Origin of the sequence: Sphingomonas sp. (assembly GCF_035998645.1) — a bacterium.
Classification (GTDB): Bacteria; Pseudomonadota; Alphaproteobacteria; order Sphingomonadales; family Sphingomonadaceae; genus Sphingomonas.
Genome location: NZ_DASYHL010000004.1, coordinates 1 through 115343, shown reverse-complemented (window position 1 = coordinate 115343; position 115343 = coordinate 1). Strand labels below are relative to the sequence as shown.

At 66.1% G+C, this 115343-nt stretch carries 97 protein-coding genes and 3 tRNA genes (1 of these 100 running past the window's edge); 49 read left to right on the top strand and 51 right to left on the bottom strand.

All coding sequences use genetic code 11. The features are described 5' to 3' along the window. Nucleotides 1-554, top strand: the 3' portion of a protein-coding gene (locus VGN66_RS10005) for a phosphoadenylyl-sulfate reductase (RefSeq protein WP_327518675.1). 217 nt of this gene lie to the left of the window's left edge; 554 of the gene's 771 nt are visible here — the last part of the coding sequence; its start codon lies off the left edge, out of view; its stop codon occupies nt 552-554. A 4-nt stretch (nt 555-558) separates the two neighbouring features. Here the strand turns inward: VGN66_RS10005 and VGN66_RS10000 are convergent, their stop codons facing one another. Next, the gene (locus tag VGN66_RS10000; RefSeq protein WP_327518674.1) at nt 559-1230 is read right to left on the bottom strand and encodes a hypothetical protein; all 672 of its coding nucleotides are present in this window, start codon (nt 1228-1230) and stop codon (nt 559-561) included. A gap of 111 nt (nt 1231-1341) precedes the next feature. On the opposite strand from VGN66_RS10000, the gene VGN66_RS09995 reads away from it, so the two are divergent. Further along, nucleotides 1342-2202, top strand: coding sequence for a hypothetical protein (locus VGN66_RS09995; RefSeq protein ID WP_327518673.1), 861 nt, complete (start codon nt 1342-1344; stop codon nt 2200-2202). An 18-nt stretch (nt 2203-2220) separates the two neighbouring features. On the opposite strand, the gene VGN66_RS09990 is transcribed toward VGN66_RS09995, so the two are convergent. Continuing rightward, on the bottom strand, nt 2221-3735 hold the full coding sequence (locus VGN66_RS09990; protein WP_327518672.1) for a replicative DNA helicase: 1515 nt from the start codon (nt 3733-3735) through the stop codon (nt 2221-2223). Nucleotides 3736-3828: 93 nt separating this feature from the next. On the opposite strand from VGN66_RS09990, the gene VGN66_RS09985 reads away from it, so the two are divergent. From VGN66_RS09985 to dcd, 4 genes are all read left to right on the top strand, one after another. Further along, entirely contained in the window at nt 3829-4311 is a 483-nt protein-coding gene (locus VGN66_RS09985) for a UPF0262 family protein (protein ID WP_327518671.1), read from the top strand. Continuing rightward, nucleotides 4308-4982, top strand: coding sequence for a GH25 family lysozyme (locus VGN66_RS09980; protein WP_327518670.1), 675 nt, complete (start codon nt 4308-4310; stop codon nt 4980-4982). Before VGN66_RS09985 ends, VGN66_RS09980 begins: the two co-directional genes overlap by 4 nt. Beyond that, complete coding sequence (locus VGN66_RS09975) at nt 4979-5428, top strand: cytidine deaminase (RefSeq protein ID WP_327518668.1); 450 nt, start codon at nt 4979-4981, stop codon at nt 5426-5428. Before VGN66_RS09980 ends, VGN66_RS09975 begins: the two co-directional genes overlap by 4 nt. 179 nt (nt 5429-5607) lie before the next feature. Next, nucleotides 5608-6162, top strand: coding sequence for a dCTP deaminase (gene dcd / locus VGN66_RS09970; RefSeq protein ID WP_294014723.1), 555 nt, complete (start codon nt 5608-5610; stop codon nt 6160-6162). Between the two features lie 214 nt (nt 6163-6376). On the opposite strand, the gene VGN66_RS09965 is transcribed toward dcd, so the two are convergent. The 5 genes from VGN66_RS09965 to VGN66_RS09945 all read right to left on the bottom strand — a co-directional run bounded on the left by VGN66_RS09965 (nt 6377) and on the right by VGN66_RS09945 (nt 9423). Then, entirely contained in the window at nt 6377-6739 is a 363-nt protein-coding gene (locus tag VGN66_RS09965; RefSeq protein ID WP_327518667.1) for a tetratricopeptide repeat protein, read from the bottom strand. Nucleotides 6740-6908: 169 nt separating this feature from the next. Continuing rightward, the gene (locus VGN66_RS09960; RefSeq protein WP_327518666.1) at nt 6909-7337 is read right to left on the bottom strand and encodes a biopolymer transporter ExbD; all 429 of its coding nucleotides are present in this window, start codon (nt 7335-7337) and stop codon (nt 6909-6911) included. 24 nt (nt 7338-7361) lie between these two features. Beyond that, nucleotides 7362-7838 carry a biopolymer transporter ExbD gene (locus VGN66_RS09955; RefSeq protein WP_327518665.1) on the bottom strand — a complete coding sequence of 159 codons (477 nt, stop codon included), beginning with the start codon at nt 7836-7838 and terminating at the stop codon, nt 7362-7364. Between the two features lie 102 nt (nt 7839-7940). Continuing rightward, on the bottom strand, nt 7941-8705 hold the full coding sequence (locus tag VGN66_RS09950; RefSeq protein WP_224923292.1) for a MotA/TolQ/ExbB proton channel family protein: 765 nt from the start codon (nt 8703-8705) through the stop codon (nt 7941-7943). 79 nt (nt 8706-8784) lie between these two features. Then, complete coding sequence (locus VGN66_RS09945) at nt 8785-9423, bottom strand: energy transducer TonB (RefSeq protein ID WP_327518664.1); 639 nt, start codon at nt 9421-9423, stop codon at nt 8785-8787. Between the two features lie 349 nt (nt 9424-9772). Here VGN66_RS09945 and VGN66_RS09940 point away from each other — a divergent pair, with 349 nt between their 5' ends. After that, nucleotides 9773-10528: a hypothetical protein gene (locus VGN66_RS09940; protein ID WP_327518663.1), complete on the top strand. Its 756-nt coding sequence runs from the start codon at nt 9773-9775 to the stop codon at nt 10526-10528. 31 nt (nt 10529-10559) lie between these two features. Here the strand turns inward: VGN66_RS09940 and VGN66_RS09935 are convergent, their stop codons facing one another. Further along, nucleotides 10560-10931: a dihydroneopterin aldolase gene (locus VGN66_RS09935; protein ID WP_224923295.1), complete on the bottom strand. Its 372-nt coding sequence runs from the start codon at nt 10929-10931 to the stop codon at nt 10560-10562. 206 nt (nt 10932-11137) lie between these two features. Here VGN66_RS09935 and VGN66_RS09930 point away from each other — a divergent pair, with 206 nt between their 5' ends. The 5 genes from VGN66_RS09930 (at nt 11138) to VGN66_RS09910 (ending at nt 14451) form a co-directional block, all read left to right on the top strand. Beyond that, nucleotides 11138-11485, top strand: a complete 348-nt coding sequence (locus VGN66_RS09930) for a hypothetical protein (protein ID WP_327518662.1) — start codon at nt 11138-11140, stop codon at nt 11483-11485. A gap of 87 nt (nt 11486-11572) precedes the next feature. Beyond that, nucleotides 11573-12055, top strand: coding sequence for an N-acetyltransferase (locus VGN66_RS09925; RefSeq protein ID WP_327519364.1), 483 nt, complete (start codon nt 11573-11575; stop codon nt 12053-12055). Between the two features lie 40 nt (nt 12056-12095). Beyond that, a complete protein-coding gene (locus tag VGN66_RS09920; protein ID WP_327518661.1) occupies nt 12096-12659 on the top strand; it encodes a DUF1285 domain-containing protein in 564 nt (187 codons plus the stop codon). After that, nucleotides 12656-13258, top strand: coding sequence for a CoA pyrophosphatase (locus tag VGN66_RS09915; RefSeq protein ID WP_414713197.1), 603 nt, complete (start codon nt 12656-12658; stop codon nt 13256-13258). Before VGN66_RS09920 ends, VGN66_RS09915 begins: the two co-directional genes overlap by 4 nt. Then, nucleotides 13246-14451, top strand: a complete 1206-nt coding sequence (locus VGN66_RS09910; protein WP_327518660.1) for a CCA tRNA nucleotidyltransferase — start codon at nt 13246-13248, stop codon at nt 14449-14451. The genes VGN66_RS09915 and VGN66_RS09910 overlap by 13 nt, the downstream gene beginning before the upstream one ends. Here the strand turns inward: VGN66_RS09910 and VGN66_RS09905 are convergent. Both VGN66_RS09905 and parC read right to left on the bottom strand, forming a co-directional pair. Continuing rightward, nucleotides 14421-16136 (bottom strand): putative bifunctional diguanylate cyclase/phosphodiesterase, encoded by a 1716-nt coding sequence (locus VGN66_RS09905; RefSeq protein WP_327519362.1) that lies wholly within the window; start codon nt 16134-16136, stop codon nt 14421-14423. The genes VGN66_RS09910 and VGN66_RS09905 overlap by 31 nt on opposite strands. A gap of 85 nt (nt 16137-16221) precedes the next feature. Beyond that, nucleotides 16222-18468 (bottom strand): DNA topoisomerase IV subunit A, encoded by a 2247-nt coding sequence (parC, locus tag VGN66_RS09900; RefSeq protein WP_327518659.1) that lies wholly within the window; start codon nt 18466-18468, stop codon nt 16222-16224. Nucleotides 18469-18853: 385 nt separating this feature from the next. Here parC and VGN66_RS09895 point away from each other — a divergent pair, with 385 nt between their 5' ends. Both VGN66_RS09895 and purC read left to right on the top strand, forming a co-directional pair. Beyond that, nucleotides 18854-19720 carry a hypothetical protein gene (locus VGN66_RS09895; protein WP_327518658.1) on the top strand — a complete coding sequence of 289 codons (867 nt, stop codon included), beginning with the start codon at nt 18854-18856 and terminating at the stop codon, nt 19718-19720. A 96-nt stretch (nt 19721-19816) separates the two neighbouring features. After that, complete coding sequence (gene purC / locus VGN66_RS09890) at nt 19817-20599, top strand: phosphoribosylaminoimidazolesuccinocarboxamide synthase (RefSeq protein WP_224923303.1); 783 nt, start codon at nt 19817-19819, stop codon at nt 20597-20599. A gap of 42 nt (nt 20600-20641) precedes the next feature. Here purC and VGN66_RS09885 read toward each other — a convergent pair whose 3' ends face one another. Next, complete coding sequence (locus tag VGN66_RS09885) at nt 20642-20791, bottom strand: hypothetical protein (protein ID WP_186456746.1); 150 nt, start codon at nt 20789-20791, stop codon at nt 20642-20644. A gap of 148 nt (nt 20792-20939) precedes the next feature. On the opposite strand from VGN66_RS09885, the gene purS reads away from it, so the two are divergent. The 3 genes from purS to VGN66_RS09870 are packed head-to-tail and all read left to right on the top strand — an operon-like array spanning nt 20940 to nt 22535. Then, entirely contained in the window at nt 20940-21170 is a 231-nt protein-coding gene (purS, locus tag VGN66_RS09880) for a phosphoribosylformylglycinamidine synthase subunit PurS (RefSeq protein ID WP_327518657.1), read from the top strand. After that, nucleotides 21167-21832 carry a phosphoribosylformylglycinamidine synthase subunit PurQ gene (gene purQ, locus VGN66_RS09875; RefSeq protein WP_327518656.1) on the top strand — a complete coding sequence of 222 codons (666 nt, stop codon included), beginning with the start codon at nt 21167-21169 and terminating at the stop codon, nt 21830-21832. The genes purS and purQ overlap by 4 nt, the downstream gene beginning before the upstream one ends. 4 nt (nt 21833-21836) lie before the next feature. Beyond that, complete coding sequence (locus VGN66_RS09870) at nt 21837-22535, top strand: Crp/Fnr family transcriptional regulator (protein WP_327518655.1); 699 nt, start codon at nt 21837-21839, stop codon at nt 22533-22535. 52 nt (nt 22536-22587) lie between these two features. Here the strand turns inward: VGN66_RS09870 and VGN66_RS09865 are convergent, their stop codons facing one another. The 3 genes from VGN66_RS09865 to VGN66_RS09855 form a co-directional block, all read right to left on the bottom strand. Further along, entirely contained in the window at nt 22588-22992 is a 405-nt protein-coding gene (locus VGN66_RS09865) for a hypothetical protein (protein ID WP_327518654.1), read from the bottom strand. 82 nt (nt 22993-23074) lie between these two features. Next, on the bottom strand, nt 23075-23407 hold the full coding sequence (locus VGN66_RS09860) for a hypothetical protein (RefSeq protein ID WP_327518653.1): 333 nt from the start codon (nt 23405-23407) through the stop codon (nt 23075-23077). A 3-nt stretch (nt 23408-23410) separates the two neighbouring features. Next, entirely contained in the window at nt 23411-24157 is a 747-nt protein-coding gene (locus tag VGN66_RS09855) for a queuosine precursor transporter (RefSeq protein WP_327518652.1), read from the bottom strand. A 214-nt stretch (nt 24158-24371) separates the two neighbouring features. On the opposite strand from VGN66_RS09855, the gene VGN66_RS09850 reads away from it, so the two are divergent. The 7 genes from VGN66_RS09850 to VGN66_RS09820 all read left to right on the top strand — a co-directional run bounded on the left by VGN66_RS09850 (nt 24372) and on the right by VGN66_RS09820 (nt 31453). After that, nucleotides 24372-25571: a hypothetical protein gene (locus VGN66_RS09850; RefSeq protein WP_327518651.1), complete on the top strand. Its 1200-nt coding sequence runs from the start codon at nt 24372-24374 to the stop codon at nt 25569-25571. 67 nt (nt 25572-25638) lie between these two features. Next, nucleotides 25639-25715, top strand: a tRNA-Arg gene (locus VGN66_RS09845). A 40-nt stretch (nt 25716-25755) separates the two neighbouring features. After that, nucleotides 25756-26919 carry an alpha-hydroxy-acid oxidizing protein gene (locus VGN66_RS09840; RefSeq protein WP_327518650.1) on the top strand — a complete coding sequence of 388 codons (1164 nt, stop codon included), beginning with the start codon at nt 25756-25758 and terminating at the stop codon, nt 26917-26919. A gap of 109 nt (nt 26920-27028) precedes the next feature. Continuing rightward, the gene (locus VGN66_RS09835; protein ID WP_327518649.1) at nt 27029-28018 is read left to right on the top strand and encodes a glycoside hydrolase family 5 protein; all 990 of its coding nucleotides are present in this window, start codon (nt 27029-27031) and stop codon (nt 28016-28018) included. Further along, a complete protein-coding gene (locus VGN66_RS09830) occupies nt 28015-29142 on the top strand; it encodes a hypothetical protein (protein WP_327518648.1) in 1128 nt (375 codons plus the stop codon). Before VGN66_RS09835 ends, VGN66_RS09830 begins: the two co-directional genes overlap by 4 nt. Continuing rightward, nucleotides 29127-29969, top strand: coding sequence for an aldose 1-epimerase (locus tag VGN66_RS09825; protein WP_327519361.1), 843 nt, complete (start codon nt 29127-29129; stop codon nt 29967-29969). The genes VGN66_RS09830 and VGN66_RS09825 overlap by 16 nt, the downstream gene beginning before the upstream one ends. After that, nucleotides 29966-31453, top strand: a complete 1488-nt coding sequence (locus VGN66_RS09820) for a tryptophan halogenase family protein (RefSeq protein ID WP_327518647.1) — start codon at nt 29966-29968, stop codon at nt 31451-31453. The genes VGN66_RS09825 and VGN66_RS09820 overlap by 4 nt, the downstream gene beginning before the upstream one ends. Before the next feature lie 64 nt (nt 31454-31517). Here the strand turns inward: VGN66_RS09820 and VGN66_RS09815 are convergent, their stop codons facing one another. Genes VGN66_RS09815 through VGN66_RS09800 form a run of 4 tightly spaced genes read right to left on the bottom strand, consistent with a single transcriptional unit; the run spans nt 31518 to nt 38204 of the window. Beyond that, the gene (locus VGN66_RS09815; protein ID WP_327518646.1) at nt 31518-33977 is read right to left on the bottom strand and encodes a glycoside hydrolase family 3 protein; all 2460 of its coding nucleotides are present in this window, start codon (nt 33975-33977) and stop codon (nt 31518-31520) included. Next, the gene (locus VGN66_RS09810) at nt 33974-35074 is read right to left on the bottom strand and encodes a tryptophan 7-halogenase (RefSeq protein ID WP_327518645.1); all 1101 of its coding nucleotides are present in this window, start codon (nt 35072-35074) and stop codon (nt 33974-33976) included. The genes VGN66_RS09815 and VGN66_RS09810 overlap by 4 nt, the downstream gene beginning before the upstream one ends. Further along, entirely contained in the window at nt 35071-36576 is a 1506-nt protein-coding gene (locus tag VGN66_RS09805) for a tryptophan halogenase family protein (protein WP_327518644.1), read from the bottom strand. Before VGN66_RS09805 ends, VGN66_RS09810 begins: the two co-directional genes overlap by 4 nt. Continuing rightward, complete coding sequence (locus VGN66_RS09800; RefSeq protein WP_327518643.1) at nt 36573-38204, bottom strand: glycoside hydrolase family 43 protein; 1632 nt, start codon at nt 38202-38204, stop codon at nt 36573-36575. Before VGN66_RS09800 ends, VGN66_RS09805 begins: the two co-directional genes overlap by 4 nt. A 134-nt stretch (nt 38205-38338) precedes the next feature. Here VGN66_RS09800 and VGN66_RS09795 point away from each other — a divergent pair, with 134 nt between their 5' ends. The 5 genes from VGN66_RS09795 to VGN66_RS09775 are packed head-to-tail and all read left to right on the top strand — an operon-like array spanning nt 38339 to nt 44478. Next, complete coding sequence (locus VGN66_RS09795) at nt 38339-39478, top strand: fumarylacetoacetate hydrolase family protein (protein WP_327518642.1); 1140 nt, start codon at nt 38339-38341, stop codon at nt 39476-39478. Nucleotides 39479-39504: 26 nt separating this feature from the next. Further along, the gene (locus VGN66_RS09790) at nt 39505-40938 is read left to right on the top strand and encodes an aldehyde dehydrogenase family protein (protein ID WP_327518641.1); all 1434 of its coding nucleotides are present in this window, start codon (nt 39505-39507) and stop codon (nt 40936-40938) included. Between the two features lie 5 nt (nt 40939-40943). Next, nucleotides 40944-41729, top strand: a complete 786-nt coding sequence (locus tag VGN66_RS09785; protein ID WP_327518640.1) for an SDR family oxidoreductase — start codon at nt 40944-40946, stop codon at nt 41727-41729. After that, entirely contained in the window at nt 41720-42598 is an 879-nt protein-coding gene (locus VGN66_RS09780; RefSeq protein ID WP_327518639.1) for an SMP-30/gluconolactonase/LRE family protein, read from the top strand. The genes VGN66_RS09785 and VGN66_RS09780 overlap by 10 nt, the downstream gene beginning before the upstream one ends. Further along, the gene (locus tag VGN66_RS09775) at nt 42595-44478 is read left to right on the top strand and encodes a sialate O-acetylesterase (RefSeq protein ID WP_327518638.1); all 1884 of its coding nucleotides are present in this window, start codon (nt 42595-42597) and stop codon (nt 44476-44478) included. The genes VGN66_RS09780 and VGN66_RS09775 overlap by 4 nt, the downstream gene beginning before the upstream one ends. A gap of 148 nt (nt 44479-44626) precedes the next feature. Here the strand turns inward: VGN66_RS09775 and VGN66_RS09770 are convergent, their stop codons facing one another. The 3 genes from VGN66_RS09770 to VGN66_RS09760 form a co-directional block, all read right to left on the bottom strand. Further along, nucleotides 44627-46405 carry an IlvD/Edd family dehydratase gene (locus tag VGN66_RS09770; protein WP_327518637.1) on the bottom strand — a complete coding sequence of 593 codons (1779 nt, stop codon included), beginning with the start codon at nt 46403-46405 and terminating at the stop codon, nt 44627-44629. Then, nucleotides 46398-47501: a LacI family DNA-binding transcriptional regulator gene (locus tag VGN66_RS09765; protein ID WP_327518636.1), complete on the bottom strand. Its 1104-nt coding sequence runs from the start codon at nt 47499-47501 to the stop codon at nt 46398-46400. Before VGN66_RS09765 ends, VGN66_RS09770 begins: the two co-directional genes overlap by 8 nt. Nucleotides 47502-47568: 67 nt before the next feature. Then, nucleotides 47569-49605 (bottom strand): alpha-glucuronidase, encoded by a 2037-nt coding sequence (locus VGN66_RS09760; protein WP_414713212.1) that lies wholly within the window; start codon nt 49603-49605, stop codon nt 47569-47571. 126 nt (nt 49606-49731) lie between these two features. Between VGN66_RS09760 and VGN66_RS09755 the strand changes: the two genes are divergently transcribed. From VGN66_RS09755 to VGN66_RS09745, 3 genes are read left to right on the top strand one after another with little or no spacing between them, the layout of a single operon-like run. Further along, nucleotides 49732-52134: a glycoside hydrolase family 3 N-terminal domain-containing protein gene (locus tag VGN66_RS09755; protein WP_327518634.1), complete on the top strand. Its 2403-nt coding sequence runs from the start codon at nt 49732-49734 to the stop codon at nt 52132-52134. Next, a complete protein-coding gene (locus VGN66_RS09750) occupies nt 52131-54512 on the top strand; it encodes a glycoside hydrolase family 3 N-terminal domain-containing protein (RefSeq protein ID WP_327518633.1) in 2382 nt (793 codons plus the stop codon). Before VGN66_RS09755 ends, VGN66_RS09750 begins: the two co-directional genes overlap by 4 nt. A gap of 53 nt (nt 54513-54565) precedes the next feature. Beyond that, nucleotides 54566-55711, top strand: coding sequence for an endo-1,4-beta-xylanase (locus VGN66_RS09745; RefSeq protein WP_327518632.1), 1146 nt, complete (start codon nt 54566-54568; stop codon nt 55709-55711). Nucleotides 55712-55901: 190 nt separating this feature from the next. Here the strand turns inward: VGN66_RS09745 and VGN66_RS09740 are convergent, their stop codons facing one another. After that, the gene (locus tag VGN66_RS09740) at nt 55902-59168 is read right to left on the bottom strand and encodes a TonB-dependent receptor (protein WP_327518631.1); all 3267 of its coding nucleotides are present in this window, start codon (nt 59166-59168) and stop codon (nt 55902-55904) included. A gap of 258 nt (nt 59169-59426) precedes the next feature. On the opposite strand from VGN66_RS09740, the gene VGN66_RS09735 reads away from it, so the two are divergent. Next, nucleotides 59427-60929 (top strand): tryptophan halogenase family protein, encoded by a 1503-nt coding sequence (locus VGN66_RS09735; RefSeq protein WP_327518630.1) that lies wholly within the window; start codon nt 59427-59429, stop codon nt 60927-60929. 55 nt (nt 60930-60984) lie between these two features. Here the strand turns inward: VGN66_RS09735 and VGN66_RS09730 are convergent, their stop codons facing one another. From VGN66_RS09730 to VGN66_RS09690, 9 genes are all read right to left on the bottom strand, one after another. Further along, the gene (locus tag VGN66_RS09730; RefSeq protein ID WP_327518629.1) at nt 60985-62394 is read right to left on the bottom strand and encodes a sugar porter family MFS transporter; all 1410 of its coding nucleotides are present in this window, start codon (nt 62392-62394) and stop codon (nt 60985-60987) included. A 133-nt stretch (nt 62395-62527) separates the two neighbouring features. Further along, the gene (locus tag VGN66_RS09725; RefSeq protein ID WP_327518628.1) at nt 62528-63568 is read right to left on the bottom strand and encodes a DUF2332 domain-containing protein; all 1041 of its coding nucleotides are present in this window, start codon (nt 63566-63568) and stop codon (nt 62528-62530) included. 79 nt (nt 63569-63647) lie between these two features. Next, nucleotides 63648-65450 (bottom strand): methyl-accepting chemotaxis protein, encoded by a 1803-nt coding sequence (locus VGN66_RS09720; protein WP_414713211.1) that lies wholly within the window; start codon nt 65448-65450, stop codon nt 63648-63650. 72 nt (nt 65451-65522) lie between these two features. Then, the gene (locus VGN66_RS09715) at nt 65523-68027 is read right to left on the bottom strand and encodes a TonB-dependent receptor domain-containing protein (protein ID WP_327518626.1); all 2505 of its coding nucleotides are present in this window, start codon (nt 68025-68027) and stop codon (nt 65523-65525) included. Between the two features lie 357 nt (nt 68028-68384). Continuing rightward, complete coding sequence (dxs, locus tag VGN66_RS09710) at nt 68385-70304, bottom strand: 1-deoxy-D-xylulose-5-phosphate synthase (protein ID WP_327518625.1); 1920 nt, start codon at nt 70302-70304, stop codon at nt 68385-68387. Nucleotides 70305-70415: 111 nt separating this feature from the next. Further along, nucleotides 70416-71399 carry an AAA family ATPase gene (locus tag VGN66_RS09705; RefSeq protein ID WP_327518624.1) on the bottom strand — a complete coding sequence of 328 codons (984 nt, stop codon included), beginning with the start codon at nt 71397-71399 and terminating at the stop codon, nt 70416-70418. Continuing rightward, nucleotides 71396-71959 carry a nicotinamide riboside transporter PnuC gene (gene pnuC, locus VGN66_RS09700; protein ID WP_327518623.1) on the bottom strand — a complete coding sequence of 188 codons (564 nt, stop codon included), beginning with the start codon at nt 71957-71959 and terminating at the stop codon, nt 71396-71398. Before pnuC ends, VGN66_RS09705 begins: the two co-directional genes overlap by 4 nt. A 10-nt stretch (nt 71960-71969) precedes the next feature. Continuing rightward, the gene (locus VGN66_RS09695; RefSeq protein ID WP_224923337.1) at nt 71970-72428 is read right to left on the bottom strand and encodes a Fur family transcriptional regulator; all 459 of its coding nucleotides are present in this window, start codon (nt 72426-72428) and stop codon (nt 71970-71972) included. Between the two features lie 43 nt (nt 72429-72471). Further along, nucleotides 72472-72855: a MerC domain-containing protein gene (locus VGN66_RS09690; RefSeq protein ID WP_327518622.1), complete on the bottom strand. Its 384-nt coding sequence runs from the start codon at nt 72853-72855 to the stop codon at nt 72472-72474. Nucleotides 72856-72949: 94 nt separating this feature from the next. Between VGN66_RS09690 and VGN66_RS09685 the strand changes: the two genes are divergently transcribed. The 6 genes from VGN66_RS09685 (at nt 72950) to VGN66_RS09660 (ending at nt 80136) form a co-directional block, all read left to right on the top strand. After that, complete coding sequence (locus tag VGN66_RS09685; RefSeq protein WP_327518621.1) at nt 72950-73999, top strand: COX15/CtaA family protein; 1050 nt, start codon at nt 72950-72952, stop codon at nt 73997-73999. Then, entirely contained in the window at nt 73996-74310 is a 315-nt protein-coding gene (gene cutA / locus VGN66_RS09680; RefSeq protein ID WP_327518620.1) for a divalent-cation tolerance protein CutA, read from the top strand. Before VGN66_RS09685 ends, cutA begins: the two co-directional genes overlap by 4 nt. Further along, nucleotides 74307-75113 carry a hypothetical protein gene (locus VGN66_RS09675; RefSeq protein ID WP_327518619.1) on the top strand — a complete coding sequence of 269 codons (807 nt, stop codon included), beginning with the start codon at nt 74307-74309 and terminating at the stop codon, nt 75111-75113. Before cutA ends, VGN66_RS09675 begins: the two co-directional genes overlap by 4 nt. A gap of 186 nt (nt 75114-75299) precedes the next feature. After that, nucleotides 75300-75779: a 50S ribosomal protein L13 gene (gene rplM, locus VGN66_RS09670; RefSeq protein WP_224923342.1), complete on the top strand. Its 480-nt coding sequence runs from the start codon at nt 75300-75302 to the stop codon at nt 75777-75779. Continuing rightward, a complete protein-coding gene (gene rpsI, locus VGN66_RS09665; protein ID WP_327518618.1) occupies nt 75779-76300 on the top strand; it encodes a 30S ribosomal protein S9 in 522 nt (173 codons plus the stop codon). The genes rplM and rpsI overlap by 1 nt, the downstream gene beginning before the upstream one ends. A gap of 512 nt (nt 76301-76812) precedes the next feature. Further along, the gene (locus tag VGN66_RS09660; protein WP_327518617.1) at nt 76813-80136 is read left to right on the top strand and encodes a S8 family serine peptidase; all 3324 of its coding nucleotides are present in this window, start codon (nt 76813-76815) and stop codon (nt 80134-80136) included. Between the two features lie 540 nt (nt 80137-80676). Here VGN66_RS09660 and VGN66_RS09655 read toward each other — a convergent pair. The 5 genes from VGN66_RS09655 to cpdR form a co-directional block, all read right to left on the bottom strand. After that, complete coding sequence (locus tag VGN66_RS09655; RefSeq protein ID WP_327518616.1) at nt 80677-81420, bottom strand: metallophosphoesterase family protein; 744 nt, start codon at nt 81418-81420, stop codon at nt 80677-80679. Further along, complete coding sequence (locus VGN66_RS09650; RefSeq protein WP_327518615.1) at nt 81417-82250, bottom strand: acylglycerol kinase family protein; 834 nt, start codon at nt 82248-82250, stop codon at nt 81417-81419. Before VGN66_RS09650 ends, VGN66_RS09655 begins: the two co-directional genes overlap by 4 nt. Nucleotides 82251-82341: 91 nt before the next feature. After that, on the bottom strand, nt 82342-82515 hold the full coding sequence (locus VGN66_RS09645) for a hypothetical protein (RefSeq protein ID WP_327518614.1): 174 nt from the start codon (nt 82513-82515) through the stop codon (nt 82342-82344). A 135-nt stretch (nt 82516-82650) separates the two neighbouring features. Continuing rightward, a tRNA-Val gene (locus VGN66_RS09640) sits at nt 82651-82725 on the bottom strand. Between the two features lie 70 nt (nt 82726-82795). Further along, a complete protein-coding gene (cpdR, locus tag VGN66_RS09635) occupies nt 82796-83173 on the bottom strand; it encodes a cell cycle two-component system response regulator CpdR (RefSeq protein WP_327518613.1) in 378 nt (125 codons plus the stop codon). Nucleotides 83174-83323: 150 nt separating this feature from the next. Here cpdR and VGN66_RS09630 point away from each other — a divergent pair, with 150 nt between their 5' ends. Then, a complete protein-coding gene (locus VGN66_RS09630; protein ID WP_327518612.1) occupies nt 83324-84163 on the top strand; it encodes an N-formylglutamate amidohydrolase in 840 nt (279 codons plus the stop codon). Nucleotides 84164-84567: 404 nt separating this feature from the next. Here the strand turns inward: VGN66_RS09630 and VGN66_RS09625 are convergent, their stop codons facing one another. Both VGN66_RS09625 and VGN66_RS09620 read right to left on the bottom strand, forming a co-directional pair. Then, a complete protein-coding gene (locus VGN66_RS09625) occupies nt 84568-85350 on the bottom strand; it encodes a SapC family protein (protein ID WP_327518611.1) in 783 nt (260 codons plus the stop codon). A 30-nt stretch (nt 85351-85380) separates the two neighbouring features. Beyond that, a complete protein-coding gene (locus VGN66_RS09620; protein WP_327518610.1) occupies nt 85381-86841 on the bottom strand; it encodes an FAD-binding oxidoreductase in 1461 nt (486 codons plus the stop codon). Between the two features lie 81 nt (nt 86842-86922). Between VGN66_RS09620 and VGN66_RS09615 the strand changes: the two genes are divergently transcribed. The 6 genes from VGN66_RS09615 to VGN66_RS09590 all read left to right on the top strand — a co-directional run bounded on the left by VGN66_RS09615 (nt 86923) and on the right by VGN66_RS09590 (nt 94189). Next, complete coding sequence (locus VGN66_RS09615; protein ID WP_327518609.1) at nt 86923-87399, top strand: hypothetical protein; 477 nt, start codon at nt 86923-86925, stop codon at nt 87397-87399. A gap of 89 nt (nt 87400-87488) precedes the next feature. Further along, a complete protein-coding gene (locus tag VGN66_RS09610) occupies nt 87489-88946 on the top strand; it encodes a DEAD/DEAH box helicase (RefSeq protein WP_327518608.1) in 1458 nt (485 codons plus the stop codon). After that, the gene (locus VGN66_RS09605) at nt 88943-89143 is read left to right on the top strand and encodes a DUF1289 domain-containing protein (RefSeq protein ID WP_327518607.1); all 201 of its coding nucleotides are present in this window, start codon (nt 88943-88945) and stop codon (nt 89141-89143) included. The genes VGN66_RS09610 and VGN66_RS09605 overlap by 4 nt, the downstream gene beginning before the upstream one ends. A 60-nt stretch (nt 89144-89203) precedes the next feature. After that, nucleotides 89204-91009: a diguanylate cyclase gene (locus tag VGN66_RS09600; RefSeq protein WP_327518606.1), complete on the top strand. Its 1806-nt coding sequence runs from the start codon at nt 89204-89206 to the stop codon at nt 91007-91009. A gap of 74 nt (nt 91010-91083) precedes the next feature. Beyond that, nucleotides 91084-91641 (top strand): biliverdin-producing heme oxygenase, encoded by a 558-nt coding sequence (locus VGN66_RS09595; RefSeq protein ID WP_327518605.1) that lies wholly within the window; start codon nt 91084-91086, stop codon nt 91639-91641. Beyond that, a complete protein-coding gene (locus VGN66_RS09590) occupies nt 91616-94189 on the top strand; it encodes an HWE histidine kinase domain-containing protein (RefSeq protein WP_327519360.1) in 2574 nt (857 codons plus the stop codon). The genes VGN66_RS09595 and VGN66_RS09590 overlap by 26 nt, the downstream gene beginning before the upstream one ends. On the opposite strand, the gene VGN66_RS09585 is transcribed toward VGN66_RS09590, so the two are convergent. Further along, nucleotides 94186-95052, bottom strand: coding sequence for an S-methyl-5'-thioadenosine phosphorylase (locus VGN66_RS09585; RefSeq protein ID WP_327518604.1), 867 nt, complete (start codon nt 95050-95052; stop codon nt 94186-94188). The genes VGN66_RS09590 and VGN66_RS09585 overlap by 4 nt on opposite strands. Continuing rightward, the gene (locus tag VGN66_RS09580) at nt 95049-96461 is read right to left on the bottom strand and encodes an amino acid permease (protein ID WP_327518603.1); all 1413 of its coding nucleotides are present in this window, start codon (nt 96459-96461) and stop codon (nt 95049-95051) included. Before VGN66_RS09580 ends, VGN66_RS09585 begins: the two co-directional genes overlap by 4 nt. Before the next feature lie 117 nt (nt 96462-96578). Between VGN66_RS09580 and VGN66_RS09575 the strand changes: the two genes are divergently transcribed. Further along, nucleotides 96579-97091: a rhodanese-like domain-containing protein gene (locus VGN66_RS09575; RefSeq protein WP_327518602.1), complete on the top strand. Its 513-nt coding sequence runs from the start codon at nt 96579-96581 to the stop codon at nt 97089-97091. Between the two features lie 155 nt (nt 97092-97246). Here the strand turns inward: VGN66_RS09575 and VGN66_RS09570 are convergent, their stop codons facing one another. The 8 genes from VGN66_RS09570 to VGN66_RS09535 all read right to left on the bottom strand — a co-directional run bounded on the left by VGN66_RS09570 (nt 97247) and on the right by VGN66_RS09535 (nt 110376). After that, nucleotides 97247-97873 (bottom strand): Isoquinoline 1-oxidoreductase subunit, encoded by a 627-nt coding sequence (locus VGN66_RS09570; protein WP_327518601.1) that lies wholly within the window; start codon nt 97871-97873, stop codon nt 97247-97249. After that, nucleotides 97870-100011: a xanthine dehydrogenase family protein molybdopterin-binding subunit gene (locus tag VGN66_RS09565; RefSeq protein WP_327518600.1), complete on the bottom strand. Its 2142-nt coding sequence runs from the start codon at nt 100009-100011 to the stop codon at nt 97870-97872. Before VGN66_RS09565 ends, VGN66_RS09570 begins: the two co-directional genes overlap by 4 nt. Beyond that, nucleotides 100008-100475 carry a (2Fe-2S)-binding protein gene (locus tag VGN66_RS09560; protein WP_327518599.1) on the bottom strand — a complete coding sequence of 156 codons (468 nt, stop codon included), beginning with the start codon at nt 100473-100475 and terminating at the stop codon, nt 100008-100010. The genes VGN66_RS09565 and VGN66_RS09560 overlap by 4 nt, the downstream gene beginning before the upstream one ends. Nucleotides 100476-100553: 78 nt before the next feature. Further along, nucleotides 100554-102620, bottom strand: a complete 2067-nt coding sequence (locus VGN66_RS09555; protein ID WP_327518598.1) for a glycoside hydrolase family 97 protein — start codon at nt 102618-102620, stop codon at nt 100554-100556. Nucleotides 102621-102651: 31 nt separating this feature from the next. Further along, nucleotides 102652-104256 (bottom strand): alpha-amylase family glycosyl hydrolase, encoded by a 1605-nt coding sequence (locus tag VGN66_RS09550; RefSeq protein WP_327519359.1) that lies wholly within the window; start codon nt 104254-104256, stop codon nt 102652-102654. Nucleotides 104257-104273: 17 nt separating this feature from the next. Further along, nucleotides 104274-106091, bottom strand: coding sequence for an alpha-amylase family glycosyl hydrolase (locus tag VGN66_RS09545; protein WP_327518597.1), 1818 nt, complete (start codon nt 106089-106091; stop codon nt 104274-104276). Continuing rightward, nucleotides 106088-107617 (bottom strand): tryptophan halogenase family protein, encoded by a 1530-nt coding sequence (locus VGN66_RS09540; RefSeq protein ID WP_327518596.1) that lies wholly within the window; start codon nt 107615-107617, stop codon nt 106088-106090. The genes VGN66_RS09545 and VGN66_RS09540 overlap by 4 nt, the downstream gene beginning before the upstream one ends. Before the next feature lie 47 nt (nt 107618-107664). Further along, a complete protein-coding gene (locus VGN66_RS09535) occupies nt 107665-110376 on the bottom strand; it encodes a TonB-dependent receptor (RefSeq protein ID WP_327518595.1) in 2712 nt (903 codons plus the stop codon). A gap of 229 nt (nt 110377-110605) precedes the next feature. Here VGN66_RS09535 and VGN66_RS09530 point away from each other — a divergent pair, with 229 nt between their 5' ends. Together VGN66_RS09530 and VGN66_RS09525 are read left to right on the top strand one after the other, a co-directional pair. After that, entirely contained in the window at nt 110606-111640 is a 1035-nt protein-coding gene (locus VGN66_RS09530) for a LacI family DNA-binding transcriptional regulator (protein WP_414713196.1), read from the top strand. A gap of 19 nt (nt 111641-111659) precedes the next feature. Beyond that, nucleotides 111660-113144 (top strand): MFS transporter, encoded by a 1485-nt coding sequence (locus VGN66_RS09525; protein WP_327518594.1) that lies wholly within the window; start codon nt 111660-111662, stop codon nt 113142-113144. On the opposite strand, the gene VGN66_RS09520 is transcribed toward VGN66_RS09525, so the two are convergent. The 3 genes from VGN66_RS09520 to VGN66_RS09510 all read right to left on the bottom strand — a co-directional run bounded on the left by VGN66_RS09520 (nt 113141) and on the right by VGN66_RS09510 (nt 115341). Beyond that, nucleotides 113141-114382, bottom strand: coding sequence for a threonine synthase (locus tag VGN66_RS09520; RefSeq protein WP_327518593.1), 1242 nt, complete (start codon nt 114380-114382; stop codon nt 113141-113143). The genes VGN66_RS09525 and VGN66_RS09520 overlap by 4 nt on opposite strands. Nucleotides 114383-114409: 27 nt before the next feature. After that, nucleotides 114410-115114, bottom strand: a complete 705-nt coding sequence (locus VGN66_RS09515; protein WP_327518592.1) for a class I SAM-dependent methyltransferase — start codon at nt 115112-115114, stop codon at nt 114410-114412. A 150-nt stretch (nt 115115-115264) separates the two neighbouring features. Further along, nucleotides 115265-115341: transfer RNA gene (locus VGN66_RS09510), tRNA-Met, on the bottom strand. Between the last annotated feature and the right edge of the window lie 2 nt (nt 115342-115343).

The window sequence follows — 115343 nt, the reverse complement described above, 5'->3', positions numbered from 1 at the left end:
CGGCGGTGCCGGTGCTGTTCCTCGACACCGGCAAGCATTTTCCCGAGACGCTCGCTTATCGCGATACGTTGGCGGAGCGCTTGGGGCTGACCGGGCTGCGGGTGCTGACGCCCGATCCTGCATTGCTTGAGAAGAAGGACGGGAGCGGGTTGCGCTGGTCCTATGACCCCGATGGCTGCTGCGAGATCCGCAAGGTGCTGCCGCTCGACGCGGCGATGGCCGGGTTCGACGCGAGCATCACCGGGCGCAAGGCGTTTCAGGCGAGCACCCGCAACGCCCTCCCCCGGTTCGAGGTGGATGCGGCGGGCAAGTTGAAGGTCAATCCGCTCGCTGATTGGACCAAGGCGGATATCGAGGCGTATTTCGCGACGAACGACCTGCCCCGCCACCCGCTGGAGGCGCAGGGATACCTGTCGATCGGCTGCGCGCCGTGCACCAGCAAGGTGAAGCCGGGCGAAGACCCGCGTTCGGGCCGCTGGGTCGGCTGGGAAAAGACCGAGTGCGGGATTCACACGCCGGTCGACGACGGCGACCCAGACCTCCCGGTGTTCTGACCGTTCAAGCGAACAGCGGCGCGACCAGCAGGATCATCACCAGGCTGACGCCCATCGCGATTGCGGCCTGCCCCAGCCCCGCGATGATCGAGCGTTTGAGATGCTCGGCGAACCAGCGCGCCTGCACGACGAAATAGATCAGCAGCGTCGCCGCGATGATGGCGAGGCCAAGCGGCACCGCCCATGTAACGCGATGCACGGTGGTGAGCAGCGTGCCGATCCCGATCAGCAGCGCGAACGGGGCCGCCGCATAGCATTGCGCGTAGAAAGCGGGGCGGAGCGAGTCGCGGGTCAGCCGCTTGTGCTGGGCGCGGACCAGCCGCACCGCGAACATCAGCGGAAAAACGCTGAAGGTGACGAGGCGCAGGATGACAAGGCTGGTGTCGTCATCGACCAGCGCGGCGAGGCCATGATTGCTGCGCACCAGAACATTGTCGCCGACAAAGGCGAGCTCGATCGCGTGCGACAGCAGCAGCGAGACGAGCAGAAACAGCGGCGGCGTCAGCGTGTCGGTATATTGCTCGCCGGCGCTCTGGTGCAGTTCGCGGTCGGAATAATCCATCATCACCAGCGGCCGCCGCAGCACCCGCCACAGGGTGAGCGGATAGAAGACGAGCCACGACATCACCTCGTAAAGCAGGTCGTCCAGCGACTTGAGCAGGCTCATCAAATGCATCGCGGGCGCACCTTTCGTCAGGGCCGAAATACCGATAGCCTCAGCATGCGCCCGATTGGCGCGACTCGACAAGGTTGAAGCATTCGCCCTTCTGATTGCAGGAGAATTTCGATGCGACGCTCCACATATTTCGCCACCGCCGCCGTGACCATGACCATGGGTCTGAGCGCCGCGGCCTATGCGCAGAACACCCCCTATGACCTGCGCGACATGGTCGGCGCGCGGGCCGGGCAGGCCGAAGGCGAGTTGCAGCGCCGCGGCTACACCTTTGTCCGCGGCGAAACCGGGCGCGACCGCAAATGGGCGTTCTGGTGGAATGCCGATCGCCGGCTGTGCGTGTCGATCGCCACGGTCGACGGGCGGTACGATTCAATTGTCACTGCGCCTGCACCCGATTGTCGCCAGCAGGCGGGCGGCGGCGGGCGGCCCGACCGGCCCGGTGGCGACGATCGGCCCGGCCGCCCCGATTGGGATGACCGGCCCGGTCGTCCGGATCGGCCCGGCGCGGGCGGCCCCGGAGGCGCCGGTGGCTGGCCCGGCGGACGTCCGATTTCGCTCGGCCTGGTTTGTTTCGGTGAGGGGCAGAAGCCCGCGCTTGCCAATCGCTGGGGCTGGCAGTGGAATTGGGACAGCGGCCGCTATGATTTCGGCAACCGCACCGAGCTGACCCGGCAGCAATTCGATGCGTCGGTGATGATCCAGATCTGGGATGGCGGCGGGCGCATCCGCCTGCCCCGATCGCTGATCCCGCCGATCCATTCGGGCGGCACCAACCGCGACGGGTGGTGGGACCTGAACGATGTCTACACCGATCGCCGCAGCGTCCGCGCGACCTATCGCCTCAACGGCCTGAACAAGCCGCGGGTGACGATCGACCGGATGAGCGGGCGGATCAACATCCAGGGCCTGTCGAGCTACCGCTTCCGCGGCGATTGCGACACGATCGACGGTGCGCGGCACCAGCGGTTTTAATCGGCCGGGGGCCGGGCCTTACTCGTAAGGCTCGGCCACCATGTCGCCGGCATAGTCGGTGAACTTGGTGTAGCTCGGCTCAAACTTGAGCAGCGTCTTGCCGGTCGCGCCGTGGCGCTGTTTGGCGATGATCAGTTCGGCGAGGCCATAGACGCGCTCCATGTCGAGCGCCCATTTGGCGTGATCCTCGAACGTCTTGGGATCGTCGCCTTCGCGCGGGCGCTTGGGTTCGCGGGCGGCGACGTAATAATCCTCGCGGAACACGAACCACACCATGTCGGCGTCCTGCTCGATCGAGCCCGATTCGCGCAGATCCGACAGCATCGGGCGCTTGTCCTCGCGGCTTTCGACCGCGCGGCTCAGCTGGGACAGGGCGATCACGGGAACGTTGATGTCCTTCGCCAGCGTCTTGAGCCCGCGGCTGATTTCCGAGATTTCCTGCACGCGGTTGCCGTCGCGGTTGTTGCCGCTGCCGGTCAGCAGCTGGAGATAGTCGATGATCACGAGGCCGAGCTCGCCATCATGCTTGGACTGGAGCCGGCGCACGCGGCTGTGCAGCGCGCTGATCGTCAGGCCGGCGGTGTCATCGATATAGAGTGGCAATTGCTCCAGGTCCGCCGCCGCCTGCGCCAGCTGGCCGAACTCGGCCTTGCTGATATTGCCCATACGCAGCGATTCGGACGGAATCTTGGACTGTTCGGACAGGATGCGCAGCGCGAGCTGGTCCGCCGACATTTCGAGGCTGAAGAACGCGACCTTCGCCCCGATCGATTCCTTGGCGCTGATGCCGAGGCGGATATCGTCCATCAGGCGGCGCGCGGCGTTATAGGCGATGTTGGTGGCGAGCGAGGTCTTGCCCATGCCGGGACGGCCGGCAAGGATGATGAGATCGCTGTGGTGCAGACCGCCGATCCGGCCATTGACCGAATCGAAGCCGGTGGTGACGCCCGCGACCCCGCCGCCCGCGCTTTGCGCGCGCTTGGCGTTTTCCAGCGCGACCTTGGTCGCTTCGTTGAAGGATTTGACCGTGTTGGCGGTGCCGCCGTCGGCCGCGACCTTGAACAGCGCTTCTTCGGCGCGGTCGATCTGTTCGCGCGGGTTGACGTCCTCGCTGGTGTCGAGCGCCTTTTCGACCATCGTGCGGCCGACCGTGACCAGTTCACGCAGCAAAGCGAGGTCGTAGATCTGGCGCGCAAATTGCCGCGCGCCGATCAGGCCCGCGCCCGACCCGGTAAGCTGGGCGAGATAGGCCGGACCGCCCAGCTGGGCCATCCCCTCGTCCTTTTCGAACAAGGGCTTGAGCGTCACCGGCGTCGCCAGCATGTCCTGCTTGCGCAGCGTCTTGATCGCCTTGAAGATGCGGCCGTGGACCGGTTCGAAGAAATGCTGGTCCTGCAACACTTCGACGATGTCGTCGGCAAGGCGGTTGTCGATCATCATCGCGCCGAGCAACGCGGCCTCCGCCTCCGGATTCTGGGGCAGGCGCGGGGCGGCATCCGCCGGGGCGGGAGGAATCGAAACGAGTGTGGCCATGTCCCCCTTTCCCATTCCCGCCGCCTTGGCTCAACCCGCAACAGCCTGTTTAACCTGTGGACGAAAGGCTGCCCTGCCCCCTAGATGCGCCGCATGGCCGATCCCCGGATCATCGATGTCACGCTGGACGAGCGCACGATTCTGTGGCGCTCGGCGGATATCGAGCAGGAGCGGCGGATCGCGATCTTCGATTTGATCGAGGAGAACAGCTTCGCGCCGCAGCGCGCCTATCCCGATGGCTATGCCGGGCCGTACCGCGTCGCGCTGTCGGTGCCCGAGGGGCGGTTGCAGCTCGACATCAAGCGCGCGGATGACAGCGCTCTGGAGACGCTGATCCTGAGCCTCGCCGCATTCCGCCGCCCGATCCGCGATTATTTCGCGATCTGTGACAGCTATTTCCAGGCGATCCGCAGCGCGACGCCGACGCAGATCGAGACGATCGACATGGCGCGGCGCGGCATCCATGACGAGGCCGCGCGGCTGTTGATGGAGCGGCTGGACGGCAAGATCGCGGTCGACCATCCGACTGCGCGGCGGCTGTTCACGCTGATCTGTGTGTTGCACATCAAGGCATGAAGGCGGTGCGCATCTGGGCCGGGATTGTCCTCGCGCTGGCGCTGGTCGGCGTGTGCGCGTGGATGTGGGCGATTGCCTGGGCTCCGCCACGCAGCGACTATGCGCAGCAGGGCATCGACGTGTCGGACGAGGCGGGGAAGATCGACTGGTTCACTGCGCGCAGCAGCAGCCTCGACTTCGCCTATGCCCGCGCAACGGTGGGCGCCGATGTGCGCGACGCACTGTTCGCGGAGAATTGGGCGGGCATCTATGAGGCGGGGGTGCGGCGCGGGGCGCTGCATGCCTATTCGCTGTGCCAGCTGGCGAGCGATCAGGCGGGGAATTTCACCGCGACCGTGCCGCGCGACGCCGATGCGCTGCCGGTGGCGATCGAGCTTGGCTTTCGCGACGATTGCCCCGCCCGGCCCGAGCGCGACGTGGTGCTGGGCGAGGTGCGCCAGCTCGCCGCGACGATCGAGACGCATAGCGGCAAGCCGGTGATCCTGCGCATCACCCCGGAGTTCGAGGCGCACTATCAGATCAGCGGGGCGATCGACCGCCCGCTGTGGAGCACCGGCATGTTCTTCCCGCCCGCCTATTCCGCCCGCCCGTGGCGTCTGTGGCAGGCCAGCACCATCCGCCGCATCGAAGGGGCCGAGCGCCCCGTGAACTGGAACGTGATCGCCCCATGACCGAGACCGAAGCCCCCCGCCTGATCGCCGCCGCGCGTGAGGCCGCGCGCAAAGCCCATGCGCCCTATTCGAACTTCGCGGTCGGCGCGGCGCTGCTGATGACCGATGGCAGCATCGTCACCGGCTGCAATTTCGAGAATGCGAGCTATGGCCTTTCGCTGTGTGCCGAGACGGTGGCGACGGCGCGGGCGAATGCCGAGGGTCGGCTGCGTGAGGTGGTCGCGGTCGGGATCATCGGGGGGATGATGACCGACGGCGTGGCGCATGGCAGCGACCCGATCCGCCCGTGCGGCCGGTGCCGGCAGGTATTGAATGAAGCTGCACAGCTGGGTGGTCGCGACCTTGCCGTGTACTGCGCCGGGGCCGAGGGCGAGGCATATGAGACGCATCGGTTGAGCGATCTGTTGCCGCATGCGTTTGGGCCGGGGAATTTGGGGATTGGGTAAACCGGTTCGCATACCCAGGGCCCGTTTGTGCTGAGCTTGTCGAAGCACCTGCGCCACGCCTCGAGATCAGCCTGCCGCCCTTCGACAAGCTCAGGGCAAACGGAGGTGGGGCGGAAACTTCGCAGCTTGGTGCGACTGAACCGTTCCGTCCGCCTGGAATCCGGATTACAGCCGACGATATGAGCATTCTTTCCGACATCTGGATTCGCGAACAGGCCCTCAATCACGGCATGATCGAGCCGTTTGTCGAGGCGCAGCGGCGGGAGGGGTGTATCTCGTACGGCCTGTCCTCCTATGGTTATGACGCGCGGGTGGCGGACGAGTTCAAGATCTTCACCAATATCGACAGTGCGGTGGTGGATCCGAAAGACTTTTCGTCGACCAGCTTTGTCGATCGCCAGACCGATTGCTGCATCATCCCGCCCAACAGCTTCGCGCTGGCGCGGACGGTCGAGTATTTCCGGGTGCCGCGCGACGTGCTGGTCATCTGCCTTGGCAAATCGACCTATGCGCGGTGCGGGATCATCGTGAATGTGACGCCACTCGAGCCCGAATGGGAGGGACATGTCACGCTGGAGTTTTCCAATACAACGCCGCTGCCCGCGAAGATTTATGCGAACGAGGGCGCGTGCCAGTTCCTGTTCCTCAAGGGGAACGAGCCGTGCGAGACGAGCTATGCCGACCGCGCGGGCAAATATATGGGCCAGCGCGGGGTTACGCTGCCGCGGCTTTAAGGGGTCGCCGGCAGCGATTGCGCTCCCCTCCCGGAACGGGAGGGGTCGGGGGAGGGGCGCGCGTCGCGCTTCAGAGACTCCCACCGGTCAGGAAGAAAAGCGACGGGCGGGGCATCGAGCCCCGCCCACCGCTACACCCTCCCCTAGCCCCTCCCTTTCAGGGAGGGGAATAAAAGGTCGATCAAGCCAATGGGCTCGCCCGGGGTATCAAGCTCTAGCGACCCGCCATCTGCTGAGAATCGAGCAGGCGGATGCCGCGCTGGGCGACGGCGTGCGAGGGGGCGATCTGGCCGTCGCTGACGTCCATTGCGACCGGCTTTTGCGCCAGCACGCGGTGGTACAGCGCGCGCGCCTCGCTTACTCGACCGGTGCGGGCATAGACGGCGGCGAGGTTCAGCATCACTTCGGGACGGGTCGGGAAGATGCGCTGTTCAGCCAGCAGCTGCCGTTCGGCGAGGTCATGGTCGCCGGCCGCGATGGCGAGATGGGCGTTGGGCTGTTCGGTCGTCTGGGCCTGCACCGCCGGGGTCAGCGCCAGCGGCGCAGCGACGACAATCGAGGCGAGCAACTTACGCATCTGCACTCTCTCCTAATATTACATTTCAATGACACAAACGTGTCACTAATGTTTCATGAGAGCAAATGCGTTGATTGCAATCGACCGTCCGCGGGCCATCGCGTTGAAAGGACAACAAAAAAGGGCGGCCTAAGCCGCCCTTTGATGCTTCCACTGGTCGCCGGAGCGATCAGAAGTCGTTGCGATACTGCTCGTTGCCGACGAAGCCAAGCTTCGTGACCGCCGACCGCTTGATGATCGCCAGCACCTCGTCGACGCGCTCATAGCGCGCCAGCGGGTTGGGCTGGAAATGCAGTTCGGGTTCCGGCGAGATCTGAAGGCTCGCATCCAGATACTGACGCAGCGTGACGTCGTTGACCTCACTACCGTTCCAATAGATGCGACCATCGGGTTCGATCGTGATCTTGTTCTTGGTCGGCTCCACCGGAGGCGGAGTCTGCGGTCCCTGATTCTGGGGAAGGTCGACCTTCACCGCGTGGGACTGGGGCGGGATGGTGACGATCAGCATGATGAGGAGAACGAGCATGACGTCGATCAACGGCGTCGTGTTCATTTCCATCATCGGCTCGCCATCTTCCTGGCCGGCGCTCATTGCCATGACGTGTACTCCTGAACCTTGGGCTTACTGGGCGGCGCCCAGCTGCGGCTGCGAGATGAAGCCGACTTTGACGAAGCCCGCATTCTGCATCGTATAGACCACGCCGCCGATGCACTTGTACGGCGTATTGATATCGCCGCGGATGTGCACTTCGGGAATGTCGTCCGGCTTGAGGTTGGCCTCGCCGATCGAATCGACCACCGCCTTGAGGTTGTCGCTCGCACGCTTGAGCAACTCGGTGCTGGTGATCGGCGTCATCTGCCAGAACACCTGGCACGTACCGTTCTCGTCCGCGCGCACCGCGAGCAGCACGTTTTCCTTCTTGGTTTCGGTCGGTTCGAACTGCGTCTTGGGCAGCTCAAGCTCGACTGACTGAATCGCGACGGGGATCGCGATCAGGAAGATGATGAGCAGAACCAGCATGACGTCCACCAGAGGCGTCGTGTTGATGTCCGACATCGGTTTGTCTTCGGCGGAGCCTCCGCCAGTACTCATCGCCATTGGCGCAATCCTATCTTTCGCATCCTGTCCCCGGACCCAGTTGGCCCGATGGCTGACCGTGCGGGGCGGCGCGCCGCCACCGCACGGTCGTCAGTCGAAGCTTCAGGCCTTGGCAGTCGTCGCGACCGGCGGCGCCTTCGGCGCAACCTTCGCACCCTTCACGGTCGGACGCACGCGGCCGTCCGAAGCCAGGTAGCCGAGCACGTCGTTCGAGAAGCCGCTGAGGTCTTCTGCGATCGACTTGTTGCGGCGCTGCAGCCAGTTGTAGGCGAGCACTGCGGGAACCGCGACGACGAGGCCGAGCGCGGTCATGATGAGCGCTTCACCGACCGGGCCGGCAACGGTGCCGATCGACGCGTCGCCCGCTGCACCGATCTTGATCAGTGCGCGGAAGATGCCGACGACGGTACCGAACAGACCGATGAACGGTGCGGTCGAACCCACGGTCGCGAGGAAGGCGAGACCGCCACCCAGCTGCGAGTTGATCGCGTCCTGCGAACGCTTGAGCGAGCCGTGCAGCCAGTCATGCGCTTCGATCGGATCGGTCAGTTCCTTGTACTGGTCCTGGGCGAGCAGCGCGTCGTCGACGATCTGGCGATAGGCCGAGTTCTTCTCGAGCTTCGCAGCGCCTTCACGCAGGCTGCCGGCCTGCCAGAAGGCAGCGCGGACGCGCTTGTACTGGTTCATCACCTTCTGCTGTTCGAACACCTTGGTGAACAGGATGTAGAGCGAGAAGAACAGCATGACGGTCAGGATGATCGCGGTACCCCAAGCGATCACGCCGCCTTCGTTCATCGCGTGCAGGATGTCGAAGTTCGCGGCGGGGGCCGGGGCGGCGGCGGCTCCGGCGAGGATGGTGGTGAACATGTGCGGTTCTTTCCCTTGAGATAAAGATAAAGATTGTGATGTCAGTAGTGAGGCCAGGCGCGCGAGGCGCGCCCGCCCGTCAGTCTTCCAGCTGCCAGCGGAACCGTAGTGACTTGGTACCGCCAGAGACCGCGTTCCCGGCCGCGTCGAGCGCAGGCGAGTAGCGACCGCGACGGGTCACAAGACTACAGGTCGCACTGTCGAGCGCGGACGAGCCCGACGATGCACTCACACGGCAATTCTCGATCCGCCCCTGGGCGTTGATCGTGAAGGTGATGCCGACCGACCCTTCGTCGCCGGCGCGACGCGCGGCGGGCGGATAGTCATCCGGTGTCACCCACGAGCCGGGGTTGCCGCGTGCGGCCGCAGCCTTGCTGATCGCAGGCGGCGGTGGCGGCGGTGGCGGCGCGGGCGGAGCCGGCGGCGCGGGCGGCGTCGGCGGCTGGCTCGGCGGAATCACGTTCGACACGCTCACCGGCGGCGGAGGGGCAGGAACCTGAACGATCGGCTTCTGCACCACGACGGTGGTAGGCGGCGGCGGGACCGGAGAGTCCGGCGGCGGCGGCGGGGGAGGCACCTCCTCAGGTGGGGGCGGCGGTTCCTGGACGTCGAAGACTTCCATCTCCTCCGCCTTTTCCTTGATATATTTGTAGGCAAGCCCGGTCACGAACACGTACCCGAGAATGGCGAGGATGACCGAGACGAACACGATCGCCACGACCCGACTGCCTCCTACATCACGATCTGCGTAGGCCATTCAGCAACTAAACTCCTTCGTTCGCCGCGCCGTTGCCCGGCACCCTGGCATCATTATCGGCGTGGCTCTCCCGGTCGGGCAATCGTAAGACCGACCGGCGGCGGCGCGAGTCCTATCGCGGCGTTTTGCGGGACGCAAACGCTTTGTCGGACGCAATAAACGTATAATCCGCACGTGGCAGAAATATTTCTGTATGCCAGCGAGACATCTGCGTAGAATGAATCACATGTTTCGTACCCGTATCGTTGCGCTTTGTGCCGCATTTTGTGCGGCTTCTCCGTCGCTCTTGCCGGAGGCCTCGGCCCAGCTGGTGGCTGAATCCGGGGTCGTTCTCCCACCCTATGCGCAGGTCGCCGATCTGGTGATTGGTGCACCCGCGATCGTCGATGCGCGCATCCGCAGCGCGACGCGAATCAAGGGGCCGGAGGCCGCGAACGTGCCCGCCGGGCATCTGCGATTCTATGTTGAGGCGGATGTGCTGGCGCTGATTCGCGCCGATGCGGCGATGGCGACGCGCGTCGGCTATGTCGTCGATGTGCCGCTCGATGCGCGCGGGCGGGCACCCAAGCTCGCCAAGCGCCGCGTATTGCTGTTCGCGCGCCCGGTCGCGGGTCAGGCGACGATGATCCAGCTCACCACGCGCGACGCCCAGCGCGACTGGAGCGCAGATCTGGACGCACTGGTCCGTCGGATCGCGCGTGACGTGATCGCCCCCGATGCGCCGCCGGCGATCACCGGGCTTGGCAACGCATTCCATGTTCAGGGATCACTGCCGGGCGAGGGCGAGACGCAGGTGTTCGTCCAGACCGCGACGGGCGCGCCGATTTCGCTGTCGATCCTGCGGCGGCCGGGGGAGCAGCGCCGCTGGGCGGTGGCGCTGGGCGAGATCGTCGACGATGCCGCCGCCGCGCCGCAGCGCGATACGCTGCTATGGTATCGGCTCGCCTGTGGCCTGCCGCGCGCCCTGCCCGCGACCAGCATCGCTGATGAGGATCCGGCGAATGTCGCGGCGGCGCGCGAGGATTACCGGTTCGTGCTGGAGCAGCTGGGGCCGTGCAAGCGGTAGGCGCTGATGGAGCGGCGGCTCCGGCCGAACGCTACTTGCGGTGCCGTACCAGCGTGATCCCGATGCGCTCGTCCGCTTCGGCGATGGCGAGCTTCACGATCTCGACCTCGACGCGGCGGATGCGCGAATCGCCGGTCATCAGCGTCTCGACGATATGGTCGGCGACACCCTCGATCAGCGTGAAATGCACCCCCGGCGGCAGCGCGCCGCTCGCGGCGTGCTTGAGATCGAGATAGGATTTCGACGCGTCGAGCGGTGTGTCCGGCCGGAATGGATCGCCGGGCAGCATGTCGACGGTGATCGAGATGCGCAGCGGCTGGGGCAGATGCGTCTCTTCGGAATAGACGCCGGTGAGGACTTGAACCTCGAGATCGCGAACCTGAAGCTGAAGAAGATCGTGCAACGCAAAGCCCCTCGGGGAAAATGATCGCGCGCCAATAGGCTGCGCCCCCACAAACGGCAATGGCCGTTCCGGCGGCGGCGGTCGGGCAGCGCCTTATTCCGCCCCCGCGAGGATGGAGCATGCATGGCGGGTTGCTTCGGTTTAGCGTAGGATCGACCGAGGTCGTGGGGCGTGCGACCCCAGCCATAGCGAGGAAGAAACAGCGGATGGTGACAGTTGCGGGCCACGCGCTCACCTTCACCGATTGCGCCGAGATTGGGCAGGGCGGGCCGGAAGCCTGCACGCTGCTGGTCGATGGCCGCCCGTTGGCGCGGTGGCGCGTCGATCCGCACGCCCTGGAGTATCGCGGCGGCATCCTCATCCCGGTCCGCAAATCCGGTTTTCTCACCAACGGCTATGCGCTGGCGTTGGTTGATCCGGTCGGACTGAGCGTCACACTCGTCAGCAAGATATTCGGCTATATGCGGTTGGTGTCCGTCGAGGGCGATGCGGTAACCTTCAATCCAAACGCCTATGGGAACGACCGGCGCGTGATCACGGTGCGCGCCAGATAGTCATCTTATTCCGCTAGGCCGCACTGTGTTTCGGGGCTAAAGGCGCGCGCCCCCGGCATCTGTGCTCCGGGCGGCTGGAGATTGCACCTGTTCGAGCTTGTTCCCCTGGGCGACGTGTATCGCGATGCGGTCGAGCATCTGCTCGACCGGGTGTTCGGGGCCGACCGCCATGGGCGCACCGCCTATCGGCTGCGCGCTGGGGTGGACGCAGTACCGGCGCTGAGCTTTGCTGCGGTGGAAGCGGGGACGCTGGTCGGATCAATCCAGTGCTGGCCGGTCGAACTGGCGGGCGATGATGGCAGCGTGATGCCGATGATTCTGGTTGGTCCGGTCGCGGTGTCACCCGAGCGGCAGAATGTCGGGATCGGCCGGGCGCTGATGTGGAAAGCCATCGAAGGCGCGGGCGACGGCGTGCTGATGCTGATCGGCGACCATGATTATTACGCGCAGTTCGGTTTCGACGCCGCGCACACCGGCGCGTGGCGGCTGCCCGGCCCGTTCGAACGCGCGCGGTTGCTGTCGCGTGGCCCGGCCCCGGACCGCGCCGGAACGGTGGGTCCGCGCCGCTGACCCTTTACCCCGGCGGCCAAAAGCGCCTAACGGCATTTCGATGCCGATGACCCCGCCCCCCGACCTCGCCAGCCTGTCGCTCGCCGAGATCGCGCGGCTGGCGGATGAGCAAAAGCTGCCCCCCGTCGACAGCTGGAACCCGGCGCATTGCGGGCATAGCGACATGCGCATCGCGCGCGACGGGACGTGGCTTCATCAGGGATCGCCGATCAGCCGCCCGGCGATGGTGCGGCTGTTTGCGTCAATCCTGCGGCGCGAGGCCGATGGCCGCCATGTGCTCGTTACCCCGGTCGAAAAGCTCGACATCGATGTCGAGGATGCCGCGTTCGTCGCGGTCGAGATGAAGGTCGAGGGTGTCGGACCCGACGCGCGAATCGCGTTCCGCCTCAACACCGGGGACCTGATCCCCGCCGGGCCGGACCATGAATTGCGCTTCGTCGAGCGTGACGACGGCCCCCACCCCTATCTTCAGGTCCGCCGTGGGCTGGAGGCGCTGGTCGCGCGGCCGGTCTATTATGAGCTGGCCGCACTCGCGCTCGACAATGGCTCGGAGCCGCCGGGCGTGTGGAGCAACGGCGCGTTCTTTGCGATGGCCCCGGCGTGACGCTGGCGGAGCGGCTGCGCGCGGCGCTGGATGCCGAGCATGACGAGGCGCCCGAACTGATCGTCGGCGATGTCCTCGACGAACCCGCGGCTGCGGATGGCGTGCCGATGCCCGCTGCAGTGCTGGTCGCGGTAACCAACCGCCCCCGCCCCGGCCTGATCCTGACCCAGCGCACCGACACGCTGCGCCGCCATGCCGGGCAGGTCGCCTTTCCCGGCGGGCGGATCGACCCCGAAGACGCCGATGCGACCGCCGCTGCCTTGCGCGAAGCCCACGAGGAGATCGGGCTGGAGCCCGACGCGGTCGAGCTGGTCGGGCTGGCCGATCGCTATCGCACCGTCACCGGGTTCGAAGTGCAGCCCATTGTCGCGGTGATCCCGCCCGATCTGGTGCTGACGCCGCAACCGGGCGAGGTTGCGGCGATTTTCGAAGCGCCGCTCGACTATGTGCTCGATCCCGCCAACCAGCTGCAATCCAGCGTCGAATGGCAGGGCCGCGACCGGCATTTCTACGAGATTTTATGGCAGGATTTCCGGATCTGGGGCGCGACCGCAGCGATGCTGGTCAATCTGTCGCGGCGGCTCAAATGGACACCCTGACGCTGCCCGACGCGCCGTGGCGGCACTGGCCCGGCCTTGACCGGCTGACGGGTGCGCTGGGGGCGGGCAATGCGCGCGTCGTGGGCGGCGCGGTGCGCGATACGCTGCTCGGCATCGCGGTGTCCGACCTCGACATCGCCACCCCGCTCGACCCGCAAGAAGTGATGCGACGGCTGGAGGGCGCGGGGATCAAGGCCATTCCGACCGGGCTTGCGCATGGCACGATCACGGCGGTCAGCAGCGGGACGGTGGTCGAGGTGACGACGCTGCGCCGCGACCTGACCACCGATGGCCGCCGCGCCACCGTCGCCTTCACCGACGACTGGAAGGAAGACGCGGCGCGGCGCGACTTCACGATGAATGCGCTCTACGCCGACCCGGAAACGGGCGAGATTTTCGATTATTTCGGCGGGCGCGCCGATCTGGCGGCCCGGCATGTCCGGTTCATCGGCGACCCGCTGCGCCGCATTGCCGAGGATCATCTGCGCATCCTGCGCTTCTTCCGCTTCCTGGCGCGGTTCGGGGACAGCCCCGATGCGGAGTCGCTCGACGCCTGCACCGCGCGCGCCAACGACCTGATGGCGCTGTCGCGGGAGCGGATTGCCGACGAACTGCTCAAGCTGGTGGTGGCGAAGGACGCGGTGCGGGTGATCGCGCTGATGCTGGAACGCGGCATTTTTCGCCCCGTTCTGCCCGAAATCGTGTCGGTCGAGCGATTCGCGCGGGTCGGGGTGCTGGAGGCGCAGGCGGGGCTTGATCCCGACCCGATCCGTCGGCTCGCCGCTCTGCTCCCCGCCGATGCGGCCATCGCCGAAGCGGTCGGCGCCCGACTCAAACTGTCCAATATCCAGCGCAAGCGGCTGATCGGCGCGACCGAAGCCGATCTGCTGGGGTCGCCGCGCAGCGCCGCTTATCGGCTTGGCCGCGAGGAGGCGATCGATCGCCTGTTCCTGTTCGATGCAAATGGCGCGGTGGATGCTGCGCGCGACCTGACCGGATGGGACATTCCGCGCCTTCCGCTGAGTGGCGGTGCGCTGATCCAGCGCGGGCTGAGCAAGGGGCCGGACGTGGCGCGGGCGCTGCGTGCCGTGGAGAGCCAGTGGGTCGAAGAGGGGTTTCCCGATGCTGCGCGCCTCGGGGAAATCGCCGACGCGGTGGCGGATCAGGCGTTGCGTTCGAGCAGCAGCGAATAGGCCTGATCGATGCACAGCGGGCGCGAATAGAGGAAGCCCTGCCCGTAATTGCAGCCCAAGGCCGCAAGCGTCTGGGCGAGTTCGTTGGTCTCGATCCCCTCCGCCGTGGTCTTCATGCCGAGCGCCTGGGCGAGGCTGAGGATCGCGCGCACGATCGCCACCTTGTCGCGGTCGGCGAGCATGCCCGACACAAAGCTGCGGTCGATCTTGAGCACGTCGATCGGCAGCTTCTGAAGATAGGCGAGGTTGGAATAGCCGGTCCCGAAATCGTCCATCGCCAGCGTGGTGCCGAGTTCCTTGAGCGCCTGCATCGTCTGGGCGATGCGGTCGGGATCGGTGACGAGCGCGCTTTCGGTGAGTTCGAGGGTGATCTTGCTGCCATCGACGCCATTGGCCTCAAGCGCGGCCTGGACCATCGGGGCGATCTGGTCGCGCTGCAGCTGGATCGCCGAGAGGTTGACCGCGACCTTGATCCCGCAATCGCCGCCAGCCTTGGCATCCCACACTGAAATCGCGCGGGCGGCCTCATGCATCGCCCAGCGGCCGAGCGGGACGATCAGGCCCGATTCCTCGGCAACCGGGATGAACTCGACCGGGGACAGGGCGATGCCACTCTCGGTCGTCCAGCGCGCCAGTGCCTCGAACGAGACGATCTTGCCCGAGGCGAGGTCGCAGATCGGCTGGAAATTGAGCGTCAGCCCGCCATTGTCGAGCGCGCGGCGCAGCTCGGTCTCGATGCTGAATTCCTGGCGCACCACGTCGAACGCGCGGGTCTGATAGACTTCGGTGCGGCCCGATTTCTTCGCGCGCTTCATCGCGAACTGGGCGTGGCGGATCAGCTCTTCGGCGTCGCCGCGCTCGCCTTCGCCGATCGCGATGCCGATCGCGCAATCGACGCGGATTTCGAAGTCCGACAGGCGGAACGGGGTGGTCAGCGCGTTCTGGATGCGCTTGGCGACATGGAGCGCGTCCTGCAGCCCTTCATCGAGTTCGAGGCGGATCGCGAATTCGTCGCCGCCGGTGCGTGCCAGCACGTCATGGCCGCGCAGCGCGCCCTTGACCCGGCGCGCGACCGAAATCAGCAGCTCGTCGCCAGCGAGGCCGCCCATGCACGCATTGATGCGGCTGAACCGGTCGAGATTGATCACGAGGATGGCGAATCGCTCTATCCCGACGCGCTCGATCTCGCTTTCCAGATCCTCGCCGAACCCGGCGCGGTTGGTCAGGCCGGTCAGGCTGTCGGTCAGCATTTCGCGGCGCAGGCTGCGCTGGGTCCGTAGTTCCGATGTATGGTCGATCAGCGTGACGAGGCATTGGCCAAGATGCCGGTCCATGCTGCGCCGGGAGATGCGGACGCGGAAGAAGCGCGCGTCGACCGCGTCGCCCAATTCCCAGTCAAACTCGCTCTCGGTCGCGTCCGAATCGAGGAAGGCGACGATTCGCGCGCCCAGATGCCGGATCACCGGCGACTGCTCTGCGGTCGTACCAAGCCCGGAAAGCCGGAACGGGCGGTTGACCGATTCGAATACCAGTCCACCGGCAGTACGTTCGACCAGCGCAGCGGGGATCGGCAGCAGATTGAGCAACTGCGCCGAGTGCGCCGGGCCGAGCACGCGCGGGTCCTGCCCCGTCACGAGGACGGGCGCGGGGACTGGCTTGTCCTTACGGCGGCGCGAGAGCAACATCACCAAAGCGGGTTAGGCGCATTTGGTTAAACGGACCTGAAGAGCGCCCCCCTGAATCCGCCTGTTCGCCACCAAAAAGCGCGATTTAGAAGCGGTTATCGCGCGGGAAACCCACCGGCGGCATCCGTCCGGCCGCCCCGCGCGCGGCGCGCCACGGGGCAAGGTCCGATTCGGTGCGCGTCCGCCCCTGTTCGCCGCCCATCCGCCAGCTGAGGCCATCGGCGAAGCGGAAGGTGATCGCATCGGACAGCCCGCCGTCGCGATACCGCTGAAGCTGCACCCCCTGCCCGCGCGCCAGTTCGGCGAGTTCGGCGATCGGGAAGACCAGCATCTTGCGGTTGTCGCCGATCACCGCGACGTAATCATCCTCACCGCCCAACGGCCGGACCAGCTTGAGCGCGGCGCCGCTGCGCGGGGTCACCACCTGCTTGCCCTTGCGGGTTTCGGCGATGACATCCTCGGTCTTGACCAGGAAGCCGCGCCCGTCGCTGGCCGCGACCAGCAGCTTTGGCGCGGAGCTGGCGGGGAGCAGCCCGACGATGCCGGTGCCCCCGTCGAGATCGATCAGCAGCCGCACCGGCTCGCCAAAGCCGCGTCCGCCGGGCAGCTTGTCGGCCGCCAGCGTGTAGAAGCGGCCATTTTCAGCCGCGAGCAGCAGCTTGTCGGTCGTCTGGGCGTGGAAGGCGATGAACGGGCCATCGCCTTCCTTGAACTTCGCGGTCTCTGCGCTGGCCAGTTCGGCATGGCCCTTCATCGCGCGGATCCAACCGCGCTGCGACAGGATCACGGTGATCGGTTCGCGCTCGATCATCGCTTCGAGCGGGATTTCGCGCGCGGGGGCCGCCTCGGCCACCACCGTCCGCCGCGCGCCGAGCGCGGTCTCGGGGCCGTAGCGGTCGCGCACCTTGGTCAGGTCGCGCTTCATCCGCGTGCGCTGCCGCGCCTCGCTCGACAACAGCGCCTGCAGCTCGGCCTGTTCCTTGGCGAGGGCATCGCGCTCCTTGCGCAGTTCCATTTCCTCGAGCTTGCGCAGCGCGCGCAGCCGCATGTTGAGGATCGCCTCGGCCTGGCGGTCGGTCAGCTCGAACTCGGCCATCATCACCGGCTTGGGCTCATCCTCGGTGCGGATGATCGCGATCACCCGGTCGAGGTTGAGGAAGGCGATGATATAGCCTTCGAGCAGCTCCATCCGGTCGGCGATCTTTTGCAGCCGGTGCTCGCTGCGGCGGCGCAGGACGATGAACTGGTGGTCGACCCAGGCCGACAGCGCTTGCCGCAGGCTCATCACGCGCGGCGTGCGCTGCGCGTCGAGGACGTTGAGGTTGAGCGGCACGCGCACCTCAAGGTCGGACAGGCGGAACAGGCTTTCGATCAGCGTGTCGGGATCGACCGTGCGCGCACGCGGTTCGAGCACGATGCGGATCTCTGCATCCGATTCGTCGCGGACATCGGCGAGGATCGGCAGCTTCTTGTCGTTGATCAGGCCCGCAATCTGCTCGATCAGCTTGCCCTTCTGCACCCCGTACGGGATTTCGGTGACGACGATCTGCCAGGTGCCGCGCCCCTGATCCTCAAGCCCCCATTTGGCGCGCACGCGGAACGATCCGCGCCCGGTGGCATAGGAATCGGCGATCGATGTCGGGCTGTCGACGACGATGCCGCCGGTCGGGAAATCGGGGCCGCGCACATGCTCCAGCACCTGCGCGTCGCTCGCGCCCGGCTGGTCGATCAGCATGATCGCCGCGTCGATCAACTCGGCGGCGTTGTGCGGCGGAATGCTGGTCGCCATGCCGACAGCGATGCCGCTCGCGCCATTGGCGAGCAGATTGGGGAACAGGCCGGGGAACAGCTCCGGCTCATGATCCTCGCCATTATAGGTCGGGCGGAAATCGACCGAATCCTCGTCCAGCCCGTCCATCAGGTCGATCGCAACCTGCGTCAGCCGTGCCTCGGTATAGCGATAGGCAGCGGCGTTATCGCCGTCGATATTGCCGAAATTGCCCTGTCCGTCGACCAGCGGGTAGCGCAGCGCAAAGGTCTGCGCGAGGCGGACCATCGCGTCATAGACCGACTGGTCGCCATGCGGATGATATTTGCCGATCACGTCGCCGACGACGCGCGCGCATTTCTTGTAGGCGTCGTTCGGATTGAGTTTCAGCCCGCGCATCGCCCACAGCAGGCGGCGGTGCACCGGCTTCAGCCCGTCACGCACGTCCGGCAGCGACCGCGCGGTGATCGTCGACATCGCATACACAAGGTAGCGTTCGGACAATGCGCTATCGAAGGGGGCGTCGACGATCTGGTCGAACGGGTCGCTAAGGTCGGTGGCCATCCCGATGGCGATAGCAACGCTGCCCGTCCGGGACAAATCAGAAACGCGCCGCGCGCTTGCTTCCCGATTCGGCACAGGGTCGGAGACTCGCGCTTGCGACCACTAACCAACTCCCCTGTCGTTGCAGCTGCAAACCGCACGGGGAGTCGAGCGCGAGTGTCTCGCCCCCGCCCCAGGGCACAATGGATCGCGCCACATCTTGTCATTTTTGGGGCGCTCGCCGGCACGAACCCGCCCAAGCAACTTTGTTTGCAGGATATATTACATGTCAGAATAAGGCGGAAAAGTGGCATTGCCGAAACCCCTGTAATGTGATGTGTTATCACGGCACGCCCAGACGTGCCTCTGCGGCGATGAATCGAGCGCCGCGAACAGGAGGTTGCCCATGCACTGGAAATCGGGTTCCGCGCTTCTCGCCCTCGCTCTGACCCTTGCCGCCTGTTCGCAGGCTCCGGAAACCAACCCGTCGTCCGAACGCGCCGAAGCGGCCGCCGAAGTCTCCGAGCCGCCCGCTGGAGTCTCCGTCACCGCCGCGCCCGGGGTCGCGTTCAACTATCGCTACGCCTTCAGCCTGCCCGCCCAGCGCGTCGCCGCCGCGCAGGAAACCCATGCTGCTGCCTGCGAGAAGCTGGGCATCGCGCGGTGCCGCATCACCGGCATGCGCTATCGCCTGACCGGCGAAAATGCGGTCGAAGCGATGCTCGCCTTCAAGCTCGACCCGACGCTCGCACGCGCCTTTGGCAAGCAAGGCATCGCCGCAATCGAGGAGGCTGAAGGACGACTGGTCGATGCCGAGATCACCGGTACCGATGCCGGGGCGGAGATTGCCCGCCTTGCCGGAGAACGCGCCAGCGCCCGCGACGAACTGGCGCGAATCGACCGCGAGCTCGCCCGCACCAACCTGCCCGCCAGCGAGCGCGCCGAATTGCAGCGCCAGCGTGCCGATCTGGTCGCACAGATCGAGCAGGTCCAGAGCGCGGCGGGCGCGCAACGCGACTCGCTCGCCACCACGCCGATGACCTTCGACTATGGCTCCGGCCCGGCGGTGCGCGGGTTCGATGCCAGCGCGCCGCTCAGCAGCGCGCTCGACCTGCTCGCGGGATCGGCGCAGGCGACTTTGGCCTTTGTCCTTGGCGCGCTGGCAGTGCTGGCGCCTCCCGGACTGGTGCTGGCGATCGGCTTTCTGGGCTGGCGCTGGCTGCGCCCGCGCATCCGCCGCACGAAACCTGCGACGGCACCGGCCAGCGATTGATTGCACCGCACGCGCGGCTGCGATATAGGCCGCGCCACAAAGCCCCGGCGTCGCGCGACCGTGCCGCCGGGGCACCGCGTTTCTGAAGGACCCCGCATGGCACGCCGCCGCCAGATCTATGAGGGCAAGGCCAAGATCCTCTACGAAGGCCCCGAACCCGGTACGCTGATCCAGTATTTCAAGGATGATGCGACCGCGTTCAACGCCCAGAAAAAGGGCACGATCAGCGGCAAGGGCGTGCTCAACAACCGGATTTCCGAGCATATCTTCACGCTGCTCGGCGGGATCGGCATCCCCACCCACTTCATCCGCCGCCTCAACATGCGCGAGCAGTTGATCCGCCAGGTCGAGATCGTCCCGATCGAGGTTGTGGTGCGCAACGTCGTCGCCGGGTCGCTGGCCAAGAAGCTGGGGATCGAGGAAGGCACGCCGCTGCCGCGCACGATCATCGAATATTATTTCAAGGACGATGCGCTCGGCGATCCGCTGGTCACCGACGAGCATATCCTGTGCTTTGGCTGGGCCGCGCAGGAAGAGCTGCACGACATGGCCGACATGGCGGTGCGCGTGAACGACTTCCTGTCGGGCCTGTTCGCCGGAATCGGCATCCGCCTCGTCGACTTCAAGCTCGAGTTCGGCCGGATCTTCGATGAGAACGGCTATGCCCGCATCATCCTCGCCGATGAGATCAGCCCGGATGGCTGCCGCTTGTGGGACATGGTCAGCGGCGAAAAGCTCGACAAGGACCGCTTCCGCCGCGACCTGGGCGGCGAAGTCGAAGCCTATCAGGAAGTCGCACGCCGCCTGGGCCTGTTGCCCGAGGGCGCCGATTCGGCGGTGCTCGACCTTGAGACTCACCGCAAGAAGCGCGGGAAGTAAGTTTGGTGCGCGGTCCCGCTGCGGCGGGGCCGGCCCCTACCCCTACCCCTTCGCCTTCAAGCCCGCGATAATCCCGAAGATGAAGGAACAGATCAGCGCGATCTGAACCTGCCCGCTTGGGTCGCTCCACCCGAAATAGTCCCTGCCGAACGCGGCGAGCGCGACGAACAGGGTGATTGCCAGAAATGCCATCACGCCAGACTCCATGGCACAAGGTTCCGCCCCCGCGGCGGCGACTCGGCAACGCCGAGTGTTGCGCATCGGGGTAAATGGGCGATGAAATCTTGAACCCGCGTGGCGTTAGGCCCATAGGGCGCGGCAAATCCCCGGAGGAATTCCCATGAAGCTGCGCATCGTCGTCACCCTCAAGAACGGCGTGCTGGACCCGCAGGGCAAGGCGATCGAGCATGCACTCGGCTCGCTCGGCTTTTCGGGTGTGGGCGAAGTGCGCGTCGGCAAGCTGATCGAGCTCGAGGTCGCCGACGACACCAGCGACGCGGACATCGACGCGATGTGCAAGAAGCTGCTCGCTAACACCGTGATCGAAAACTATCGGGTGGAAAAGCAGTGAAAACCGCCGTCATCGTCTTCCCCGGATCGAACTGCGACCGCGACCTGGCGGTGGCGATCGAGAGCGTGACCGGGTCCAAGCCGGCGATGGTCTGGCATGGTGAGACCGACCTGCCCGACGGGCTTGGCCTGATCGCGCTGCCCGGCGGCTTTTCCTATGGCGATTATCTGCGCTGCGGCGCGATTGCGGCGCGCTCGCCCGTGGTGCGCGCGGTGGTCGATGCGGCGAATCGCGGCGTGCCGGTGATCGGCATCTGCAACGGGTTCCAGGTGCTGACCGAAACCGGCCTGCTGCCCGGCGCGCTGATGCGCAACTCCGGCCTCAACTTCGTGTGCCGCGACGTCGCGCTGACGGTCGAGAACAGCCAGTCGATCTTCACCAGCCGGTACGATGCGGGTGAGACGATCTCAATCCCGGTCGCGCACCATGACGGCAATTATTTCGCCGATGCCGCCACGCTCGACCAGCTCGAGGGCGAGGGCCGCGTCGCATTCCGCTATGCCAGCGACGTCAATGGCAGCGCGCGGCAGATCGCGGGCATCGTCAACGCCGGCGGCAATGTGCTGGGCATGATGCCGCACCCGGAACGCAAGATCGAAGCCGCGCATGGTGGCAGCGACGGACGCCGCCTGTTCGAAGGGCTGCTCGAAGCGGTAGCGTGAGGCGGTGAGCGGCGACGCCATCGTTTGCGCGACTTGCCCGGTCGCCGATCGCGCCGTCTGCTCCGCCTTGTCGTCCGACGATCGCGGCGAACTCGCGCGGATCGGGCATCACCGCCGCTATGCACGCGGCGAGACGATCGTTGCGGCGGGGGATTCGGCCACGGTCTGCGCGACCCTCACGCGCGGTGCGGCGAAGATGTCGACCATTGACCGCGACGGGACCGAGCGGATCGTCGCGCTCGTCCACCCGGCCGGGATGCTCGGCCAGCTGTTCGCGCCGACCGCGACGCTGCACGTCACCGCGCTGACCGACAGCGAGGCGTGCCTGTTTCCGGCGTCGCACGTCGCCGCGCTCAGCGACGCGCGCCCGGCGCTCGCCCGCCGCCTGCTGGATGAAGTCAACCGCGAACTGGACGCGAGCCGCGCGCTGATCGACCTGATCTCGAAGCGTCAGGCCAAGGGGCGCGTCGCGGCGCTGATCCTCGCCTTTGCCCGCGCGGCCAGCCCCGCGCCATGTCACGACGCCGACAGCTTCGACCTGCCGCTGACGCGCGGGGAGATGGCGCAGCTGCTCGGCATCACGATCGAGACGGTCAGCCGCACGCTCACCGCGCTGGAAACGGCGGGGCTGATCGCGCGGCACGGCAGCCATGGTATCGCGATTCGCGACCGCGCCGCGCTGGACGACCTCGCCGCCGGATAAAAGAAAAGCGGGTGAACCCGTGGGTCCACCCGCCTGAGGGAGGGTTGGTTGGTCAGACCGTGAAGCGGATCACGGCGACGATCAGGCCCCAGATCATCAGCATGGCCGGCATGATCATCACCTGGACGGTCGCGCCGCCTGCGCCGAGATGGCCCGATCCGGTCGGCAGCCCCTGGGCCACGAAATCGGCGAAGCTGGGCGCGCGCCCCTCGCCCGGTGCCACCCGCGCCCACCAGCCGGGGACGATGAAGGCGGCGGTAAGGAAGACGCCGAAGATCACGAACGGGATCGCCAGCCCCTTCTCCCCGAACGCCGCCCACATGATGCCGAGATAGGCGAAGAAGCCCGCAAACACCCCGATGTGCAGCGCCGGATGCAGGTCGAACACATGCTCACCGCGGGTGCGCGGCATCGCGACGGCGTTTGCGAAAACGGTCTGGTGAATGGGCATGTTCATCGTCGGTCTCCTTGTCGGGAGGGACGATGCGCGGGCTAAAGGCGTCCCGCTTTGCGCTTTGTCAAACTAGGCGCGGCCGGTGTCACGGGGTCCGCGATTTGGTGCCAAACACTCGCGTCGTGCGCGCGAGGATCAGAATAGCGGTCGGCCACAGCATCGTGTTCCAGATATCCTGCCAGTTATGGTCGAGGCGCACCCTGCGCCCGGCGGCGAGCGTGTCGCAGATATCCCATGCTTCGCCGGCCAGCGTGATCGCCAATGCTACGGCCCAGGGCTTCCAGCTGCGCAGCGGCCAGCGGAAGATCAGCGCGGCGGCGAAGAAGACGAGCAGCCCGATATGCACATGCAGACTATCGCGGGCGAGCCCCGACCATTCGACCAGCCACCCCTTGGCATTGCCGAACACATCGAGCACGGGTCAAACCCGCGTGCGGAACGGGGTGAAGTCGGTCCCCTCGTCGAACACATCCACGCCCTCGCGGCGCTTGAGGAACCCGACCACGGCGTAGGTGACGGGGGTCAGCAACACCTCCCAGCTGACCTTGAGCACCCATTGCGTCACCAGCACCTTGAGCACCAGATCGTTGGTCCACCCCGTCGCGCCCCAGAAGGCGAGCGGGTAGAAGATCAGGCTGTCCACCCCCTGCCCGACAAAGGTCGACCCGATCGTACGTGCCCACAGATGCTTGCCCTTGGTCCAGATCTTCATCTTGGCGAGCACGAAGGAATTGACGAACTCCCCCGCCCAGAAGGCGACGACCGAGGCGAGCACGATGCGCGGCACCTGTCCGAAGATGGCGTCATAGGCAGGCTGGTTGGTCCAGTCCGGCGCGGGCGGGAGCACGACGACAACCCACGACATGAACGCCATGAACAAAGTCGCGACAAAGCCGGCCCAGATCACGCGGCGCGCGCGGGCATAGCCATAAACCTCGGTCAGCACGTCGCCGATGATGTACGAGATCGGGAAGAACAGGATGCCCGCGCCGAACGGCCACCACACCTCCCACAACGGAATCCAGATCTGCGCCACCTTGCCCGCGCCGAGCACGTTGGACAGCAGCAGGATCGCGACGAACGCCGCCATCACATAATCATAATAGCGGAAATGCCCGCCCGCGACCTGCGCCGCGTTGATCCGTGCCGGTCCTGCCCCGTCGCTCATCGCTGCCCCCCCCTGATGACGCACCCAAACTATGATCGCGAGTGAGCGAGCTTGCAACAGACCGCACGCCTCAGACAGCCTGATGCACCCTCCGACCAGACTGAACCATATCGGCGATATCATTGGACCTGTGGCAACGAATGAATGATACTGATCACAATACGACTGTGCAATTTGTGTAATGCGTTCGATATTATCTTGTTGGAGCAAGACGATGAAGATCATTACTCATAGTTTCGGCGCAACATTTACCGGAATCTACTTGGCCTGCGCGGTTCCGGCGATGGCAGCGGATGACACGGAGAAAACAGGCATTGCCGCCGGCATCGGCGTTGCTGCGGCAAGCGGAAAGACAAGTTTGGGCGATGGCGCAGGTGCAATCGAGGCTTCGTTGCTGAACAGCGATGCCGTGTTGAAGGCGGGGAGCGCGATCCGGGAAATCGCACACGCGCTGCGCACGGAGTCGACCCGCCCAATCCTGATCGTCTCGAAGGGCGATACGGTCGATTTCTCGATGGGCTTGTGGGTGCTCCAGCGCATGGACGAGCTCGCCGCGAGAGGGGATCGCACGCTTTCGGGTGCCAAGTGCGTGAAGGAAAAGGTCCTGATCGAGGAGACAGAGCGAAAGGCCGGAATTCTCAAATCCACAGAGGGTGATGGAACGACGAAGAAATTCGGCTTCGCCCTCAGCGACATTACCGCCGCGCTGGCAAGCGACATATCGGTCGGGGCGATCAAATTGACCGCCGAGGACCGCGTCCTGATCAGTGCCATTCAGATGGGACGGGGACCCGATCCCGTATGGCGCGACGTAGCCACGATAGAAAAGAACAAGCTCCAAGGCATCGCAGATCCCGATTTCCGCACATTGGGTGAGCGCCAGATGATCAATCCGGCAAGCAATCCCGCATTCACCAAACTGGCACGACTGCAGGCATGGACCGACCAATGGCGCCATTGTGGATCGGACGAGTTCAAGGCCACAGTCGAGACTATCGACAAGTTCGTCGCCAGTGTTCTTTCCGCGGAGAAGGGTACACCCGCGATCCTCGCCGCCGCCGAAGCGGCCAATGCGGTGCCAACGGATATGGGCATCACCAACTTTGGGGCCATGCCCTATATTCTGCGCGTCTCGATAGATGACATTGGCGGAACCTCAGTAACGCGATCGAATGTGTGGTTCTCTTTGGGCATGCCTGGCGCTGCGGTGATCACAAGTGGTCTGAAAGTCAGCTTTCAGTTGAGCGACCCCAGCCAGGGATCGAACATCGCCACGGGAATGGTCCGCTGCGCGACACGCCCTATCAGCTATCGGGAGGTGCAGGCCATGTTGGTGACCGTTGAGTCGAAGGGGTCTGGATCGTTAGGAGATCGGCAGAAGAATCTGGTCACGTGCGCGTATCGATTGAGTTGACGATGCGGCCGTCGGCATAAATCGCGGTTCCGCCGCCCCCCAATCCGCGCTAACGGGGCCTTCACGCGCGCCCGTAGTTCAACTGGATAGAGCACGAGCCTTCTAAGCTTGGAGTTGCAGGTTCGAGTCCTGCCGGGCGCGCCAGCCATTCCGCGCAAAGCGGAGGGACCGGGAGGGGGACGCGATGCCGCATTTCGGCGACTATCAGCATGCCATCTATGGCGCGGGACTTCAGGGCGTGCTGCCGACGATCCCGGTCGACTTTGCCAGCCTTGAGAAGCGCGCCGAGGCGGCGATGGCACCGTCGCTATTGTCCTACGTCCAGGGCGGGTGCGGGGACGAGCAGACGCAGCGGGCCAATGCCGACGCCTTCCGCCATTGGGGCATCGTGCCGCGAATGATGGTCGATTGCTCGGTCCGCGACCTCTCGGTCGAACTGCTCGGAATGAAGCTGCCCTCCCCGCTGTTCATGGCCCCGGTCGGGGTGGCGGGGATGTGCACGCAGGATGGGCATGGCGACATCGCCGCCGCGCGCGCCGCCGCGATGACCGGGGTGCCGCTGACCGTTTCGACGCTGACCAACGATCCGCTGGAGGATGTCGCCGCCGCAATGGGCGGCACGCCGGGGATGTTTCAGCTCTATACACCCAAGGACCCCGAACTCGCCGCGAGTCTGGTCAGCCGGGCCGAGGCGGCGGGGTATAAGGCGATCGTGGTGACGCTCGACACCTGGGTCACCGGCTGGCGACCGCGGGACCTCAACACCGCCAATTTCCCGCAGCTGCGCGGGCATGTCCTGTCCAACTATTGGTCCGACCCGCGCTTCCAGCAGATGCTGGCCAAGCCCGTGGCGGAGGACCCGCGCGCGGCGGTGATGACCTGGGCCGCAACGTTCGGGCGCGTGCTGACCTGGGCCGACATGCCGTGGCTGCGCTCGCTGACCACGCTGCCGATCATCCTCAAGGGTATCTGCCACCCCGACGATGCGCGCCGCGCAATCGATGAGGGCGCAGACGGCATCTATTGCTCCAACCATGGCGGACGTCAGGCCAATGGCGGGATCGCCGCGATCGACCTGTTGCCCGATGTCGTCGCGGCGGCGGGCGAGGTGCCGGTGTTGTTCGATTCAGGGATCCGGTCGGGCAGCGACGTCGCCAAGGCGCTGGCGCTCGGCGCGACTGCGGTCGGCGTGGGTCGGCCCTATTGCTACGGCCTCGCGCTCGGCGGCGCCGAGGGCGCGGCGCATGTGCTGCGATCGATCCTGGCCGAGGCGGATTTGCTGATGGCGGTCGATGGATTTCCGAGCACTGCAGCGTTGCGCGAGGCGGGGGCGCGGCGGCTATCCTGACGCCTTCAGGGATCACTCAAAACCCCGATTGACCAGCGTTGTCTGATAGCGCTACCAATCTACTCGTACACGGTCCGACAGTGGCCGGAATCTTAGAGGAGAGATGCGCATGATCGCCCCATTGGCGCTGGTCGCCCTGCTTGCCGCCGCGCCGCAAGCGGTGCCCGCCCGGACCGACAAATTGCCGGTCGGCATCTGCATCAACATCGGCAACACGTTCGAGCCGCCGGCTGAGTCCGCCTGGGGTGGCAAGCCGCTGGCCGATGACGACATGGCGATCATCGCCAAAGCCGGGTTCAAGACGGTGCGCCTGCCCGTCCGTTGGGACACGCATGCCGGGCCGGGGCCGGACTTCAAGATCGACGAAGCCTATATGAAGCGCGTCCGTAGCGCGGTGGAACAGGCGCGCGCGGCGGGGCTGAACGTCATCCTCAACAGCCATCATTTCGAGGCGATTCACAAGGATCCGCTGGGCAGCGCGCCACAGCTGGCGGCGATGTGGCGGCAGATCGCGGCACGCTTTGCCGACATGCCGCGCGAGCATGTGTGGTTCGAGGTCGAGAATGAGCCGCACGAGAAATTCGACAACAAGAACCTGATCGCGGTGATCACCCCGGCGCTGAAAGCGATCCGCGAGACCAACCCCGATCGCCCCGTCATCGTCGGCGGCGAGTTCTGGAGCGGGATCGACAGCCTCGCGACGCTGCCGCTGCCCGAGGACCCGCATATCGTCCCGACCTTTCACTATTACGAGCCGTTCGACTTCAGCCATCAGGGCGCGAGCTGGGTCAATCCCGCCCCGCCGCTGGGCCGCACCTATGGCACGGCCGAGGATGCGTTGCGCCTGAAGCGCGATGTCGAGAAGATCCGCGCCTATATTGCGCGCACCGGCAAGACGCCGTTCATGGGTGAGACGGGGGCGCACACGACCACCAGCCTCGACCAACGCGTCGCCTATCACCGCGCGGTCACCGCCGCGTTCGGGCCGATGGACATCGGCATGTGCACATGGGCGTACAGCAACACCTTCCCATTTTACGACAAGGAGAAGAAGCAATGGCTTCCGGGTCTGCGCGGCGCGATGGGGCTGCCGGAATGAAGCGGGTTCTGATCGCTGCGGCGGCGCTCGCCGCGCTTGCTCCCGCCGCCGGTGCGGCACAGGACCAGCCGACCGCCGAGCTGCAGGCGCTGGACGATGCGTTGCCCGGCGCGCTGATCAACGATCCGTCGCGGATGGACTGGGCATTCTACGGTGCCGAGCAGAAGACCAAGAATGTGCAGGACCCGTCGATCCCGGGTGGCGGTGCCGCCGTGCGGGTCGAGGTGCCGCGCGCCGGTGCCAACATCTATGACAGCGGCGCGAACGTGCCGATCCGTCGCGGCATCGCAGTCGGGCGCGACGTGACGGTTGCCTTCTATGCCCGCACGGTGAAGTCCGAGGCGCCGGGCGGCAAGGGCAAGATCGGCGTGCGGTTCCAGCAGAATGCCGCGCCCTATGCGGGCTTTGGCGACACCGTGCTCAACGTGGGCAGCGAATGGGCGCTGTACGAAGTCACCGCGCGATCGGACAAGGCGCTGCCGACCGGACAGGCGGTGGTCGGCCTTCAGCTCGCCGGAGCCAAGCAGGTGATCGAGATCGGTCAGGTCATCATCGTTGAAGGCGCCACCAGCATCCGCACGACCAAGCGCGTCGAGACCGCCGCCGCGCCCGATCCGGAGCTGCCGCCGCAGCTCAAGGACAAGGGCAAGATGCTCAACGATCCGGCCAATCGCGACTGGGGCTTTCACGGCGCAGGGCAGACGACCAAGGCGACCGTGACCAATGTCTATGGTCGCGTCGGCACCCTGTTCAGCATCGCGGCGGCCGGGACCGCGCCCTATGTGTCGGGGGCCAGCATCACGCTGGACGAAGAGATCAAGGACGGCGACGTGCTGTTGGTCGCGGTGCTCGCGCGTACGCTGTCGGCAGGTACGACGGATGGCCAGGGGCTGTTGTCAGTGCGCATCCAGAAGAACACCGCGCCCTATGACGGCTTCCTCGACAAGCAAATTCAGGTCGGGCCGAATTGGCGTCTCTACCAGTTCCGCACCCAGGCCGGGATGGACATCGCCAAGGGTGCGGCGCAGCTCGCGATCCACACCGGCGGCGCCCAACAGGAGATCGAGGTCGGGCCCGTCTATGTCATTCGCGAAGAAGCGGTGCTGACATCGTCGAGCAACTGACCCTGATTGCCGGGGCTGCGCGTGCGGCGGTCGCCCCGGCGCTTGGCGGTGCCTTAACGCTATGGACTGTGGATGGCGTACCGATGCTGCGCGCAGCATCGGCGGAGGCCATCGCGGCGCGCGATCCGCTCGGCATGGCCAGCTTTCCGCTGGTGCCCTTTTCCAATCGGATCGCTGATGCGCGGTTCGACTGGGCGGGGGAGCACCATGCGATCGCGCCGAACTTCGCGCCCGAGCCGCATGCGATCCATGGCATCGGCTGGACGTCGGCATGGGAGGTCAGCGAGGCACGCGACGATCGCGTCGTCCTGACGCTCGACCATGCCGGCGATGCGCGCTGGCCTTTTGCCTTTGCCGCCGAGCAGATTGTCGCGCTGACCCCCGACACGCTGACCGTCACCCTCACCGCGCGCAATCTGGAGGCGTTCGACGCGCCGCTGGCGTGCGGGCATCACCCCTATTTTCCGGCAGCAGGCGCGCGGCTGCGCTTTGCGGCGGAGCGGCGCTGGCCCCCCGATGCGCGAATGCTGCCCGGCGATCCGGTCGAGATTGCCGACCGGCAGGTCGATTTCGCGGTAGCCGAACGCGCGCTCGACTGCGCCTTTTCCCGATGGGACGGGGTTGCGACGATTGCCTGGCCGGAACGCGCGCTGCGGATCGAGTCCGAGGTCGATCATGCGGTGGTCTATACCCCCGGCGGCGCCCCGCATTTCTGTTTCGAGCCGGTCGCGCACCTGCCGAACGCGCTCAGTGTCACGGTTGCGCCTGGTGCGAGCCATCGCGCGACGATGCGCCTGATCGCGCAACCTGTTAGCGTGCGCGCATGATCGCTCCGCCCGTCGCCAGCATCGTCATCATCGGCGGCGGTACCGCCGGTTGGATGACTGCCGCCGCCGCCGCGCGCTTCCTGAACGATGGTCGGCGCACGATCACGTTGGTCGAATCCGACGCGATCGGCACGGTCGGCGTCGGCGAGGCGACGATCCCGCCGATCCGCGAGTTCAACCACCAGTTGGGCATCGACGAACGCGACTTTGTCCGTGAGACCGGCGCGACGATCAAGCTTGGCATCGAGTTCGTGAACTGGGGGCGCAAGGGCGACCGCTACCTGCACCCGTTCGGCGATCTGGGGCATGATTTTCAGGGCGTCGCGTTCCACCAATATTGGCTCAAGCACCGCATCGGCAGCCTTGAGGACTATTGGATGGCGGCGCAAGCGGCGCGGCGCGACCGCTTTGCCCATCCCGCCGCCGATCCGCGCACACCGCTGGGTGGCCTCGCTTATGCCTATCATTTCGACGCCGGGCTCTACGCCGCATTCCTGCGCCGCCGGGCCGAGGCCGGTGGGGTCAGCCGCGTCGAGGGGAAGATCGCGTCGGTCGAACTCGACGGCGCGACGGGCCATGTCGCCGCGGTCGTGCTGGATGATGGCCGCCGCGTCGCCGGCGACTTCTTCATCGACTGTTCGGGGTTTCGCAGCCTGTTGCTCGGCGACGCGCTGGGGGTCGGCTATCGCGACTGGTCGCACTGGCTGCCGTGCGACCGCGCGATGGCGGTGCCATGCGAGCGCGCCGATCCGCTGACCCCGCTCACCCGCTCCACCGCGCATGAGTTTGGCTGGCAATGGCGCATCCCGCTGCAGCACCGCACCGGCAATGGCATCGTCTATGCCAGCGCGTTCGGCAGCGACGAAGCCGCGCGTGAGACGCTGCTGGCGAACCTCGACGCGCCCGCGACCGCCGAGCCGCGCGCTTTGTCCTTCACCGCCGGGGTGCGTGAGAAGCAATGGCAGGGCAATGTCGTCGCACTCGGCCTGTCCGCCGGGTTCATCGAGCCGCTCGAATCGACCAGCATCCATTTGATCCAGACCGGCATATCGAAGCTGATGTGGCTGTTCCCGGACAGCGGCATGGGGTCGGCGGGGCGCAACGAATATAACCGGCTGATGCACGAAGCGTACGAATATGTCCGCGATTTCATCGTGCTGCATTACAAGGCGACCCAGCGGCGCGACACCGCGCTGTGGCGGCATGTGGGCGAGATGCCGGTCCCCGACAGCCTTGCCGCCAAGCTGGAACTGTGGCGCGAGCGCGGGCGCATCCGCCGCTATGACCATGACCTGTTCGGCGTACCCAGCTGGGTCGCGGTGCTGATCGGCCAGGGGATCATGCCCGAGGGGCACGACCCGCTGGTCGATTCGATGGACGATGCGCGCGTGACCGCGGCGATGCGCCAGATCGCCGCGACCTATGCCGATGTGGCGGGGAAGCTCCCCGGCCATGCCGATCAGATCGCGGCGATGGTACGGTAGGGTCCAGCGATCTCCGATTCCCCTCCCTGAAAGGGAGGGGGGCTGCATGGCGACAGCGCCGGGTTTAGGGACAGCCCACGACCTGATCCGCCGCTGTGCCCAACGCCACGCGCGACAGGCTGTAGGTGACCGCCCCTTCGCTGCGCAGAACGAACGGTGCCTCGACCCGGCCGAGATTCGCCCCGCCCTTGGCGAAGCATTTGAGCGGGACACCATAGCTGACCCACGCGCCGAGCTTGGCCCCCTCGACCGCAGTTGCGCGCACTGCGGCATTGCCGATGCGGAAATGCAGCGGGCCGGCGGGCTTGGCGTCGACGCGCATCGTCGCAACCAGCATGACATCGCCATTGGTTTCGCGCGTCAGGTCGAGCAGCGCCTGGGTCGCGACCGCGACATCGGCGGTGCCCGAAGCGATGGCGAAGCGGCGCGCGCCTTCCTGCACGACATGGTCGACCGCAGTCACGCGCACCCGCCCGCTCGCCGCCACTGCGGGAACGGTGGTGATCCGCGTCGAATCCGCCGGATCGCCATAGACCAGCAGCGACCAGGACGCGGGGGGAACGCCGCCCGCGAAATAGACATGGCCGGCATCCTCGTCGGCGACCCCGCTATCCTCCGACAGCGGCTTCCATGCCGAAGCGCCACCGGCAAGCGTCAGGCCATAGCCGAAGGGAAACAACGTCGGGCCATCGGCACGCGCGGTGGCGGGCCAGGCGGCGGGCAGTTTGCCGGTGAAGTCGTACGGCGCGCGGCGGTCCTTGCGCTGGACCAGCAGGTCGGCGATCCCCGCCCCTTCCGATCCCGGCAACCACGCGACGACGAAGGCATCGGCGGCATTGAGTTCCGGGTTCATGAACAGCGGGCGGCCGGTGACCATCACCGCGACCACGGGAATCCCCTGCGCCTTGAGCGCCTTCATCGTCTCATAGGGCTTGCGCAGTTCGGGGCGCAGCTGGAGCGTCTTGAGGTCGCCCTGGAACTCGGCATAGGGCGTCTCACCGAACACCACGATCGCGACGTCGGGCTTCTTGGCAAACTTGCCGTCCGCGACCAGCTCGGCGCTGCCGCCGGTCGCCGTCACCGCGCTTTCGAGGCCCTTCCAGATCGAGGTTGCGCCGGGAAACTGGTCGTTCTTCACCCCCGTGCCCTGCCAGGTCAGCGTCCAGCCACCCGACTGCCGCCCGATATCATCGGCGGCATCCCCGGCGACCAGCACATGCGCGCCCGCCTTTACCGGCAGCAGCGAGCCGTTATTCTTCAGCAGCACCAGCGACTTGCGCACCGCGTCGCGCGCGACCGCGCGGTGATCGGCACGGCCGAGCAGCGACCAGTCGCCCGAATATTTGCGCGTCGATGGCTTGCCCGCTTCGAACAGCCCGAGCCGCATCTTGACCCGCAGGATGCGCGCGACCGCATCGTCGAGCCGCGCCATCGGCACTTCACCCGACTTCACCTGCGCCACGAGGGAATGCCAGAGCGGCTTCCAGCTATCGGGTGCCATATACATGTCGAGCCCGGCATTGACCGACTTGGCGCACGAGGCGTTGGTGCAGCCTTCGACCTGACCATGCGCGTTCCAGTCGGAGACTAGGAAGCCGCCGAAGTTCATCCGGTTCTTGAGCACATCGGTCAGCAGACCCTTGTGCCCGGTCATCTTGGTGCCGTTCCAGCTCGAGAAGCTGACCATCACCGTCGCTACCCCCTGCTCGATCGCAGGAATATAGGGGGCACCGTGGATGTCGCGCAGCTCGGTCTCGCTGATCCGCGCATCGCCCTGATCGCGCCCCTCATGCGTGCCGCCGTCAGCGAGGAAATGCTTGGTCGAGGCAAGGACATAGGGACCGGCGAGCAGGTTGGTGCCGCTACCCGGCCCCTGCAGCCCGCGCACCATCCGCTCGACATAAGATGCGACCAGCTTGGGGTCGGACGAATAGCCTTCATAGGCCCGGCCCCAGCGGAAATCGCGCGGGACGGTGACGGTGGGGGCGAAGGTCCATTCCTGTCCGGTCGCGCGGATTTCCAGCGCGGTGGCCTGCGCGATCTTTTCGATCAGATCGGGATCGCGCATCGCGCCGAGGCCGATATTGTGCGGGAACAGCGTCGCCCCAATGATGTTGCTGTGGCCATGGACCGCATCGGTGCCCCAGATGATCGGCACGCCGACGCGACCGCCGCTCTTGTCGACCGACGCTTCGTAGAATTCGTCAGCGAGTTGCAGCCATTTCGGCGCCAGCGCGAAATCATCGCCATAGGGGCCGCTGCTGCCGCCGTTGAGGACGGAGCCGAGGTGGTAGGTGCGCACGTCCGCGGGCGTGACGCTGGCGATGTCCGCCTGGACGATCTGCCCGACCTTCTCCTCGACCGACATTTTGGCGATCAGCGCCGCGATCTTCGCTTCGACAGCGTTGTCCGTCTGCTGCGGCCAGGTCGGACTCGGCCAGATCTCGGGGTTCACCGGGCTTTCCTGCGCCGCGAGCGGGGCGGCCAGGGCGGCGCCGAGCGCCAGAAGCATCAATCGTTTCATCTAGTCCTCTCCAGGATGCGGATCAGTTGGTCTTGAGGTACGGCGCGGGCGCTGGGATCGACGCGGTCGGGACGGACCCCACGCGCGAACCACCAGCCAATCCACTCGCCGGGCGTGACGGGGTCCCAGTCGCGATAGGGCATCCGCCCGCGCGCCGCAAAGCCGCGACGCAGGGTCGCCAGATCGTCGGTCGGCGTGCCGCTCCAGCGCTCGGTCGCCCAGTCGATCATCCGCTGGTGTGCGATGGCGGTCCGGCGATTATATTCAGCGGCTTCGCGCTCGCTCGGCTCGGCATGCGGCATGAACTCGATCGCGCGCAGGATATCGGCATGTGCGGCGGACAGCGCATGGCCATCGAAACTCTCGGCGACCAGCGCAGCCTCGCCGAGCGCGATCCTCCGACCGGCACGCGGAGCCGGGTGGCGGCCGGCGGGCAGCCCATCGCCCTGTGCGAGCCGCCAGCCCCATGGGGGTGCCTGCCACTCGACCCCAGTTTCGCTGGTCGTCAGCGCCTCGCCTTCTGGACCGCCCGACTTGATCGGCTCGGCGATCAGGTTCGGCAGCTGCGCGTCGATCCAGTCTTCCCCGGGCGTAGTGCAATCGAGCAGCAGCGCGCCGTCCTCCGCCTCGCCCCGTGCGATCCCGAGCGCGGCGGCCATTTCGGCAAGCAGCGCGCGATAGGCGGGCATGTCGAACCGCACGCCAAATGGTTCGGCCCCCGGCCCGGTCAGCATCGCCCAGTCCGGCGTCGCATCGGGCCGCTCGGCCAGGCTGCGCAGCCATAGCTGGTGCAGTGCGACGCCCTCGACATGCGGGATCGCACCCGGCGCGCCGAGCCGCACTCCGTCGAGCATGGTCCGATAGATCCCGACCGCGCCGGTACGGCGGATGAACAGGCTCTGGTCCAGCCCGATCGCGCGGTGGAATCCGTCGATCGCCAGTGTCGCCGCGCCGATCCGGTCGAGCAGCGAGCGGGGATCGGTGGGGCGCTCGACCAAAGTGACCCGCGCGGCAGGAAGCGCGCGGCGAAAGGCGATGGCGGCGGACAGCGCGACCACGCCGCTGCCCAGCACGGCGACGCTGGCAGGGCCGCTCATACCGCCCCCCATGCGCCCTGCGCGCGCAAGGCAGCCTCATGGTCGGGCATCGCATCGACCCGCTCGCGGATCGTGCGCGCCATATCGTCGAGCGCGCGGTTGAGCGCGGCGGGTGAGGGATTGTCCGCGCGCGGGTCGTGCCGCGCGGGGATCATTCCTTGGCCCAGATAGACCGCAACCCAGCTTGGCTCGAGGAACAGCCCCTCGCCATGTTGCTCGATCCGGCCCGCCTCACGCCACAGCTCCAGCTTGCCGGCCAGACTGTCGGGCAGATCCATCGTGCGGACATGGTTCCAGAAGTCCGAATCGTCGCGCGTCGTGGCGTGGTAATGGAGGATCAGGAAATCGCGGACGCGGTCATATTCATAATCGACCGTCGCGTTGAACGCGGCGCGGTCGGCGGGGTCGATCTGGCGCTCCGGGAACAGCTCGATCAGCCGCATCACCGCCATTTGCGCGAGATGGATGCTGGTCGATTCGAGCGGTTCGAGGAAGCCGCTGGCCAAGCCGATGCTGACGACGTTGCCGACCCAGCTTTCGCGCCGCCGCCCGGCACGGAAGCGCAGGATGCGGGGATCGGCCAGCGGTTTGCCCTCAACCGCGCCAAGGATCGCGACGCACGCCGCATCTTCCGACAGGAAGCTGCTGGAGAACACATAGCCATTGCCGACGCGGTGCTGAAGCGGGATGCGCCAGCGCCAGCCGGCCGTCATCGCGGTCGCACGCGTGTACGGCTCGATCGGCCCGTCCACTCGCGTAGCGGGCAGCGCGGCGGCGCGGTCGCAGGGCAGCCAGTGCGACCAATCCTCCCACGCCGCATCCATCGCCCCGCCGATCAGCAAAGCGCGGAAGCCCGAGCAGTCGATGAACAGGTCGCCCGCAACGCGCTCGCCACTCTCCAGCACAAGTTCGGTGACGTCGCCGTTCTCACCGTCGCGCTCGACTCCGGTGACGCGCCCCTCGGTCCGGGTCACGCCGCGTGCCTCGGAATAGCCGCGCAGCATCGGCGCCAGCTTGGTCGCGTCGAACTGATAGGCCCAGCCATAGCTGGTCGACAGGAAGTCGCCGTCAGCCGGCGGAAGCGCGAAGCGGTTGGCGCGGGCGGCTACGATCGGGAGCGAATAGTCCTCAAGGCTCCGCCGCGATCCTTCGTGCCGCGCACGCAGCCAATAATGGTGGAACCCCACCCCGGCCAGATCGACGCCATAGGCCCCGAACGGGTGGACATAGCGGTCGCCCAGCCTGCCGAAATCGCGGAAATCGATGCCGAGCTTATAGGTCGCGTTGGTCGCGCGCATCATCTCGGCCTCGTCGATGCCGAGCCGCTGGAGAAAGGCGCGCAGGTGCGGGAGGGTCGCCTCCCCCACCCCGACGATGCCGATCTCTTCGGATTCGATCAGGCGCACATCGGCCACGCCGGGCAGGAAGCGCGCGAGGGCGGATGCGGCCATCCACCCCGCGGTTCCGCCCCCGACGATGACGACGCGCACCGGATCGCTCACGGCGCGCTCGCCGCGTGCGGGCCGACGACCAGCCCCATGAACAGCCCGGCATGAATGGTGGCAAGGCGCGAAGCGTCCACATCCTTCGCGATGCTGCGCCAGGCAGTCTCGCCGACTGGACGCCATTGCGCCTGCGCGGTGCCATCGTCGAAGCTCAGCTTCAGCTCGACCTGCGTCGCACCGTCACGCGGGACCGATGCGATCACCACGCCATTGTCGGGTTCGTCCTTCGAGATGCGGCGCCGCACGACGAGCTTGTCGCCCTCAAGCCCCGCGAACATCAGATGATGTTCGTTGGCGACCGCGAGCAGCCCCGCGCGCTCGGACGCGCTCTTGGGATCGAACGACACGCGCGTCGTCCAGCTCGCTTTGGCATGGCGCATCCGCTTGCCGAGATAGCTGGGCTGGGCGAGCGCACCAGCCGCAACCGGGCGCGTGTCGAGCGTCAGCGCGCCATCGGCGATCCGCCACCATGGCGCGCCCTTGGGCGAGCGCAGCATCAGCCAGTCATCGCCAAGCTTCGGCGCATCGAACTCCTCGCGCCAGTCGCGCGCTTCGCCGGGCGAGACAGGCAGCTTCGGCCGCGCCACGCTGGCGGGCATCGGCGTGCGCGGCGGCAGGATCGAGGGCCAGCCATCCTTCCACGTCACCGGCAGCAGGAAGGTCTCTCGACCCAACAGCGTTTCCTGCCCGCGGAACGGACGGGTGGCGAGGAACACGGCCCACCAGCTGCCATCGTCGAGCTTCACCATATCGGCGTGGCCGGTCGCCTGGACCGGGTTCGGACGATCCTCGGGCAGGTCGCGCTGGGTCATGATCGGATTGACCGGGCCCGGGGTGTACGGGCCGGTCAGGCTGCGCGAGCGGTAGATGGTCTGGGCGTGCTGGTCCGCCGTGCCGCCCTCGGCCGCCGACAGATAATACCAGCCATCGACCTTGTAGATATGCGGCCCCTCGGCCCAGATCGGCTTGGTCGCGGGATCGACGCCCTTGTCGACCAGCAAGTGCCGCGTCCCCTTCATCTTGTAGGTGGCGAGGTCGATTTCCTGCATCCATAAAGCGCGGTGCCCGTCATATTCGGGTTTGCCCGGCGGCGCGTCGTTGTTGATGATCCACGCCCGGCCATCCTCGAAATAGAGCGACGGGTCGATGCCGCCGAAATCGAGCCAGTGCGGCCCGCTCCACGGCCCCGCCGGGTTCTTTGCCGTGAGCATGAAATTATCGCGGCACCCGACACAGGTGTTGAGGATGTAATAGCTGCCGTCATGATACTCGATCGTCGGCGCGAACACGCCGCGATCCAGCGCCAGCCCGCTGAAATCGAGCATGTCCGGGCGGTCGATCGCATTGCCGATCTGGCGCCAGTTCACCAGGTCGCGGCTGTGATAGACGGGGATGCCGGGGAACCAGGCAAAGGTCGAGGTGACGAGGTAGAAATCCTGCCCCACCTTCACGATCGACGGGTCGGGGCGGAAGCCCGGCAGCACCGGATTCGCGAACTGCCCAGCGGGAAGCTCGCGCACCTCTGACTCCGCCGAATAAGCGACGAAATCGAATCGCGCCGCGCTCTGCTGCGCAGCAGCGGGCGCAGCAACTGACAGCGCCAGCAATGCGGCCAAACCCTTCATCTCGCTCCTCTCCTCCTTGTCTGCACGGGTTTCCCCGCGCCTGCACCGACGTTTTTTCCGCACGATGCTTGACACCTCCATAGGAGCATGATGTTAGCGCTATCAAGAGCAATGATGTCGGAGGGGTACAAGCGATGACGGTCTCGCTGGCTGGGATATTGCCGGACGATTGGCGGTCTGGCCGGTTCCTCGGGCGCATCGATCAGGGTGACGGTCCGGTGCCGGTCTTGATCGCCGATGGCGCGCTGTTCGACCTGACGCCGGGCACTGCCACCATCTCCGGTGCGATCGACCGCGATCTGACCGCGCCCGCGCATGGCCGGCACATCGCCGACCTCGACGCCGCCGATCCACGCCTGCCCGATGGCGCGACCCTGCTCGCCCCGATCGACCTGCAATGCATCAAGGCGGCGGGCGTCACTTTCGCGGTTTCGGCGATCGAGCGCGTGATCGAGGAGCGCGCGCGCGGCGATGCGAGCCAGGCGGCGGCGATTCGCGGGCGGCTCGAGGAACGCGTCGGCAGCGGCATCCGATCAGTCGTCCCCGGATCGGCCGAGGCGGCTGCGCTCAAGGCGGTGCTGATCGAAGACGGCATGTGGTCGCAATATCTGGAGGTCGCGATCGGCCCGGATGCGGAGGTCTTCACCAAGTCGCCGGTGCTGTCGGCGGTCGGGCATGACGCGCCAATCGGGGTGCGATCGGATTCGAGCTGGAACAATCCCGAGCCCGAAATCGTGCTGGCGATTTCCAGCCGTGGAGAAACGGTCGGCGCGATGCTGGGCAACGACGTCAATCTGCGCGATTTCGAGGGGCGCTCGGCGCTGCTGCTGGGCAAGGCCAAGGACAATACCGCGTCCTGCGCGCTCGGCCCGTTCATCCGCCTGTTCGACGACGGCTTTACCATCGACGATGTGCGCAGCGCCGATGTCGCGCTGACGATCGAGGGCAGCGACGGCTTCCGCCTTGAGGGCGCGAGCCGGATGAGCGAGATCAGCCGCGATCCGCTCGACATCGCGGCGCAGGCGATGAGCGAACATCATTATCCCGATGGCTTCGTCCTGTTCCTCGGCACGCTGTTCGCGCCGACGCAGGATCGCGATGTGCCGGGCGGCGGGTTTACCCACAAGGTCGGCGACCGCGTGACGATCGCATCGCCCCGCCTCGGCACGCTCGCCAACACGGTGACGACGTCGCGGGACGCGCCAAAATGGGAGATGGGCATCGCCGCATTCGTGCGCGACCTTGCCCGCCGCGGGCTCGCCGAACGGATTTGAACTCTGACTTGCAGGACATGCACATCATGAAGCTGACCCACCTGATCAATGGCGAGCGCGTCGCGGTCGACACGCCGCTGGAAAGCCGTAACCCGTCGAACACCGATGAGGTCGTCGCGACCTTTGCTGCAGGCGATGCTGCGGTGGTCGACCAGGCGGTGCAGGCCGCCCGCGCCGCGCAGCCGGGCTGGGCCGCGGCCTCGCCCGAAGTGCGCGCAGACCTGCTCGACAAGGTCGGCGCGACGATCATGGCGCGCGCCGCAGAACTCGGTGAACTGCTCGCCCGCGAGGAGGGCAAGACCCGCGCCGAGGGCATGGGCGAAGTGATGCGCGCCGCGCGCATCTTCCGCTATTTCGGCGGGGAAGCGCTGCGCCGTCACGGCCTGACGCTCGAATCGACCCGGCCCGGCCTCGACGTCGCGACCTATCGCGAGGCGGTGGGCGTGGTCGGCCTGATCACCCCGTGGAACTTCCCGATCGCGATTCCGGCATGGAAGGCGGCGCCCGCGCTCGCGTTCGGCAACACCGTCGTGATGAAGCCTGCCAATGTGACCCCGGCGATGGCCAGCGCGCTCGCCGACATCATCCAGGAATGCGGCGCGCCTGCTGGCGTGTTCAACCTCGTGCTCGGTCAGGGCGGCGTCGGACAGGCAATCGTCGATCACCCGCATGTCGATGCGATCAGCTTCACCGGGTCGCAGGGCGTCGGCGCGAAGGTCGGCATGGCCGCGATGACGCGGCAGGCGCGGGTACAGCTGGAGATGGGCGGCAAGAACCCGCTGGTCGTGCTGGCGGACGCGGATCTCGACAAGGCGGTCGCAATCGCACTGGACGGCGGCTTCTTCCAGACCGGGCAGCGCTGCACCGCGTCGAGCCGGGTGATCGTCGAGGATGCGATCCACGACCGCTTCGTCGCCGCACTCGCCGAACGCGCCAAGGCGCTCAAGGTCGGCCCGGCCCTTGCCGCCGACACCCAGGTCGGCCCGGCGTCGAGCGAGAGCCAGTTCGAGCAGAACCTCCGCTATGTTCGCAGGGCGATCGAGGAAGGCGGCCGCGTCGCCAGCGGCGGACCCGATCCGCTCAAGCTCGACACGCCGGGCTATTTCATGGCCCCGACGCTGATCGCCGACACCGACCCTGACATGACGATCAACCGCGAGGAAGTGTTCGGACCGGTCGTCTCGACCGTCCGCGCAAAGGACTACGAGCACGCGCTCGACATCGCCAATCAGGGCGAGTTCGGCCTGTCGTCGGGCATCGTCACCACCAGCCACAAATATGCGCGCGATTTCCGCAAGCGCATCCGCGCCGGCATGGTGATGGTGAACCTGCCCACTGCGGGCGTCGATTACCATGTGCCGTTCGGCGGCACGCGCAAGTCCAGTTACGGCGCCCGCGAACAGGGCTTTGCCGCGGTTGAATTCTACACGACCGTCAAAACGGTCTATTCGGGGGATTGAGGTTGTTGCAGAAATCCACCGGGCCGGCCGCGCTGCGCGCCATCTATCCCAGCCTGCGTGACCGCCATGTGCTGGTCACCGGCGGCGCGTCGGGGATCGGCGAGGGGCTGGTCGAGGCATTCGTGGCGCAGGGCGCGCGGGTCAGCTTCGTCGATGTCCAGACCGAGGCGGGCGAGGCGTTGAGCGCACGCCTGACCCCGGGCGCGAGCCATGCGCCGCAGTTTACGCATTGCGACCTGACCGATGTATCGGCGCTGCAGCAGTGCCTCGCCACGATCCTTGCCGAGCAGGGGCCGGTCGACATCCTGCTCAACAATGCCGCGAGCGACGACCGCCACGGGATCGAGGAGGTGACGCCGGCCTATTGGGACGATCGGATGGCGGTCAATCTACGCCATTTGTTCTTCGCCGCGCAGGCGGTAGTGCCGGGGATGAAAGAGGCCGGGCACGGCGTCATCATCAATTTCGGGTCGATCAGCTGGCATCTCGGCCTGCCCGACCTGACGCTGTACCAGACCGCCAAGGCGGCGATCGAAGGACTGACCCGCAGCCTCGCGCGCGAACTCGGCCCGCACGGCATCCGCGCCTGCACCATCGTCCCCGGCAATGTTCAGACGCCGCGGCAGGAGAAATGGTACACGCCCGAGGGGGAAGCGGAGATCGTCGCGGCACAGGCGCTGAACGGTCGCATCCAGCCCGCCGATATCGCCGCGATGGCGACCTTCCTCGCCTCCGACGATGCCCGGATGTGTACTGCGCATAATTACTGGGTGGATGCCGGATGGCGGTAACCGAAGCACGGGTCGCTGCGCGTGTCGGCGCCACACTGGGCGAAGGTCCGGTGTGGGATGCGGCGCGCAGCTGCCTGTGGTTCGTGGATATCAAGGGCAAGAAGCTCCACCGCTTCGACCCCGCCACCGCCGCGCTGAGCAGCGCCGATGCGCCTGGCGAGATCGGCTGGGCACTGCCCGCCGACAATGGCCGGTTGCTGTGCGGTTTTCAGAGCGGGCTGCACTGGTTCGATCCCGACACACGCGCCTTCACCTTCTGGCGCGTGGTCGAGCCGGCGCTTCCCGGCAACCGACTCAACGACGCGTGCACCGACGCGCAGGGTCGCGTGTGGTTCGGCTCGATGGACAATAGCGAATCCGCCGCCACCGGCTGGTTCTACCGGCTCGATGCCGGACAGATCGACCGGGTCGGGCCGGGACCGGTGAGCATCACCAATGGCCCGGCGGTGTCCCCGGCGGGCGACCGCATCTATTTCACCGACACGATCGGCCGCCGCATCTGGGTCGCACCGCTGCATGATGACGGATCGCTCGGCGGCGCCCAGCCCTATCTGACCTTCACCGGGGACGAGGGCTATCCCGACGGGTCGATCACGGATGCCGAGGGCAATGTCTGGGTCGGGTTTTTCGCAGGGCACGGCGCGCGCCGCTTCGACCCAAGCGGGCGCGAGATCGAATTCGTGCGCCTGCCCGTCGCCAATGTCACCAAGCTGGCGTTCGGCGGCGATGGGCTGAAAACGCTCTACGCCACCACCGCCGCCAAGGGCCTGAGCGCCGAGGAACGCGCCGCCCAGCCGCATGCCGGCGATTTGTTCGCATTCGAGGCGACCGTCCCCGGCCACGCGCTCGCCCGGGCGCACGTCGCGTGAGGGGTACGGCAGTGCTGCTCGCCGCCACGGCGCTCGCTCCCCTGCCCGCCGCCGCGCAGCTCGCCTTCGCCCCCGTCATCGGCGATCACGGCGTGCTTCAGCGCGACAAGCCGATCGTGGTCGAGGGCGAGGCCGCTCCCGGCATGTCCCTGACCGTCACGCTCGGCGCCACGATCGCGCAGGCCAAGGCCGACAAGGACGGCCATTGGCGCGCAACCTTCCCGGCGATGAAAGCGGGCGGCCCCTATCGCCTGCATGCCGCGACCGGCGATGCCGCGATCGAGGCGAATGGCGTGATGGTCGGCGATGTCTGGCTGTGTTCGGGGCAGTCGAACATGGAGTTTCCGGTCCGCCGCGCGCTCGATTTCGACAATCAGATGAATAACGCCGCCGATCCGATGCTGCGGCTGCTGACCGTGCCCAAGGCAACCTCAACGCGGCCACAGCGCAAGTTTGCCGAGCCGGCCAGCTGGCAGGCATCGACGCGCGATACCGCGCCTGAATTTTCCGCCGCGTGCTGGTATATGGCGCGCGCGCTGCGCAAGGCCGAGCCGGGCGTTGCGATTGGCCTGATCGACGCGACCTGGGGCGGCACCGCGATCCGCGCGTGGCTCGATCCGGTCGCGACGCGCAGCATTTATGGTGCGCAGGATGCGGCGCTGCTCGAAACCTATGATCGCGACCCGCTGGCCGCGAACACCGCATTTGCGCCGCGCTGGATCGACTGGTGGCGGACGCAGGACAAGGTCGAACCGTGGCGCACGCCCGATGCGGTCCAGTGGTCGCCGGTCCCCGGCGTGGGACCGTGGGACAGCCTTGGTGAGGCACCGCTTCAGGGGTTTATCGGCTGGGTGTGGTTCCGCCGCACCGTACCGCTGACGGCGCAGCAGGCGCGCGGCGGCGCGACGCTTTCGCTGGGCATCATCGACGATGGCGACCAAGCGTTCGTCAACGGAAAGCCGGTCGGCAACAGCTTCGGCTGGTCCAACCCGCGCGATTACACGGTGCCGGGCAGCTATTGGAAAGCCGGGGCCAACGAGGTCGTGGTCGCGGTGTGGAACAGCTATGGCACCGGCGGCTTCATGGGTCCGGCCGATCGCCTGAAGCTGACCCTCTCCGACGGGTCGAGCGTCCCGCTGGGCGACCAGTGGCGCTACTGGATTTCTGCGGCCAAGGGCGCGCCGCCGCGGCCGCCATGGGACACGATTGCGGGCCTCGGCCTGATCGGCAATGCGATGGTTGCGCCGCTGGGCGGGATCGGGCTGCGCGGTGTCGCCTGGTATCAGGGTGAGAGCGATTCCGGGCAAACCGGCTATGACGTGCGGCTGCGCGGCCTGATCGACGGCTATCGCCGCCAGTCGGGCGATCCGGCGCTGCCGGTGCTGGTGGTCGGGCTGGCCGACTATGGCGCGCCGGCGAGCGCTCCGGTCGAAAGTGGCTGGGGCAAGCTGCGCGATGAGCAGCGGCGCGCGGTCGCGGCGACGCCGGGGACGGCGCTGGTCTCCGCGATCGACCTGGGGTCGCGCACCGACATCCACCCCGGCGACAAGAATGAACTGGGCAAGCGCCTCGCCCGCGCGGCGCTGGGCAAGCCGGGGCCACAGGCGGTGGCGGCGCGACGCGATGGCGGCGATGTGCTCGTGACGTTCAGCGGCGTCGAAGGGGCGCTGGTGGGCTGGAGCGGCGCGCCGATCGGGTTCGAGCTGTGCGCACAGAGCTGTCGCTTTGCTGCGGCGATCATCGAAGGCAACAGCGTTCGCGTGAAGGGCGATGGTCAGCCGGTGACGCGGGTGCGCTATGCCTGGGCCGATACGCCGGTGGTGAATCTGTACGATGCGGCGAATATGACGCCGACCTCGTTCGAGTTGGTGGTGGATTAGCAAACCAATCCTCCCCGGAACGGGGAGGTGGCAGCGCGCAGCGCTGACGGAGGGGGGCCCTCCGTGAAGCGACTCGCTTGCCTCGGGGCCCCTCCACCACCGCCTTCGGCGGCGGTCCCCCTCCCCGTTCCGGGGAGGATTTTTCAGTTCAATGATTATGCCGCGGCAGCGTCTTCGACGTCTGGCGATACTCCAGTGCGAACTCCAGCACCGCGCCCTCGCCCAGTTGCCCGGTCTTCTCGCGCGCCAGTTGCTCCCATGGCGTGTTGCTCGCCGGAACTTCGGGCAGTCCGTCGCCCTTGCGCCGCTCGATCTCGTCCGGCTCGACCAGCATGTCACAGCGGCGGGTGTTGAGGTCGATGCGCACGCGATCGCCCGTGCGCAGCCACGCCAGCCCGCCGCCCGCCGCGCTCTCGGGCGAGGCGTTGAGGATCGAGGGGCTGTCCGACGTCCCGGACTGACGGCCATCACCCAGCGTCGGCAGCCAGTTCACGCCAGCGCGGATCAGCGCGTCGGGCGGCTGCATGTTGACGACTTCCGCCGAACCCGGCCAGCCGAGCACGCCCGCCGAGCGCATCACGAGGATGCAGTCGGCGTCGATGTTCAGATCGGGATCGTTGATGCGGTGGTGATAATCGTCCGACCCGTCGAACACGATCGCCCGCGCCTCGAACACATTCTCCGCATCTGGCCGCGAGAGATAGCGGCGGCGGAATTCGGGCGAGATGACCGAGGTCTTCATGATCGCGAAATCGAACAGATTGCCGCGCAGCACCAGGAACCCGGCATTCTCCTGAAGCGGATCGGCGAACGGGCGGATCACTTCGCGGTCGTTGCTTTCGGTGCCGGCGAGATTCTCCGCAATCGTCCGGCCGGTGACGGTCAGGCAGTCGCCGTGCAGCTTCCCCGCCTGAAGCAATTCCCACATCGCCGCGGGCACGCCACCGGCACGGTGGAAGCGTTCGCCCAGATATTTGCCCGCCGGCTGCATGTTGACCAGCAGCGGCAGGTGGTAGCCATGGTCGTACCAGACCTCCGGCTCCAGCTCGAGGCCGGCATGGCGCGCCATCGCGACGATGTGCGGCTGGGCGTTGGACGATCCGCCGCACACGGTGACGGTGGCAATCGCGTTGAGAAACGCTTCGCGCGTCAGGATCTGCGACGGGCGCAGGTCTGCGCGCACCATTTCGACGATGCGCTGGCCGGTGCGGTAGGCGATCTGCCCGCGCTCGCGATAGGGCGCCGGGATCGCCGCGCAGCCGGTGAGCGACAGCCCGAGCGCTTCGGCGACCGCGTTCATCGTCGATGCCGTGCCCATCGAATTGCAATGCCCGGCCGACGGCGCGCTGCTGGTCGCGCGGCGCAGGAACTCCGCCTCGTCGATCTCGCCAGCAGCGAGCGCGCGGCGGCTGCGCCAGATGACCGTGCCCGACCCGACCAGCTCGCCTTCATGCCAACCATCGAGCATCGGCCCGCCCGACAGGACGATCGCGGGGATGTCGACCGTAGTTGCAGCCATCACCTGACTTGGCGTTGTCTTGTCGCAGCCGGTGGTCAGCACAACGCCGTCGATCGGATAGCCGTTGAGCAGCTCGACCAGGCCAAGATAGGCGAGGTTGCGGTCGAGCGCCGCAGTCGGGCGGCGGCAGTTTTCGAAGATCGGATGGACCGGAAATTCGATCGGGATGCCGCCCGCATCGCGGATCCCGTCGCGCACGCGCTTGGCGAGGTCGAGATGGATGCGGTTGCAGGGGGACAGGTCGCTGCCCGATTGCGCGATGCCGATGATCGGCTTGCCCGACTGAAGTTCCTCGGGCGTCACGCCATAGTTCATGAACCGCTCGAGATAGAGCGCGGTCATGTCCCAGCGTTCGGGGTTGTCGAACCAGTCGCGCGACCGCAGCCGCACGGGTGTATCGTCAGGCATCGGGGCTCCGTTTGGGCGAGGCGCGGCGGGCCAGCGTCGGCGCAGAATCCGAATCGCGGCGGACCAGAGTGTAGGGCAAGGTTTTCTGCTCGACCTCGAGCGGCTCGCCGTTGCGACGCGCCTTGAGGATGCGCACCGCCGCCGATACCGCCCAGGCGGTCATGCCGCGGATCGGCTGGCGGACCGTGGTCAGTTCGGGCCAGATCGTGCTCGCCATCGCGGTATCGTCGAAGCCGCAGACGGTGATGTCGTTGGGCACGTCGAGATGCAGCCGGTGCGCGACCGCGACGGTTGCTGCGGCCATGTCGTCGTTCGAGGCGAAGATCGCGGTCGGGCGCGGATCGACCGAGATCAGCCGCTCCGACGCCTGCATCCCCGAGCGATAGGTGAAGCGCCCCTGCGCGATCAGCTCTTCGCGCACCGGGATGCCCGCGGCTTCGAGCGCGGCCTTGTAGCCATTGAGGCGACGGCCGCTCGACACCTGTTCGGGGTTGCCGATGATGAAGCCGATCCGGCTGTGGCCAAGGTCGATGATGTGCCGCGTCATGTCATAGGCGGCCTGGAAATCATCGATCAGCACGGCGGCGTGGGACCCGCTCGCCTTGCCCGGCCCGACCGCGATCGCGACGGCCCCGGCGTCGGTGATCAGGTCGAGCACGCTCTGGTCGTCGCACAAGGGCGGGGGCAGGATGAAGCCCTTGATCCCGCCGTCGATCAGGTGATGGACCAGCGACTTGGCCTCCGCGACATTCTCGCAATTCTGGACGACGAGGTGGATGTCGGCGCGGCTAGCCTCCTCCAGCGCACCCATCAGGAATTCGCTGAGGTAGGATGCCGAGGGGTTGTCGAACATCAGCGCGATGCGCAGCTGCTCACCCCCGGCAAGGCTGCGCGCGGCGCGGTTGGGCGCGAAATTGAGCTTGGCGATCGCCGCCAGCACCTGTTCGCGCGTGTTCTCGCGGACATTGCCCTCGCCGTTGATCACCCGACTAACCGTCATCGGCGAACACTGCGCCTCCGTCGCGACATCGGCGATGGTGGGAGCGCCACCACGGCGGCGGGAAGAACGGGGCTTGGCAGATGCGGGTAGAGCCATGGTCATCGCCCATACGCCCCGTTCGCCCGTGGCAGCAAGCGCAGCGTGACCCGAAGTGGGAGCGCAATCATTCGCCCGGTGCCTCAGGGAAGCGCTGCGCCTGATACCAGCTCAGCGGATGCCGGGGCGCAGCATGGCCGGCGGGGAGCGCGCGACCGGAGACGGCGGACCAATAGGCTAGGCTGGCGTCGCGCCACCATTGCGCTTCGTCCGCCTGAATGCGGAGGAAATCGGCGACGGCGCGATGGCGCTGCGCATCGACATGCGGCGCGAGCGTCGCCCAGGTCGTGCCCATCTGCGCGACCGCCGCGACGCCGCGGTCGTAACGGCGGGGCAGTTCCTCCCATAGGGTGTTCCCGTTCTTGAGCCGGTGGTCCCACGGCACATGGCGGAACCACAGCAGCAACTCCTCGTCCGCCAGCAGGCGCTTCGCCACGTCTGGCGCATATTGGGCGAGCGCGTCGCTGCCGGTCGGCGTGCGGTCAAAGCCGACGCCGGCGCGGTCGGCGCGGTGGTAGTAGACCGGGTTCCACTCCGGCCGGGCAAGGTCCGACACCCATGGCGCGGGGCCGTAATGGTGCCCGGTGCCCATGACATGCGCGAGGCCGAGCGGCGTCATATAGTCGATAACCGCCGCGCGGCTGCCCATCATCATCGGCACGATTGCGTTCAGGAAAGCGGGATCGCGGCTGAATGTCTGCGCGGCCCATTCGCGGGCGATCTGGTCGCTGGGCAGCTTCGGGTTCCACGCCAGTCGGCCGAACGCGTACCAATTGGCCTGATCGAAATGCGATCCGCTCCAGTTGCGGTCGCTGCCGGTGTTCGCGACCCCCGCGATCACCGTGACCGTCTCTGCGACGCTGCCGCCGCGCCCGGTATCGGCGTCGAGGGCTTCCTCGAACAGGGGTGCGAGAAAGGCGAGGTGCGAGGCGAAGCCGAGATATTCCTTGGTGATCTGCAGCTCCATCGCCAGCTGCGTTCTCGGCATCGCGCCGAACAGCGGGTGGAACGGCTCGCGCGGCTGGAAGTCGATCGGGCCGTTCTTGACCTGTACGACCACGTTGGACGCGAACTTGCCGTCGAGCGGTTGGAATTCGGTGAACGCCTGCTTCGCGCGGTCCTCCTTGTTCTCGGCGGCATAGACGAAGGCGCGCCAGATCACGGTGCCGCGGTCGCCGATCGCCTCGGCCAGCATGTTCGCGCCATCGGCATGGCTGCGGCCATAATCCTGTGGCCCCGGCTGGCCTTCGGAGTTTGCCTTGACCAGAAACCCGCCAAAATCGGGGATCGCGGCGTAGAGTTCGTCCGCCTTCGCCTTCCACCACGCGCGCACTGCCGGGTCCAACGGGTCGGCGGTCTTGAGCCCGCCGATATCGCGCGGCGCGGAGAAGCGGGCCGACACGTAGACGCGGATGCCCCAGGGCCGGAACGTGTCGGCCAGCGCCTTGACCTTGGCGATGTAGCGCGGCTCCAGCATCATCGCGCGGGCGTTGACGTTGTTGATGACGACGCCGTTGATGCCGATCGAGGCATTGGCGCGCGCATAATCGGTCATGCGCGCATCGACATGGCCGGGCAAATGCCACCAGTCGAAGATCGAACGCCCGGCATAGCCGCGCTCGACATGCCCGTCGGGATTGTCCCAATGGTTGAGCATGCGCAGCGTGTAGGCGGGCGCTTCATCGAGGCGGATCGCGCCGATCGCCTTGCCCTGCCCCAGCTCGCGCAGCAGCGCGAAGGCGCCGTAGAGCAGCCCGGTGTCGCTTGCGGCGGTGATGGCCACGCCGCGTTCCGCCGGTGCGATCCGGAACGCGCCGTCGCGCATCGCGGCATCGCTGGTGCGGCGGAGCAGGATCGGTGTTCCGCTGCCCGTCGCGGCATCGCGATAGAGTTCAGAAAGTCCGCGCGTCAGCTCAGCGCGCGCAAGCAATGCGGTCGGAGATTCGCTGCCCGACAGGGTCACTGAGCCCGGTGTTTGCTGCGCAGCATCGGCGACCGGCGCATGGCGCAGCCACAGGCGATATCCGTCCTCCGCACGCGCCGCACCGCCTGTCGCGAACGACACCGCAAGCAGCAGCAGGGCACAGAGCCGCGCAGTCACCATCCTCACCCCTTTCGTCACGCGCCGGTCCAATTCCTGGCCGGTCGCGGGTTGACAAGCTCAACCGCCTCATATCATGTTAGCGCTAACAATAAAGACCGTTTTGCGGTCCGATTCAGGAGAGTGAAGATGCGAAAGGCTTGGGTGGCCCTGTTGCTGGCGAGCGTATCGGCAACGCCCGCAGTGATGGCCAGCGCGCCTGCCACCCCGGCTGCTACCGCCGCGCAGGACAGCACACAGCGCCCCCCGGCGAACGCGCCCTATCGCAATGCGAACCTGCCGCTGGAGACGCGCGTCGCCGACCTGCTCGCGCGGATGACGCTGGAGGAAAAGATCGCTCAGATCACCTCGGTCTGGGATACCAAGATCGAGATCCAGGACGCACAGGACCGGTTCGATCCGGCCAAGGCGAAAACCAAGCACCCGCATGGTCTGGGCCAGCTCGCCCGCCCGTCGGACCGCAAGGGTCCGGTGTCACCGCGCGTCGCGCCGCCGCGCAGCATCGCCGACAGCATCGCTTATGTGAACGCAGTCCAGAAATGGGCGGTCGAGGACACCCGCCTCGGCATCCCGGTGCTGTTCCATGAAGAGGCGCTGCACGGCCTCGCCGCGCAGGACGCAACCAGCTATCCGCAATCGATCGGCCTCGCCTCGACCTGGGACCCCGACCTGATCCGCGACATCAACGCCGCGATCGCCCGCGAAGTGCGCGCGCGCGGCGTGCATCTCGTCCTCTCCCCCGTCGTCGATGTCGCGCGCGATCCGCGCTGGGGCCGGATCGAGGAAACCTTCGGCGAGGATCCGCATCTCGTTTCCGAAATGGGCGTAGCCGCAGTCGAGGGGCTGCAGGGCATAAACCGCGCCCGCGTGCTCGGCCCGGGCAAGGTGTTCGCGACGCTCAAGCACATGACCGGCCATGGCCAACCCGAAAGCGGCACCAATATCGGCCCCGCGCCGATCGCCGAGCGCACGCTGCGCGAAGTGTTTTTCCCGCCATTCGAGGCGGTCGTCACCCGCACCGGGGTCGAGGCGGTGATGGCGAGCTACAACGAAATCGACGGCGTGCCGAGCCATGCCAATAAGTGGCTGCTGGGCGACGTGCTGCGCGGTGAATGGAAATTCCCCGGCGCGGTGGTCAGCGACTATTATGCGATCGAGCAGATGGTCGGCATCCACCGGATCGCCGGGTCGAATGCCGAAGCCGCAAAGCGCGCGCTCGCGGCGGGCGTCGATAGCGAACTGCCCAACGCCACCGCCTATTCGACCCTGATCGACGCGGTGCGCAAGGGCGAGGTCAGCCAGAGCGCGATCGACACCGCCACGTCGCGGATGCTGAGCATCAAGTTCCGCGCCGGGCTGTTCGAAAATCCTTACGCCAAGCTGGCCGATACCAAGATCAACCACAGCCCGGAATCGGTCGCGCTGGCCCGCAAGGCTGCGGCCAAATCCTTCGTGCTGCTCAAGAATGAAAGCGCGGCGCTGCCGCTGTCGCTCGACACGCAGCAGACGATCGCGGTGATCGGCCCCAATTCCGATGTCGCGCGGCTCGGCGGCTATTATGGCATCCCGCCCGAAACCGTGACCCCGCTGCAGGGCATTCGCGCGCTGGTCGGGGACAAGGCGAAGATCGTGCACGCCGAGGGCGTCAAGATCACCGAGGATGACGATTGGTGGGCGGACGAGGTCAAGCTGTCCGACCCGATCGAGAACCGCAAGCGCATCGCCCAGGCGGTCGAGACCGCGCGCGGCGCCGACACCATCCTGCTGTTCATCGGCGACACCGAACAGACCAGCCGTGAGGCATGGGCCGACGCGCATCTGGGTGATCGCGCCAGCCTCGATCTGGTCGGCGAGCAGCTGGAGCTGTTCGATGCGATGAAGAAGCTGGGCAAGAAGCTCGTCGTCGTCCTCGTCAATGGCCGCCCGCCATCCTATCCCAAGATCGCGGAGCAGGCCGATGCGATCCTCGAAACCTGGTATGCCGGCGAGCAACAGGGCCATGCCATCGCCGATGCGCTGTTCGGGCGCGTCAATCCGGGCGGCAAGCTGCCGGTGACGGTCGCACGCCATGTCGGCCAGCTGCCGATGGTCTATAACGTCAAGCCGAGCGCGCAGCGCGGTTACCTGTTCGACACGACCAAGCCGCTGTATCCGTTCGGCTACGGCCTCAGCTACACCCGCTTCACCCTGTCCACGCCGCGCCTGTCGGCAACCACGGTCAAGGCAGGCGGCAGCGTCGATGTGCTGGTCGATGTCACCAACGCCGGCGCGCGCGAAGGCGATGAGGTGGTGCAAGTCTATGTCCGCGACAAGGTCGCGTCGGTCACGCGCCCGATCAAGGAGTTGAAGGCGTTTCGCCGCGTGACGCTCAAGCCCGGCGAGACGCGGACGGTGAAGCTGACGCTCGGCCCCGACGCCTTTCATATGTGGAATATCGACATGAAACGGGTGATCGAACCGGGTGAGTTCGAGATCATGACCGGGGCCAATTCCGCGACGCTGCAGACCGTCACGCTGGCGGTGACGCCGTGAAGCGCCGCGCCGCGCTTCGCCTGCTCGCCGGTGCATCGGTAGCGGCTGGTGCCGTTGCGCTGGCCCCCGCCGCGCACGCGCTCGCCGCGCCGCTCTACAAGGATGCGCGCGCGCCGATTCCCGCCCGCGTCGCCGACCTGCTCGGCCGGATGACGCTGGAGGAGAAGGTCGGCCAGATGATCGCCATCTGGGCGCGCAAGGAAGAGGTCATGGACGGCCTCGACTTCAACGCGAAGAAGGCGTCTGCGGCCTATCCCAATGGTGTCGGCCATGTCACCCGCCCGTCGGACAAGCGCGGCGTGCCGGGGATCACCGGCGCGGCCGGCGGCACCGCCGCGCGCTGGCGCACCCCGCGCGAGACGGTCGAATTCATCAACGCGATGCAGCGCTGGGCGCTCAATGACACGCGGCTCGGTATCCCGGTGCTGTTCCATGAGGAATCGCTGCACGGATATATGGCGACCGACGCGACGATGTTCCCGCAGGCGATTGGCCTGGCCGGAGCGTTCGACCGCGATCTGATGCAGCGCGTCCAGTCAGTGATCGCGCGCGAGACGCGCGCGCGCGGCGTCCCCTACGTCCTCTCCCCCGTGGTCGATATCGTCCGCGATCCGCGCTGGGGGCGGATCGAGGAGACGTTCGGCGAATGCCCCTATCTGGTGGCGGAGCTGGGCGTCGCGGCGGTCGAGGGGCTGCAGGGGCCGGGCAAGTTCGACCGGCTTGCCGATGGCAAGGTCTATGCGACGCTGAAGCACATGACCGGGCATGGCCAGCCGGAGAGCGGCGTCAATGTCGGCCCGGCGCAATTGTCCGAGCGCGAGTTGCGCGAGTATTTCTTCCCGCCGTTCCGCGAGATCGTGAAGCGCACATCGATCGCTTCGGTGATGCCGAGCTATAACGAGATCGACGGCGTGCCGAGCCATGCCAACACCTGGCTGATCGGCGATGTGCTGCGCGGCGAATGGGGCTTCGACGGGCTGATTTCGAGCGACTATGGCGCGGTCAACGAGCTGGAGAGCATCCACCACGTCGCCGCCGATCTCGCCGAAACCGCGCGCCTTGCGCTGGCGGCGGGCGTGGACAGCGAGCTGCCCGACGGCATGGCGTTCCGCACGCTGGTCGATCAGGTGCGCGCGGGAAAGGTCGAGGTGAGCGCGATCGACCGCGCGGCGGCGCGGATGCTGACGCTGAAGTTCCGCGCCGGTCTGTTCGAAAACCCCTATGGCGACGCCGCGCTGGCCGAGCGGATCACGGGTAACGCGGAAGCCCGCGCGCTGGCGCTGGAGGCGGCACGCAAGTCGCTGTGCCTGCTGACGAATGATGGCACGCTGCCATTCGCTGAGGGCAAGGTCCGCAAGCTGGCGGTGATCGGCCCCAACCACGCGATCGCGCGGCTGGGCGGTTATTCGAGCGTGCCGAAGCAGACCGTCAGCCTGATCGAGGGGCTGCGCGCGCTGGTCGGAGACAAGGTTGAGTTGCTGACCGCGCAGGGCGTGTTCATCACGCAGAGCGAGGACCGGTCGGCGGACGAAGTGCTGCTCGCCGATCCGGCCAAGAACCGCGCGCTGATCGCGCAGGCGGTTGGGGTCGCGAAGGGCGCGGATGCGATCGTGCTCGCGATCGGCGATACCGAACAGACCAGCCGCGAGGGCTTTGCCAAGAACCATCTCGGCGACCGAACCAGCGTCGATATCGTTGGCGAACAGAATGAACTCGTCGCTGCGATGGCGGCGCTGGGCAAGCCATTGGTGATCGCGGCGATCAACGGCCGTCCGCCGAGCTGGCCTGCGGTGATCGGCAAGGCGAACGCCGTGCTCGAATGCTGGTATCCTGGCCAAGAAGGCGGCACCGCGATGGCGGAGGCGCTGTTCGGCCGGGTCAATCCGGGTGCGAAGCTGCCGGTCACCGTCATCCGCGATGCCGGGCAAGTCCCGTCTTTCTACAACCACAAGCCATCGGCACGGCGCGGCTATCTGTTCGCGGACAAGTCGCCGCTGTTCCCGTTCGGGCATGGCCTGAGCTATACGAGCTTCGCGATCGGCGCGCCGACGTTGTCCGCCGCGACGATGCAGCGCGACGGCAAGGTCAGCGTGTCGGTCGACATCCGCAACACCGGCGCACGCGCCGGGGATGAGGTCGTGCAGCTCTATATCAGCCGCCGCACCGCATCGGTCACCCAGCCGGTGCTGCAGCTCAAGGGGTTCGAGCGGGTGACGCTCCAGCCGGGCGAAGCGCGCACCGTCCGCTTCGACCTGCCGGCGGAGACCTTCGTCTTGTGGGATGCGAACATGCGCGAAATCGTCGAGGCTGGGGAAGTCGATATCCGCGTCGGCAACAGCTCCGCTTCGCTCAAGTCCGCGTTGCTGACGATCGTCTGAGCCATGCGCACGCGGATGGCACGATGCATGACTGGTAAATCCAAGGAGCCCCGATGAACCCGACCCGCCGTCAAACGCTCGCCGGTATTGCCGCGCTTCCGCTCGTCGCCGCGACTTCAGCTGGCGCGAGCCTTTCGCCGCCCGGGATCGACGCGGTGGCAAAGCGCACGGGGCGGCGGTTCGGCACTGCGGTCGCCTGGGCGCCGCCGGGCGCGGATGCGGGGTCGTTCAATAACCCCGCTTATGCCGCGGTCGTAGAGCGCGAGTGCGGTCTGATCGTGCCCGAGAACGAGATGAAGTGGCAGTCGATCCGCCCATCCGCGAGCGAATACCGCTTCGACCGGCTCGACGCGATGGTCGCCTGGGCGCGCATCAAGAATCTGGACGTGCGCGGGCACACCTTGCTGTGGCACCGGCCGAAATGGTTTCCGAACTGGCTGAACGACCATGACTTCGGCTCTGCGCCCAAGGCTGCGGCGGAGAAGCTGCTGACCGATCACGTCCAGACCGTGATGCGCCGCTACAAGGATACGATCCGCAGCTGGGACGTGGTCAACGAAGCGGTCGATCCCGAGACCTCAGGCCTTGTCGAAACTTCGCTGTCCAAGGCGATGGGCGGTGTCGAGCCGGTGCTCGACCTCGCCTTCCACACCGCGCGCGCGGAAATGCCGAACGCCGAGCTGGTCTATAACGACTATATGAGCTGGGAGCCGGGCAACGAGAAGCACCGCGCTGGGGTGCTGAAGCTGCTGGAAGGCTTCAAGAAGCGCGGCGTGCCGGTCGATGCGCTGGGCATCCAGAGCCATATCGAGATGTTCACGCTCGATCCCGCCACTGGCCTCGGCCCGCGTCAGGAGCGCGAGTGGCGCAAGTTCGTCGATGAGGCGGTGGGCATGGGCTATCGCCTCGTCATCACCGAGCTCGACGTCAAGGATAACGCCCTGCCCGGCGATCCGGCGCAGCGCGATGCGGGCGTCGTCGCCTATCTGCGCGCCTATATGGAGCTGATGCTGTCCTATCCCCAGCTGCGCGACGTGCTCGCCTGGGGCATGGTCGACAAGTATAGCTGGCTGCAGGGCTTCGCCCCGCGCAAGGACGGCCTACCGCAGCGATGCTGCCCCTATGACAGCAGCTTCCGCGCCAAGCCGATGCGGGACGAGCTGGCGCGGCTGTTTGCCGAGGCCAAGCCGATCGCCTGATCGAACCCCCGACCCGTCGCAGTTCCGCAGCGGGCCAGCGGGCCTCACATCCTTCAAAAGCAGTCCGCTGCGCAGCCACCGTGCTGCGCAGCATTTTTTGTACCACCCCGCTGCGGCCGCGCCCAAGCCAGACAAAAAAATGCCGCCGCCCTGGGAGGGGCGACGGCGGGGAGGTTGGGAAGATTGACCCTTAGAAGTTGAAGCGGATCATGCCGGTGACGCGGCGGTCGTTCACATACCAGCCGCGCGGGACCAGTCGGATATCGCCATTCTGGTCGGCCACCGCAGCACTCGTCTTTGTGATCGAGTTGGTAAGGTTCACGCCCTGGATACCGATCTTCAGCTGGTCGCTGACCGAGATCGTGATCGATGCGTCGAGCTGGCCGTAATCCTCCTGGAAGATCGGATCGAACGGCGTGATCACGTCGCGCAGCGTCAGCAGATATTGCGAACGCCAGCTATACGATGCTCGCGCCGACACCGGCCCGATGTCGATAAAGGGCGTGATGTTGAACTGATGCTCCGACAGCCCCTGAAGCGGGAAGTTGGCGCCGGAAATCGTCGGCTGACGGCCCGCCGCGACGTCCGGATCAGTTTCCGACAAGGTGCTCTGCGGCACGCCCTCGCTCGACACATAGGTGTAGTTGGCTTGCAGACCGAGACCCTTGAGCGGTCCGGGCAGGAAGTCGAACACCTGCTGATAGGCGATTTCGAAACCCTTGATCTTGCCCACATCCGGCGAGTTGATCGGGGTGGTCACCACCGCTTCAAACGTCTGGCCGTTGTTGCTGAAGGTGCGCCGCACGGTGCTGTTGGTCAGCACATTGTGGAGCTCCTTGTAGAACAACGACGCCGTCAGCTGGCCGACCCGCGAGAAATACCATTCGGCGGTGATGTCGAAACTGTCAGCCTCGGTCGGGAGCAGTTCGGGATTGCCGGCATTGAACGTCCCCTGGATCTGCACCTGCCCCGGCGCGATCAGGCCATCTGACCCGAACGACCCGGTACCCGGTGCGACGGGAGTGACGACGACTGGAACCTGATTTCCATTCGCGTCGACCCGTGGCCGTGCGGTTACGCCGACCGGGAAATAGTTGCGGACCAGGCCCAACGATGGCGGGGCAACCCCCTTCGAATAGGCCGCGCGGAACTGCAGACCACCCCCGACTTCAAGCTTCACGTTGAGGCTGGGCAACCAATAGTCATAATCGAGATCGAAATTGTTCGGGACAATCGCGCCGTTCAGGTAATTTGTGATCTGCGTGAGCTGTGCAGGCGACAGCGCGCACAACGCATTGACCGTCGCTCCGGCGCCCGAGATGACGTTATTGATCGACTCCTGACAGGTTGCGTCCGTCGGCAGGTCGGTCGGGAACGGGAACTCGATAAAGCCTTCCGACTTGCGGTTGGTCGTGGTGTAGCGCACCCCGAGATTGCCGCTCAGGTTCATGCCGTTGCCGAACTCGTTACCGAAGCGCAGCATCAGGTACGCAGCCTTGTTGGTTTCACGCTGCGGATTGATTTCACCCGGCGTAAACGGCGAGCCCGCAATCGCATTGGGCCGGTCGGCCAGCGAACGCCAGCCGCCATTGATCACGCGGCCGCCTGCACCCGTGGTCGTGGGTTCCCACTCACGATTAACGCGGTTCGCATAATCGACATAGCCTTGGTAATAAGTTGTCGTATTGCTGTTGTAGAACGGACGGCACTGGCCGTTCAGTGGGTTGCTGACCGACCCACGGAAGAAGTCGGTGAAGCAGAACTGCTGATAGCTCTGAAGCGGGGCACCGCCGCTGCCGCCCTGGACGTTATCGACCGGGTCGTCCAGCCACACCGGACCACCATTGCCCCACTGCTCGCTCAGGCGACCCCAGTTATAGGTCGAGAAGCGCGCAACCTGATCACGATCGGCGTAACGGCCGCCGACGCGGACCGACTTGAAGAAGCTGTCCTCCGGGAACGACAGTTCGGCATCGAGCCGGAAGGCGTCGGAGTTGCCCGTGCTCGCCTCGATATGGTCCATCGCCGAGCGGTAGAAGCTGTTGGCCGGCGAGGCGAAGCTGTTGTTCGTACCCGTATAATAGGCCGGATAGTCAGCCGCGCCGCCCGGCGTGCCGGTGCAGGGCAGGGTCGGGCAGTTTTGCGGCCCGCGGAAGTCCACCGTCGGCAGATTGCTCCCGTTCAGCCGGATTCCGACGTCCTGATAGGAGGACGTCCACAGGCCGTTGTCCATGATATCGACGAACGAGTCGACATGCTGATAATCCATGCTGATGCTAAGATTATCGGTGGCCTGGTAACGGAAGTTGAACGCATAATCGTCGGTCACCGCGCGTTCGTCATGATCGCGACGGATGTTGTTCGACTGCAAACCGAATGCCGGGGTACGAATGTTGCCCGCGGTGTTCTGATCGTCGCGCCAACCGGTCGGGCCGGTGATCACGCCGCTTTCGAACAGGCCCGAGGAGTCGAACGCGATCGACGTGCCGTCACGGGCGCGCGAGTCCCCGTTCGATTCGACATTGTCGGTCGCGATTTCGATCGTGTGCTCGGTCCATGCCTGGCGCGCGTCGGATCGCAGGAACTGGAACGTCGCCTCGGCGCGGCGGTCGTTGCTGCGCCACTGGGCGGCGGCGGCATAGCCGAAGCGCCGACGCTCGAACTCCTGCGTACCGATCACCGCGCCGCGCGGGAACAGGCCGCTGCCCCGCTGGGTCGCGGTGCCGAACGGAACCACATCGGTGCGGGTACCGTCCGAATAGATCGGGCGAACGCGGAAGCTCGACACCTGGAAGCGATCCGCGCGCGAGAACAGCTGCGAATAGGACACGCTACCCAGCAGGCCGATCTCGCCGATTCCGGTGTCCCAAGTGTTGCTGACCACCAGCGCGGCGGTCGGCGACGCCTTTTCGACGAAGTCGGAATAGTTGAGTTCGAGCGACCCCGCCATCACGAAGCCCTTCTTGTCGAAGGGCAGGCGCGTGCGCAGATTGACCACACCGGCGATCCCGCCTTCGACGCGATCGGCCGACGGGCTCTTGAATACATCGACGCCGCCGAGCAGTTCCGACGGGACGTCGGCGAAGCTCAACGCGCGACCGTTATTGGCGGTGAACGCCTCACGCCCGTTGAATTCCGAACGGACATAGGTGAGGCCGCGCACGACGACGCCCGAACCTTCGACCGAGAAGTGGTCGGGATCGACGCCAGCGGCAAAGCGGTTGATCGAGATGCCCGGAATACGCTGAAGCGTTTCGGTCACCGAACGGTCGGGGAGTGCGCCGATATCCTCGGCGGTCACCGAGTCGACGATCGTGTCGGACGTGCGCTTGCGCGTCTGAGCGCTTTGCAGCGACTCGCGGAAGCCGGTAACGACAACGGTATCCGGATCGGTCGCTTCCTCAGCCGCCGGCGTATCCTGTGCCAGTGCGACATTCGGCATGGCCAGCGCTGTCATCAGCGCAGCCGTCGAAACTCCGAGTCCCCATGCAGCGCGACCTTCAGCGCGCACACGCTTCCGCCAATTCGACATCCATCCCCTCCTCGTTCGAGAGCCTTTGCGGCTCTTCTGCCCAGTTGCGCTAATAAGGTAGCGCTAACATTTCTTTTGCTTAAGCCAATGCGCAGCTTTCGGCAAGAGATGTTGTGCGCTACCAGAAAGAAAATGACGCGCATGTTGCAGCGATGCTGCACAGCGATTTTGGGGAGGAAAAGCGTGGCGGAACGGATCCGGTCGATCGTGATCGTGGGCGGCGGCACTGCCGGATGGATGACGGCGGCCGCGATGGCCCGCATTCTCGGCCCCGATTATGCGACGATCACATTGGTCGAGTCGGACGCGATCGGGACGGTCGGCGTCGGCGAGGCGACCATCCCCCAGATCGGCACCTTCAACCGCCTGCTGGGCATCGACGAGAATGAGTTTATCCGCCGGACCAAGGGCAGTTTCAAGCTGGGGATCGAGTTCGTCGACTGGGGCGGCCTCGGGCGCCGCTATTTCCACCCGTTTGGCAAATATGGGATCGATATGGAGGGCGTGTCCTTCCACGCCTATTGGCAGCGGCTGGCGCAGGAGCCGCAGTTCGCCAATGTCGACGCCTTTTCGCTGATGGCGAGCGCAGGGCGCGCCAATCGCTTCATGCCGCCGGTCGATGCTGGCAATTCGCCGCTGTCAGGCATCGCCTATGCCTATCATTTCGACGCGGGCCTCTATGCGCTGTATCTGCGCGAGTTGGCCGAGGGGATGGGGGTCAAGCGCATCGAGGGCAAGATCGTCGATGTCGAACGCGACGGCGAGAGCGGCCATGTCGCCGCGGTCGCGCTCGAATCGGGTGAGCGCGTGGCGGGCGAGCTGTTTATCGACTGCTCGGGCTTTGGCGGCCTGTTGATCGGCAAGACGCTCGGCGTCCCGTACGTCGACTGGTCGGCGCATTTGCCGTGCAACCGCGCGGTCGCCATGCCGTGCGCGTCGGTGCCGGGCGGCCTCACCCCCTTCACCCGCTCGACCGCGCGCAGTGCTGGGTGGCAATGGCGCATCCCGCTGCAGCACCGCACCGGCAACGGCATGGTCTATTGCAGCGACTATATCAGCGACGACGAGGCGGCGGCGACGTTGCTCGGGAATCTCGATGGGGAGGCGCTGGCCGATCCGCGCTTCATCCGCTTTACCACCGGGCATCGCGCGCGCTTCTGGGAAGGCAATTGCGTGTCGATCGGACTGTCGGCGGGGTTCATGGAGCCGCTCGAATCGACCAGCATCTGGATGATCCAGACCGGCATCGCGCGGCTGCTGTCCAACTTCCCCGACTCGACCTTCGCCGAGGCCGAGCGCGCGCGCTACAACCGGTTGATGATCGAGGAGAGCGAGCTGATCCGCGACTTCCTGGTCCTGCATTATTGCGCCACCGACCGCACCGATTCGCCGTTCTGGAACCATTGCCGGACGATGCCGATCCCGGAGCGGCTGGCGGAGAAGATCCGCGTGTTCGAAAGCTCGGGCCGCTGCTTCCGCGAGCATGAAGAGCTGTTCAACGACACCAGCTGGTTCGCGGTGATGGTGGGTCAGGGCATGCGCTGGTCGCGCTACGATCCGGTCGCGGAGCTGCTGACGCTGGCCGAGACGCGCGACCGGCTCGCGCACATCGCGACCGCAGTCGCCAAGTCGGTCGATTATATGCCCGACCATGCCGAGTATATCCGGCAGAACTGCGCCGCCTGAACAAAAAAGGGGCGGGGGTTTCCCCCCGCCCCAGCCCCTTTTGTGGAAGGACCGTTCAGCCTTCCATTTCTTCCAGCTCGCGACCCGCCGTCTCCTTGATGAAGGCGCGGACCAGGAAGAAGCTGATTGCGGCGCAGACCGCGTAGAAGCTGTAAGTCACGGTCAGCCCCAGCCCGGTGGCCATGATCGGGAAAGTCTGGGCGATCAGATAGTTTGACCCCCATTGTGCGAAGCCGGCGACGGCGAGTGCCGATCCGCGGATCTGGTTGGGGAACATCTCACCCAGCATCACCCACATCACTGGGCCCCAGCTGACGTTGAAGAAGATGACATAGATGTTGGCGGCGATGACCGCGAGCATGCCCATCTGCGGCGACAGTACCAGCTGCCCGTCCGCATCGAGCGAGCCCTGGCTAAACGCGAACACCATCGTGAACAGCGTCGCGGCCATGCCGAGCGACCCGGCCATCAGCAGCGGCTTGCGCCCGATCTTGTCGACCAGCAGCACGGTGACGAAACATGCGAGGATCGACACGACGCCTGAACCGATGTTGATCAGCAGCGCGTCATTCTCGGTGAACCCGGCGAGCTGCCACAGCGTCGCGCCATAATAGAAGATCACGTTGATACCGACGAGCTGCTGGAACACCGCCAGCAACAGGCCCGCCCAGACGATGCCGCGCACCCCGCCCTTGGTCGGGTCGATCAGGTCGGAGAGGCGCGGGCGGTGATCGGCGGAGAAGCTGTTGCGGATTTCGACCAGCTTGGTCGCGGCTGTGTCGGCGCCGAACAGGCTGGTCAGCACCTGCATCGCCTCTTCGTCGCGGCCCTTCGACACCAGATAACGCGGGCTTTCCGGAATGAAGAGCAGCGCCACCAGGAACACCGCTGCGGGTGCCGCCTGCATCAGGTACATCCAGCGCCATGCTTCCAGACCAAGCCAGAAGCCGCTGGTCGAGCTGCCCGCGCTCTGCGCCAGATAGTAATTGACCACGAACGCGGCGGTCAGGCCGGTGATGATCATGATCTGCTGCACCGTCGTCATGCGCCCGCGAATGTTCGCAGGTGCGACTTCGGAGATATAGGCGGGGGACAGCACGCTTGCCGCGCCCACCGCCATGCCGCCCATGATGCGCGCGATGACAAACACTGGCTGCGACGGCGCAAAGCCCTGAATCAACGCGCCGATCAGGAAGAGGACTGCCGACAGCATCATCACATTGCGGCGACCGATCATGTCGGCGAGCCGCCCGGCCAGAAATGCGCCGATGGTGCAGCCGATCAGCAGCGAGCCCACCGTAAAGCCCAGCCCGGCGTCATCGAGCCCATAAGCGGACTTGAGTCCCGCTTGCGTGCCGTTCACCGCCCCGCTGTCATAGCCGAACAACAGGCCGCCGATGGTGGCCACCGCCACGATCGCGGTGATCAGGCCCATATTGGCCTGCGCCGCTGTGGTCTTTGTCAAAGCGCTTCTCCCTCTCCTGACGCGCGGTGGGTCCGCGCTTATGTTAGCGCTAACTAAGCGCTAAAACGCATCGCGCGCAAGATGCCGCGACGCGCCGGGTTTCGGGAAATGCTGCGCGGAATCGCGCGGCGGTTCAACCGTGCCAGTCGAACCAGTCGCCATAGGGGTGGCAGGTGGCAAGCACGCGCCGCGCCCCATCGGGCCAGCAGGTCAGCGCCAGCTCGACGCGCTCGCGCCCCGGCGTCCATTCGAGGCTGAGCCACGCCAGCGGGCGGGCATCGGTCGCACGGGCACCCGCAGCATGGATCGCTTTGATCACAGCGGCCCGGGCCGCGCCACCCAGATACTGGATCACCATCGAATGAAACACCACGCGGCACACGCCCTCGGCCTGCGGCTCGGCGAGCTGCTCGGGCAGCCACAGCGTTGCATCGGCGCGGGTCAGTGCCGGCGGGTGCGCGCGCGCCAGCCGCAGCGCGGCCTTGAGCCGCTCGATCCGTCGCGGCTGATCGGCCCACACGAACGATAACAGTCGCTCGCGTGCGCGCCGGTCATTGGCGTCGAGCGGGTTGAGATCGACCCCGCGCGCCTGGATGACGTCGATCGGCGCGACCACCGGGATCATCCCGCGCCATTCCGGCGCGATCCGCACTGGCGCGTCTGGATCGCCCGCGACCACCTCGCCCAGCTCATAGCGATAGCGGGCAAGGTTGAGGTTGAGCCCGCAGCTCGACCCGAGCTCCAGCAGGTCGACCGGCATGTCGATGCGCGCGCGAAGTGCCATCAGCGCTGCTGCGAATCCTGCGGCGCGCGCGACTTCGTTGGTCTGGGTCGGCGCGTGCATCCAGCGCACGATGAAGCCGTCATGCGTGGCAAGCGCCGCACCGATCGCGCGGTCGAAATCGTCATGCTCGCGTTGATAGAGCGCGGTCAGGTCGGCGACATCGCCGCGCCGCGCCAGCGCATGCAGAGCCGCGTTGAACCGCATCGCCAGCGCAGCCGCCGACGGATCATCGGGCCAGCCCTCGATCAGCGCTGCAGTCAGTGGCGCACGGTGCAGCTGACGGTCCCCCGCCTCCAGCACCGAAGCGACGAACTCCGACCCGAGCGCGCGGATGACCCGAGACTGGCGGCGCAGCTCCCCCTGCGAACCGACGCGCGTCATCATGTTCATGCGACTTCCCCCAACCGCGCGGACGCGGCTTTACTCAATACAGAAGACGGGCCGCGGACGTCGCCACGGCCCGCTTCGATCACGCCGCGTCCCACACATCGGCACCCATCGTCTGGGCGAGACGATTGTGCATCGCATGGACCGGGCTGCGCCCGCCGTCCGCGCCGACGGTGAACTGTCCGGCCTGATCGGCGAGATGGGTCACCTCGTTCGCCAGCTCGCGCGCTGCGTTCGAGCTTTGCTCGACCATCGCACTCGTCTGGCGGGTGGTCTGGTCCATCATGCCGATCGCCGAACTCACTTCGGTAATCGCGAACGACTGGGCGTGGTTGTCCTGCGCGATCTTGTCGAGCAGCGAATGGACCTCGTTCACATCGGTCGAGATGTCGACCAGTGCGCTGTCGACCTTCTGCACCATCTGGACCGCGGCGACGATGTCGGTCTGCGTTGCGGTGAGCTGGTCACGCGCACGCCCGGCTTCTTCCTCAGCGCGCATCGCGAGCGCGGAGACGAGATCGGCGACGACGGCAAAGCCCCGGCCCGCTTCGCCCGCACGGCCCGCCTCGACCGCCGCGTTCATGGCAAGGACGCGCGTCTGGAACGCGATCTTGTCGAGTCCTTCGATCACGCTGTCGATGCCCTTGGCGCTTTCGGCGACCCGGCCCATCGCGCCTACCGCACTTTCGGCAACGGCGCGGCCATTGGCGACAGTGCCGATTGCGCCGTTCGCCCGCTCGACCGTCTGGCCTGCCGCCGCAGCGGTGGTCTTGAGCCGCTGGTCCATCTGGACGATCGCGGCGGACGTTTCCTCAAGGCTCGCGGCATTCGCCTCGGTCCGGCGCGCCAGATCCTCGGATGCTTCGGCGATCCGGCCCGATCCGGAATGGATCGACGTGGTCGCTTCCATCACCGATGCGATCAGGCCGCGCAGGCTGGCAACGGCAGCGTTGAAATTGGCCTTCACCGCCGCATAGTCGGCCGGGAAATCGGCGTCGATCGTGGCGGTCAGATTGCCGCCAGCGAGATCAGACAGCTGCGCCGAGACGATCTCGACCACCATCTTCTGCTCCGCCTCGGCCTTTGCCGCTGCGGCATCGGTCGCCTGCTTGGCGATCGCGGCGTCGCGGAAGACGAGCACGGCGCGCGCCATGTCGCCCAGTTCGTCGGAACGGTCGGTGCCGTCGACATCGACGTCGTTGCGACCGGATGCGAGCGTGCTCATCGTCCCGGTCAGCGCCGAGATCGGCGTCGCGATCGCGCGGCTGAGCAGCCAGGCAAGCGCAATGGCAAGTGTAATCAGAGCAATGCCGCCGACGATCAGCACCGTCGTTGCGGTGTCCATCGCCGATTCCTGCGTTGCCGACCCCTTCTCGATCGCCGCCATTTCGGCGTCGCGCACGTCGCGCAGCGGCAGCACCGCAGCGCTGACCAGCACCGCCTTGCCCGCTCCCTGGACTTCGGCCTGAGCGCCGGCAAGATCGCCGCCATCGACGCGCTTGATCAGGCGGTCGCCCCATTTGGCGCGCCAGTCGAGCGTTTCCTTGCGCGAGGTCTGAACCGCTTCGATCAGCTTGGGATCGGTCAGCTCGGCCTCAAGCTCCGCCGAGGCCTTGTCATAGTCGACCCGCCCTTCCTCATAGGATTTGAGGTAGGTCTTGTCGCCGGTGACGAGATAGCCGCGCATCTGGCTGTTCTGCCGCAGCAACGCGGTTTCGAGCGCCAGCGCCTTGGCGTAGCGGCTCTGCGCTGCGGTGTTGGCGTCGGTGACCGACCGGATCATCGAGATGTTCGAGAAGAACACCGCCATCATCACCGCTGCCGACGCACAGATGATCAGGAAGGACAGGCCCAGCTTTCGTGGGATTTTCAGCGATTTCAGCATATTCATATGACCATCCGAACTCCGCGGAACCCAAGGGGGTCGGCACGCGCGCGGCGCACCGACCCCAACCCATTAGAAGTCGAAGCGCAGCGATGTGGACACGGTGCGACCGTTGATCGCGCGACCCCAGCCCACACCATCGGCCGGAACGGCATTCTGCGCGATGTCGTAGAAGCCGATCGTGTCGAACAGGTTGTTGACGTTCAGCATCAGCTGGACCCGATCGATCGGACGATACTGAAGGAACGCATTGACCACCGTGAAGCCCGGCATCTTCAGCCCATTGGTATCCTGGGCATAGCTGCTGGTGGTTCCCACGACGTTGAACCCGACCGTCGCCAGTTCGGAATCATATTGCGGGGTCAGCTGGAAGATGAAGTCGGGCTGGTGACGCGGCGTATTGCCGTTGACCGTCGGAACCCGGCTGTCCGAGCGGATCTCCGCGCTGGTGTAGGTCAGGCCGCCCGTGACACTGAACGGACCGGTGCGATAGCTTGCCTCGACCTCGGCGCCATAGGCCCGATATTCGCGCAGGATTTCAAGGCCGGTACCGCCCTGAATGTTGCGATCGGTCGTGTCGGCGAGGAAGCCGGTGATGTTGAGCGTGGCATTCGCCGCGCGATATTTGAAGCCGCCTTCCAGCTGGGTGACGGTGTCATAGGCTGCACCCGGCTCGACCAGGCTGCCATCGACCGAACTGACCGACGGGGTGAACAGGATCTTGTCGGCGCCAGCGCGGGCACCCTTGCTGTAGCGGGCGAAGACCGCGAGCGGCTCGGAAATGCGCCAGTTGATGCCGGTCGAATAGCTCACATAGTCATAGTCGTAATTGACCGGGGCCGGCCGCGACAGCGGCAGCGCACCGGTGCGCGCTTCGGCGGCGGAAATCACACCATCATTGTTAAAGTCAAAGGGGTTGGTGCCGACACGGCCGCCGCCCAGATCGCTGCCGAACAGGCGCCCGCGCACCTTGCCGATGTCATAGCGCACGCTGCCGCCGATCGCGACCGGACCGACATGGAAGTTAAGCGAGCCATAGGGTGCCGTGACATTGTAATCGACGTCAAAGGCGCGACGATATTGTCCCGGGATCCCGCCGACGTTGAGGTCGAACGCGACATAGCCGTCCTGGGTGATCGGCGTGCCCGACGCGTCGCGCGCGTTCAGCAGCGACGACTGACCACCGCCCAGCGCATCCTGATAGGTGTTGGTGTAGAGCCAGGTCGTGTCGATCGTCTGGAGCGACTTGTACACGCCCGCAGTCGTGGTCAGCTTGCCACCGCCGACATTCCACACGCGGGTCGCGCGCAGGTCGTTGCTGACATTGTCGAGCGAGTTGGCGTTGACCCGGATCAGCAGCATGTTACCGACGATGCCGTTGCCGTTGAGGTTGGCCGGGTTGGCGATCACCTGACCGGCATTGGGGCCATTGGCATAGCTGAGCGTGCCGCCAGCGCCACCTGCGGTAGCGGGAAGCGCCGCGCCCGAGAACAGCGAGAAGATCTGGTTGCGCAGCGTGCTGCCCGAGATTGCCGAGTAGCGGAACCGTTCGGTAATCGTCCAGCCGGCCAGGTCGAACTGCGACTCCAGGCCGATCGACTTGACCTTGGCGTGCATGCCCTCGCTGGTGCTGTAGGCGGTGGGGTTGTTGTTGCTATCACGCGTCACCAGGCTGGTGATGTTGCTCGACAACATCGAATCGCGCCGCACGTCGAAATTGGCGAACGACGAATATTCGGGGTTATCGTTGGTGCCGGTGATCTTGACCGGAACGGTCACATATTGCGGCGAACGGTCGTCGAGCCACTTGCCGTGCAGACGTACATAGCCGCCCGCGAAGTCCTTGGTGACGTTGAACTTGAGCTGGCCGCCCTTGTACGCGGTGAAGCCGACGTCGCGCGGACCTTCGCCGACACGATAGAAGCCACCGATGTGCATGCGCAGCGTGTCGCTGAGCTTCATGCCATAATCGAAGTCGAGGCGATTGGAATCATAGCCGATGCCGGTGGTGAACGCGATCGAGCCGCCCTCGGTGTCGCCGGTCTTCGAGATCAGGTTGATCACGCCGCCGGGCGAATTGGACACGAAGGTCGATGCCGAACCGCCGCGAATGGCCTCGATCTGCCCGACGTTGAAATCGTAGCGGATGAAGATGTCCGAAGCGACGTTGAAGATGTCGCTGAATTCGAGGACGGGCAGGCCGTCTTCCTGGATCTGCATGTACTTCGACCCGCCCGATGCGAGCGGAAGGCCGCGGATCGTGTAGTTGGAATTGCCCTCGCCGGTCGAGCTTTCGGTGCGCACGCCGGGAATGTTGCGCAGCACTTCCGCCAGGCTGCGCGCGCCAAGCTTCTCGATCTCTCCCGCCTTGAGCACGCTGGTCGAGGTCGCGCTGTCGAGCGGGTCGCGGCCCTTGGCGACGCCGGTCGTGAAGACCTCGCGCTCCGCTTCCTTGGTCGCAGCCGGCTCGGCGGCGGTCGGCGCGGTGCCTGCCTCGACGGCCATGTTCTTTGCCGCGGCGGCCGGGGCGATCAGTGCCAGCGGTGCCGCTGCAAAGAGAAGAAGATGCTTGTTCATGCGTAACTTGCCCACCCTTGAAGACGTTACCCGGATCGCGTCCGGGCTTTTTCCATGCGCGCGCACCGCCGCACGAATGCGGTGGGGCGTCGCAGCTATGATAGGAGGCAGCAGCGGGGTCGGGCGGCGGCGCGCAAGAATCTTTGCAGACGCGCCGGTGCGGTGCGGGCGAACAAGATGGTGAATGTCCGAGTCAATCGCGGCGCGGAACTGTCTTCAGGCGAGTCGCGAAACCGCGAGTCGCGGGTTTTTGTTCGGCAGACCTTCGCGACTTAACAATTGTTTGCGCCGCTCATACGCACGAATGCCCCGCGCGCAGGGCGCACGGGGCTTATCGACAGACTTTCGGGAGCGGCGTCAGGCGGTTGCGCCGACCTCAGCCTCGTTCCAGCGCAGCGCCTTGAGCACCGTATCGACGATATGCGGCGCGTTGAGCCCCGCTTCGTCATATTGCAGCTCGGGCTTGTCCTGATCCTGGAAGCGATCGGGCAGGCGCATCGTGCGCAGCTTGAGCCCCGCATCGATTAGCCCCTCGTCGCTCGCCATCGTCAGCACATGCGCGCCGAGGCCGCCGACCGCATTCTCCTCGATCGTCACCGCCACTTCATGCGTGGTGAGCAGGCGGCGGATCATTGCCTCGTCCAGCGGCTTGGCAAAGCGCAGGTCGGCGACCGTGGTCGACAGGCCCTTCGCCTCAAGCGCTTCGGCGGCCTTGAGCGCTTCGGCAAGGCGGGTGCCGAGCGACAGGATCGCGACCTTCTTGCCCTCACGCACGATCCGGCCCTTGCCGATCTCCAGCACCTGCGGCTCGGCGGGCATCTCGACGCCGACGCCATTGCCGCGCGGGTAGCGCAGCGCGATCGGCCCCGAATCATGTTCGACGGCGGTACGCGTCATATGCGCCAGCTCCGCCTCATCGGCGGGGGCCATCACCACGAAATTGGGCAACGAGGCGAGATAGGTGACGTCGAAGCTGCCGGCATGGGTGCAGCCATCGGCGCCGACCAGCCCCGCGCGGTCGATCGCGAACCGCACCGGCAGGTTCTGAATCGCGACGTCATGGACGACCTGATCATAAGCGCGCTGGAGGAAGGTCGAATAGATTGCGCAGAATGGCCGCATGCCCTGTGCCGCGAGACCCGCGGCAAAGGTTACGGCATGCTGTTCGGCGATGCCGACGTCGAAGCTGCGCTCGGGATGCGCCTTGGCGAACTTGTCCACCCCAGTGCCACCGGGCATCGCCGCGGTGATCGCGCAGATGCGCGGATCGGTCTCGGCGAGCTTTGCCAGCGTTTCACCGAACACATTCTGATAGGCGGGCGGTCCCGGGGGAGCCTTGGCCTGGGTGCCGGTGATCACATCGAATTTCTGGACACCGTGATACTTGTCCGCCGCCGCCTCGGCCGGGCCATAGCCCTTGCCCTTCTGCGTCACGACATGGATCAGGACCGGCCCTTCCTTGGCGTCGCGAACATTCTCGAGCACCGGGATCAGATGGTCGAGGTTATGACCGTCGATCGGGCCGACATAATAAAAGCCCAGTTCTTCGAACAGGGTGCCGCCGGTCGCCATGCCGCGGGCATATTCCTCGGCCTTCGATGCAGCGCTGGTCAGGCGGCGCGAAATCTTGTCGGTGATCTTCTTGGCGAGGTTGCGCAGCCCGAGATATTCGGAGCTGGATACGACGCGGGCGAGATAGGCCGACAGCCCGCCCACCGGCGGCGCGATCGACATGTCATTGTCGTTGAGGATGACGATCAGGCGATTGCCGGCCTGTTCGGCGTTGTTCATCGCCTCATAGGCCATGCCCGCGCTCATCGCGCCGTCGCCGATCACCGCGATGCCCTTGCCCGGCGTCCCCGCCAGCTTGTTCGCCATGGCAAAGCCGAGCGCGGCAGAGATCGAGGTCGAGCTGTGCGCCGCGCCGAACGGGTCATATTCGCTTTCGGCGCGCTTGGTGAAGCCCGACAGGCCGCCGCCCATGCGCAACGTGCGGATGCGGTCGCGGCGCCCGGTCAGGATCTTGTGCGGGTAGCATTGGTGGCCGACGTCCCACACCAGCCGGTCGTCGGGTGTGTTGAATACGTAGTGAATCGCGACCGTCAGTTCGACTACGCCGAGGCCAGAGCCGAGATGGCCGCCGGTGGTGCCGACCGCACTGATCGTTTCGGCGCGCAGTTCGTCGGCGAGCTGGCGCAATTGCGCGGGCTTCAGCTTGCGAAGGTCATGCGGGGTATCGACCGTGTCGAGCAGCGGCGTCGTGGGAAGTTCAGACATTCGACCGCATTTACTCCAGCGCGTTGAACCTGTCCAACGCCTGACACCGCTGCCCATGAAAGGTCATGAGCAAAAGCTGAGCGTTGGGTGAAAAATGGCGGTGACGCAGCGTCAATCGCGGCCGAGTGCCTCAACCGCCGCCACCGCCGCGTCGAAACGCGCATCCCAGTCGCCACGAATCGCGATCCAGCGCACCCCGGCCTCGTCGAGCACATCGCGGCACAGGCTTGCGAACCGCCCCCGACTCGCGTCGGTCCCATAGATGCGCGTGCCGTCGTCGATCCACGCGACATCCGGTTCGAGCAGCAGATAAAGATCGGCGCGCGGATGCTGCAGCAGTGCATCAGGTGCAGCACCGAGCATCATCCGCGCCCAGGCTGCCGTCATCAGCGCATCGGTATCGGCGAACAAATAGCGCGTCGCCCAGCGCTTCCACGCCGCGATCGTCGCGCTTTGCGCCGCGCCGATCAACGTCAGGTCCGCGCCATCCATCTCGACGCCATGAACCTCGGCCTGCGCACGCCCATATTCGGGCACCCAGACGCTGCCGAAATGCCGCGCCAGCCGCTCGGCCAGCACCGACTTGCCGGTGCTTTCAACGCCGTGCAGCACGACAGTGCGCGTATAGTGCGCGCGCACCGAGCCGGGCAGGAATGCGGCATGCGCCCAAGGGTCGGCGCGTACCGCGCTGCCCGACAGGCCGCCAATGCCGTCGGGATCGGCCGCCATGATCCGCCCGCCCAGCGGCACGAACAGCCCGCCAACCTCTTCGGCGAGGCGCTTGCCATAATCCTCACCCGCAAAGAGCAGGTCGATCGGATCGGGATGCGCCGCGCGCACGATTTTATGCCAGATCGGCCAGAAATCGGGGCTGTCGTCGGGCGACTGCGGCACCGGCGCGCCGTGGCCGACCACGTCGCAATCGGGGAGCAGTTCGCGCATCCATGCCAGCCGCACTTCGCCGGGAATTGGGTCGTCGGGCAGCCAGCACACCAGCACGGTCAGCCGATCGACCATCGCCCGCGCCGCGCGCGCCAGCGTCAGATGCCCGGCATGCGGCGGCATGAACTTGCCGAGCAGAAAGCCGCGCGTCACCGCGCCACATCCAGCTTCGCGCGCCAGGCGAACAGCCCCCACACCGCCATGCCGAGGAAGATCGCGTAGAGGATTGCCGTCGGATACAGCCCGCGGCTCCAGAACAGTCCGACCGCGACGATATCAACCGCGATCCACAACAGCCAGCTTTCGACGCGGCGCTGTGATTGCAGGATCTGCGCGGCGACGCTCATCCCCGCCACCGCCGCATCGGCATAGGGCGCGGCGGCGTCAGTGAAGCGCGCCATCGCCGCGCCCCATGCGATGCTCGCCAGCGCGGTGCCGACGATCCAGCCGACGCGAGCGGGATAGGTCAGCCGGCCCACCGCGATGCCATCATCCACCCGCTCGCTGCGGCTCCAGTTCCACCAGCCATAGAGCTGGATGACCACGAAGAAGATCTGGAGCAGCGCGTCGCTGTACAGCTTCGCGTCCGCAAACACGAAGAAGTAGAGCGCGACCATCGCGATGCCGAACGGGTAATTCCACAGGCTGCGCCGCGCCACCAGCGCGACATTGATCAGCCCCAGCGCCGCTGCGGCAAGCTCGACCGGGTTCAACTTGGTGGCTTCAGTCGCAGTCGGCGCACTTGCCGCGCACCTCGATCACCGGGCGCACGGGCGAGAAGCCCGCGCCCTTGGCCGCCGAACGGACGGTGCGGGTGATCGTATCATCATCGAGGTGCGTGGTGTTGCCGCACGAATCGCACACCAGAAAGATGCAGTCGTGCAGGCAGTCGGGGTGCGCGTTGGCGACATAGGCATTGGCGCTTTCGACCCGGCGCGCGAGGTTCGACGTCACGAACAGGTCGAGGATGCGATAGACGCTGTTCGCCGCGACGCGCCGCCCTTCCCGCTTCGACACCGCCTCGGCAATGTCATAGGCGGAGGCGGGTTTGTCGAACCCGGCCAGCACCTCGAAAATCGATGCGCGCATCGTCGTCCATTGCTCGCCCGCCTTTTCCAGAGTGGCCTGGGCGGCGACGGTCAGGTCGGAGCCATGATGTTCGTGATGATCGTGCGCGTGCATGGGGGAAATGTAGGCGCGCAGGGAGCGCCGGGCAAGCGTGTGCTCAGTAAGTAGCGCGGCGGTTGAGGTCGTGGCCGAGCGCGAGGATCGCAACGCCGACCACCGTCCAGACGATCTCCGGCCCGCCATGCTCCAGAGTCAGCGCGCCCGCCATGATGCCAAGGCCGAATGCACCGACCGCGGCCGGCATCATATAGCCATGCTTCATGATGCCACGGCCCAGCGCGACGATCCCGAACAGGATCGCGGCGACCAGCCCGACTTCATGGATCAGCGGGTGCATCAGCGACCCCGCCGCCGACGCAAGCGCCAGCAGCACGGTCGTCGCCAGGCAATGCGCCAGACACAGGCTCGACAGCCCGATCGCGAAGCGATCGAAGCGCGTGTCGATCTGTTCCCAGAATCGGGGGGCGATAGCCGGCTGCATGGCCCAGCATATAGATCGCCGCCAGAAAAGTTACAACATCACATGCACCGGGGGACAGGTGGCCCGGCTGGCATTTGTGGTTACAGGCAGGTACATGGATTCCGTGTCCGAGTTCCGCCATCCCATCCGCCCGCGCGCCATCGCCAATTGGCTGACGGTCGTCGCCATCCTGATCGTCCTGATCGTCGTCGTCGGGGGCATCACGCGCCTGACCGAATCGGGGCTGTCGATTACCGAATGGAAGGTCGTTTCTGGTATCCTTCCGCCGCTTTCCGAAGCAGCGTGGCTGGCCGAATTCGACAAGTATAAACAGATCCCGGAATATCAGCAGGTCAATCAGGGGATGAGCCTGGCTGCGTTCAAGTTCATCTATTTCTGGGAATATATCCATCGCCTGCTGGCCCGCGTGATCGGCTTTGCCTTTGCCGCGCCGCTGCTGTGGTTCGCGTGGAAGCGCGCGATTCCCAAGGGCTATGGCCTGCGCCTGACCGGCCTGCTGGTGCTGGGCGGGCTGCAGGGTGTCATCGGCTGGTGGATGGTCAGTTCGGGCCTCGCCGAGCGCACCGATGTCAGCCATTTCCGGCTTGCTGCGCACCTGTTGCTGGCGCTGTTCATTCTCGCGTCGCTGACCTGGACGATCCTCGATTTGCGTCATCTCGCGCGCGATCCGGCGTATCGGCCCGCGCGGCTCACCGGCTTCGGTTTCGTCGTCGCGCTGATCCTGTTCGTGCAGCTGCTCTATGGCGCGTTCACTGCGGGGCTGAATGCCGGTCTGGTGACGAATGAATGGCCGATGATGAACGGCAAGTTCTTCCCGTCCGAGGTGCTGGCGGTCCGGTCGCTGCTCGACGCGGCGGTGAATGATCCGGCGATGATCCACTGGATTCATCGCTGGTGGGCATGGGTCGCGGTCGTCGCGTTGATCCTGCTCGCCCGCCGTGCCCGCGCAGCAGGAAGCCGCGCGGCATCGGTCGCGATCCACAGCGCATTCGGCGTCCAGATCCTGCTCGGCATCGCCACGGTGATGACCGGCGTGGATATCACGCTGGGCGTGCTCCATCAGTTTGTCGGCGCGCTGTTGGTGATCGCCACAGCGTGGGGCCTGCATGTCACAGGGCGGCGCGTGCGCGGCTATCGCGCATGAGCGACATTGCGCTGGTCCACGCGACCTTCGCCGATGCAGGCGAGGCTGAGCGGATCGGACAGGCGATGGTTGAGGCGCAGCTCGCCGCCTGCGTCAACCTGCTCGGGCCCTGCACCTCCATCTATCGCTGGCGGGGCGTGGTCGAGCGCGGTGACGAGTATCGCGCGCTGTTCAAGACCACGCCGGAGCTGGCGCGCGAACTCGCCGACGCCATCGCCGCAGCGCACAGCTATGATCTGCCGGTGATCGAAATCTGGCCGGTCGCGGCGGGCGACGCGGTTCTGGATTGGGTCCGGGCCGAAACGCGGTGATCGCCGTCGCGCTACTGATCGCGACGCAGGCCGCGCCCGTGTTCGCGCCTCCGCTCGACCGGCCGCTAGTGATGACGACCGAAACGGTGCGGACCGAAGGGACGACGACGCGCCGCTTCATTGCGCATCGCACTGTCAGGTTCTCGGCGGCAGCGGACGGCTATCGCGTGGCGGTGACGCTCGATGCGGCCGCGCCGGGCGAAGACGACAGCGATCCGGCTGGGCTGTTGCGCGCCGGCTTTGCAAGGCTGGCGGGGCGCACCGTCGTGCTGCAACTCGACCGCGCCGGCTCCGTGGTCAGCATCGACGACCTCCCCGCGACCTGGCGCGCAGTCATCGACGGGATGGGGGCGCTGGCGCCGACCGGCACCGATCCGGAGACCCGGCAGCGCGCCGCCCGCGTCCGCGCGATCGTGGCAACGCTCGCGGTGCAGCCCGAAGCGACACAGCGTCGAATGATCGGCTCACTCGTCACCCCACTGATCGCCCCCGAACTGGTCGCCGAAGCGGCAACCCCCGCCCCGCCGCGCGCGGTGCGGGTTCCGGCGACCTCGATCTATGGCAAGGCCGAGTTGGACGGACTGCGCGCGGTGCGGGCGCGGCCCGAGGGGATCGAGATATCGGTCAGCGCGACCGGCCCGGTCGCGGTCGGGACGGCCAGCGCGACCATCACGCTCGAAACCCTGCGCCGCGTCGATCCCGCAACCGGACTGGTCGTCGAAAGCCGCGAGCAGGTCGAGACCCTCGCCCCCGATGGCAGCCTGCACTCCGAACGGCTGACCGTGACCCGGCTCACGCGCTAGTTTGGCCGTTGCCGCAGCGATCCAGTTCACCCGGGCCGACCGCCAAGGTATTCCAATACCCGTCAGCAATCCCGCCATTTGCTTGACTTTTGACTCCCATTTCGTCAATTGGCCGCCGTTCGCGCCGTCCTGCGCCAGTTTGGCAAGGGGCGGCGTCATTCATTTAAACCCAAGAGGTCTGGCCCCATGAAGGCGCTCATGAAGACCACCAAGTCGGTAAAGCCGGCCGAGGTGGAGAAGAAGTGGCATATCGTTGATGCCGAGAATCTGGTCGTCGGTCGCGCTGCGGTCGTCATCGCCAACGTTCTGCGCGGCAAGCACAAGACGAGCTTCACCCCGCACGTCGACTGCGGTGACAATGTCATCGTGATCAACGCGGACAAGGTGCGCTTCACCGGCAAGAAGCTGGCGGACAAGGTCTATTACAAGCACACCGGCTATGCTGGCGGCATCAAGGAAGTCACCGCGCAGAAGGTGCTCGAGGGTCGCTTCCCTGAGCGCGTTCTGGAAAAGGCGGTCGAGCGCATGATCCCGCGCGGCCCGCTGGGCCGTCAGCAGATGCGCAACCTGCGCATCTACAAGGGCGCCGAGCATCCGCATGAGGCGCAGAACCCCGAGGTCCTCGACATCGCCGGCATGAGCCGCAAGAACAAGGTGGGCGCATAATGTCCGACAATCGCCAGTCCCTTTCCGATCTGGGTGCGATCGCCGACGGCGCGCCTGTTGCCGAAACCACTGAAGCCGGCGTTGCGACCCCGGCGGTTTCGACCATGCCGCTGCGTCAGCAGGAAATCGACAAGCTCGGCCGCGCCTATGCGACCGGCCGTCGCAAGGACGCCGTTGCCCGCGTGTGGCTGAAGCCCGGCTCGGGCAAGATCACCATCAACGGCCGCGATCAGGAAGTCTATTTTGCGCGTCCGACGCTGCGTCTCGTCATCAACCAGCCGTTCGGCGTTGCCGAGCGTGACGGCCAGTATGACGTGATCTGCACCGTCAAGGGCGGCGGGCTTTCGGGCCAGGCCGGCGCGGTCAAGCACGGCATCGCCCAGGCGCTGACCAAGTATGAGCCGACGCTGCGCGCGCCGGTCAAGGCGGCCGGGTTCCTGACCCGCGATCCGCGCGCCGTCGAGCGCAAGAAGTACGGCAAGGCGAAGGCCCGTCGCAGCTTCCAGTTCTCGAAGCGCTGATCGACCGACAGGTTCGATCTTCGACATGCGAAAGGGCGGTCCGCACGGGCCGCCCTTTTTCGTTGGGCGTCGTAAGATACCCCGCCAGAGGGCTGCTCCAACAACGCTTTCTACTGAAGAACGCCAACGAACCGCAGCATCCGGACCTGTGGCGCCAAAGCCTCTATCCGCGTGAAAATACACGCAAATGTAACAAGGAGGCACTTGACGTCCGGCGGTAGCAGCATAGCCTTCCTGCATCCAAGTCCGGCCTGGGTGGTCGGGGCTTAACTTTGGGGGCCCTCATGTATTTCGCTCGTCCGCAGCAGCGCGTCCGCGCATCGCTTCTTCTCTCTGCAGCCGCATTTGGCCTCACGGTCGCCGGTGGCGCGCAGGCCCAATCGATGCGGGCCGGCGACCTTGTCGAGGAATCGCCGGAGACGTTCCGGATTTCGACGCTCGGCGCTGCCCCGCAGCCGGGCGATTCCGGCGTGTCCACTAGCGCCATTTCGGCGGCATCAACGATCGCGGCGGTGCCACCCGCGCCGAGCGGCGGCTATTATCTGGCGAATGGCCAGCGTACGACCGACTATGCCGCGGCGATCGCCTCATGGCGCAACGACGCACAGTTTGCGGTCGATTATACCAAGGCTTTTCTGGGCATGGAGCATGCCTATGCGTTGGGCCTTTCCGGTCGCGGCCAGACGATCGGCATCAACGATTCGGGCGTTTTGCTCGAGCATCCGCTGTTCAGCGGCGCAGGAAAGATCTCAGGGATCCGTACCGTCGTTCCCGATACCTACGGCAATGACGGTAAGGTGAACCCGCGCCGTCCCTGGGAAATTCACGGCACCCATGTCGCCGGCACGGCAGCTGGCGGGCGTAGCGCGAACGGCGTGATGTTCGGGAACGCGTTCGGCGCCAACATCCTTTCGGCGACGACAAACTTTTCCGCTGGTGACTTCCTGTGGTGGAAGGATCAAATCCTTGACGGCACGACGGTTGCGACCGCCCAGCAGAATATTGTCGATCTGGCGCGCACCGGCAGGGTTCGAATCATCAACAATAGCTGGGGGTCGAATACGTCGCTGCCGTACACGGCCTCGATGGCAACTGCGCGGGCGCAGTTCCGCCAGGTGCTGAACGGCTTTTATGATCCGGTTCTCGCCAACGACGTTCTGGTGGTCTTCTCCGCCGGCAACGGCTCGGGCGTGCACGCCAGCATCGATGCCGTAACCCCCCTGAACGACCTTCGTCTTCGCTCGAACTGGCTTTCAATCGCTAATTATCAGGCAAACGGCACAGCGGCTGCGTCGACGAGCTTGTGTGGTCAGACCGCGACCTGGTGTGCCGCTGGCCCGGGCAGCTCAGTGGTTTCCGGTATCAACACCTATACGGTCAACACAGTCGCGATTCGCGACACCTACCGGGCGGCTTATCCCGCCATCTACTCTGCGGGATCGCTCGGCCAGTTGCAGAACGCCGCGACCAATGCCTGGTTGACCGTACTCAATGGCTACCTGTCGCGTCGCGCCGCGGCCGAGCTCGGCGGCCTCCCGTTCGACGAGGCAGCCGAGTATGCCAATGCTGCGCAACAGGCGGTTGCGATCACGCTCGCTTACGGTAGCCGGTTTATCGGCGGAGACCTGAACGGATACACCAGCGTGCTGGCAAACATCCTGACCGCGCCCGGGAACGTTGCGATACTGGGGCGCGACTTCTCGGCAGCGGTGCTGGTTCAGGCCGACGCGCTGCTTACCACTAAACTTCCCGATTTCGTGACCTTCACTGGTCCCGGTTATGGAGCGCTGACCGGCACGTCGATGGCGGCCCCGAACATTTCGGGCTTTGCTGCGGTGCTGATGGAGTTCTTCCCGGACTATAACACCGGCCTGATCGCGGACATCCTGCTTTCCAGCTCCAGGGATCTCGATACCGCTGGCGTCGATCTACGCTCCGGTTGGGGTGCGCCGCAGATGGATGTTGCGCTGGCCGGCCCGACCGCACTGCGCCAGACGCGCGACGTCAATGTCTCGATGGGGACCATCGATATCTGGAGCAACAATATCCAGGACGCCCGGGATCGCTACGCGCCGGAAGTGCTGGCAGGTTTCCCCGATGATATTGGCGGCATTGTTAAGCGTGGGGGCGGCGAGCTGATCTTGGCCGGCGTCAACAGCTACAGCGGCGCGACGCGCGTGGACCAGGGCACCCTTACTGTAAACGGCAGCCTGACCCGGTCGGGTCTCACCGTTGCATCGGGCGGGACCCTCGGCGGCAACGGCACGCTGACGTCGCTGACCGCACAGTCGGGCGGCATTGTGTCGCCAGGCAGCGTGGGCGCCATCGGAACCCTGACCGTCGGCGGCGCGGTGACGCTCGCTTCCGGCAGCCAGTTTGTCGTGGATATCGGCGCCAGCGGGACATCCGACCGGATTGCCGCCGCCACCGCCACCCTGGGCGGCGGGACGATCACGCTGCGGCCGGTTGGCCGTCTGCCGCGGTTCGGCGACAGCTACACCGTTCTGACCGCCACGGGCGAAGTGACCGGCACCTTCGGGACCGCCACGTCCTTCAGCGCGATCCTCTTCCCGCAGGTGAGCTACAGCACCAATGCGGTGCGTGCCACGGTCGCCGCACGGCCATATGCGGGCGTTGTCGCGAGCACGCCGGTCCAGACGTCCTATGCCCGCCTGCTCGATGGCAACCGGTCGAGCTATTCGACGCTCACGGGCATCTACGATGCCCTCGACCTGCAGAGTGCAGCCACCATCCAGGGCTCGCTCGAAGCGATCGCCCCGCGCGCCGAAACGACGCGCCGCGCGATTGGTGTCACCGCGACCGACAACATGGCGCGCTTCTTCCGGGATCGCACGTCGATGATGTCCGCTTCGACGTTCGAAGGCGGGGCGCTCACAATGATCGGTAAGCCAATCGAGTTCGCAGCGAACGCAATCGCCCTGCCGGGCCAGAATGAGGTCGTGGCCGATTCACCGGCGGCGATGGTTCGTGAAGGTGCGTTGCCGGAGAACGTCGCCGCCTATCTCGCCGGCGGCTATCTCAAAGGCTCTGGTGCGGCGATGCCCGGCACCACGCCAGCTGGCGATCGTGACTCATTCGACGGCTTCTACATCGTCGGCGGGCTGGAAGCGCGGGTCAGCGACACCGTCGCGCTGGGGTTTGGCCTCTCCTATTCGAGTATCGAAGGGGAGCGGACATTCGGTCAGTCGGCCAAGGGTGAATTGATCCAGGGCACGCTGTACGGGCGGCACGGTGCGACGCTGGGCATCTCGGTCGATGCTCAGGTGAGCGCCGGCGTGTATCAGTCGGCCACCCATCGTACCGGCAGCTTCGCGGGCACCAGCTTTGACCTGCGCGGCCGCGACAATGCACTGGCGCTGTCGAGCGAACTGGGCGTGAACTATTGGGCCGGCAGCGAGAAGCTGCGGTTCGGTCCACGCGTCGCCCTCCGCGCGAGCCGCATCGGACTGACGCCGACAGTCGAAACCGGCACTGGCCCCGCGCTGTTCCTCGATGGGGACAATGTCGATAGCGTACAGGGACGGGCCGGACTGCAGCTTGACGGGGGTGCGAGTGCCTTCCGCCCATTTGCCTCGGCTTATCTGGTTCATGATTTTGTCGAACAGCCCGGCTATTTCAATGCCGGCTTCGCTGCCGGCAACGCGACACGCGCACCATTCCTGGTCGCATCGCAGGATCGCAACTGGGGCGAACTGGGCGGTGGGTTTGCCTATCGGACAGGCAATGTCACGTTTTCGGTCGCAGCAGACGTCACCGTGGCCCGCTCCGACGTTCGCAACAGTTCCTATCGGGCCGGCCTGAAGGTCGCGTTCTGACACATGGACCGGGGCGGCTCGCGCCGCCCCGGATCCGGCTGCGCCGTGACCGACGCGCGTGGCATCTGAGGGGGGGGGCTTATCGCGTGCCGGCTTTGCTGCCCTTCCTGGTTCTGCAAATGGCGCTGCCGACCGAATCGGCGCCCGATACGCTACCGACATTCTTCTACAATCGAGCCGGCTCGACGGATGCGATGCGGACGGCCGAGATCACGCGTTGCCGGTTGATCACTACTGCGCCCATGGGATCTGCCGAGACGACAGCGCCGCTCACGCCCGCCGAGCCCGAGTCATTTTCGCGCGATACTGGCCCTTTGGACTCTGTCGATTCCTGCATGGTCACAAGAGGATGGCGGATCTACGCGCTGTCAGAGCGTGATCGCGAGATGCTGCTCCGGCTTTCGCCTTGCGCCCGGGCGCGCGCGCTCGGCGCGCTGGCCGGGGCGCGGCGTCCGTTGCATGGACGCCTAATCCGCGGCGGAGGCACGCCACAGCTTAGGGACCCTGCAGCCCGGTAGTACTAGCCGTCACCAGCCGCCGTCACAGGGGCAAGTCTGGAGCCCCCATGTGCCGCGCTATCGTCTCGATCCCTACACCGAGGCGCAGTTCATTGAACGAAGGCGCACTGTCCCGAACGCGCTCCGACAGCGTGCCAGCGCCGATCAACCTGATCTCGCGCTCCTCCACGACATGCCGGACGTCGAACGGATCATGCACATGGCCGGTCAGCACGCCATGCACACCCGCTTGTGCCAGCGCCTCCAGCGCCGCACGCCCGCCGCGCGTATTCGATGTACTCCGCGTCCCCGCCTCGACCAGCGGATGGTGGCAGGCGACCAGCACGACATGCCCGTCCGGTGCATCGGCGACCTGACTGAGTGTTCGGTTGATCGCCCGCCCGCTGACATAGCCTTTCGACCAGTTGAGCCGGAGTTGAGCGCGCGCCGTCGTCTTGAGCGGCACGATCGACACGCCGCGCAGGTCGAGCGGGCGCTCGATCATCCGCTCCAGCGCCTGAAACCGGCGATAGGGCGTCACGAACCGCGCCCAGGGGTTGAAGTAAGGCAGGTCGTGATTGCCGACCTCGACCGTGATCGGTCGTCCGAGCGATTCGAGCCACTCCTGCGCCGCAGCGAACTCGTGCTGGCGCGCGCGCATCGTCAGGTCGCCGGTGACGATCACCGCATCGGGCTGCTCCTCGGCGACACGATCGGCAAACCAGTCGAGTGCGGCGCGGTCTTCGGCGCCGAAATGAATGTCGCTGACATGGAACAGCCGGATCATGCCATCGTCTCCCGCGTGGATAGGAACACCGGCGCGGTGGTCCCGCTGCCCACGATGGTCCCCGCCTCCAGCGTCACCGGCTCACCGTCGAACAACGCGAGCACCGGGCGGCTGCTGAACGGCGCGATTTGCTGCGCCCGGCGTTGAGTCACCGCACGCGCGGCGACCCAATCGCCGGTCAGCCACGACCAGCCAAGTTCCGCAATCGCGCCCCAGTCGCGCGCATCAATCGCATCGACGCGCAGCCCGGTATCGGTCGGCGCGACGAAGATCGCCTGATAGCGTGCGTCCATGCCCGGCACTCCGCGGACCCTGAGCCCCCGGCCAAAGGTGCGCCGCCACGCGTTGCGCACGGCACCGAACATCCGCGCCAGCCGCCCGGCGCGGGCAGCCTCACGCGCCCGGCCCCAATGCGCCGCCGGACCAAGGATCAGGCCGACAAAGGCACGGTGCGGCCCTGCCTCGACATAGGGCATCGCCACCCGGCGCGCCGCGCGATGGGCGGCATGGACGATCGCCGCCGGATCAGCGTCGCCGTGCAGCGCCTTGGCCAGCATGTTCATCGTGCCCCCGGGCAGGATCAGGAATGCGCCATCCCACCCGGCCAGCGCGCACAGCGCCGCATTGATCGTCCCGTCGCCCGCGAACAGCACCACCGTATCGATATTGGCGACGTCGAGCGCTGCGGGATCGGGAATAGCATCGTCGGGAAAGCGGGTGCGCCCAGCCAGCGTAAGGCCGCGCTCGTCGAACACCGCCTCCAGCGCTGCGCACTTCTCCTGCGTGGCCGAGCCGGATTGCGGATTGGTAATGAACCACAGACGTTCCATGCCGCGCCAACGCATGACGGGCGGATTGTTTCGCGTCGCGCACAAAAAAGGGGCCGCGCGTGCGGCCCCTTCCGGTAGTGGAACGACCTGCTCAGCCCTGCTGACCAGCGTCCGCTCCGTCATTGTCGTTCTGCTCGTCCGGCGCGCGGTCGCCCTGCGGGTCCCGCTGCTCGCGCGGCTGCTGATTCTGCTGCCGATCGACATTCTGGTTGCCCTGCTGGTTCTGCTGGCCGCCTGGGGTCTGGTCCTGCTGACGCTCGTTCATGTCACTCTCCTGGAATCGCCCACTCATGGAAGCTCAACCGATGGGGAGCGCAAAACGGTCCTCGGCTCGTCGCATTGTCCGGCGGGGCCAGAATCAAAAAAGGCCCGCCAACTCAATGAGCTGGCGGGCCTATAATGGTGGGCGTGGCAAGGATTGAACTTGCGACCCCTGCGATGTCAACACAGTGCTCTACCACTGAGCTACACGCCCACTCGCCTTGCGGCGAATCTCGGGAAGCGGCGCTTTAGCGGGGGTCGTCTCCCCTTGCAAGCACCTGATTTCAATTAGAGCTCGGCACCTGCTCCATCTCGAACAATCGGTCAACTTCCAGCACCAAATCGCGCAGGTGAAATGGCTTGGACAGCACGCGTGCCTGCGGCACCTGCTTGCCTGCCTTCAGCGTGACGGCGGCGAATCCGGTGATGAACATGATGCGCATGTCGGGCGCGATCTCGGCGGCGCGTTGCGCCAGCTCGATCCCGTCCATCTCCGGCATCACGATGTCGCTGAGCAGCAGATCGAACCGTTCGGTCTCGATCAGCGGGAGCGCGGCGGTGCCGCGGTCGACCGCGGTGACGGCATAGCCGGACTTTTCGAGCGCGCGCGACAGATATTCGCGCATCACCTGATCGTCTTCGGCCAACAAAATCCTGATCATTCACCCCTCGCCCGCGGCCGATGCCTGCGCCTGCTCACCACGATACTATGCGCGAAGCCCTTAAGAAATTCCAGCCATGCGACCCCGGCCATGTCTGGTTCGGTCAGCCGGACGTTGCGATGACGCGCATCGGAGCATAGGGTTTGGCAGGTGAGCGTGCCACCGCCCTTTCATCGCCACGGGCCAGAGCTTCCGGCCTCGCCGATCGTGCTGTCGGTTCCACATGCCGGGCGCGATTATCCTCTGCCGCTGCGGGCGGCGCTCCGCGTGCCGCTGCACAGCCTGCTCCCGCTCGAGGACCGCCACGCCGATACGCTGGCGCTGGCGGCGCGGGGGATCGAAACCACGCTGGTCGCGACGCGGCCGCGTGCCTGGATCGATCTCAACCGCGCCGAGCATGAGCGCGACCACCGGATCGACGAAGGTGCTGACCCGGTGCCCGAGGCGGCACAGTCGCTCAAGCTGCGTAGCGGGCTCGGCCTCATCCCGCGCCGCGCGGGGGGAGCCGAGCTGTGGCGCCGCCGCTTCGCCGCAGAGGAGGTGCGGGCGCGGATCGAGCAGGATCACCGCCCCTATCACGCGGCAGTAGCCGATGCCTTGGCGGCGGCGCGGGCGCGGTTCGGTGTCGCGGTGCTGATCGACGTCCACTCGATGCCCCCGCTCGGCGTCGGCGCGGCGCGCCTGGTCATCGGTGATCGCTTCGGCCGGTCGAGCGCCGCCCGCTTCGTCGCACGGATCGAGGGCATCGCGCATGCCGCGCGGGTGCGCAGCGCGCTCAATACGCCCTATGCCGGCGGCCATGTGCTCGAGCGCCACGCAGATCCGGCGGGCAACATCCACGCGATCCAGCTGGAGTTCGACCGCAGCCTGTATCTCGACCGCCGCCGCGATCAGCCGGGACCGGGTTTGGAAGAGACAGCACGCCTGCTACGCGCAATCATCGATGCGGTCGCCGATGAGGCGCTCCCGCTCGCCGACGCTGCGCAGTAAGCCCCGGATTCGCTTCACGCATAAAAAAACCGCCCGGTGTTACCACCGGGCGGCCTAGGTTCAGGGAGGAGACACGCCCAAGGGCGTGCCGCGCGGGTCCGCGAAAGGGGGGACACGAAACCGCGCTACAAACTTTATAGTTACGCTTGACCGTGGCTTCAAGGCCACAGTTCAAAATGCGACGAGTGGAGGGTTGCGGCGGGGCCAGCCCCGTCATTTCCAGCCGAGATCGGCTGGAGTGCTTTCAGTTAGGCGGCACCGGCCCGCTCCCCCACCCGGCCACCCAACGACAGTGTATTCTATGGGTGGCCGGGTGGGGGAGCGGGCCGGTGCCGATTCAGCGAAGCTGAAACTGACCTTGGGTTCACCTCCGGAGCCGGCTGAGCGGCTCCGGAGCGAATAGGTCAGACGGCCGGAGCGATCTGCGGCGCGACGGCGCCCAGCGCCATCTGGCGACCGAAAATCTCGCGGACCAAGCCGAGCGAGAAGAGGTGGGCGTAGATCAGCGGCAGCATGCCGTTCTGCTGAATCTTGCGCAGCTGGTCGCCGCGCAGCTCGTTGAGCTTCGCCTCATCGACCATGCGGAAGCCGCGATAGATATAGGGCTGAGCAGCGCCATCCGGCTGGATCGCGACTTCGCCATCCATCAACAGGCCCATGTCGTTCAGCTCCTTGAGGAACGCGCCGGTCTTCTGACCCGCGATCTCAAACTCCTCGTTGAACTTCAGGATCTGCTGGACCAGCTCGGTCGGCTTGCCGTCCTCAAACAGGGCATCGCCCTCATCGAACGCGCCGATCGAATCGGTGCTCGGATCGAAGCACAGCGACAGCTCTTCCGAATCCGGACGCAGCCGGGCGAGCAGGAACGGATAGCGACGGATATAGGCCGGGATGTACATCGGCTCGGTCCCGCGCGGCTTGCCATCGGTGTCGAAGAAGACGTTGACGCCTTCGTTCAGGCCCATCAGCGCCAACGGCACCGGCTCGTCACCCGCCGAAAACACGATCGGCATATACCGCTGAACCAGCGGGAATTCTTCGACGGTCAGCGGCACCGCGTGCTGCTTGCCCACAAACGGCGCAGTGGTGGCCGGACGAATACGGAAATTGCCATGCATCTCGCTCGAGAGCGGGAGAAGGTCGTTATAGAAAACGGGAAGACCCTGTGCTTGCGGCGCGCTGGCCATGAAATTCTCCTGGATTTAGGTGTGCGCGGTCTATTGGTCGGCGCGCGCGGGTGCAAGCGTAACCAGTTTCCCCGGATTGAACAGATTGTCGGGATCGAATGCGCGCTTGATTGCGGCGAGCGCGTGCATGCGCGCGGGCGATGACAGCCGCGCCAGTTCGTCGCGCTTCATCTGGCCAATCCCATGCTCCGCCGAGATCGATCCGCCCGCGGCGACCACCAGATCGTGGACGAACGGACTGATTCGCGCCGAATTCTCCGCGACCCAGCCGCGATCGGCCCCTGCCGGTGCACGCACATGGAAATGGACATTGCCGTCACCCAGATGCCCGAACGCGCCCGCGCTGGTACCGGGGAAGGCCACCTCGACCGCCGCCGCGCCGTCGATCATGAAGTCGGGCATCGCCGCGACCGGGACCGAAATGTCGTGCTGCAGCGCGGGTCCGCTCGCGCGCTCGGCTTCCGAAATCGAATCGCGCAGCTTCCACAGCGCTTCGGCCTGCGCCTCGCTCGCCGCAATCGCCGCATCGCGAATCAGGCCGCGCTCCAGACCCGCCGCGAGCAGCCGCTCGAGGATTTGTGCCGGCGCCTCCGCACCGGTGTCGCTCGCCACCGATTCGATCAGCACATGCCAGGGATGCGGCCCCGCCAGCGGATCGCGCGTGCCGGGGATGTGCTCGAGCACCAGCGCCAGCGAATGCGCGGGCACGATCTCGAAACTCTCGATCGAATCGGTCGCGGCTTCGCACAGCCGCAGCAGCTCGAGCGCGGCGTGCGGCGATTCGACCCCGACCCAGCCGACCGCGCGCGCAGCCACGGCGGGGACCAGTTTCAGCGTCGCGGCGGTGATCACGCCCAGCGTGCCCTCCGCCCCGACCAGCAACTGGTTGAGGTCATAGCCGCGATTGTCTTTCTTGAGCGGGGCAAGCCCGTCATGGATGCTGCCATCGGGCAGCACCGCTTCGACCCCCAGCACCAATGCGCGCATCGTCCCGAAGCGCAGCACCTGAGTCCCGCCGGCATTGGTCGACACCAGGCCGCCGATCGTCGCGCTGCCCTTTGCCCCCAAGGTCAGCGGGAAGCGGCGCCCCCGCGCCAGCGCGGCATCGTGCAGATCGGACAGGATCACTCCGGCCTCCGCTATCGCAAGCCCTGCATCGGCATCGACCCGGCGAATCGCATTCATCCGCCGCAGCGACAGGATCGCGGCAGTGCCATCGGCAGGCGGAGTCGCACCGCCGACCATCGATGTATTGCCACCCTGCGGCACCAGCGGCACGCCATGCGCAGCGGCGAGCGCGACGAGCGCGGCGACATCTTGCGTCGATCGCGGCTGGAGCAGCAGCGCCGATGCGCCATGGTAGCGCCCGCGCCAATCGGTCAGCCAGGGTGCGATCGCATCCGAATCGGTCACCACCGCGTCCGCACCGATTCGTTGCGCGACGGCGGCGGCGAGAGCGGACAGGGCGGCGGCGGGATCGGGCGCGGTCATGGCGGCGCGCTACCATGATGGGACGGCGCGGGGCAATTCATCCACTGTTCAAGAGCGGCGCGTATAGGGCATCATGTAATGGTGAAGCTGTTGATCGCGTCCCTGTCTGCTGCGCTGCTGCTGCCCCTCGGAGCCTCGGGGCAGGGCACGGTGCAGCCGTCGGCAGGCGCGTCCACCCGCCTCGCGCAGGTGCGGATCCAGCAACATATCGTGATCCGCGTGCCGCGCCCCGATCCGGTGCGCCGCATGGCCGCCCCGCCCCCTGCGCCGCTGCCGCCGATCGCCTGGGTCGAAAAGCGCACCGACGATTGCGTCAGCGCCGACGCGCTGTCGGGTGCGGCGATCATCCGGTCGGATAGCGTGGATCTAGTCCTGTCGGGGGGCCGACGCGTGCGGGCCAAGCTGGGCAGCGAATGCCCCGCGCTCGATTTCTATGCCGGCTTCTATGTAAAGCCCAACAAGGACGGAAAAGTCTGCGCCAAGCGCGACGTGTTCCGCTCGCGGGCGGGCGGCGAATGTCGGATTCGGTCGTTCCGCGCGCTGACGCCCGAACGCTGATCAGCGTTTACCTTGACTTTTTGCGCGCTTTCCCGGAGAGCGCCTGTGTTTACTTTGAGGGGCGAGCCCCCGTTTTTCCGGACATCTGAATGAGCTTTGCCGATCTCGGCCTCTCTGACGAATTGCTGAAGGCCGTTACTGAGGCCGGCTATTCCGAACCCACCCCTATTCAGCGCCAGGCGATCCCGTCGGTGCTGATGATGCGCGACCTGATCGGCATTGCCCAGACCGGGACGGGCAAAACCGCGAGTTTCGTGCTCCCGATGATCGATGTGCTGGCCGAAGGGCGCAGCCGCGCGCGGATGCCGCGCAGTCTGATCCTTGAGCCGACCCGCGAACTCGCGGCGCAGGTGGCCGAGAATTTCGAGAAATACGGCACCTATCACAAGCTCAGCATGGCGCTGCTGATCGGTGGCGTTCAGATGGGCGATCAGGTCAAGGCGCTGGAAAAGGGCGTCGACGTCCTCATCGCTACGCCGGGCCGGCTGATGGACCTGTTCGGTCGTGGCAAGATCATGCTGAACGACTGCAACCTGCTGGTGATCGACGAGGCGGACCGGATGCTCGACATGGGGTTCATTCCCGATATCGAGGAAATCTGCACCAAGCTGCCCGCGAACCGCCAGACGCTGCTGTTCTCGGCAACGATGCCGCCGCCGATCAAGAAGCTGGCCGACAAGTTCCTGTCGAACCCGAAGACGATCGAAGTCGCTCGGCCCGCCAGCACCAATCTGAACATCACCCAGCGGCTCGTACCCGTCAGCAACAGCGCCGCCGCCAAGCGCGAAGCGGTTCGCCGCCTGCTCGAGCGTGAAGATGTGCGCACCGCGATCATCTTCTGCAACCGCAAGACGACGGTGCGTGAGCTCAACAAGAGCCTCAAGCAGCACGGCTATCGCTCGGCGGAGATCCATGGCGACATGGACCAGTCGTCGCGCATCGCCGAGCTCGACCGGTTCAAGGCGGGCGACGTCAACATCCTGGTCGCGTCCGACGTCGCCGCGCGCGGGCTGGACATCAAGGGCGTGAGCCACGTCTTCAACTTCGACGCGCCCTGGCACCCGGACGATTATGTCCACCGCATCGGCCGCACCGGTCGCGCGGGGGCGACCGGCACCGCCTACACGCTGGTGACCAGCGCCGATGCCGAAGCGATCGAGAATATCGAGAAGCTGCAGGGGCAGAAGATCGAGCGGATCGGCGAAATTCCGGCAGGTGAGCCTGAAGAGGCGAAGAAGCCGCGTGGCCGCAAGGCCAAGCCGGCGAAGGACGCAGCCGTCGAGGCTCCGCCCCGCGAAGCCAAGCCGCGCGACGAGCAGCCCCGCGAAGAAAAGCCCCGTGAGGATCGCCCGCGCGAGGCACTGCCCCGCGATGAGCGCCCGCGTGACGACCGTCCTCGCGATGACCGTCCCCGCGACGCGCGCCGCGACGAACGCCCCCGCCGCGACCGCCGTTATGAGGGTCGCGACGATGGCCCGGACGGCAAGGACGATGGCGGCTGGAACGGGCCGATCCCCGACTTCCTGAATTTCACGATTCCCGCGTGACCGGGTCTGAGGACGAGGATGATTTCCTCGCCTTCACCCCGGTCCCCGGCGTTGCCAGTCCGTGCATCGGCGTTTGCCGCATGCGCGATGACGATGTTTGCGAAGGCTGTCTGCGCACGCTCGACGAGATTGCGGAATGGTCGGTTGCCAGCGACGCACGTCGTAGCGCGATCCTTCGGCGCATCGCGGCGCGCTGAACACCCTGTCCTTTTGGCACCCAGCGACCCAGACCTGACCCCGGCCCTCTATAGGGCGGTATGCGCCTCGCGACGATTACCAACTGGGCCTATGGGGCCACGCTTGTCCTGACGCTTACCTCGGGCGTGACGATGTTGCTGGCATCCGATGCCCATGAGCGGGAGCGTGCCGCCGTCGCGGACCGCCATGCGTTGCAACGGGCAACGACCGAGCTCGGCAAGAATATGTTCCTGTCGGCCGATCATGCGCGGCAGTTCGTCGTTACCGGCGACCCGGTCTATCGCATCCTGCATTACCGCACCGGGAGGGCGCTGAGCGATGTCGAGGCGGGGATTGCGCCGCTTGCAAAGGCGGGCGCCCTGCCCAACGAATTGCGCACGCTGCGCGAAGCGATCCGCTGGTCGCAGACGATGGGTGACCAGCAGCGCGCGGCGATCCTCGCTTATCGCCGGGGCGATCGGGAAGCCGCGCAACGCATCCTGTTCGGCGAGGCACATCAACGCGAGCTCGACCGGGCCAAGACCGTACTCGAGCGGTTCGAAATGCAGATCGAGACCCGCACCGCCAGCCAGATCGAAACCGCCACGCGGTTCGCGCGGCTATGGCGCACCGTGTCCGAAATCGTGCTGGCGACCACCGCATTGCTGTTTCTTGCCGTGCTCTATTTCATCTTCAAGCGGCGTGTGCTGCGCCCGGTGGTGCGATTGAGCGATGTCGTCACCCGGCTCGCCGCGCAGGACTTTTCGGCCATCCCGCCACAGATCGACCAGATCGACGAGATCGGCGACATGGCGCAGGCGATCCACATTTTCCGCGCCAATGGCCTCGAGCGCCTGCGGCTAGAGGCCGAGCGTGATCGCGATCTGGCGGTACGCGACACGCTGGCGCGCATGACCCAGCGGATGCAGGGGTGCGATGACCTCGACGGCCTGATCGGCGTTGCCCTACGATTCGCGCCGGAAATTGCGCCGGATTTCGCCGGTCGGCTCTACTTGATGGACACGGCCGCGGGCGAGCTTCGCGCGGCATGCGAATGGCTCGCCCCGCTCGGTTCGCACGACGGCTTTCCCGCATCGGCCTGCTGGGCGCTACGGCGCGGACAGCCGCATCGCCCCGCGGGTGACGCAATCGATGTGCCGTGCCTGCATCTGGCCGGTAATCAGGACCCGCCAGGCGACACCCTGTGCCTGCCGCTGACCGCGCATGGCGAGATACTGGGGCTGCTGTACCTTGAGCCGCGCCAGGGCGAACCCGCCTCCGACGTCGCGATGCCCGCACCCTATCTGTACATGCTCGCGGAGAATATCGGCCTCGCCCTCGCCAATTTGCGGCTGCGTGAAGCATTGCGCGCGATGGCGATGGTGGACGCGCTGACCGGGCTATCCAACCGCCGGCAGCTCGAGGAGCGGCTGGCGGCGCTGCTCGCGACGTCAGTCCCGAACAATGCTCCGCTGAGCTGCCTGATGATCGACGTCGATCATTTCAAGCGGTTCAACGACACGCACGGCCATGATGCGGGCGACGCGGTGCTTCGCGCAGTGGGCAAGGTGCTGGCTGACGGCACGCGCGGCGTGGGTGACGCGTTCCGCTATGGTGGGGAGGAGTTCACCATCCTGCTCCCGATCGACGCCGACCACGCCGCCGAGCGCGCGGAGCGGATCCGCGCACGCGTCGCCGAACTGGAAGTTCGGCATGATGGCAAATTGGTCGGCCCGGTGACGATTTCGATCGGTCTGGCCGCAGCGCCCGACCATGTCGCCGCCGACCAGTTGATCGCGACCGCCGATGCGGCGCTGTTGCGCGCCAAACAGCATGGCCGCAACCGCGTGGAGATCGCAAAACCGCGACACCGTCACGCCGCCTGAATGCTCCGGAAGGTCATTCCACCGGGGAAACAATGACTTGTTGCGGATCGGCGGTTTCGCCACAAGGTTGGGGAATGACCAGCCCCCCGCCTGCCCGGAGCCTGTTGCGCACCGCGACCGCGCCCGAGCATGAACGGGTCGATACGGCATTTGGCGGGTTCGATCTGGCCGATCGGGATGGCTATCGTGCCTTTCTGCGCGCGCAGGCACTGCCGCTGATTACCGTCGAAGCCGCGATCGATGCGTTCGATCCGAGTGCGGTGCTGCCGGACTGGCCCGAGCGGCGGCGTGCAGGGCTGATCGTGCAGGATCTCACCGATCTGGAAGCCACGCCCCCCGCGCCCGAGCCGTTTGCACTGACCGACGCAGCCGCTGCGCTGGGCGCGGTTTACGTGCTGGAAGGGTCGCGGCTCGGCGGGGCGTTACTTGCGCGAAACGTTCCCATGGACCTTCCCGCCCGGTTCATTCGTTGCCCCGCTGCGCCGAAGCGCTGGCGCAGCTTGATCGAGGTTCTGGACCGGACCCTTGAAACTGAAGCACAGCGTGACGCGGCGATCAGCGCTGCCCGTGCCGTGTTCGACCTGTTCTGGCGAAGCGCGCGCCAGCATGGAAGGATGCCCGTCGTTGAATGATCCGAACCCCGTCGATCTCACCAATTGTGATCGCGAGCCCATCCACATCCTCGGCGCAATCCAGCCGATCGGTTTCCTGATCGCGCTGACCGCCGACTGGATCGTCGCGCGCGGGTCGGCCAACCTGCCCGAATATCTGGATTTCTATCCCGAGCAGATCGTCGGCCATCCGCTCGCCGAGTTTCTGCCCGCCCCGGTGATCCACGACCTGCGCAACCGAACCGCACTGCTGCGCGGCCCCGATTCGGTCGAGCGGATGTTCGACACCGAACTCACCCCCGGCGCGGGCAATTTCGATCTGGCGATCCACCTGTCGGGTGGGCAGATCGTGATCGAGGGGCAGCGATCGACCGGCGAGGTCGGTGACGTCACCGGCATGGTGCGCTCGATGATCGCGCGGCTCGACCAGTGCGCCGACATGCTGTCCTTCTACCGCGAAGGTGCGCGTCAGGTGCGCGCGCTGACCGGCTATGATCGTGTCATGGTCTATCGCTTCGCCACCGACGGATCGGGCGAGGTTGTCGCGGAAGCAAGCAAGCCGGGCATCGGCAGCTTCCTTGGCCTGCACTATCCGGCCAGCGACATTCCGGCGCAGGCCCGTGTCCTCTACACCCGCTCGCTGTTGCGGGTGATCGCAGACGTGAACGCGACCCCCGTCCCGATCGTCCCTGCGCTGGATGAAAAGGGCGAGCCGCTCGATCTGTCGCTGTCGCTGCTGCGCTCGGTGTCGCCGATCCATATCGAATATCTGCGCAACATGGGCGTGGATGCGTCGATGTCGATCTCGATCATCGTCGATGGCAAGTTGTGGGGCCTGTTCGCCTGCCACCATTATGCCCCGCGCCACCCCAGCTTCGAGCGGCGCTCGATCTCCGAACTGTTCGCGCAGATGTTTTCGATGCGACTCGAAAGCCGTGAGCGGCAGCAGACGGTGGAGTTCGAGCGGCGCGCCCGCGACATTTCCGACCAGCTGCTCGGTGCGGTCGCGTCGGACGAAACCCTGCTGCGCGATCCCGACTGGCTCGCCGATATCCTCACCAACGCGATCCCCGCCGATGGGGTGGGCGTGTGGCTTAACGGCAGCTACGCCTTTTCCGGCGTCACCCCGCCAACCGACGATTTCCGCCGGATCGTGCGCGCGCTCAACGCGACCGCAGCAGGCAAGGTGTTCGCGACCGACAATATCGGGTCGCTGATCGTCGATGCCGAGCCGTTCGCCGGCAGCGCGGCCGGGCTGCTCGCGATCCCGATCTCGCGCTCGCCGCGCGACTATGTCGTGCTGTTCCGCACCGAACTGATCCGTTCGATCCGCTGGGCGGGCGATCCGCACAAGCCGGTCGCGTACGGCCCCAACGGCCCGCGCCTGAGCCCCCGCGAGAGCTTCAATGAGTGGAAGGAGCTGGTCCGCGGCCGCTCACGCCCGTTCACCGCATCCGAACTACGCGTCGCCGAAACGCTGCGCGCCACATTGATCGAGGTCGTGCTGCGCCTTGCGGACGAAGCATCGGCCGAGCGTCAGCGCGCCGGCGCGCGTCAGGAAGTCCTGATCGCCGAGCTCAACCATCGCGTCCGCAACATCCTGGGCCTGATCCGTGGCCTGATCCGTCAGGCCCAGCCCGAAGAAGCGGCCGTCCGCGACTTCGTGAAGGTCGTCGATGGCCGCATCCATGCCCTCGCGCGCGCGCACAACCAGATTACCGAGGATCATTGGGGTCCAGCCTGGCTCCAGGCGCTGATCGACGCCGAAGCCGCCGCCTTTGTCGAAGAGGGCGACCGTATCCTGAGCGAGGGCGAGCCGGTGATGCTCAACCCGCAGGCCTATTCCACCATGGCGCTGGTGCTGCACGAACTGGTCACCAATTCGAGCAAATATGGCAGCCTGTCGGTTGCGGGCGGCACGGTGAAGCTCAGTTGGGAGTGCAATGCGCGCGGCGACCTGTTGCTGCATTGGCGCGATATCGACGGCCCGCCGGTCAAGCCGCCGTCGCGCAAGGGCTTTGGCACGACGATCATCGAGCGGTCGGTGCCCTATGATCTCGGCGGCGAAGCACTGGCGCGCTATGTCGAGACGGGGTTCGAGGCCGATTTCTGCATCCCCGCGCGCCATGTGTCCAAGCCGCGCGAGGGCGGTGCGCCGCTGATCCGCTTCCCGCGCGCGGCGCATGGGCAGCGCGAAGAGCCGCCTGCAGATCTGCTCAATGGCCAGCGGCTGCTGCTGGTCGAGGACAGCCTGATCATCGCGCTCGATGCCGAGGATATTGCGACACGGCTCGGCGCCACCGACGTGACGACGGCGGCGTCGGTCGATGCCGCGCTCGACCTGATCGCGGCCCAGCCGCCGACGGTGGCGATCCTCGACATCAATCTGGGGAGCACGACCAGCTTCCCGATCGCCGATGCGCTGTTCGAACGGCGCATCCCGTTCATGTTCGCGACCGGCTATGGCGAGCAGGCGCAGTTCCCGGATCAGCATCGCGGCCGGCCGGTGGTGCAGAAGCCCTATACGATGGAGAATGTCGCCCGCGCGCTGGCGGACATGCTGGGTTAGCCCAGCACCCGCCCCGCCACCGCGTCGAGCTTTGCGAGAAGATGCGGGTCGCGTGCTGAAGGCGCAGTGATCAGCGCGGTGTCGAGGCAAGTGTCGATCGGCGACGCCACCCGCTCCGCCGGCAGCGCGCGCAGCAGGTTCAGCACCATCGCCCGCGCCTTGGTGGCATTGGCCCCCAACTGCGCGATCACCTGCGCGACATCGACCGCAGCCTCTTCCTCGCGCCAGCAATCATAGTCGGTGACCATTGCCACCATCGCGAACGGCAGTTCCGCCTCGCGCGCCAGCTTCGCCTCGGGCATCGCGGTCATACCGATCACGTCGCAGCCCCAGCTGCGATAGAGATGGCTCTCCGCGCGGGTCGAGAATTGCGGCCCCTCCATCACGAGGCAGGTGCCCCCACGATGGACGGTGGCGCCCGCCGCCTCCGCCGCGTCCCCGGCGAACGCCGACAGGCGCGGGCACACCGGATCGGCCATCGAGACATGTGCGACCATGCCGGTGCCGAAAAAGCTCGACGGCCGCCCCTTGGTCCGGTCGATAAACTGGTCGACGATCGTGAACGTCCCCGGCGCACGCGCCTCCTGCAACCCGCCGACCGACGATACCGACAGCACATCGGTGACGCCCAGCCGCTTGAGGCAATCGATATTGGCGCGCGCGTTCAGCTCGGATGGGCTGACCCGGTGTCCGCGGCCATGGCGGGGCAGGAACGACACGCGCACATGCCCCAGCCGCCCGCTAAAGATCGCGTCAGAGGGTTCACCCCAGGGCGAGTCCACTTCGACCCATTGGCCATCTTCAATTCCCGCGACGTCGTAGAGACCCGATCCGCCGATAACCCCGATATGCCAACCGCTCATACCAGCCCCTGTTTGCTCACTTTGGGCCGCGCATAGGCGAAGTAGATGACAACCCCGAGCACGTTCCAATACAGGAAATAGAGCTGGGTCGTGGCCGGCAGGCTGAAGAACAGATAGATGCAGCCGAATACCGCGATCGCCCCGACGAGCCACCACAAAGGCGTGCGGAACATGCGCGGCGCTTCGGGCGCACGGCGGCGCAGTACCATCATGCAGATCGCGACTGCGGAAAACGCGACCAGCGTCCCGGCATTGGCCAGCGCCGCAATCTCCTCGATCGGCAGCAGCCCGGCGATCACGCTGACGATCATCGCGGTGAAGATCGTAATCCGCACCGGCGCGCCACGCGACGAGACCTTGGCGAGCGCGATCGGCAGCATCCCATCACGCGCCATCGTGAAGAAGATGCGGCTCTGCCCGAACAGGAAACCCAGCAGCACCGTCGGCAACGCGATGATCGCCGATACCGCGAGGAAGGTGGCAAAGCCCGGCCGTCCCAGTTCACGAAGGATCAGCGCCAGCGGCTCGGGGCTGTCGGCGAACCGGGTGTACGACAAGGCGCCGACTGCGGCGACCGCCACGAGCATGTAGATGGCGACACAGGCGACCATCGATCCGACAATGCCGATGGCGAGATCGCGGCCCGGATTCTTGGTTTCCTCCGCCGCGGTCGAGATCGCGTCGAAGCCGTAAAAGGCGAAGAAGATGATCGCCGCAGCCGCCATCACCCCGCGCTCCACGCCATCCGCCGACACGCTCTTGGCAAAGCCGAACGGCGCGAACGGCTCGAAATTCGCGCCGTTGAAATAGGGCAGCGCGACTGCAACGAACACAGCGAGCGCAACGATCTTCACGATGACGAGGCCCGCGTTGAGCGTCGCACTTTCCCGCGTGCCGAGGCACAACAGCCCCGCGACGATCGCAATGATGACGATGGCGGGGATATTGACGATGCCGCCCGCATGCGGCCCCTGCATCAGGTCCATCGGCACCCCCGCCCAGGATTGCAGCAGCGGCGCGGCATAGCCCGACCAGCCGACCGCGACCGCGCTGACCACCAGCGAATATTCAAGGATCAATGACCAGCCGACGATCCAGGCAATGATCTCGCCCAGCACGGCATAGCTGTAGCTATAGGCGCTGCCCGACGCCGGCATCATCGTCGACATCTCGGCATAGGCGAGCGCGGCGGCGGCGCAGATCGCGCCGGCGATGACGAACGACAGGATCACCGCCGGCCCGGCCTTGCCCGCGCCGACGCCGATCAGCGTCAGGATGCCGGTGCCGACAATTGCGCCCACGCCCAGCGCAATCAGATGTGGCCAGGACAGGGTCGCGGCCAGCCGATGTTCGGGCGCGTGCTCATCCGCGCCCTTCACGCCCTTTGTACGAAACAAACCGTCGGCCATGCGATCCCCCCTGTCTATGCCCAAGGGGTGCGACGGACGCGCGCGCAGGTCAACGGTTCATGCCCGCGACATGCGATCACGCGCATCGTTTCGGACGCAGACTGGAGGGTTCGACCGATGCAGCGCCGCCTGTTCCTCACCACGCTTGGCGCGACTGCAGCTGCGCCGGCGCTGGCGCAGCAAAAGCTGTCCAAGGAGCCCAATCCCCAGATCGATTATGGCGGGTTCGAACGGCTGACCGGCGATGTGCGCCAGTTGCGCGCTCGCCGGCTTTTGCCCTTTGCGCGATTCAAGGAACTGGCCGCATCGGACGACACGCTGCTGCTCGACGCACGCTCGGAAACGGCGTTTCGGGAAGGGCATATCAGGGGCGCGGTCAATTTACCGCTGCCCGATTTCAACGCGGAGTCGCTCGACGACCTGATCGGGCGCGACCGCAAGCGGATGATCCTGATCTACTGCAACAACAATTTCTCGAACCGCCGCCGCCCGGTGCCGATCAAAGCCGCCCCGCTCGCGCTGAACATCCAGACGTTCATCAACCTGGTCGGCTATGGCTATGCGAACGTCTGGGAATTGGCCGACTTGATCGACTTCAACGATCCCAAGGTGGAGTGGGTGCGGACCTAAACCCCCGACACCCCCTCGTCACCCCGGCGTTGTGCCGGGGTCCCCCGGGAGGCGAGGCGCAAAGCAAGAGGCGCTTGCGCGGGAAGCGAGGCACAGTGGACCCCGGCACAGGGCCGCGGTGACGAGCGGAGTTATAATAGGATCAGGCTACGCAATCAGGCCGGGCACTTCGCCCCACTGTCGATCCACGCCTTGGTCAACGCGCCGAACTCGGCCTGCGTCCCCGGTGCTGGCGTCCGCCCCGGCCCGGGGTTCCAGCCCCAGCCGACCAGCGTGTCGCTCGCATTGTGTTCGTGGATCTGCGCCAGCGTCTTGCCGCCATTGCGCTTGCGGTCCTTCAACTGTTCGCAAATCTCGCGCAGCGACTTGCCCTCCCACGCCATCGATTTCGGCGCGAGGTGCCACAGCGGATGGCCCGGAATGCTGCCCTTGCCATCGGCGAACGCGACATTGCGCGGGCCGTGACAGGTCGAACACTCCATCCCGGCAATCCCCATCCCTCCCGGTCCGCGTTCGACCGGGGGCATGTGGAAACGCATGTCGTCGCCCTGCAACGGGCTGTCGGTGCGCGGGTGGCAGTTGATGCAGCGCGGGTGGGTTAGCACCTTGCCCATTTCGGTGAAGAGCGCCGCCGATCGCGCCGCCGGGTCGGCGATCGTCGCGAAGGCCGCGACCGGCTTCAGTCCGACAGGCGCTGCCGACTGGCTCGATGCCACGACGGCGGCGGGCAACGCGACGGCGGCTAGGCCCAGCGCGATCAGGCCGTAACGTTGCACGCTCATGCATTGTCTCCATGCGCGAAGGGCAGGCGGCGCACCGCCTTGCCGGTCAGCTTGCGCCAGGCATTGGCGACCGCCGGCGCGATGGGCGGCAGTCCCGGCTCACCAACGCCGCTCGGACGTTCGGTCGAGGGAATGATCGCCACTTCAACATCGGGCATCTCGCCGATCCGCAGCGAGCGATAGCTGTCGAAATTGGTCTGCTGCACCACGCCGCCCTCACCCAAAGTCAGTTCGGCATAGAGCGCGTGACCGAGGCCATAGCCGATGCCGCCCTCCATCTGCGCGCGGATGATGTCGGGGTTGACCGCAATGCCGCAATCGACCGCGCACCAAACCTTGTGCACCTTGGGCAGGCCGTCCGGCCCCTTCGACACCTCGGCGACCTGCGCCACGAAGCTGTCGAAGCTCTCATGCACCGCAATGCCCTTGGCCCGGCCCTTTTTGGCAGGTTTGCCGAACGCCGCCATCTCCGCGACCCTCACCAGCACCGCCTTGGCGCGGTCGTGCTTGAGCAGCTCCATACGCCCCGCGACCAGATCCTTGCCGCCCAGTTCGAGCAGCTCGTCGATCATCGTTTCCTTGACGAAGGCGGTGTGCGTGTGGCCGACCGATCGCCACCACAGCACCGGCACCCCGCCCTTCATCAGATGCTGACCCAGCCGGAAATCGCCGATCTTGTACTGGTTGGCGTCGTTCGCGCCTTCGATCATGTTACCGTCGATGCCGTCGCGGATGCCCATCGGCTCGAACGGCGTGTCCTTCATGATCGACTTGGCGGCGCAGACCTGATCCCAGCCGCTGATCGCGCCGCTGGCATCGACGCCCGCGCGCACGCGATGCACCGTCATCGGGCGGTAAAAGCCGCCGGTCAGGTCATTCTCGCGGCTCGCCACCACCTTCACCGGCGCGGCAAAGCCATAGGCGCGGGCGCACGCCGCCGCTTCGGTTCCGTCGAACATTACCGGGGTCGCGCGGCGGCCGAAGCTGCCCCCGGCGAAATGCTGGACCAGCGCGCTCTTGTCGAATGGCACCCCGGCGACGCCGCACATCGCGCCCATCTCGCCGACCTGGAACTGGCTGCCGGCATGGACCGAAATCCCCTCACCCTTCTTCTCGATGACATAGTCCATCGTTTCCATCGGCGCATGGGCGAGGAACGGGAAGTAATAGGTCGCATCGATCGTCTTGGCCGCGCGGGCTAGCGCCGCAGCGGCATCGCCGGCAGCCTCGACCTGTCGGCCCGGCGTGCGCGCGGCGGCACTATATTCGGCGAGCATCTGATCCGAGGATCGCGTCTCCGCTTTCGCCATATCCCAGTCGACCTCGAGCGCCGCCGCCCCACGCTGCGCGGTCCAGGTGTCGCGGGCATAGACAGCAACCCCGCTCGGGATCGGTTTGATGTCGAGCACGCCGGGGATCGCGCGCGCGGCGCCATCCTCGACCTTCTTGACGGTCGCGCCGAATGCGGGCGGACGGCGCACGGCGGCATGGACCATTCCGGGCAGGCGGACATCCTGCGTGAATACCGCCGACCCGTCGGTCTTGGCCTTGCTGTCGACCTTCGCCACATGCTTGCCGATATAGACATAGCGGTCCGGAGTCTTGGGCACCGGCTTTTGCGGCACGGGCAGCTTTGCCGCATCCTCCACGAGTTCGCCGAAGCTTGCCTTGCGGTTCCCGGCGCTCACCACGCCCTTCGAGATTGCGACCGCACCCGGCGCAACGCCCCAGCGCTTCGCCGCCGCCTCGACCAGCATCGCGCGCGCAGCCGCGCCCGCCATGCGCATCTGGTCCCAGCTTTCGCGCATCGCGGTCGATCCGCCGACGCCCATCGTCCCGAAGGCGAGGTTCTTGTAGAGCGGGTCATTGGCAGGGGCGAACACGACACTCACCTGATCCCAGGCGGCGTCCAGCTCGTCGGCGATGATCGTCGCAACCCCGGTCGCCGGCCCCTGGCCGAACTCGACATGCTTCGCGATGATCGTGATCCGGCTGTCGCTGCCGATGCGCACGAACGCATTGGGGGCGAGCATCGCAGCCGCCGCCTGCGCCTTTGCTGCCTTGGCTGGCAATGTGAACCCGATGGTGAGCGCGGCGCTTCCGGTCAGGAAGGCGCGGCGATTGGCAAGCGCGTTCATGCCCGTTCTCCCTTCACGCCCGCGGCGTCCTTGATCGCCTGGCGGATGCGGACATAGGTCGCGCAGCGGCACAGATTGCCCGCCATCGCCGCATCGATGTCCTTGTCGGTCGGCCTTGGCTTGGCGGTGAGCAGGCCGATCGCCGACATCACCTGTCCCGACTGGCAAAATCCGCATTGTGGCACGTCGATCTGGACCCAGGCGGCCTTGACCGCGTCGGCGACCTTGCCGCTCGCGCCCTCGATCGTCGTCACGCTCTTGCCCGCGACCATGCCGACCGGGGTCACGCACGACCGCCGGTTCTTGCCGTCGAGATGCACGGTGCACGCCCCGCACTGCGCGACGCCGCAGCCATATTTGGTGCCCGTCAGCCCGAGATGGTCGCGCAACACCCACAGCAGCGGCGTTTCGGGATCGCCGTCAAAGACTTCGGGTTTGCCGTTCAATTGGAAGGTGGTGGCCATCGTTGCGCCTCCTGTCTGATGCGCACGCTAGGCCACCACCGGCCGTTCGCGAAATGAAATTATTTCGCTTGTGACCTGTTATTTCGCGACGAAGCGCACCGCCGCGCCTCCGCCCGGCCCCATCCAGATCGACAGGTCATCGCCAGCATTCACCCGCTTCCTCTCGATCACGATCGCATGGCGCTGGTCGGTGCGATAATCCGCGCCCTCGCCGTCGCGATAGATCTGCGCCTCATAGCTCTTGCCCGGATCGAGGAAGTCGAGCTTCACCTGCGTCGTCCGCGCCGTGCCGTCGGTCACCGCGCCCAGGAACCACTCGCCGGTCCCCTTCGCCTTGCGCACCACGGTGACATATTCACCCACCTCACCATTCAGCACGCGCGTGTCGGTCCAGTCGACCGCGACATCCTTGATGAACTGAAACGCACCCGGATGTTTCGCGTAATTCTCGGGCAGGTCGGCGGCCATCTGGATCGGCGAATAGAGCACGATGTACTGCGCCAACTGCTTGGCCAGCGTCGACATGAACGGCGTGCCGCCCTTGCCCGTGAGGCTCAGCACGCCGGGCGTGAAGTCGAACGGGCCGGCGAGCATCCGCGTGAAGAACAGGTTCGCCTCATGCTCGGGAGGGTTCTTCGGCTCGCCCCAGGCGTTGTATTCCTGCCCACGCGCACCCTCGCGGCTGACCCAATTGGGATAGGTGCGGCGGAGCCCCGTATCCTTGATCGGCTCGTGCGGGTTGACCGCAACCTTGTACTTGGCCGCAGTCCGGACGATGTTGAGGTGGTGGCGCGACATGTACTGGCCGTCATGCCATTCCTGCGTCATCCGACCAGCGGCCCAGACGCGATCGATCTGTCCGGCATCGGTGACGTAGCCGGTCTTCACCACCTCGATCCCGTTGGCAGCGGCATAGCGATAGGCGTCGTCGGACTGCGCCTCATACTGTCCCGCACCACCGCCGGTTTCGTGATGGCCGACGATGTGCACGCCCTTCTTCTTCGCATAGGCCGACAGAGCCGCCATATCGAACTGCGCCACCGGCTTGTCGAAGTCCCAGCCATCGCCATTGTCGAACCAGTTGCCGTCCCAGCCGACATTCCACCCTTCGACCAGCACGCCGCGGAAGCCGTTCTGTGCCGCGAAGTCGATGTAGCGCTTCACATTCTCGGTCTTCGCCCCCAGCCGTTCGCCGGTGCCCCAGGTCGCGGCGTCGAGGTGCATTTCCCACCACACGCCGACATATTTGCTGGGTTTGAACCAGCTGACATCGCCCAGCTTGTTGGGTTCGTTGAGGTTGAGCTCGAGCTGCGACATGTACAGCTTCGCCGCGCTGTCGGCGACGCGCAGCGTCCGCCACGGCGTGGTGAATGCCCCCTCACGCACCACCGCCGCCCCCTGCGACGACGGCGACAGTGCGGCGCGGAAGCGCGTACCCTCGACCCGGCGCAGCCACATGCCGGCATAGTCCACCAACGCCGCCTCATGGAACGCGACATGCGTGCCGTCGGCCAGCTTCATCGTCACCGGGGTATGCGCCTGGGTCATGCTGCTGACCGGCGTCTTGTTGTAGGGATATTCGTAACGATTCCACTCACCCGCCGGGGTCCACCAGGCCGTGCCATCGCTCGCCAGCGAAAATTCGGTCAGCTCCTCGATGATCCGCGTCGGCTTGCCATCGGCTGGTGCCGGCAGTTCGTAGCGAAAGCCGAAGCCGTCATCGAACACGCGAAACACCACATCCATCACCCGGCCGAGCGCGGTCGTTTCCTTCAGTCGCACGCGCAGCTGGGTGTGGCGATCGCGCACGCTCTGCCACTCGCCCCAGGGCTGTTCCCAGGTCGAATCCGCGCTGGTCACGCTTTGGCTCAGAATCGCAAAGCCGCGCTCCAGCTTGGGCGCGTCGCCGAGCATGAAGCCCATGCGCGATTGCAGGATCAGCGGCTTTCCGTTGCGGGTGACGCTGTAATAGGGGCGCCCGTCGCCGTCGGTGGTGACGGTGACGCGGATGCTGCCATCGGGCGAGGCTGCCGTCGCGCCGCCCGCCTTTGCCGTCGTCGCCTGCGCGACATCCTGCGCCAGCGCCGGGCTGGCCAGCGCCAGCAAGGGCAGCGTCAACGCTGTCAGGGCCAAGGTTCCACGCATTACACTCTCCTGTCGGCGACGCCCGTTCGCGTCAGTCTATTTGTTCGAGGACCATGCCCGAATAGGCTGGCAGGTCGCCCGGAGCCGCGCCGTTGACGGCGGCGATCACCCGGAACCGGTCCGATGGCGCGGGATGCCACGGGCGCGCGACATTGCCCAGATTGAAAGCGCAGGTCAGCCGCTGCCCGGCAATGCTGCGGGTGAACACCAGCAACGCATCATCAGCTTCGACGACCGCCATCGCGCCTTCGCGCAGCGCCGGATTGGCCGCGCGCGTCGCGATCAGCCCGCGCGTGAGGTTCAGCAGTGATCCGTTCTCGCTCGTCTGGCGATCGACGGCCATCGCGGCATGGTCCGCCCCGGCCGGCAACCACGGCTCGCCCGCGCCGAAACCCAGATTCTCGGCATCGGACTGCCACGGCATCGGGGTCCGCACCCCGTCACGGCTCAGCGTCAGCGGCCAGTTGGCGATCGCCTCCGGGTCCTGCAATTTGTCGAACGGAATCTCGACCTGAGTCAGCCCTAGTTCCTCTCCCTGAAACAGGATCGCATTGCCGCGCAGGCACAGCAGCAACAGCATCTTCATCGCCGCAAACGCATCGCGATGTTCAGGCTCCACCCAGCGCGACACCGCGCGCGGCGCATCGTGATTCTCGAACGCCCAGCTCGGCCAGCCGGTGCCCGGCGCGTCCGGCCAGGTCTCGACCGCCTTCTTCACCAGTGCCGGAGTCAGCTGCGGCGCATAGAGAAAGTCGAAGCCATAGGCGCTGTTGAGCCGCGTGCTGCCGCGCGTGAAGGCGTGCATCTCCGCCTCGGGCGTCGGGCCGCCGACCTCGGCGACGGTGAACGCACCGCCATGCGCATCGGTCAGAGCGCGGTGCCGTTCGAGAAAGCAGACGATGTCCGGGTGGCTCTGGTTATAGACATGGCTCTGGAAATCGAACGGGCGCGTGCGCGGGCGGCCATCGTCGGGCGCGGGCGGATTGTCGCGCAATTGCGGGTCATGCATCGCGAAGTTGATCGCATCGACGCGGAAGCCATCGACCCCGCGCTCCAGCCAGAATTGCGCCGCCGCCAGCGCCGCATCCTGCACCGCCGGATTGTGCAGATTGAGGTCGGGCTGCTCACTCAGGAAATTGTGCAGATAATATTGCCCGCGCCGCGCGTCCCAGGTCCAGGCCGGGCCGCCGAACACCGATTGCCAGTTGGTCGGCGGCGACCCGTCCGCCTTGGCATCGGCCCAGACATACCAGTCGGCGCGCGGATTATCGCGGCTCGCCCGGCTTTCCTTGAACCAGGCATGCTGGTCGGAGGTGTGCGAATAGACCTGGTCGATAATGACCTTCAGCCCCAGCGCATGCGCGCGGTCGATCAGCGCGTCGAAATCGGCCAGCGTCCCGAAAATCGGGTCGACGTCGCAATAGTCGGCAATGTCATACCCGAAATCGCGCATCGGCGAGGTGAAGAACGGCGACAGCCAGATCGCATTGACGCCCAGCCCCGCGACATGATCGAGCCGCGCGGTGATGCCGGGCAGATCGCCAATGCCGTCGCCGTTCGAATCGGCAAAGCTGCGCGGATAGATCTGGTAGATGACCGCGCCGCGCCACCAGTCATGCTGCGGCTCCGTTGCCATTGCGGGTGCAGCCTGACTCACTTGGCGCCTCCGGTCGCAGCGCAGGCGACATAGCCGAACGCAGGGAGCGTCACGGTCAGGCTGCCGGGCGCAGCGGCGCTGGCCGAACAGCTACCCACGATCGACGTGAAGCCGGTCGAACCAACACCGATCTCGAGGTTGCGGGTGATCGGCTTGGCGCTGGTGTTGAACGCGACGACCACCTCGGCACCCGTAGTAGGATCGAACCGCGACACCGCGAACAGCCCGGGCGTCTCGTCATAATTACGCGTCACCTGCCGCCCGCTGCTCAGCGCCGGGGTCGCCTTGCGCGCCGCCGACAGCTTGGCGATTTCGGCATAGAGCGGGTGCGCCATGTCGAAGTTCGAGTCCGCCGTGGTCTTGGTCGTGCCGATCAGCCTGTTGTCGTTATAGACCGCGACCTTGCTCGGGAACATGTCCTCGCGCGCGTCCTGATCGTTGCCGTCGCCGATGAACCCTTGCTCATCGCCCGAATAGACCGTCGGCACCCCGCGCAGCAGCATCAGCATCGCATGGCCGAGCTTTACGCGCGCCAGCAGCTCGGCATCGTCCGCCTTGGGAAACGCCTTGCGCACATCGGTCGAAAAACGGCCATGGTCGTGATTGGAGATAAAGGTCGGCAGCTGCAGCGCGGTCGTCGCCCCCCCCTCGTACAGCGCGTCGCGGTCAAACAGCGCGGCGAGCGTATCGGTGCCCTTGCTTCCCGCCACCGTCGCCTGCACCGCCGCGCGGAAGCCGAAATCGAGCACGCTCGGCAACCGGTGCACGCGGGTGTGCAGCGCCAGATCGCCGGCATCGCCTTCATTCGCGACTTCGCCGAAGATGTGGAAGTTCGGGATGCCCTTCGCCGCTGCCCGCGCCTGCATCGCCGGAACGAACGCCTGCCAGAATTCGGGGTTCACGTGCCGTGCGGTATCAATGCGGAATCCGTCGATGCCGAACTGGTCGATCCACCCGCCATAAATGTCGATGAACCCCTGAACCACGCGCGGATTCTCGGTCATCAGATCGTCCAGCTCGACGAAATCGCCCATGGTCGAGCTTTCGTTGCGGAAGGTCGTGTTGCCGCGATTATGGTAGAAGATCGGGTCGTTGAGCCATGCCGGCACCTTCACCGACTTCTCGGCTTCGGGCACGAACGGGGTATAGGCGAAGTTCGGATCGGTCAGCTTGGCGAAATTCTCCGCCGTGCCGATGCCGTCACCGGCAAAGCCCGGATTGATGGCCTTGCCGGTGACGCCCCCTTTGCGCTGGTACGGATAGTCCGCCCGACTGCGATATTCGCAGGCGCTGACCGGACACTCGCGATACTGGATCACGTCCGCCGTGTGGTTTGTGATGATGTCGAGATAGACCTTGATCCCGCGCGCATGCGCCGCGTCGACGAACGCCTTCATCTCCGCATTCGTCCCGAAATGCGGGTCGACCTGGGTGAAGTCGGTGATCCAATAGCCGTGATAGCCGGCGCTTTCCTGCCCCGGCCCGCCCTGCACGGGCTTGTTCTTGTAGATCGGACCCAGCCAGATTGCGGTCGCGCCCAACCCCTGAATATAGTCGAGCCGCGCGATCAGCCCCTTGAGGTCGCCGCCATGGAAGAATCCCTTGTGCGTCGGGTCGAAGCCGTGCGTCAGCCGGTCGCCCTTCAGCCCGCCGCGATCATTGGTCGGGTCGCCATTCTCGAACCGATCGGGCAGCATGAAGTACAGCACTTCCTGCTCCGCCGTCCGCTCGCGCAGCGATGGCTGCGGGGCGGGCGTCTGGGCCAGCGCGGGGCTGGCAAGCGCGGTGGCGAGGATCAGCGGCAACAGCTTCATACGCGGGTCACTTCCTGGGGCTGGGATTGCGGGGTCGCGACGAAGCGTGCGACGAACTCATCATGATCGGGCATGCGCGCGGCATCGCAGGCAAAGGCGATGGCGACAGTCGACAGGAACTGGTCGAGCTGCGCGTCGTCGAGCTGATCGGCCAGCGGGTGCCAGCGCTCGGGCACGATCCCCTGCCCCACCATCACCTGCAGCCAGCCGGGGACGTCAAACAGCTCGTCATGCTCGCGCACGATGCGGCCATCGGTGCGGAACATCGCGATGCGGTTCGCCAGCGGCTCGGGCAGCGCCATCGTGCGCAGCGCGTCCCAGAACGGCTCGCCGGTGCGGCCATTGGCGGTGTAGTGCAGGATCACGAAGTCGCGGATCCGCTCGATCTCGACATCCGCGATGCGGTTGAACGCATCGCGATCGGAGCTTGCCACCGGGCCGCTCGGCAGGAAATCGAGCAGCCGGTTGATCCCGGTCTGGATGAGGTGGATCGATGTGGACTCCAGCGGCTCGATAAAGCCCGATGACAGCCCGATCGCCACGACATTGCGGTTCCAGAAGCGCTTTCGCTTGCCGGTGGTGAAGCGCAGCATGCGCGGTTCGGCCAGCGCCTCGCCGTCCAGGTTGGCCAGCAGCGTCGCGGTCGCCTCATCCTCGCTGATGTGGCGCGAGGCGAAGACGTGGCCGTTGCCGGTGCGATGCTGCAGCGGGATGCGCCACTGCCACCCGGCCGTGCGCGCGGTGGAGCGCGTATACGGCGTTAGCGGACGCACCCCGGCGCACGGCACCGCGACCGCGCGGTCGCACGGCAGCCAGTGGCCCCAATCCTCGTAACCGGTCGCCAGCGCACCCTCGATCAGCAGCCCGCGAAATCCGGTACAGTCGACAAACAATTCGCCGTCGATCCGCTCGCCACCGTTCAAGGTCAGCGCAGCGACGTCGCCGCTCTCGCCATCGCGCTCGACTGCACCGATCTTCCCCTCAACTCGCATAACGCCGCGCGCTTCGGCATAGCGGCGCAGGAACGCGGCGTAGAGCCCGGCGTCGAAATGATAGGCATAGGGCATCGGCGGCAGCGCGCTGTCTGCTGCCCGCTGCACATGCGCGAAGCGGTTGCCATAGGCGGCGGCGGCGTTGAGCACATAATCGCCCAGCGGCCCGGCTCTGCCTGCCGCCCGCGCGCGCAGCCAATAATGGTGAAAGGGCAACAGCCCCAGCCCGCGCCCGACCAGCCCAAAGGCGTGGATGTAGCGATCATCGAACCCGCCCCATCCGGCGAATTCGATCCCGAGCTTGTAGGTTCCCTGGGTCTCGCGCAGGAACTGCGCCTCGTCGATCCCCAGCGCCTGGTTGAAGGTGCGGATCATCGGGATGGTCGCTTCACCCACCCCGACGGTCCCGATCTCCTCGGATTCGACCAAAGTGATCCGCCAGCCCTTGCCGCAGAAGCGCGCCAGCGCCGCTGCGGTCATCCATCCGGCGGTCCCACCGCCCGCGATGACGATGCTGCGCAACATTTCAGACATCGTATCGCCTTTCCCCCCGGCGGACGCGCCGCCGGGAGATACACGGATCAGAACTTGAAGGTGAAGCCCGCCTGGAACCGGCGACCGAAGCGCTGGTGGTTCATCACCTCAAGCGGGCGGCCCGGGTTGATCGCGACGAACGGTTCGTCGGTCAGGTTCGACCCCTGCAGGAACAGCGACAGCCCCTCCAGCGCGCTGCCCGGCTGGAAGTCGTACCCGACCTGTGCGTCGACGATCGTTTCCGACAGTGCGCGACGACGTGTCCGGTTCGCACCAAGACCTGAGAAATCGCCAAGGAAGGTCGAGCGATAGCGGACGCTACCGCGCATGTTGAACCCCCATTTCTCGAAATAGGCGGTGCCGTTGGCGACCCAGTCCGAATAGCCGGGGATATTCTCCGGCGGCTGGCCCGGTTCGGGAGCGATCTTGGACTTGGTGTAGGACACGCCACCCGTCACGCCGAAGCCCGACAGCGCCGAGGTAAAGGTCTCGAACGGCACGGTACCCGCAAACTCGGCACCGTAAATCTCTCCGCCATCGCCGTTGAACGGCTGGCTGATCCGCCCCTGCGTGCTGACCGGCGGGGTCGGCTGGATGACCGGATAGCTCGAATAATCGAACGGCCGTTCGGCGGTGTAGATGTAGTTGTGCAGCGTCTTGTGGAACAGCTGCAGCGCGACATAGCCGCTCCGACCGAAATACTTCTCGAACGTCAGATCGAATGCGGTTGCGCGATAGGGGCGCAGCGACGGGTTACCACCGCTGCCCGTGACGATGCCCTCGGCGGTGTTGGCGCCATAGGAGATGTTGACGCGCATGTCGTCCAGACGCGGCCGCTGGATCTCGCGCGCCGCGCCAAAGCGGATCACGAAATCACTGTCGAAGCGCAGCGAGAGGCTGAGGCTGGGCAGGATATCCCAGTAATCGTCGCCCAATGTGCGCAACTGCGGCCCGGTTGGCGTCTGGATATAGCCGGTCGAATTCTGGTTGGTATGCTGTGCCAGCACGCCGACATTACCGGTCAGCCGCGCCCCGCCTAGGCCGGCTTCGAGGTTTGCCATAGCAAAGCTGCTCAGCACTTCTTCCCCGACGCTGAAGCTCTTGAACAACACGTCCTGCGCAGTGTTGGCGACGCGCGTGTAAACCCCGCCATTCAGCAGATCGAGCGGGTTATAGCTCAACATCGGGCCAAGGCCGAGATAGTCGAGATTGGTCGGCGTCAGGCGATATTGCGTCGGCACCTGCGCCTGCAGCGCCCCACCCGCGAGCTGGAGGAAATACTCATCCGGCACCAGCGACTTTTCGCGGTCGACATAGTTGGCGCCCAACTTCACACTCTTGATGAAGCCGCCGTCAAACTCCTTCTCGATCTCGGCGAGGTAGCTGAACAGCTCGTCATCGACGATGCGGTCGTTGTAATAGCCATGCTGGCGCCCACCCGGCGCACCGCCGCCCCAGCCAAGCGGATCGGTCAGCACGATCAGCGTCGGGTCGCTGTAGTTGAGCGCATGCGAGGTGAAATAGGTGCCCGTCTCGGTGGTGCGGAACGACAGCGTATCGGTTGCGCCGACACCACCGCCAGGTCCAGTGCCCGCGTTCGATTCAAGGATCAGCTCGCGACGGTCGGTGCGCGACCAACCGAAATCGAAATTCACGTTCCAGCCGTCATCGCCTTCATGCTTGAGGTTGAAGCCGCCCGAATACAGGTCTGCCTGACGCAGATAATTGTGGTTGTTGACCACGCCTTCGACGCCGGTGAACGTGCCCGCCGTGATGAGGTTTCCGGTGGTTTCGACCCCGGTCGGCGACAGCGCCGCGCCGCTCCATGCCAGCGGCAGTTCGATGCCGCGCTTGATCTGGGTGTCGTCGAAGTTCGAATAGAAGCCGTCGAGCGTCAGTTCCCAGTTACTACCGAGATCCGCCTGGATCGTGCCGGAAATGCCGAGCCGCTTGAGCTGTGACGTCGTGACGAACGGCTTCACGCCGCCGATCAGGCTAATTCCCGCCGGATTGGTGGCATAGCCCCACGCCTCGAACTCTTCGATCTGATAGGGTTCGTCGACATAGGCCGCGGCGAGCGCAACGCCCAGGCGGTCGTCCATGAACTTGCCGACATAGGTCGCGTTGAGGCGATAGCCCCAGTCCTTCGACCCGCTGTTGAGCTTGCCCATGTCGGTGTAGATGCCGCGCGCGCCGATCGCGAAGACTTCCTTGCCATAGTCGAGCGGGCGGATCGTGCGGATGTCCACCGTGCCGACTAGGCCCTGCGACGTCAGCGACGCGTTCGGCGTCTTGTAGACATTGACGCCGCTGACGATTTCGGACGGATATTGGTCGAACTCGATCCCGCGATTGTCGTTGGTCGAGGTCTGCGGACGCCCGTTCAGCAGGGTCGAAGAGAAATCCGGGCCAAAGCCGCGGATCGAAATGAACGAGCTGCGGCCCGAAATACGCTGCGACGTCAGGCCGGGTAGGCGTGCGATCGATTCGGCGATCGAGGCGTCGGGCAGCTTGCCGATATCTTCGGCCGACACCGATTCGACGATCTGTTCGGAGTCCTTCTTGGTCGAAACCGCGCTTTCCAGCGCCGCGCGAAACCCGGTGACGACCACCTCTTCGCTATCCGCTGCGGGCTCGGCCGCCTCCTGCGCATGGGCAGGCATCGCCAGCCCGGCGATCAGCATCGCGGCGGCGATCGCAGAGCCACTGGCCCCGGTGGAAAGTCGTGCGGCCGCGCGGCCGCCAAGCATGTGACGCATGATATCCTCCCCTATGCCGGCCCCCTATTCTGGCCGGGGCGCACCGTTGCGGCGCGTTGTGCATAATATTCAGGGCAAGCGCCGGGATACGCCAGCGAACGGCATACGTATTCACCGCCAAGGCCATGCTGCGTGTCCGCCGCGCAACATTGACGGGGCTCGGAAAGGCGCTCAACGTCGCCGGGCCAAGCAGGGGCTACATCTGCGGGCATTTAGGGGAAGTGGGCCATTGGCCATGCAACGCAAGCCGACATCCTTCGACATCGCACATCTCGCCGGCGTGTCTCAGCCGACCGTTTCGCGCGCGCTGCGCGGCGGACGCGGCGTCAACGAAGCCACGCGGATGCGGATCGAGGCGATCGCCCGGCGCCTCAACTATCGCGTCGACAAGGCCGCATCGAACCTGCGCAGCCGCCATGCCGAAACGCTCGCGGTGCTGATCTTTCAGGACGAAAGCGCCGACGACAGCGCGATCAACCCGTTCTTCCTCTCGATGCTCGGCTCGATCATGCGCGCCTGCGCCGATCATGGGCAGGATATGCTGGTGTCGTTCCAGCAGCTCGGCAGCGACTGGCATCAGGATTTTGAGGATTCGCGCCGCGCCGACGGACTGATCCTGCTCGGCTATGGCGACTATGAGCTTTATCGCGCCAAGATCAGCGAGCTGATCGCGCAGAACACCCATTTCGTGCGCTGGGGATCGGTCGAGGCGGAGGGGGCGGGCCTCACCGTCGGCTGCGACAATCACGGCGGCGGGCGCGCCGCAACCCGGCATCTGATCGACCTGGGCCGCAGGCACATCGCCTTTCTTGGCCATGCATCGAGCCATTATCCCGAATTCCACGACCGCTATCGCGGCCATGTTGCGGCGCTGAAAGACACGGGCGTTGCTGCGGACCCCGCGCTTCAGGTCGACGCGCTGACCTCGGAAGAGGCGGGCGCTGCCGCTGCCGATGCATTGATCGAGCGCGGCGCGCAGTTCGACGCAATCCTTGCCGCCAGCGACCTGATCGCGATCGGGGCGATGCGGGCACTCGCCGCGCGTGGCCTGCGCGTGCCCGAGGATGTCGCGGTGGTCGGGTTCGACGATATCTCGGCGGCGAGCTTCACCAACCCGCCGCTCACCACCGTGATGCAGGACACCCGCGCAGCCGGCCGGATGCTGGTCGAAACGCTGCTCGGCCGCATTCGTGAAGAGCGCGTCCACGACGTCCTGCTGCCCGCCAAACTCGTCGTCCGCCGCTCGTGCGGCGCACCGGCCTGACACTGCCCAAGGATCAATGATGGAAAAACCGCGCCAGGGCTTTTGGGGCCTGTGGAATATCTCGTTCGGATTCTTCGGCATCCAGATCGGCTTTGCGCTGCAAAATGCGAATATGAGCCGCATCTTCCAGTCGCTCGGCACCAGCATCGACGATCTGCCTGCGCTCTGGATCGCCGCCCCACTGACCGGCCTGCTGGTTCAGCCGGTGATCGGGCATATGAGCGATCGGACCTGGCTCGGCCGGCTGGGTCGCCGCCGTCCCTATTTCCTTGCCGGTGCGATCCTGGCCGCGCTGTCGCTGTTCGTGATGCCGCTCGCGCCGGTGCTGCTGGTCGCAGCGGTGATGCTGTGGGTCCTCGACGCCTCGCTCAACATCTCGATGGAGCCGTTTCGCGCATTCGTCGGCGACATGCTGCGCAAGGACCAGCATAGCGCGGGCTATGCGGTGCAGACCGCGTTTATCGGTGCGGGCGCGGTTGTGGGGTCGATCTTTCCGTGGGGCCTTGAGCATCTCGGCGTCTCCAACGAAGCGCCTCTTGGGAGCATCCCGGACACCGTTCGCTATGCCTTCTGGTTCGGCGGCGCGGCCCTGTTCCTGGCCGTGTTGTGGACGATCCTCACCACCCGCGAATACAACCCCGAACAGCTCGCCGCGTTCGAAGGCGCGCGGGAGGAGGCGGCGGCAGACAGTGTGCGCGTTCTCGCGGCGCGTCGTCCGGTCGCCAGCCTGATCTGGATCGGCGCCGGCGCGCTGGTCGCTGCCTCGGTCGGTTGGTTCGATCTCGAGAAGGAAGTCTATCTGCTCGGCGGGCTGCTTGCCGGCTATGGCATCGCCAGCCTGATCGCGGTCCGGTTGGCCAGGGCGGGGCGCGGCACCAGCATGCTCGCCAGCATCGTCGGCGACTTCGCCGGGATGCCACCGATCATGAAGCGGCTGGCGGTCGTCCAGTTCTTCAGCTGGTCGGCGCTGTTCATCATGTGGATCAACACGACCCCGGTTGTCGCGGGCGCGTTCTTCGGCGCAGCTGACGCCGCAGATCCGCGGTATCAGGAAGGCGCGAACTGGGTCGGCGTGCTGTTCACCGTCTATAACGGCGTCGCCGCTGTCGCCGCGCTAACACTGCTCCCGCTGCTCGCCGCGCGCTTCGGCAAGGTCCGCACGCATATCATCGGCCTGCTCTGCGGCGCCGCAGGGTTCGCCAGCTTCTTCCTGATCCGCGATCCGCACTGGCTGATCGTCAGTGAGATCGGCATCGGCATCGCCTGGGCCTCGATCCTCGCCATGCCCTACGCGATCCTCGCCTCGAACCTGCCCCAGGCAAAGCTCGGCATTTTCATGGGGCTGTTCAACGTCTTCGTCGTGGTTCCCCAGCTGCTGGTCGCGACCGTGATGGGCTCGATCATGAAGGCGTTCTTCCCCGATCGGCCGATCTGGACGATGGCCTTCGCCGCTGGGACACTGGTGCTGGCGGCGCTTGCGATGGCACGGGTGAGGGAGGCTTAGATCGCCGAGAAATCAATCGGCCCATGCCGGTCGAGCGTGCGCGAGCGATCGTCCATCGGATACTTCAACCCGGTCGCGCAGTTGAACAGCGACGCCGTCTCGTCCGGCGACACGCGCCCATCGGCCACCGCCGCCCGCCACGCCGCCAGCGTTGCGCCGCCCTCCGGACACAGCAGCAACCCGTCGAGCCGCGCCGCATCCTCGACCGCCTCCAGGATCGCAGCATCGCTGACCGCCATCGCGAACCCGTTGGATTCGCGTACCGCGTCGAGGATCAGGAAATCCCCCACCGCCTGCGGAACGCGGATCCCCGCCGCGACGGTGTGGGCATCCTCCCACCGCGTCGCATGGCGCTCCCCCGCCTCCCAGGCCCGAACCATCGGTGCGCAGCCCTCGGCCTGCACCGCCACCATGCGCGGGCGTTTCGACCCGATCCATCCCAGCGCCTCCAGCTCGGCAAACGCCTTCCACATCCCGATCAACCCGGTCCCGCCACCGGTGGGGTAGAAGATCACATCGGGCAGCTCCCAGCCAAGCTGCTCGGCCAGCTCCAGCCCCATCGTCTTCTTGCCCTCGATCCGGTACGGCTCCTTCAGCGTCGACAGGTCGAACCAGCCATTGGCTTCCTTCCCGGCCGCGACCAGCTTGCCGCAATCGTCGATCAGTCCGTTGACGCGATAAACGCGCGCGCCCTGTGCCGCGATCTCGCGCACATTGATCTCGGGCGTATCGTCGGGGCAAAAGATCACCGCCTCGATGCCCGCCTGCGCGGCATAGGCGGCGGCGGCCGCACCGGCATTGCCATTAGTCGGCATGGCGATGGTGGGGACACCCAGCTCTTTGGCCATGCTGATCGCCATGACCAGGCCGCGCGCCTTGAACGATCCGGTCGGCAGCCGGCCTTCGTCTTTCACCAGCAGATTGGCGGCCCCCGCCCCCGCCGCAACCTTGGACAGCGGGACGATCGGCGTCGTAATCTCGCCCAGGCTGACGATGTTCTCGCGGTCCCGCACCGGCAACAGTTCCCGGTAGCGCCACAGATCCGCCGGTCGCTGGGCCAGATCCGCAGGCGTCACCGCCGCGCGAACGCCATCCAGGTCGTAGCGAACCAGCAAAGGGCGCCCGACCCGCGACAGGCCCTGCAGCGTATCGGCGTCATAACGCTCACCGGTAAGCCCGCATTCGAGATGGGAGACGAAGGTCGGGCGGTCGGTGGTGAGATTGGCGTTGTACAGCATGGCGTCGGCTTAGTGCGCCAACGCTTGTTAGTCGATCCGTTCGGCGCGCCACCCCTCGCCAACAATCCGCCGATCCCCGACCGTGCCGCGATGCGTAATGCCCTCGGCGACGAAACTTAGCGCCGCGCCAACCAATTGCGCCCCGGAGACTGCCCGGCCGTCGAGCGTTCCCGAGATGCGGCTATAGCGCTGATCCAGCATGAGCCTGGACATGCGCCCATCGTCACGGACGAGTTGCCATTCGCCGCCAGCAATCGCCGGAATGGTCCAGCGATAGACGCGCTTGTCGGCGATCTCCCGAAATTCATCATGCGGCCAATCGCCCATGTCGAACGCGTGGCTGACAACCCGTGCACCCGGCTTCATCTCGTTCAACAGCTTAGGTTTCAATCGCTCATTGACCGCCGGGAGCAGATAGAGTGTCACGACATCCGCGTCGCGGAGCGACACGGTGAACAGATCATCGCGTACAAACCGAGCGCGCTCTTCCAGCCCTTCAAGCCGCGTCAGTGACCGCGCGCGTGCGACCAGATTGCTGTCGAGTTCCACTCCGAGAGCAGTTGCCCCGCGTCGAGCCGCAGCGCGCGGGATGCGACCGTCGCCCGAACCAAGGTCGATCAGGCGTTCTCCGGCCTTCAGCGCCGCCATGTCGAGCATGCCTTCGACGACTTCGGGCGGCGTCGGAACGTAGGGGACGTCCTTCGCCCGCGCGACAGGCGGTGTAGCAAGCATGCAGCCTGATCCGATCAGGAGGGCGCGACGCGAAAGGTGAACTGTCATCCTGCCAGCGTGGCGGAGGCAGCTGCCTTGCACAACGGCCGCGCGCGTTTGATCTGCGCCGGACGCAAAAAAGCCGCCCGGAGGCGGCTGATTGTGTTGTGATGGTTGCGGGGGTTGGATTTGAACCAACGACCTTCAGGTTATGAGCCTGACGAGCTACCGGGCTGCTCCACCCCGCGCC

Coding starts and splice junctions, on each gene's coding strand:
- VGN66_RS10000 (WP_327518674.1), bottom strand. CDS start 1,230: ATGCATTTGATGAGCCTGCTCAAGTCGCTGGACGACCTGCTTTACGAG.
- VGN66_RS09995 (WP_327518673.1), top strand. CDS start 1,342: ATGCGACGCTCCACATATTTCGCCACCGCCGCCGTGACCATGACCATG.
- VGN66_RS09990 (WP_327518672.1), bottom strand. CDS start 3,735: ATGGCCACACTCGTTTCGATTCCTCCCGCCCCGGCGGATGCCGCCCCG.
- VGN66_RS09985 (WP_327518671.1), top strand. CDS start 3,829: ATGGCCGATCCCCGGATCATCGATGTCACGCTGGACGAGCGCACGATT.
- VGN66_RS09980 (WP_327518670.1), top strand. CDS start 4,308: ATGAAGGCGGTGCGCATCTGGGCCGGGATTGTCCTCGCGCTGGCGCTG.
- VGN66_RS09975 (WP_327518668.1), top strand. CDS start 4,979: ATGACCGAGACCGAAGCCCCCCGCCTGATCGCCGCCGCGCGTGAGGCC.
- dcd (WP_294014723.1), top strand. CDS start 5,608: ATGAGCATTCTTTCCGACATCTGGATTCGCGAACAGGCCCTCAATCAC.
- VGN66_RS09965 (WP_327518667.1), bottom strand. CDS start 6,739: ATGCGTAAGTTGCTCGCCTCGATTGTCGTCGCTGCGCCGCTGGCGCTG.
- VGN66_RS09960 (WP_327518666.1), bottom strand. CDS start 7,337: ATGGCAATGAGCGCCGGCCAGGAAGATGGCGAGCCGATGATGGAAATG.
- VGN66_RS09955 (WP_327518665.1), bottom strand. CDS start 7,838: ATGGCGATGAGTACTGGCGGAGGCTCCGCCGAAGACAAACCGATGTCG.
- VGN66_RS09950 (WP_224923292.1), bottom strand. CDS start 8,705: ATGTTCACCACCATCCTCGCCGGAGCCGCCGCCGCCCCGGCCCCCGCC.
- VGN66_RS09930 (WP_327518662.1), top strand. CDS start 11,138: ATGGTGACAGTTGCGGGCCACGCGCTCACCTTCACCGATTGCGCCGAG.
- VGN66_RS09920 (WP_327518661.1), top strand. CDS start 12,096: ATGCCGATGACCCCGCCCCCCGACCTCGCCAGCCTGTCGCTCGCCGAG.
- VGN66_RS09910 (WP_327518660.1), top strand. CDS start 13,246: ATGGACACCCTGACGCTGCCCGACGCGCCGTGGCGGCACTGGCCCGGC.
- VGN66_RS09905 (WP_327519362.1), bottom strand. CDS start 16,136: ATGTTGCTCTCGCGCCGCCGTAAGGACAAGCCAGTCCCCGCGCCCGTC.
- parC (WP_327518659.1), bottom strand. CDS start 18,468: ATGGCCACCGACCTTAGCGACCCGTTCGACCAGATCGTCGACGCCCCC.
- VGN66_RS09895 (WP_327518658.1), top strand. CDS start 18,854: ATGCACTGGAAATCGGGTTCCGCGCTTCTCGCCCTCGCTCTGACCCTT.
- purC (WP_224923303.1), top strand. CDS start 19,817: ATGGCACGCCGCCGCCAGATCTATGAGGGCAAGGCCAAGATCCTCTAC.
- VGN66_RS09885 (WP_186456746.1), bottom strand. CDS start 20,791: ATGGCATTTCTGGCAATCACCCTGTTCGTCGCGCTCGCCGCGTTCGGC.
- purS (WP_327518657.1), top strand. CDS start 20,940: ATGAAGCTGCGCATCGTCGTCACCCTCAAGAACGGCGTGCTGGACCCG.
- VGN66_RS09865 (WP_327518654.1), bottom strand. CDS start 22,992: ATGAACATGCCCATTCACCAGACCGTTTTCGCAAACGCCGTCGCGATG.
- VGN66_RS09855 (WP_327518652.1), bottom strand. CDS start 24,157: ATGAGCGACGGGGCAGGACCGGCACGGATCAACGCGGCGCAGGTCGCG.
- VGN66_RS09850 (WP_327518651.1), top strand. CDS start 24,372: ATGAAGATCATTACTCATAGTTTCGGCGCAACATTTACCGGAATCTAC.
- VGN66_RS09840 (WP_327518650.1), top strand. CDS start 25,756: ATGCCGCATTTCGGCGACTATCAGCATGCCATCTATGGCGCGGGACTT.
- VGN66_RS09835 (WP_327518649.1), top strand. CDS start 27,029: ATGATCGCCCCATTGGCGCTGGTCGCCCTGCTTGCCGCCGCGCCGCAA.
- VGN66_RS09830 (WP_327518648.1), top strand. CDS start 28,015: ATGAAGCGGGTTCTGATCGCTGCGGCGGCGCTCGCCGCGCTTGCTCCC.
- VGN66_RS09820 (WP_327518647.1), top strand. CDS start 29,966: ATGATCGCTCCGCCCGTCGCCAGCATCGTCATCATCGGCGGCGGTACC.
- VGN66_RS09815 (WP_327518646.1), bottom strand. CDS start 33,977: ATGAAACGATTGATGCTTCTGGCGCTCGGCGCCGCCCTGGCCGCCCCG.
- VGN66_RS09810 (WP_327518645.1), bottom strand. CDS start 35,074: ATGAGCGGCCCTGCCAGCGTCGCCGTGCTGGGCAGCGGCGTGGTCGCG.
- VGN66_RS09800 (WP_327518643.1), bottom strand. CDS start 38,204: ATGAAGGGTTTGGCCGCATTGCTGGCGCTGTCAGTTGCTGCGCCCGCT.
- VGN66_RS09795 (WP_327518642.1), top strand. CDS start 38,339: ATGACGGTCTCGCTGGCTGGGATATTGCCGGACGATTGGCGGTCTGGC.
- VGN66_RS09790 (WP_327518641.1), top strand. CDS start 39,505: ATGAAGCTGACCCACCTGATCAATGGCGAGCGCGTCGCGGTCGACACG.
- VGN66_RS09780 (WP_327518639.1), top strand. CDS start 41,720: ATGGCGGTAACCGAAGCACGGGTCGCTGCGCGTGTCGGCGCCACACTG.
- VGN66_RS09770 (WP_327518637.1), bottom strand. CDS start 46,405: ATGCCTGACGATACACCCGTGCGGCTGCGGTCGCGCGACTGGTTCGAC.
- VGN66_RS09765 (WP_327518636.1), bottom strand. CDS start 47,501: ATGGCTCTACCCGCATCTGCCAAGCCCCGTTCTTCCCGCCGCCGTGGT.
- VGN66_RS09760 (WP_414713212.1), bottom strand. CDS start 49,605: ATGGTGACTGCGCGGCTCTGTGCCCTGCTGCTGCTTGCGGTGTCGTTC.
- VGN66_RS09755 (WP_327518634.1), top strand. CDS start 49,732: ATGCGAAAGGCTTGGGTGGCCCTGTTGCTGGCGAGCGTATCGGCAACG.
- VGN66_RS09745 (WP_327518632.1), top strand. CDS start 54,566: ATGAACCCGACCCGCCGTCAAACGCTCGCCGGTATTGCCGCGCTTCCG.
- VGN66_RS09740 (WP_327518631.1), bottom strand. CDS start 59,168: ATGACAGCGCTGGCCATGCCGAATGTCGCACTGGCACAGGATACGCCG.
- VGN66_RS09725 (WP_327518628.1), bottom strand. CDS start 63,568: ATGAACATGATGACGCGCGTCGGTTCGCAGGGGGAGCTGCGCCGCCAG.
- VGN66_RS09720 (WP_414713211.1), bottom strand. CDS start 65,450: ATGCTGAAATCGCTGAAAATCCCACGAAAGCTGGGCCTGTCCTTCCTG.
- VGN66_RS09715 (WP_327518626.1), bottom strand. CDS start 68,027: ATGAACAAGCATCTTCTTCTCTTTGCAGCGGCACCGCTGGCACTGATC.
- dxs (WP_327518625.1), bottom strand. CDS start 70,304: ATGTCTGAACTTCCCACGACGCCGCTGCTCGACACGGTCGATACCCCG.
- VGN66_RS09695 (WP_224923337.1), bottom strand. CDS start 72,428: ATGCACGCGCACGATCATCACGAACATCATGGCTCCGACCTGACCGTC.
- VGN66_RS09690 (WP_327518622.1), bottom strand. CDS start 72,855: ATGCAGCCGGCTATCGCCCCCCGATTCTGGGAACAGATCGACACGCGC.
- VGN66_RS09685 (WP_327518621.1), top strand. CDS start 72,950: ATGGATTCCGTGTCCGAGTTCCGCCATCCCATCCGCCCGCGCGCCATC.
- cutA (WP_327518620.1), top strand. CDS start 73,996: ATGAGCGACATTGCGCTGGTCCACGCGACCTTCGCCGATGCAGGCGAG.
- rplM (WP_224923342.1), top strand. CDS start 75,300: ATGAAGGCGCTCATGAAGACCACCAAGTCGGTAAAGCCGGCCGAGGTG.
- rpsI (WP_327518618.1), top strand. CDS start 75,779: ATGTCCGACAATCGCCAGTCCCTTTCCGATCTGGGTGCGATCGCCGAC.
- VGN66_RS09655 (WP_327518616.1), bottom strand. CDS start 81,420: ATGATCCGGCTGTTCCATGTCAGCGACATTCATTTCGGCGCCGAAGAC.
- VGN66_RS09650 (WP_327518615.1), bottom strand. CDS start 82,250: ATGGAACGTCTGTGGTTCATTACCAATCCGCAATCCGGCTCGGCCACG.
- VGN66_RS09645 (WP_327518614.1), bottom strand. CDS start 82,515: ATGAACGAGCGTCAGCAGGACCAGACCCCAGGCGGCCAGCAGAACCAG.
- cpdR (WP_327518613.1), bottom strand. CDS start 83,173: ATGATCAGGATTTTGTTGGCCGAAGACGATCAGGTGATGCGCGAATAT.
- VGN66_RS09625 (WP_327518611.1), bottom strand. CDS start 85,350: ATGGCCAGCGCGCCGCAAGCACAGGGTCTTCCCGTTTTCTATAACGAC.
- VGN66_RS09620 (WP_327518610.1), bottom strand. CDS start 86,841: ATGACCGCGCCCGATCCCGCCGCCGCCCTGTCCGCTCTCGCCGCCGCC.
- VGN66_RS09610 (WP_327518608.1), top strand. CDS start 87,489: ATGAGCTTTGCCGATCTCGGCCTCTCTGACGAATTGCTGAAGGCCGTT.
- VGN66_RS09600 (WP_327518606.1), top strand. CDS start 89,204: ATGCGCCTCGCGACGATTACCAACTGGGCCTATGGGGCCACGCTTGTC.
- VGN66_RS09595 (WP_327518605.1), top strand. CDS start 91,084: ATGACCAGCCCCCCGCCTGCCCGGAGCCTGTTGCGCACCGCGACCGCG.
- VGN66_RS09590 (WP_327519360.1), top strand. CDS start 91,616: ATGGAAGGATGCCCGTCGTTGAATGATCCGAACCCCGTCGATCTCACC.
- VGN66_RS09585 (WP_327518604.1), bottom strand. CDS start 95,052: ATGAGCGGTTGGCATATCGGGGTTATCGGCGGATCGGGTCTCTACGAC.
- VGN66_RS09580 (WP_327518603.1), bottom strand. CDS start 96,461: ATGGCCGACGGTTTGTTTCGTACAAAGGGCGTGAAGGGCGCGGATGAG.
- VGN66_RS09575 (WP_327518602.1), top strand. CDS start 96,579: ATGCAGCGCCGCCTGTTCCTCACCACGCTTGGCGCGACTGCAGCTGCG.
- VGN66_RS09570 (WP_327518601.1), bottom strand. CDS start 97,873: ATGAGCGTGCAACGTTACGGCCTGATCGCGCTGGGCCTAGCCGCCGTC.
- VGN66_RS09565 (WP_327518600.1), bottom strand. CDS start 100,011: ATGAACGCGCTTGCCAATCGCCGCGCCTTCCTGACCGGAAGCGCCGCG.
- VGN66_RS09560 (WP_327518599.1), bottom strand. CDS start 100,475: ATGGCCACCACCTTCCAATTGAACGGCAAACCCGAAGTCTTTGACGGC.
- VGN66_RS09555 (WP_327518598.1), bottom strand. CDS start 102,620: ATGCGTGGAACCTTGGCCCTGACAGCGTTGACGCTGCCCTTGCTGGCG.
- VGN66_RS09550 (WP_327519359.1), bottom strand. CDS start 104,256: ATGGCAACGGAGCCGCAGCATGACTGGTGGCGCGGCGCGGTCATCTAC.
- VGN66_RS09545 (WP_327518597.1), bottom strand. CDS start 106,091: ATGAAGCTGTTGCCGCTGATCCTCGCCACCGCGCTTGCCAGCCCCGCG.
- VGN66_RS09540 (WP_327518596.1), bottom strand. CDS start 107,617: ATGTCTGAAATGTTGCGCAGCATCGTCATCGCGGGCGGTGGGACCGCC.
- VGN66_RS09535 (WP_327518595.1), bottom strand. CDS start 110,376: ATGCGTCACATGCTTGGCGGCCGCGCGGCCGCACGACTTTCCACCGGG.
- VGN66_RS09525 (WP_327518594.1), top strand. CDS start 111,660: ATGGAAAAACCGCGCCAGGGCTTTTGGGGCCTGTGGAATATCTCGTTC.
- VGN66_RS09520 (WP_327518593.1), bottom strand. CDS start 114,382: ATGCTGTACAACGCCAATCTCACCACCGACCGCCCGACCTTCGTCTCC.
- VGN66_RS09515 (WP_327518592.1), bottom strand. CDS start 115,114: ATGCTTGCTACACCGCCTGTCGCGCGGGCGAAGGACGTCCCCTACGTT.